This window comes from Bacillus sp. DC4300-2b2, from assembly GCF_049895685.1.
Lineage (GTDB): Bacteria > Bacillota > Bacilli > Bacillales > Bacillaceae > Bacillus > Bacillus safensis.
Genome location: NZ_JAFCSW010000003.1, coordinates 456,134 through 571,476, shown reverse-complemented (window position 1 = coordinate 571,476; position 115,343 = coordinate 456,134). Strand labels below are relative to the sequence as shown.

Here is a 115,343-nt window from a genome sequence, read left to right as displayed (position 1 = left end):
CTTCTTCTGTTGGACGGCCTTTCTCCTCCATTCAAGTAGAAGTAAGGCGGCCCGATCAATCTGTCTGTCAACCAAATGAAATAGGGAGGATTTATGTGAAGAGCCCAATGACTTTTTCAGGCTACTTGCATGAGGAGAAACCACCGCAGGAGTGGCTGACTGTTTACGATATGGGGTGGCTGGATGAAGACGGTTATCTGTATATGAGCGGTCGTGAGAATGGCATGATCGTCTATGGAGGACTGAATATTTTCCCAGAGGAAATTGAGCGCGTGCTAAATGAACAACCAGAGGTGAAGCGGTCGATTGTGGTTGGCGTTCCTGACCCATATTGGGGTGAAATCCCTGTTGCCATACTGGAGCAAGTGCAGCAAATAAAGGTGGTTCGACAAGCTGTTAAAGAAAAGCTTGCGGCCTACAAGGTACCAAAAAAATGGCTTGTGGTTGATCAAATGATTGAAACATCCGGCGGAAAAATTGCCCGTGTGAGCATGAAAAGGTGGGCGGAGGAGCAATTGTCATGCAAGCGGTGATTGTACAAGCAAAACGAACACCCTTCGGTGACAGAAATGGGATGCTGAAAAATTATCGCCCAGAGCAATTAGCCGCTCCCCTTATTCGGCATTTGTCTCAGAACATGACACCGGATGACGTCATATTAGGCAATGTCGTCGGAGGCGGTGGAAATATGGCCCGTCTGTCTTCATTAGAAGCAGGGCTCCCTTTACACGTTCCCGGTATGACGATTGACAGGCAATGTGCCTCTGGTCTTGAAGCGATCAGAACAGCATGCGTCATGGTTCAATCGGGGGAGGGATCGATGTATATCGCTGGCGGGACTGAGAGCATTTCCAGATCACCAATGAAAGAAAGAGCCCGCTTTTCACCGGAGTGGATAGGAGATCCGCATATGGGAGAAGCAGCAGAGCTGACCGCGTCGGCATTTTCTGTCACGAGAAAAGAACAAGATGACTATGCCCTTTTAAGCTGGGAAAGAAGTTTAGCCGCCTTCAAACATGGTACATATGCAGAAGAAATCGTTTCGATTGACGGGCTGAGCATAGATGAAGCGGCTGCTAAAATAAGACCGATGGCAAAGCTGATCAAGCGGGCAAAGCCTGTATTTTTACCGGGAAAAGGAACTGTGACCGCCGCCAATAGCTGTAAGGAAGCAGACGGAGCAGCTGCCGTCGCTGTGATGGAAAGATCGCTAGCGGAAGCAAGTGGATGTAAGGCGATGTTACGGTATGCCGGAAGTGCTGTGACAGCGATACATCCTCATTTTCCAGCTGCTTCACCAATTGATGCGATCAAGAAGCTTTTACATCAAGAGAACATCAAGGCAGAGGAAGTGGCGCTATTTGAAATCAATGAAGCGTTTGCGCTGAAAGCTGCACTTATTGCCCGGACGCTGGGGATACCATATGACCGGATCAATAGAAGAGGCGGTGCACTTTGCCTTGGGCATCCTTACAGCGCGTCAGGAGCTGCTATGATGGTGAGATTATTTTATGAAGCGCACGCTTTACCGAATGGAAGCTATGTCATCGCTGCTATTGGAAGCGGTGGCGGCGTTGGTTTAGCCGTTTTGTGGCAAGTTTTGTCATGACATGCATGAGCAAGGAATTGCCGAACTCCGTCGAATCATGTACTATAAAAGCTAGATGTGAGGAGGGCCATGCATGTTTTCAGAACAAAAGAAACGACCATTCTTCAAAAGAAAAATGGGGATCGTCCTGTTATCTGTCCTTGCTGTCATCATCATTGCAGCATTATCAGGCTTTTTATATGTTAAATCAGCACTCGGACCGGTCGATCAAAAAAGTAAACAAACCATTAATATTCATATTCCAAATGGGACATCTGTCCGCGAAATTGCGGGCATTTTAAAAGAAAATGGGCTCATTTCGAATGACACGATTTTCACGTATTATGCAAAATACAAAAAGGCGTCCGGCTTTAAAGCGGGATATTTTCATCTAAAACAAACAATGGACGCAGACACGCTGATCAAAAAGCTGACATCTGGCGGGACTGATTACGCCTTTCAGCTTGTGATTCCAGAGGGAAGACAGCTGTCTGATATTGCAGCCATTATTGCAAATCAGACGAATTTTTCAGCAAAGGAAGTTGAAGCAAAGCTGGATGATCCTGCTTTTATTCAAACACTAATGAAAAAATATCCGAAAACCGTGACATCACAGGTGAATGGGAAACAGGTGAAACATCCGTTAGAGGGTTACTTATTCCCTGCTACGTATCCATTTTATCGTGAGGATGAATCGCTCGAAACGATCATTGAAACGATGATTAAACAAACAGATCAATACGTGAAAACGTATGAAAAAGACATGAAAAAGAGAAACATGTCCATACATGATGTGTTAACGATGGCATCACTGATTGAAATGGAAGCAACAGAAAAGACAGATCGGGCAAAAATCTCAAGTGTATTTTATAACCGGTTGAAAAAGGACATGCCGCTTCAAACTGACCCAACCGTTCTTTATGCACTTGGTGAGCATAAATCCCGCGTTTATTACAAAGACCTAAAAGTGAAATCTCCTTATAACACGTATAACAACAAAGGGCTGCCGCCTGGACCTATTGCAAATGCTGGTGAATCCTCTTGGAAAGCAGCTCTGCATCCAGAGAAAACGGATTACGTTTACTTCCTTGCGAAGAAAAATGGAGAAGTCGTATTTACGAAAACGTTAAATGAGCATAATAAAGCAAAAGCGAAATACATCACAGGCAGCAATTAACGTACAAGTGAATCGAAAAAGACTGTAGACAACACGAGATTGCCTGCAGTTTTTTTCGTTGAAATATCCATTTTATAGGTTCGCAATTACCACTTCTTTGTGGTAAAATATATCGGGTTGTTTTTACTTAGATGAACGAAAGATTGACGAGAAAGAGAGCTGCAACAGGCAGGACTCTTCTTTTTCAGGTCATGAAGGAGCTAGACAGATAATGACTATCGAAGATGATCGAATAAATGATTATATTGAACATTTAATTCACCCAAGTCCTGATGCAATCGCTCAATTAGAGATCTATGCAAAAGAGCATCATGTGCCAATTATGGAAAAGGTGAGCATCGAGCTTTTACTGCAGCTTCTTTCGATGAAAAAGCCGAAGAAAATTCTTGAGGTTGGGACAGCGATTGGCTATTCCGCCATTCGAATGGCAACAGCTCTGCCAGATGCTGAGATTTATACGATTGAGCGAAATGCAAAGCGCTATGAAGAAGCGACACGGAACATTGAGGAATTAAAGTTAAAAGAAAGAATACACGTGTTTTTTGGTGATGCGATGGAATCGGCTAAAACGGTCCAAACGATGGCGCCCTATGATGTGATTTTTATTGATGCTGCAAAAGGGCAGTACAAGCGTTTTTTTGAATTGTTTGAACCGATGCTCGCTCATGACGGAATGATTATTACAGACAATGTATTATTCAAAGGCTTAGTGGCAACGAATTATGAAGAAGAAATTGAAGATAAACGAAAAAAACAATTAATTGGAAAAATTGATCGATACAATCAATGGCTCATGTCAAACCCTGATTTCCAAACGTGCATTATTCCAGTTGGAGACGGGATCGCCATTAGTACAAAAAGAGGTGACCAATCATGAAGAAACCAGAATTGCTTGTAACGCCAAGCAGCGTGTCAGACGTCATGCCATTAATTGAGGCAGGAGCTGATGCATTCTTAATAGGCGAACAAACATACGGTATTCGTCTTGCGGGTGAGTTTTCAAGAGAAGATGTGAAACAAACGGTTGAGGTTGCACATGCCCATCAGAAAAAAGTGTATGTGGCGATGAATGCAATTTTTCATAATGACCGCGTCCAGCTGCTTGGAGATTATTTAACTTTTCTCGATTCATTAAACGTGGATGGTGTCGTCTTTGGAGACCCAGCCGTGATCATGGCTGCAAAGGAAACAGGAGTGAACCTGAATCTTCACTGGAGTACAGAAACGACTGGGACAAACTATTACACTTGTAACTACTGGGGCAGAAAAGGTGCATCGCGTGCTGTTCTTGCAAAAGAGCTGAATATGGACAGTGTGATCGACATCAAAGAAAATGCTGAGGTGGAGATTGAAATTCAAGTCCATGGCATGACATGTATGTTTCAATCAAAACGTACGCTCATCGGCAACTACTTTGAATACCAGGGCAAACAAATGGATGTCGTAGGCAGAAATATGGAGGAAGGGCTATTCCTGCATGACCAAGAGCGTCAAAACAAATACCCTATTTTCGAGGATGCAAACGGGACACATATTATGAGTCCAAATGATGTGTGTATGATTGACGAATTAGAAGAGTTTGTTGACGCAGGCATTGACTCATTTAAAATTGACGGAATTTTAAAGTCACTTTCTTATATGACAGAGGTGACATCACTTTATAGAAAAGCAATTGATTTACTAACGACTGACAAAGACGCGTATGAAGATCAGAAAGAGGACTGGGTGAAGCGGATTGAAGAAATTCAGCCAGTGAATCGTTCAATTGATACAGGATTCTTCTTTAAAGAAACGGTTTATTAATATAAGAGGAGGCAGAGGAAATGGCATTATTGAAAGATGGTATTTCTGAAATGATTGATGGGAAACGTGTCATTACAAAAAAACCAGAACTGCTTGCACCCGCAGGAAACTTGGAAAAGCTGAAAATTGCTGTACATTATGGAGCTGACGCTGTTTTTATTGGCGGGAAAGAATTTGGGCTTCGCTCTAATGCAGATAACTTTTCAATTGAAGAAATGGCAGAGGGCGTCGCATTTGCAAACAAATATGGCGCACGCATTTATGTGACAACGAATATCTTCGCCCACAATGAAAACATGGACGGGCTGGAGGAATACCTTCAAGGGATTGAAGGCGCTGGAGTAGCAGGCATTATCGTAGCTGATCCATTGATCATTGAAACATGTAAACGTGTTGCACCGAAGCTTGAAGTCCACTTAAGCACACAGCAATCTCTTTCAAATTGGAAAGCTGTTCAATTTTGGAAGGAAGAAGGGCTTGAGCGTGTGGTGCTTGCACGTGAAACAAGTGCGCTAGAAATTAGAGAAATGAAGGAAAAGGTCGATATTGAAATCGAAACATTCATTCACGGTGCGATGTGTATCGCATACTCTGGCCGCTGCGTGCTCAGTAACCATATGACGGCAAGAGATTCCAACCGCGGAGGCTGCTGCCAGTCCTGCCGCTGGGATTATGATCTTTATAAACTAGAAGGTTCTGAGGAAGCACCATTATTTGGTGAAGAGGATGCACCATTTGCGATGAGTCCAAAAGATTTGAAGCTTGTTGAATCCATTCCTCAAATGATCGAAATGGGAATTGACAGCTTAAAAATCGAAGGACGGATGAAATCCATTCATTATGTTGCCACTGTTGTCAGTGTGTATCGTAAAGTCATTGAAGCGTATTGTGCTGATCCAGACAATTTTGTCATTCAGCAGGAATGGTTAGATGAATTAGATAAATGCGCAAACCGTGACACAGCACCAGCCTTTTTCGAAGGCGTACCAGGAACGGATGAACAAATGTTTGGCATTCATGGAAAGAAAACCACATTTGATTTCGCAGGTCTTGTTCTTCATTATGATGAAAAAGAACAAATCGTGACATTGCAGCAGCGTAACTTCTTTAAAGCAGGCGACGAAGTCGAATTCTTCGGACCAGAAATTGAGAATTTCACATGCAAAATTGAGACGATTTGGGATGAAAAAGGCAATGAACTAGATGCCGCTCGTCATCCGCTGCAAATCGTCAAATTCAAGCTTGATCAAAAAGTATACCCTAGCAACATGATGAGAAAGGGGAAATAACAGCCACATGAGGAGTAAACCAGTTGTCATTGGTATTGCTGGCGGCTCGGGTTCAGGTAAAACGAGCGTCACCAATTCAATCTATGAAAAATTTAAAGGACATTCCATCCTCATGCTTCAGCAAGATTTATATTACAAAAATCAAAGTCATATGCCATTTGAAGAGCGCCTGCTCACGAACTATGATCATCCGCTTGCATTCGACAATGACCTGATGTTTGAGCATTTGGAACAGCTCTTAAGGTACGAATCCATTGAAAAACCAATATATGATTTTAAACTAAACACACGTTCAGAAGAGACGGTTCATGTTGAGCCAAAGGATGTCATTATCGTTGAAGGTATCTTTGCGCTCGAAGACGAACGTTTGAGAGACTTAATGGATATTAAACTGTATGTCGATACAGATGCAGACCTTCGCATCATTCGCCGCATTTTACGCGATACGAAGGAAAGAGGCCGGTCGATCGATTCTGTGATTGAGCAATATGTATCTGTTGTCAGACCGATGCATAATCAATTCATTGAACCGACAAAGCGATACGCCGATATCATCATCCCAGAAGGCGGCCAAAACCATGTGGCGATCGACTTAATGGTGACAAAAATTCAAACGATTCTTCAAAACCGAGCAGAGTAAATGGTGGAGAAGAAAAAGACCTTTACAGTGTAAAGGTCTTTTCAGCATCGCGAATTGAAAAAGGGGATAAATCCCAATGTTTCATTGATAGATGTTAATTAAGTGATTTTTAGAAATCACACCTTAAATGGAAGATTTGATATGATAGGAAAACAATGATGTGGAATAGATGTAGAAAAATGCGGTTTTCAAGCGTAATATTGAAGTTGTTTCGATTTTGTAAAAGTATATTAAAAAAACGACAAACAAATCATCACAAATTTTCAAACAATTCTTGATCAAAACGCAATTTTGTAATAATATAGCATAGACATATCGTACACTGACCATATTATGTATTGAAAGCAGGAGAATGGATAAGCTATTCTTCTACATATGATCGAAATGGCCGAACGAGGTACAGGAGCTTCCTGTGCCTTTCCACAGTTTGTGCGATTTTAGACCGCTGCAAGTGGTCCTGTCTAATAAAAGGCATAATAGTTGCATCTAAAAGGGACGCCATGTAAGATGGACTTTTACGAATATGGGACAGAAGGAATGAGGGCCTGAACATGTCCTCATTCTTGTATATTTCAGTCGTCACTCACGTGCAGAAAGTTTGTATGATGAGGATTAATAGAAGGAGTGAATGATTCATGGCACAAGAGAAAGTATTTCCAATGACAGAAGAAGGAAAGCGTAAATTAGAAGAAGAGCTTGAACATTTGAAAACGGTTAAACGTAAAGAGGTTGTAGAGCGTATTAAAATCGCTAGAAGTTTTGGAGACCTCTCTGAAAACTCGGAATATGATTCTGCTAAAGAAGAGCAGGCGTTTGTAGAAGGCCGTATTACAACGCTTGATAATATGATTCGTAATGCCAAAATTATCGAAGATGAAGGAAATTCAAATGTTGTTTCACTTGGTAAAACGGTGACATTCGTTGAATTACCGGACGGCGAAGAAGAGTCTTACACCATCGTGGGAAGTGCAGAAGCTGATCCGTTTGAAGGCAAGATTTCAAACGATTCACCGATTGCAAAAAGCCTTTTAGGTAAACAAGTAGACGACAAAGTAACCGTTCAAACACCTGGCGGAGAAATGTTCGTCCAAATTGTAAAAATTTCATAATCACGTTTATCAGGTAAACACCTCGTCCACAATAGGGACGAGGTGTTTTTATGCGCAAAAGAAGAATTCAATGGACAGGTGCGATTATTTTTATGCTATTGCTCGGTCTTATGATGAGACTGGCAGAAATTCAGCTATTCTTCACAGAATCGTTTTCAAAGCTTGATATCAATTTAATACAAGAAAGTGTCAAACAAAGAACAGAAGAAGTCGTCATTTCAGACGGGCGCGGTGAGTTTTTAGATCGAAACGGCCAAGCACTTCTTACAAAAGAACAGCCCGCGGTTATCTTATTTCCTTTCCTGCAATATGATCTTCCGCGCTTACAGCAAACCGCCTCTATTCTTGAGATAGAAGAGAATGAACTCAAAAAACAGTTAACAGAAACGAAAAAACCGCTCATTTTAAAAGATGACATCACGAAAAAAAAGCTGAAAGACATCAATGATATGAAATATTCAGGTGTGTACGGCGTATATATGAAAGAGAAGGACAAAAAAAGACTTGCCCTCCACACATTAGGTTTCACAAGCGAGAATCCAGAACTATTGAGAAAGCGGTATCCTGACAAAAAAGAGCTTTCTATTCGTACTGAAATCGGCACATTTGGACTGGAAAGCACCTTTGACGAATTTCTATTACCCGAGCAAGACACAAAATTGTTATATCATGTGGACGGAAGGGGAAACCCTTTGTTCGGTATGGACGTCAAATATACAGCAGAAGCTCATTCCTTTTATCCACTTCAGGTACAGACAACAATAGATGAAGACATGCAGGCTGAAATGGAAAAGGTGCTCAAAGAACAAGGCGTTGAAAAAGGCGGTGCCGTTCTGCTCGACATTGAAAAAAGCAGTGTGCTGGCGATGGCGAGTACCCCAAATGTCACAAGCAAAAACCGGCATGAGGCAAGAAATTACATGCTGACAGCTATTGCACCAGGCTCTGTCTTTAAAACGGCTGTGCTTGCCGCAGCAATCGAAAAAAAACTTGACCAGCCACAAACCATGTATGACTGTCGAAAGAATTTATATGGAGAGCCTGAAGGAAAACAGGAAGTGCTAAATCTGACGGACAGTTTCTCAGAGAGCTGCAATTATACCTTTGCGACACTTGCTGAAAGGCTCATTCAAACAGATAATCAAATCATCGAAAAGACGGCTGCAAAGCTTGGACTCATCGATCGAGCTGGCTGGGAAGGGGATGTCTATCATAAGCAGCACTTCAAACAGTTTGATCGTGAAGAAACAGGCAGTGTGTGGGGAGATAAAAGAGACAAGCATGTCAAAAAAGCCATTGCACAAACCGCAATAGGACAAAAAAATGTCAAAACGACTCCTCTGCAAATCGCGAATATGATGGCTACGATCGCAAGAGGAGGAGAACGAAAAGAAGTGAAAATCGCAGAAAAAGTGCTGTATCAAAACGGAACAACGATGCTGTCCTTTCAAAACAAACGGCCTGAAGGTGCCAGTATAGACCGCTATACAGCTCAAAAGCTGCAAAAATTCTTAAGACAGGTGGTGACCTCTGACAAGGGAACTGGAAGAAGGTTTCAAGATTTGCCATACAAAGTAGCGGGGAAATCAGGTACTGCCCAAACCGGCGGTCAAGACAAAAAGGGGAATCCGCTTTATCATAAGTGGTTTGCTGGATACTTTCCGGTAGAAAAACCAAAATACGCCCTTGTCGTTGTTCACCTTGATGAGACAAGTGGCCGGGCTAAGACAAATGATGCGTTTTATGATATTGTAAAAAAGGTCAATGAAATTGAAAAGAAACAGACATAGAACATCCCTTCATGTCATGTTAGAATAGTAAACGACTTAGGGAACAGAGGCAAAGGAGTGCAGAGATTTTGAGTAGAAATTCTCGATTTGAACATCGTGATAAGCGCAGAAAGGCAAATATGGTGCTTAACATATTAATTGGTATCGTTGTGGTGCTTATTTTGGTTGTCGCATCGAGTTTGTTAATTTTTAATAAGCCGAAAGATCCAGATGTAGCGAAAGAGCCATCTAAAACGGCACCTGCAACAAGTGAAAATAAACAAAACTCAGAAGAAGATGTGAAAGATCCAAAGAAAGACACATCCGATGATTCAGATGCAAAAAAAGATGATTCATCTGATCAAGACGACGATACGAAGAAGACAGATGATGAAGAAAAACCTAATAAAAATGCGTTAAAAGACGCCAAAGAAACAGACGGCGGTAAAACAAGTGACGTCGACAAAACATACGAAAACGATGACTGGGAGCCTGTAGGAACAGAGCAATCCGGTTCACATACAGCAACCTATGATTCGAGCTCAAAAGACTGGAAAGAAATGATCAAAGCCATGTCCTATGCGACAGGAATTTCAGAAGATCAAATGACAGTCCTTTGGTTAGGAAATAACGGAGGTCCTCAAGATGCAAAAGGAACCATCCGTGATAAAGCAACAGGTGAACGCTACCGCGTGGAAATTACGTGGGTAGATGCAAAAGGCTGGAAACCTGTGAAGGTTGAAAAATTAAGATAAACATGAAAAAAAGATAGCAAATATGCTATCTTTTTTGTTTAAACATTCGCTTTAAAATGAACAACTGCTGTATACAAAATCCGCTCATCGATCACGGTCGTTTGATGGCTGACAGAATGAACGGTCAGCAGAATCGCCTGATTATGTTCAATTTGTTTTTGGATCTTTTGTTCAAGTTCTTTTAAAGATGTTGCTTCAAAAAATTCAATTTTATCCTTTAAAAAATCCAGCTGAAAATCCATTTGATTCACCTCTCTATACTCTTCATTCATCTTAATCTCTCTCCCTCAGAAGGGCAAATATTTTTCGGCCTCTCCCAGTATTTTTTAGTAGGAAAGAAACAGAAGTTGTGGTAGGATAGGAACTGTTCGACGGAATAAAACATACTATACGCATAGGAATAAATAGATAAAGTGGAGGGAAAGAAAATGGGACGTGAATTTCTTTCTTTATTTGATCATTGGGCTGACTCTTATGACGACACGGTAAGTGGTCATGACGAGCAGTATAAAGAAGTGTTTCGCCGGTATCCGGCTATTCTAAAAGAAATTGCCCGCCGTTCAGGCCAATATGTTCTTGAGTTTGGAAGCGGTACGGGGAATCTAACAGCGCTCCTGCTTGCAGCTGATAAAAACGTGTTTGGTGTTGAACCATCAGATGCCATGAAGAAAGCAGCTCTTCAAAAAGGAATACCAAATATATTTCATGATGGAGATTTTTTATCATTTCCAGCGCCGCCTTTTGAGCCGGATACGATCGTCAGCTCATATGCATTCCACCATTTAACGGATGAAGAAAAAAAACAAGCCATTCACACCTATAGCAACATCCTTCACTCAGATGGTAAAATAGTCTTTGCTGATACAATGTTTCAAAATCAAGCAGCACATCAAGCTGAAATCGACAAAGCGAGAGCTGCAGGGTTCGATCAGCTTGTAGAGGATTTAGAAACGGAATATTATCCATCCATTGATGTGTTAAAGCAAATCTTTGAAGAAGAGGGTTTTAACACATCCTTTCATCAAATGAATGATTTTGTTTGGATCGTAGAAGCAAAGAAAAGGGAATGAAAGGATGTTTTGTTTTGAAAATCGCAGTTATAGGTGCAATGGAAGAAGAAGTGACGATTTTAAGAGATCAACTAAAGAATGCTACACAAGAAAACATCGCTGGGTGTGAATTTACAACAGGTGTTTATGAAGATAAAGAAGTGATTTTATTAAAATCAGGGATTGGAAAAGTAAATGCAGCGGTCAGCACAACATTACTGCTTGACCGCTTTCAGCCAGATTATGTGATCAATACAGGATCTGCTGGCGGTTTCCATCACTCATTAAATGTAGGTGATATTGTCATCTCTACTGATGTGAGACATCATGATGTAGATGTGACCATCTTTGATTACGAATATGGACAAGTGCCGGGACTTCCAGCTGCTTTCATTGCAGATGAAAAGCTTGTAAAGCTGGCAGAGGAATCTGCTTTAGAGATCGATCATATTCAAGTGGCAAAAGGAACAATTGCAACAGGAGATTCATTTATGAATGATCCGGATCGTGTAGCGTTTGTAAGAGAGAAGTTTCCAGAGCTATATGCGGTGGAAATGGAAGCTGCAGCTGTTGCACAGGTCTGCCAGCTCTTTGGTACGCCATTTGTTGTCGTTCGTGCGCTATCAGATATTGCAGGGAAAGAATCCAATATCTCCTTTGATCAATTCCTTGAGCAAGCAGCGATTCACTCAACCGACCTTGTCTTGCGTATGATAAAGCAAACACAATAAAAGAAGGGGTTTCCCCCTTCTTTTCCATGCAAAGGAAGGGAATTATATGGCTGTCATAAAGGATATTACCGAATTAATTGGCCGCACACCGCTTTTAAAGCTGTCAGGGATTGGCGTCCCAGAAGGCGTTGAGGTGTATGCAAAGCTTGAGATGATGAATCCAGGTGGAAGTATTAAAGATCGTTTAGGTGATATGCTCATCAGAGAAGCATTAGCATCTGGCAAGCTGCGTCCAGGCGGAACCATTATTGAAGCAACTGCTGGAAACACAGGAATTGGGCTTGCCCTAAGTGCAAGAAAGCATCAATTGCAGACCATTTTTTGTGTACCAGAACATTTTAGTCAAGAAAAACAACAGATGATGAAGGCGCTCGGTGCAGAGATTATTCATACGCCAAGAAATGAAGGCATGAAGGGTGCGATTGATCGAGCCCTTGAACTAGAGGCAAGCCTTGACAATGCCTATTGTGTTTTACAATTTAAAAACCAAGTAAATCCATTGACTTACTACAGAACGCTTGGTCCGGAATTATGGTCCGACTTAAAAGGGAATATCGATGTATTCGTCGCAGGAGCAGGATCTGGTGGGACTTTTCAAGGTTGTGCCGCCTATTTAAAAGAGCAGCATCCGTCGTTAAAAACGGTTGTTGTGGAGCCTGAAGGGTCAATTTTAAATGGCGGGGATCCGGGCCCGCATAGAACGGAAGGAATTGGTCTTGAATTTATCCCAGATTATATGGAGCAGGCTTTATTCGATGAGATTTACACTGTCAGTGATGATGATGCGTTTCAAATGGTGAAAGAAGCAGCTGAAAAAGAAGGTGTTCTCATCGGCAGCTCTTCTGGTGCCGCCTTATTTGCCGCTTTAGAGGAAGCAAAGAAAGCAGCACCTGGGACAGTCATTGTGACCATTTTTCCTGATAGCAGTGAGCGATATTTAAGTAAAGGAATTTATGAGGGAGGAAAATAGAATGAAACCAAAAACAATGATGATTCACAGTGGAACAACGGGTGATGAAAGAACAGGCGCCGTGTCTGTACCTATTTACCAAGTGAGCACGTATAAGCAGCCAAAAGCAGGCGAACATACGGGGTATGAATACTCCAGAACAGCAAATCCAACAAGAACCGCACTGGAAACAGTCATTCGTGATCTTGAAGGAGGAGCAAACGGCTACGCATTTGGTTCAGGGATGGCAGCCATTACGGCTGTGATGATGCTGTTTAACAGCGGGGATCATATTGTGCTGACAGATGACGTATATGGCGGAACCTACCGCGTCATCACAAAGGTGCTAAACCGCATTGGCATTACTGCAACCTTTGTTGACACAAGTGATCCTGAAGCGGTGAAAAAAGCCATTTTACCTGAAACAAAAGCCGTTTACATTGAATCACCAACCAATCCTTTACTCAAAATGACGGATCTAAAAGCGATCGGCGAATTGACAAAGGAAGCCAACATCTTGATGATTGTCGATAATACATTTTTCACACCGTATTTCCAAAGGCCGATTGAATATGGTGCGGACATTGTTCTGCATAGTGCGACTAAATATTTAGGCGGTCATAGTGATGTTGTAGGCGGGCTTGTTATCACAGCGACGAAAGAGCTTGGAGAAGAACTGCACTTTGTTCAAAACTCGACAGGCGGAATTCTTGGACCGCAGGATTCATGGCTTCTCATGAGAGGGATGAAAACGCTTGGGCTAAGAATGGAAGCACATCAACAAAATGCACAGAAAATCGCGGAGTTTTTAAAGCAACATCCAGCTGTCACACGTGTTTATTATCCAGGTCTCGGTACTCATCCTGGCCATGAACTTGCGAAAACACAAGCATCTGGCTTCGGCGGAATGATCTCTTTTGATATTGGAAAAGAAGAACATGTTGATGTATTTTTGAGCCAGCTAAAGCTGTTTACGATCGCAGAAAGCCTTGGAGCAGTAGAAAGCTTAATTTCTGTCCCTGCCCGGATGACCCATGCGTCCATTCCAAAAGACCGCAGGGAGGAGCTTGGCATCACAGATGGTTTAATTCGTATTTCCGTTGGGATTGAAGATGTTGATGATTTACTACATGATATCAAGCAAGGACTTAGCGCGCTGGCGAATGGATAGATTTACATGCTCCTCGCTTTCTCTCACTATGTTAAGCTATGAATAGACATTGATAACTGGAAGGTGAAACAAGTGAAGAAAAAGTGGAGTGATTTAGTGACAGATTACAAGCAGTACGCTTTTATTTTGCTTGCTGTCAGCACCTTTTTATATATTGGTACGATCTTACCGAACCAGCACATCGAAGCATCTCCAAAAATGCTGATGATGGGAATAGATTGTGTTTTCTTATTAGCCGCTTTTGTTTGTGTGAAACGTGCGATTTTCTTTCAAAAGAAACTGCAAGAATTAGATGAAGATTAATTCGAAAGTCTCCTCATGTGCCTGAGGGGGCTTTTTTCATTGTATTGGACAATCGGACAAGAATAACTGTAGAAATTTAGTCAAAAACACAAAAATCATCTATATTACTAAAAACAGGTTTACAAAATGGTGCTTGCTGGATATACTTACAAAGTAATTAAAAAAAAACGTAAAGGAGGCTGAAGAATATGTTATTCGTATCTACTTGTGATCAATTCAACCAACAATTTCATCATGTCATCAGCCTGTGGAAGAGTTCGTGTCCTTCCTTTGCCTTATACGGTGCACGCTTCAAAACTGTTTAAGTAAACGAGGATTTCACACGTATCATCCAGTGCAGGTTGGAAGACACTGTCTTTTGAGCTGCATTTTTGTGTGCCCGCAGGTCAACTGATAAAGAAGATCTGCGGGCTATTTCGCGTGCTGCGAACTGAAGGGAGGTGAACGTATATGACAATCCATTTATTTTTTATTACTTTGACGATCAAGCGTAAATACAAGGACATTGAGACCGTTCTTTACGAACAAGAAGTCGAAACATTTTATGAAGAAATGAAACAGAAACAACTAAAGTATATGAACTAAAACAGGAAAAGAAAAATGTGAAAAGGAGGAGATTGACATGTTTATGATGCTTGCAATGCTTGATTGTTATACGAGGGAGAAGGACCAGGTTTAGACACGCTCCACATTGATCACCTGCACATATGATAACCGTAAAAGGAGATTGTGAGGTGATCAATGAAATGTCGATGTCACCATATATGAGGTTCCCGTCTGTGGGGCACGGATATGCATCCATTCCGCATTCCTTAAAGCACGGGTACGGCAATCCATACCGCAAGCAAAGAGAGCAAGAGGAAATGCTCAGACGTTATATGTATCAGTACCGGACTTATTGGTATTAAAGAAAAGGAGCAGGAAACGTCATGGTTTCCTGCTCCTTTTACGTTAGCAAATCCAGCTTGCACCAATGATGATCAACAAAATGAACAGTACAACAAGCAATGCGAATCCGCCTGCAAAACCGCCACCGTAGCCACCGCAGTAGCCTCCAGAATAACCGCCAAAGCCCATAATCTAGCACCACCTTTATCTAATCAAGATACATTTATAAATTATGCAGCTCATGCAGAAAACGAAATCAATCTAAGCACAAATAATGAAAACGCCTATTCAGGTTAAAAAATTTTCACTTTCTGCGAAACATTTTCTGAAAAGAAGCGTCTTATAAAGGACAAATAAATTAGGACTAGGTCTTAATTTTTGTTAGGTGAGAGCCGATATGAAAAGTAGAAAATTTGTAAATAGTTTTATTTACTGGTGAAAAGCAGGTGTTAACATTGATTCAAAGCTGGATTGGAAAACAAATGAGGGAACCAAAAGGCTTGTTCTCAAAATGGGTTGCCCGCTATATGGAAAAAAATCATCATAATATCAATGAATGGACGCTTCAACTCTTAAATATACAAGAAAATGACCGAATTTTAGAAATTGGGACTGGAAGAGGCATCACCTTATCAAAGGTAGCAGAAAAACTTGACCGCGGAAAAGTATATGGAGTGGATGCCTCTCGTCATATGGTCAAATATGCAAAAAGAAAACATAAGAAGCTTGCCGAACAGGACAAAGCCGTCTTCACACTTGGTGAGGCAGAGCATTTACCTTTTGAAGACAGATCATTCAATAAATTATTTACAGTGCAGACGATCTATTATTTGAAGGATATTGAGCAAGTCATGAAGGAAGTGTACCGCGTCCTTCAAGTAGATGGAGAAGTATTCTTATCTTTCCAAAAGCAGGAGCTGGTAAAGGAACAAAAACGGTCACAATCTTTTTCTTCGTACAGTGAACAGGAGATCAGCGGCCTATTTTCAGCGTATCACTTTAGAGAAGTCTCGGTTTATCACTATGATACATACATCTGTATCAAAGCTTTAAAATGATGAAAATATTTCCCAGGTAATGAACAAGCACTCAAAAAGAGGCTCTTCGTCGGAGGAGCCTCTTTGCCTGCAATCAAATGTAAAAATAAATAAAGGCTCTTCATCAGAAGAGCCTTTTGTATGTAAGGTAGGCGCCAGCCAGGTGTGTAAGGAATGATAGTATATATAAGGAATTTGTTTGTCGATTAAGGATACCTGTCTGGCTTATTTCTTATATCGACACCGTTCTGCAAAAGTTTAGCTTTTTTTTCAATATTTTCTTTTTTATTTCACTGGAAGACACATTTTTCTTTCTCACGTAGACATGTTCCTCCTTCTTTTTCACATAATGTGCGGTTTGAAGAAGGAAATTGCTTAAGAAATAGAGAAAATTGTAGAGACTTCATTTTTAAACAAAAGGGAGGAATGAAATCATGTCGGGAAACAAAGGTGTCGTTTATAAAGGAGCAGGAAAAGTAGCAGTTGAGGATATTGGATACCCTGATTTGGTCTTAAAAGATGGCCCGGGTGTACCTAAAGCCAATGTGGGGCGCAAATGTGAGCACGGCGTCATTTTAAAAGTAGTGACGACGAATATTTGCGGAAGTGATCAGCACATGGTAAGAGGGCGTACGACTGCACCTGAAGGACTTGTCCTTGGTCATGAAATTACAGGTGAAGTCGTTGAAGTTGGGCGAGATGTGGAGTTTATTCAAAAAGGAGATCTCGTGTCCGTTCCGTTTAATATTGCATGCGGACGCTGCGTCATGTGTAAGGAACAAAAAACCCATGTGTGCTTAAATGTAAACCCGGACCGTCCAGGATCTGCCTATGGATATGTAGATATGGGCGGATGGGTTGGCGGTCAATCCGAGTATGTCATGGTTCCATATGCAGATTTTCAGCTGCTCAAATTTCCAGACAAAGATCAAGCGATGGAAAAAATCCTTGATCTCACAATGCTTTCCGATATTTTCCCGACAGGTTTTCATGGTGCTTATACGGCAGGAGTAAAGCCTGGTTCGACCGTATATATTGCGGGTGCTGGCCCAGTAGGTCTTGCAGCAGCTCATTCGGCTCAGCTTCTTGGCGCATCTGCTGTGATTGTTGGAGATCTGAATGAGCAAAGACTGGAGCAGGCAAGAAGCTTCGGCTGCGAGACGATCAATTTACGAAAACATGATCGAATCGGCGAACAAATCACGAATATTTTAGGGGAGCCAGAAGTCGATTGTGCCGTCGATTGTGTTGGCTTTGAAGCTTCGGGCCATGGAGATCAGGGAGAAGCACCAGCGACCGTTTTAAATACAATTATGGATATTACCAAAGTTGGCGGCAAGCTTGGAATTCCAGGGCTTTACGTCACAGAAGATCCAGGAGCAGTGGATGCCGATGCAAAAGTTGGTTCTCTGAAAGTGCGAATTGGACTTGGCTGGGCGAAGGCTCATACCTTTGTGACAGGTCAAACCCCTGTTATGCAATATCATCGCAGTCTAATGAAATCCATTTTAAGCGGAAGAGCACAGATCGCCAAAGCCGTCAATGCGACCGTCATTGACCTTGATCAAGCTCCTAAAGGATATAGTGACTTTGATTCGGGTGTGGCGAAGAAATTTGTCATTGACCCGCACGGGATGCTTTCTCGATAATTTTTAACATGAAAGGAGCCGCTCAATAAAATGGGACGGCTCTTTATTGTGGAAAATCCAATCTATTTCAAAGGGGAGGAATCAGATGAATACAGATCAAGCCAAAAGAAGAGTTATAGAACAATTTGGGAGAAATGCAGAAAAGTATGTGACGAGTCAAACTCATGCAAAGGGAGCAGACCTAGATCTAATTGTTGAATGGGCAGCTCCAGAAGAAAGCTGGGTCGTTCTCGATATAGCAACTGGTGGCGGGCATACCGCAAAAACACTGGCTCCATATGTGAAACAAGTGTTTGCGACGGATTTAACGAAAGAAATGCTTTCTCATACATCACTTCATTTAAAAGCGTATCCACAAATTTTTTATGTAGTAGCGGATGCAGAAAGCCTTCCTTTTTTAGATGGCACATTTGATATGGTCACATGCCGAATTGCAGCACACCATTTCCCGCACCCTGAACAGTTTGCCAAAGAGGCATCTCGTGTATTAAAGTCAAATGGTCTGTTTTTCTTTATTGATAATGTTTCGCCAAATGATGAAGAGCTTGCACTATTTATCAATGAGCTAGAACGATTGAGAGACCCAAGTCATGTCTCCTGTCTATCTACAGAACAATGGAGGGAACTGTTTTTAACAGAAGGAATAAAAGAAGTAAAATCAATGGAACGAAAAAAACGTTACCCTTTTCAAGAATGGGTCAAGCGAACAACGAAAAATTTAAAGGAAGAAGAGATTGTTACAGAATACTTGTTAGATGCTAACGAGAAAATAAAGCAATTTTATAGATTGAAAATGACAGAGGATCAAATAGAATCAATAGAGGTGGATGACTGGATTGCTCTTTTCAGGAAAGGGTAAAAGTAAATCATTCATACCAGTCATAGAAAGGAATCAATCATATGCTGAATTTTAAAGGAAAAACCGTCATCATCACAGGCGCAGCCAATGGAATTGGTGAAGCGATCGCCTGCGGCTATGCAAAAGAAGGGGCGCGTGTGGTGCTTGCGGATATAGATGAAGAGAAGGGGGAGCGTTTGGAGGAGCAGCTGAGAAAAGAGTCCTATGAAGTTTATTTCATCAAAACGGATGTGAAACAGGAGAAGGATATCCAGCGCTTAATGTCGTTTGCAGCGGAGCGCTGTAAAACGATTGATATTCTCATCAATAATGCAGGCGTCATGTGCACAGTATCACCTTATGAATTAACAGTCGATGAGTGGGATCATGTCCTGCATACAAACGTAAGAGGGACTTTCTTATGTGCTAGAGAAGCAGCACGTTATATGAAAGAGAATCCAAAAGGCGGTTCCATTGTGAACATTTCATCCACCCGTGCGACCATGTCAGAGCCTCATACGGAAGCTTATGCTGCATCAAAAGGCGGGATTTCCGCGCTTACTCATGCCTTGGCGGTTTCTTTTAGTCAGGATCACATTACGGTGAATAGCATTTCCCCTGGGTGGATTGAAACGAAGGATGAGAAAAGTCTTCGAGAAATTGACCATCAGCAGCATCTTTCCAATCGAGTCGGCACGCCAAAGGATATTGTGAAAGCTTGTTTTTATTTAACAGATGAAGACAATCAATTTGTGACCGGCACAGATTTGGTTGTTGATGGCGGCATGACTAGAAAAATGATTTATGCGGATTAACATGAAAAAAACATTGACGCTTTGCTCGAGGCGCAGTACAATATGTAACAATTCAGCTGAAGATCGTGATGAAAAAAGACACAGCGCAAATAGAGAAGAGTACATCATAGCTGCCCCACACAGAGAACTCCGTGAAGCTGAGAAGGAGCTGGGAAGCATGATGGAACCAAGCCTCTTAGCTCTGCACCGGATTCTCTCGGATGGTGGTGCAGCGAATTTCTCCCGTTACAGAGAAGGGTGAATGATCACCCGCTAAGGTTCATCTGGCAACAGATGAATGAACTGAGGTGGCAACGCGGAGTAAATCCCGTCCTCAAGACAGAAATGTCTTGGGGGCGGGATTTTTTTTATGACAAATAGGGGGGACAATGATGACAAAACATTGGCGGGATATGAGTATTTTGCTTGGAGCCATCGGGATCGCAAACATAGGAGAATGGATTTATATGATTGCCCTCCATCTGCTTATTTTTCAAGAAACGGGCTCTGTACTTGCTGTAACAGCAGTTTATTTGCTAAGACCGGCAGCTTCTCTTTTGACAAATAGCTGGTCTGGCAGTTTGATTGACAGGCTGAATCAGCGGAATGTGATGATCAGTTTAGATATTACCCGTGCTTTGCTCATTGCATGCATCCCTTTTGCCTTATTTTCAGGACATTTGCTCATCCTGTATGTCATGGTGTTTTTCATACAGATGGCACAAGCGATGTTTCATCCAGCGTCGATGGTTTATATGACAGGACTCATCCCGGCCGATAACCGAAAACGGTTTAATGCCATTCGCTCTTTATTACAATCCGGTGGATTTTTACTTGGACCCGCAGCAGCAGGTCTGCTTTTTTTAATCGGGACGCCTGTTCTTTCAATTTATGTAAATGCGAGCTGCCTTTTGATATCTGCTCTGTTAACGATGTGTTTACCGAATTTGCTCAAAACAGATACTGGCCAAAAGGAGTTTTCCCTTTCAATGTTAAAAGAGGATGCAAAGCTTGTTCTGCGATTTAGTTTGACGTCACGCAAGATCATGGGGATATATTTATTATTTAGTGCGGCGATATCGGTCCTTCCTACGGCCATTGACTCACTTGAAACAGCCTTTGCAAAAGAAGTACTGATGCTGACTGATACTCAATATGGCCTTCTTGTTAGTATAGCTGGAGCAGGCATCATCGCAGGGGCAAGTCTTAATTCGGTCATTGTCGAAAGGCTGTCAGTTTCGCTGATGCTTGGAATCGGCAGTTTGTTTGTGGCGTTTGGCTATCTTATTTATGCATTTTCCAGCACACTATTTGTAGCAGCCGGTGGTTTTTTTATATTAGCCTTCTTTTTAGCTTTTGCAAATACAGGTTTTATGACGTTCTATCAAACAAATATCCCAGTAGAGGTGATGGGAAGGATAGCCAGCTTTTATGCTTTAATTGAAGCCATTTTGACAATAGCCATAACAGGAATATTCGGCGGGCTCGCTCATGCTTTTTCAATCAGAATCTCCGTCATCATTGGGTGTATATGTATGCTTCTTATCTGTCTATTGCTATGTTTTGTCATCTTTCGTCCATTGACTGCCAAAAAAATAGTGCATCCTACTTAGAAAATTAAAAAAATTATGTTATCATTATTTAAGTAAGTTAATTAAATTGATGAGAAAAGGAGTCTTACAAATGAAAGCACTACGCTGGCACGATCAAAAGGACATTCGACTAGAGGAAATTGACGAACCAACAGTTGCCCCAGGAAAAGTGAAACTGAAGGTAAAATGGTGCGGCATTTGCGGTAGTGATTTACATGAATATTTAGGCGGACCGATCTTCATTCCTGTGAATGAACCTCATCCACTTACAAAAGAAAAAGCACCAGTTACGCTGGGACACGAGTTCTCTGGAGAAGTTGTTGAAGTAGGAGAAGGCGTGAGCAATTACAAAGTAGGCGATCGAGTGGTTGTAGAACCTATTTTTGCAACTCACGGGCATCAAGGTGCTTATAACTTAGATGAAAACATGGGCTTTTTAGGACTTGCCGGAGGCGGCGGTGGATTCTCTGAATATGTATCAGTCGATGAAGAATTACTTCATTTATTACCAGACGAAATTTCATATGAGCAAGGCGCGCTTGTCGAGCCTTCTGCAGTTGCTTTATATGCGGTACGTTCTAGTAAAGTACAAGCTGGGGATACAGCGGCTGTGTTTGGCTGTGGACCAATTGGTTTACTTGTCATTGAAGCATTAAAAGCAGCCGGTGCTACTGATATTTATGCAGTTGAATTATCAAAAGAACGCCAAGAGAAAGCAAAAGAGCTTGGAGCGATCATTGTGGATCCTTCTCAGTATGAAGATGTTGTTCAAGAAATCGCACGCCGTACAAACGGTGGCGTCGATGTTTCTTTTGAAGTGACAGGTGTACCTGTTGTATTGAAGCAAGCAATCCAATCAACTAGAATTTCAGGCGAAACAGTCATTGTGAGTATTTGGGAAAAAGGCGCAGAAATTATGCCGAATGACATTGTCATTAAAGAACGTACAGTAAAAGGAATTATCGGCTATAGAGACGTATTCCCATCTGTATTAAACTTAATGAGAAAAGGCTATTTCTCTGCAGACACACTCGTCACGAAAAAAATCAAGCTGGACGATGTGATTGAGGATGGCTTCCATGCATTAATCAATGAAAAAGATCAAGTGAAAATTTTAGTCAGTGCTGAATAAGTAAGATAACAAAGAGGATGGCATAAGCCATTCTCTTTTTTTATGTGATCAGGTCATTTTCATAAAGAGAGCTGCGGTTGAATAGTGATAATTGAAAAGATGTTTAATAATAAGGGAGATGACATCATGTTTTATCACATCAAAGAATTGCAATATGAAGCAAAGCCCTCAAAGCCTGATCCGCTTTACGCGAAAAAGCTGCAAGAAGTATTAGGCGGTCAATATGGTGAAATCAGTGTGATGATGCAATATTTATTTCAAGGCTTTAATTGCCGGGCAGACCAAAAATATAGGGATTTATTATTTGATATTGGGACAGAGGAAATCGGCCATGTCGAAATGCTAGCGACGATGATCGCACGTCTGCTTGATAAAGCACCGGTAAAAGAACAGGAACAGGCGTATCAAAGCGATCCAGCACTTGCGGCTGTTATGGGCGGAATGAACCCGCAGCATGCAATTGTTGCCGGCTTAGGGGCGATGGCAGCGGATAGTCAAGGGTATCCGTGGAATGCCAAGTATATCATTGCAAGCGGAAATTTAATGGCGGATTTCAGAGCCAATTTAAATGCAGAATCACAGGGGAGACTTCAGGTCACAAGGCTTTACGAAATGACAGATGACCGCGGTGTCAAGGATATGCTTTCCTTCCTCATTGCTCGTGATACATATCATCAAAATATGTGGCTTGCCGCAATTAAGGAATTAGAAGAGCGAGAAGGGGATGTCGTCGTACCAACCACCTTCCCTCGTTCACTAGAAAAACAGCAAGTATCCTATGACTTGTTTAACTTCTCAAGAGGGGAAGAAAGCAAGGAAGGCAGATGGGCACATGGCCGCAGCATGGATGGAAAAGGAGAGTTCAGATATATTTCTGCACCTGTCGTATTCGGCTCAGCACCAAAGCTCAAACCCGCACCGAAAGAACTGTTTAACACCCCAAAAAAAGGTGAATAAAAAAGTCGATCAGGTTTTTGTGCCTGATCGACTTTTTAACGTCCGAGAGTTCTTCCGTACACGCTGACACGTTTCTCTAATAATGTAAAAGCTAATTCAAAGAAAATGCTTAGCAGCCAATAGATCAAAGCAGAGACGAGATAAGTTTCTAAAAACTGATAGCCGTCATTTGCGATGATCCGGGAAATACCCATGATTTCGAGTACTCCAATTGTAAACGAAAGAGATGTCGCTTTTAATAGCTGGACGAGCTGATTGCCTAGGTTCGGTAAGGCCACAACAAATGCCTGCGGCAAAATAATGCGCAGCATCGCCTGCCTTGTTGTCATGCCTACAATTTTTGCCGCTTCAAGCTGCCCTTTGTCTACTGCGAGAAGTGCACTTCGGACCACCTCTGTTAAATGGGCGGCTGAATGCAGGCTGAAGGTAATGAGGGCAACAGCTAGTGGGGAGACCATATCCGGGTGAAAGGTTAGCCCGAAGCCGCTCATGCTACTTAGAACAAAAGGAAGCCCATAAAAGAAAGCGAACAGTTGAACAATAAGAGGCGTTCCTCTAAAAAAGGAGACGTAGAGCGTGACCAGCTGCCTGAGAACAGGGATGCGAAAGAGACGAATGAAAGCAAAAACAGATCCGATCACAAGACTCACAGCCATAGAAACTAGTGCAATTAATAAGGTGAAAGGAACGCCTTTTAGAATATGAGGTACTTGGTCAATCGCAAATGGAATATCAATGGTTTGCATCAAATCGCCTCCTTAACGTGACAGGCTGGTGCGGCCTTTTACAAATTTCTTTTCAAGCAGCATGGTGACTAGTTCAATGCTCATACAAATGAGCCAGTACACAATCGCAATGATCACATATACTTCAAACATGCCGATTCCATAGTTATTTCCTAAGATAATCTTCACCTGTCCCATAATATCGATGAGCCCGATCGTAAAGGCAATCGCCGTGTCTTTCACAAGATCAATGGTGTAATTTCCGAGGTTTGGAAGGGCAATGAGAAAGGCCTGTGGGATAATGATCCTGATCAAGGCCTGTGTATCTGTCATCCCAACAATGTAGGCGGCTTCAAGCTGATCTTTTCCAACTGATGAATACGCACTGCGAAAAACTTCAGATAAATAAGCGCCCGTATGTAAAGAGAACGTCATCATCACAAATAACACACGATCCCAATGGTTGATTTGAATTCCTGCCACAAGTAAAAGCTGAGGCAGTCCAAAATAAATTAAGAATAACTGAACAATTAATGGCGTACTTCGTGTAAAAGATAAATAGACAACAGCCAATTGCTTCAGCACTGGGATTTGCTTAATACGAATGCATGCAAATAAAAGTCCTATTATGATAGCGAAAAACAATGACACTACAATAATGAGAAAAGTGAGTGGCAGGCGTTCAAGCACCTGTAAAAAGATCCGCAGCCAATCTCCAGCTGTAAACGTCATGACGCTTCCTTCCTTTCTTCATATTGATAGCCTTGCTCTGAGATGTAGTCAATATCTTGAAAGAAATCAACCCCAAACCACTTTTTCGCAAGCTTAGGCAATGTTCCATCATCAATCATCTCTTGTGTAACCCGGTCCAAATCTGCTGCAAGCTGTTTTTGACTTGGCTGTAAGACAAGATAGATCGGCTCCTTTGACACGATCCCGCCCACTTTGACCTTCAGGTTCAGATGCTTTTGAATGGTATCAAAGGTCGAAATATTCATAAAGGCCGCATCGGACCGTCCGCTTTCAACGCGCTTTAAGTTGAGTTCATTTGAAGGGCTTTCAATGGTTGTCAGCGGAATATCTGGATCATGTTCTTCATTATATTGATTTAATATGGAACGCAATCCGCCGCTAGGACTGACAGGAGCCAGCTTTTTAGATGTCATATCGTCAAGCGATTGAATATCCTGGTTTGATTCATCCACAATTAAACCTGTCATCGAATAGCCGTACGGAACTTTAGGGTAAAGAAACCGCTTTTCACGTTCAGGGTTACTGAAAAACCAATTAGCTGCCATTTCAAATTTCCCTGCGCCAACACCAATTAAATTGGATTCTTCCTCGCCAAAGATGTAATCAAAATGTATGTGCGGAAGTCTTTTTTCTACTTCATTTAAATAATCAATGTTATAGCCAATTGGTTCGTTTCGGTCATTTGTCGCTAAAAAGGGTGGATTGACCTCTGCGCTCAGTGCGACTTTCACAATTTGTTTCCCATCATCTGTTGTTGTTTTTACACTGCTGCAGCCAATCAGAGCGAGGAGAAATAGGAGGACACCAGCTGTCATGAATGCTGTCTTTTGCTTCATATGTCTTCCTCCGATTCTTGCCACATTCCGCGATGGATTCTGGATAAAAATTGTTTCGTTCGTTCATGCTGTGGCTTTATCAGGACGTCTTCTGGTGAGCCTTTTTCAACAATTTCCCCATCTGCCATAAAGATCACCGTATCCGCTACGTCCTTTGCAAAGGAAATTTCATGTGTCACAATGACCATCGTCATTCCTTGGCTTGCAATATCTTTGATCATTTCAAGGATTTCTCCAACCATCTCTGGGTCCAGTGCGGACGTTGGTTCATCAAACAAAAGCACCGCAGGATTCATCGCAAGAGCGCGGGCAATTCCAATCCGCTGCTGCTGACCGCCGGATAATTCACTCGGAAATGCATCCTTTTTATGTAGCAGTCCAATCCGCGTTAAAAATTGCTCTCCAACCTTTTCTGCTTCTTTCTTAGACATGTTTTGGGACACAATCAATCCCTCTGTAATATTTTCAAGTGCTCGTTTATTTTGAAACAAGTGATAATGCTGAAATACCATGGAAGATTGCTGCCTTAGTTTTAAAAGATCTTTTTTATGATATTGTTCAAATTGAATCGTGGCTTCTCCAACAGTCAGCTCTCCTTTGTCTGGAATATCGAGGCTGTTTAAACTGCGAAGAAGTGTTGTTTTTCCTGATCCGCTCGGTCCAATAATGGCAACCACTTCACCTTCTTGTACGGAAAAATCAATGCCTTTTAACACATGGGTCTGCCCATAAGATTTATGTAGATTAGTAGCTGAGATCATAAAAGCATCACGTTCCTTTGACAGATGTACTTAATATTGATAAAATTTAACACATTAAATCCTATAAGTAAAGTGTGTTTTATTCATTCCGATTGGATAAATGAGATATCATAGATTGTGAGAAACAGAGGAGTTGGATACGTTTTGTCTAAAGCATTATTTGTCGATACCGATTTTCAAAAAACATGGCTCAATCAGCTGGAATCTCTTCGTGAAAGGATCGAACAAAACGCAAAAAAACATGATGAAGGCGCTTATTTTCCTAAAAAGAATATCGAATCATTAGTAAACATGGGATATACAACCCTGTCTCTTCCCGCTGAATATGGAGGCGGAGGTCAATCTGTAACAGATATGGTTCTATTTCAAGAAACGCTTGGGAGCATGGACGGAGCAACTGCCTTATCGATCGGCTGGCACCAAGGAGTTGTAGGTGAAATTTATGAAAAGAAACTATGGAATGAGAATCAGCTGCAATTCTTTGCGGAAGAAGTGAAGAAGGGCGCCCTTGTCAACCGCGCTGTGAGTGAGGCGCAGACAGGCAGCCCAACAAGAGGCGGCAAGCCTGGAACAACAGCGATTAAATCAGGTGATCGCTGGGTGATCAATGGACGTAAAATTTTCACAACGATGTCACCAGCTCTCACATACTTTTTAGTCGGTGTATGGATTGAAGAAAAAGAAGCGATGGGATTCTTCTTAATTCACCGTGATACAGAAGGTGTTTCTATAGAAGAAACATGGGATGTTGTCGGCATGAGAGGAACAGAAAGCCATGATTTAATCCTAGACCAAGTGGAAGTCCCAGATGACATGCTTGTTGAAGTGCAAAAAGGACCTCGAGGCGGTACGTTAAACCCTTGGATCGCCCATATTCCTTCCTGCTATTTAGGGATTGCGCAAGCGGCAAGAGATTATGCTGTTCAGTATGCCATTACCCATTCACCGAACAGTATTAGCGGAACGATTAGTGACCTGCCGAATGTCCAAACACTGATTGGCGAAATTGATTTACTACTAAAGCAAGCACGCCATGTCATCTATTCAACGACAACATTGTATGAGCAGCCTGAGAAAAGAGAGCTGTTAATCAATGAATTCGGTGCAGTGAAGCATACAGTCGTCAATCATAGTCTGCAGGTGGTCGATAAAGCCATGCGTTTAGTCGGTGCAAAAAGCTTGAGCCTTGGCTGTCCGCTTCAGCGTTACTATCGAGATATTCGGGCTGGGCTCCATAACCCGCCAATGGATGATATGACGATTTCAAAAATCGCGAAGCAGGCTATCGAAGAGAAAAAAGAAAGCTAATATGATCAAAAAGCCGGATGAAACCGGCTTTTTTTATTTGGTAGAAAAGAGGACAAGCGTACCTTATGTCCCATCGCTCAGGCATGCTACAATTGATACAAATCATGGGAAAAGGAGCGATTTTTTTGAAGAAAAAGCATATGAAATGGCTGGTTTCCTCCATTATGCTGATGGCACTTTGTATCGGTCAGCCGTCATCAAGTGAGGGAACATCACCAGCCTGGTCAGTAGATGAATTCTTGAAAGACAGGGAAGGCACATTTGTGATACAAGAAGTAAAAGAAAAATCGCCATGGGTATATAACAAAAAAAGAGCGAACAAGCGCTTTGCCCCACAATCAACATTTAAAGTGGCAAATGCCCTCATCGGCCTCCAAACCGGCGCGGTGAGAGATGAATATGACATTAAATATTGGGACGGAGTAAAAAGAGAAATTGATAACTGGAATAAGGATCATACACTGGGCTCTGGCATGAGAGATTCAGTCGTCTGGTACTATCAAGCCATGGCGCGTGACATCGGGGAAGAACGCATGAGCCATTGGGTGAAAGCCATTCACTATGGCAATGAAGACATATCTGGTGGAATCGATCAATTTTGGTTAAGCAGTTCGTTGCGCATTTCTCCAATAGAACAAGTCCATTTCCTCAAACAGCTATATGAAGAAAGTCTCCCATTTGACCTATCTGTCATGAGAACGGTCAAACGAATGATGATACAAGAAGAAGAGAAACATGCCACCCTATACGGAAAAACAGGCTCCGGCTCAGGCATTGGATGGTACGTAGGCTTCATCAAACATAAAAACAAAACCTACATCTTCGCCACAAATATCGAAGGCACCGGACTAGAAGCAAAAGAAATCACCTATCGTATTTTGAAAAAATATCATTTGATTGAAGCATCCGTTTAGGATGCTTTTTTATATGAAAAAGGAGATATATTGATAAGTTGATGATATATGGGTTAGTTTGAAAGGATGATATATTTATAGAAATATATTGAAGTTTCATTTCAAATATATTATTATATATGGCGTAATGTTACAAATGTTACAAATGTTACAAATGTATGATAAGGAGATTAATATGAAACTAAAAAGAAAAGTAAAATGGAAAAGGAATATCGCAGCACTATTAGCCTTTGTGATGCTTTTATCAATGTTTCCTTCTGATATTTTTGCAGAAGAACATGACGAAAATACAAAATCAAGTCATAATCGCTTAGAAAAATTAGATGATTCAAAAGCCCTTGAAATGGCAGGGATTGACGAAGACGAAATTGGAAAAGACGGAGAAGTTCTTTCAGAAAGAACAGAAAACAGCAAGCTTTTTTATGAAGGAGAGGGTGTATTTACACAAGAGGTATATCCTGACCCTATTCATATAAAAGAAGCATCAGACGCTGAGTGGGAGGACATCTCTCCTGAATTAAAGACGATCTCGCAAAAAGAAATAGAGACAGAAAATGCGAGATTAGAATCAACTTTTCAAAAGCAAATGAAGCAAGGTCTATATGCTACATTTGAACACAAGAAGCATCAAATTGAATTTTCAATTTTAAAAGCTTCAGGGAAAAACAAATCAGAAATCAATTCCAAGGATACCTCAGCACAATTTAAAGAGAACACCAATGAGCTTACATATGAAGAGGTATTTCCAAATATAGATTTACGATCATTTACCTTTAATGAAAACATCAAAGAAGATATTGTACTCAATCAATATGATGGCTACAATTCTTTTACATTTAAAATAAAGACAGATCTAACTGGAGAAATTGAGGAAGATGGGTCTATTACATTTTATGATCAGAAAAAACGGACCATTTTTCAAGTACCAAAACCGTTTATGACGGATTCTAATTTAGATGAAAAGTCAGGTGAAGTGGCTCGCTCAGAAGATGTGAGCTTTAAACTAGAAAAAGAAGACGATGGCTATTTACTTCGTGTGACTGCTGATGAGAAATGGCTTAAGGATCCTGAACGAGTTTATCCTGTGTCTATCGATCCATCGACTTCTTTATCTGTGTCAGCAGACACATTCATCATGAGTAAATACCCAACAACAAACTATTCATCCTCTACGCAAAAATGGGATGCTAATCTGAAAAGTTATGTACTGAAAACCGGTTATTATGATAAAACAACTGGTACAAACTACGCCTTCATGAAGTTTAATTCATTCAAACCGATTCAAAATATGAATGTAACAAAAGCGACGCTCAAAACGTATGTTGCTCATTCATATTACGGGACGAAAGCAACTGGTCTTTGGCTGGATACAGTGAATGCCAACTATGATCATACAAAGCTGACATGGAACAATAAACCAAGTTCTAAAAACATCGGTAAAGCCAATGTATATAAAGGACAATGGGCGAGCTATGATGTGACATCAACCATCAAAGCTTGGAATAGTGGAACAGCTAACTATGGCTTTAAATTACATGCAAATGGAAATGGACAAGACCATTGGAAAAAAATAATCTCATCAACAAACTCAACCAATAAACCAGTCATTGAAGTAACGTATACCATTCCACAAGCAAATGCACCAACTGTAAAAGGTTTTAGTAATGGAAATGGGACAGGCTACTTCAATTTAAGTTGGAAAAAGGTAGCTGGCGCAAAAGGTTACAAAGTGTGGCTATACAATGGAAAAGAGTATGAAGCCATTTCAGTTGGAAATGTGGCATCATGGAGTACAAAAGGAAAGAATATATGGCCAACAGCGAGAGAGATAGCAGCAAAAAAATATAAACTTCATTTAGACGGAAAAGGTGGCACTGAATTAGCAGTTGATCCTTCTCCAGTTTACAAAAACTCAGGCGGTAAGTATGCGACAAGTAAAAATTACTGGTTAGCTGTAAGTGCGATTTTTGACCAAGGTGAAGGCGCAATGTCAGCAAAGGTAAAACCTGTCGTGCCGAATGTTGCTAGAGCGAAAGCACCTAGTACAAAAGGATTCAATAATAATAACGCAACAGGTTACTTTGATCTTTCTTGGACTTCAGTTTCCGGTGCAACTGGTTATAAAATACAAATGTTTAATGGGAAAAGCTATGAGACATTGGATCTTGGGAATCAAACATCATGGTCAACTAAAGGGAAAAAAGTATGGCCGACACCTGCTGAGATTAAAGCAGGTAAATATGCATTGCACCTGCAAGATGGAAAAGGTGCTGAGCTTCCAATTCATCCTGGTCCGACTTATAAAAATGCTGGAGGAGATGCGGCTCAAAAACACTATTCCTTCAGAGTGATTGCCTACAATAAAGATGGAGAAGCTATTGCTTCACCGCCAGCTGGACCAACTTTACCTGATCTATCTAGACCAAAAGCTTTAGCTGGATATGCTTATACCAATACAAAAGAAAGCCAAACAGGTTATATCAATTTACATTGGGACAAAGTGAAAAATGCAAAAGGGTATAAAATTAACATCTATAATGGTAAGGCATATCAATCATTTGATGTGGGTGATGTCGATCATTGGACAACACAAAACAAGAATATTTGGCCGACTCCTACTGAAGTTAAAAGTGGGAAATATGTGCTTCATACAGATGATAAAGGCGGGGAATTAGCGCTAGACCCATCACCTGTATATGAAAATGCAAATGGAAATTATAAAGGACGCAAGAACTACTCCTTTACCCTTTCCGCATACGATGCAAATGGAGAAACCATTCCAACACCAGCCTTTAACCCGACATTCCATGAAGGGGCCGAATTCCTTGGAACAGAGGATTACTGGTCGATTATTGATATACCAGACGGCCAGCTTAATGGTGCAACTGGTAATGTGATTGTCAGTGAAGAAGAAATGTCGATTGATGGAAGAGGACCGGGGCTTGGAATTGGTCGAACGTACAACAGTTTAGATGCAGCTGACCACCTGTTTGGTCAAGGGTGGTACGCAGATGTAGAAACGAGTATCACGCCAACAAAAGAAGGTGCTATCTATCTTGATGAGGATGCTACAACCCATGTTTTTACAAAAAAAGCAGATGGCACGTATCAACCACCAACAGGTATTTTCCTTGAATTAACGGAATCAAAAGATGAATACATGTTAAAAACGAAGGATCAAACCTTTGCGCACTTTAGTAAAAACGGTGGGAAAATCACCAAGGTTGTAGATGGACATAAAAATACAACGACATATAAATATAATGAAAACAATCAGCTCACTTCAATGGAAGATGCATCTGGCCGAAAAATAACAATGGATTATGATGAAGATGGTCATATCATTTCGGTTCAAGGACCAAAAGGGAAAAAGCTTTCATATGAGTATGATGCAGGTTTACTAACGAAAGTCATAGATTCAGATGGAACAAGTATCTCATATGAATACGATAAAGAAGGCAGATTGATTAAACAATTCTCTCAAAACAGCACACAAGATCAGCCTGTTTTTACAGAATACCAATATGAAAATCACCGTTTAGTCAAAGCGATCAATGCAAAAAAAGAAACATTTGAGTACGCATATGATATGTCTAAAAAGACACTCATGCTGACGCAGCCAAACGGCCGGAAAATACAGTATACGTATAACGAAGCAGCCAATCCAATTCAAGTTGTAGATGATGCGGAAGGTTTGAAGATTACGACCAAAACCAAATATGAAGGAAATCAAATCGTTGAAGAAGCTGATCCGAATGATGTAGAAAAAGGGAAAGCTTCAGAAAGCTATTCGTATGATAAGAACGGCAATGTTATTCAAGCAAAAGATGCTTATGGCACAGAAACCTACGAGTATAACAAAAACAATGATGTCACTAAAGTGAAAGATACAGAAGGAGATATTACAGATATCGCCTACGATGGATTAGATGCTGTATCTGAGACAGATCAAAGTGGAAATATGTCTTCAGCAAGTATTTATGATTCTTACGGGAATTTAATACAAACGAGTAAAGAACTTGCTGCAGGCGCGAGTATTTTGAAAAATGGCAGTTTTGAAGATACGCTAACTGGCTGGAAGCTTACAGCATCTAAGGATGATGGGAAATTAGCGCAAATAGCTGGGAAAAGTGGTGCGTTATCGGGGGGCCGAGTATTAGAGGTCAGTTCACAGTCGACAACTGAAGGAACAGAACTTGGCTATTCTTCGGCTACACAAGAAGTAACACTAGAGCCAAATACGACGTATACACTAAGTGGGAAAATAAAGACAGAACTAACGAAAGCAAGAGCATTTTTTAACATTGATTTAAGAGATACAAACAATAAACGAATTCAATGGATCAGCAACGGGTACAGCACATTATCAGGCAAAAACGATTGGACAAAACGCCAAGTTTCGTTTACGACGCCATCTCATGCAGGCAAAGCTGTGATATATATGGAAGTGGATCATCGAGATAAGGCTGGAAAAGGAAAAGCCTGGTTCGATGAGATTCAGCTGGAAAAAGGCGAAGTTTCATCAAGTTATAATCCAGTCAAAAATAATTCCTTTACGGATAAAACAACAAGCTGGAGCGGAACAGGTGGTTCATTAGATAATGAAGAAGGCTTTAACGATGACGTTTCGTTAAAAATGACAAGAACTTCTTCAACTCAAGCAAATGCCATCTATAAACAATCTGTACCGATTGAACAAAGTGCGAATGATCAATCTGTGTATGTCACCTTGACTGGGATGTCTAAGGCTGAAAATGTTAAAGCCTCAAATGAAAATGATTACTCACTTCAAGCGTCCGTTACGTATACAGATGGCACAACAGGAACGTTTAATGCGAAATTCCCAACCGGTACACAGGAGTGGAACCGAGCGGCGGTTGTCATACCAAAAACAAAATCATTGAAAAAAGTCGACGTTCAGATCGTTTTCCAAAAAAGCGCGATTGGAACGGTTTGGTTTGACGATATCCGTCTAGTAGAAGGAAGTCTTTTAACGAAAACCACTTACGACGAAAAAGGGAACTATGCAGTTAAAGAAGAGGATGAGCTTGGTTACTCATCTCAATCTGCCTACGATGAAACAGGCAAAAAACTTTCTGAAACAGATGCGAAAGGCGAAAAAACAACATTTGAATATGACCAGGCTGATCAGCTGAAGAAAATCACTTTATCTAACGGGACATCCATTGTGAGAACGTATGATAAAGAGGGCAATGAACAGTCGAAAACCATTCGTGCAGAGTCAGATCAGACGTATCAATTCGAATACGACCTCATGGGCAAATTAACAAAAACTATTGATCCATTAGGGAATGTGTTGAAAAGTGAATATGATGCGAATAGCAACTTAATTAAAACCATTTCTGCAAATGGACATGAAGTGTCTCTCACGTATGATGGAACAGACCGAGTGAAATCCAAGTCATACAATGGAACAGAAAAATATAACTTTAGCTATGATAAAAACGGAAACGAAACAACGGTTGTCAACAAAGAACAAAACACAACCAAAAACAGAACGTTCGACCAACAAAACCGCATTACAAAGTTAGCAGAGCGTGGTAGCAGCCAAACTTGGACGTATCCAGCCGATTCAGATAAACTGAAATCCTTTGAATGGACACACGGAAATCAAAAAGGGACGAACCAATTCAGTTACAATAAGCTTGATCAAATGACGCAAATGAAGGATTCGAGTTCTACGTATTCGTTTGATTATGATGAAAATGGAAATGTTCAGTCCTTTATTACAGGTAACGGCAGTGGTGCTAGCTTTGCTTATGATGAGCGCAATTTAATTAATGATTTGCATATTGGAACAAACCAAGGCACAACGATCTTAAACGAAGCTTACGAATATGATCAAAATGGAAACAGAATAACGATTGATCAAGGAAGCAACGGGAAGATTCGTTATGAATATGGAAAATTAGATCAATTGATCAAAGAAACTCATCCAGATGGCACGGTCATTGAGTACACATATGATGGGTTTGGAAACAGAAAAACCGTCACGACTGAAAAAAATGGCACTAAAAAAACAATCAACGCATCATTCAACATCATGAACCAACTGACAAAGGTAAATGATGAGACTTTAACTTATGACAAAAATGGCAACCGAACGTCTGACGGGCAATTCCTTTATGAATGGGATGCAGAAGATAACATTACAGCCATCACGAAAAAAGGGGAAGACAAGCCATTTGTCACTTACAAATATGATGAGCGTGGATATAGAATTCAAAAAACAGTGAATGGAAAAGTCACCAATTACTTTTATGACGGCGACAGCCTGAATGTTTTATACGAAACAGATGGAGACAACGAAGTCACAAAAACATACACATACGGTGAGAGTGGACAACTCCTTGCATTCACACAAAACGAGAAAAAATATTTCTATCACTACAATGCACACGGTGATGTCATTGCCATCACAAATAGTGCAGGAAAAATCGTTGCTGAGTACGAATACGATACATGGGGCGTCCCAACAAAGGTAAAAGAAGATGAAGAAGTAAAAGGCAACCCATATCGCTATGCAGGTTACCGCTTCGACGAAGAAACAGGACTTTACTATTTAATCGCACGCTACTATGAACCCAAAAACGGCGTATTCCTATCACTTGACCCAGACCCAGGAAGCGATGGAGATGCACTAGATCAAAACGGATATACCTATGGAAACAACAACCCAGTCATGAATGTGGACCCAGACGGCCATTGGGTATGGTTTGTTGTCAATGCAGGATTTGCGGTATATGATGGGTACAAAGCACATAAATCAGGAAAAGGTTGGAAGGGTGTGGCGGTAGCAGCCGCATCAGGATTTTTGGGTGGTGGAAAGTTAAAGGGAGCAAAAAAAGTATTTAGTGCTGGGAAGAAGTCTTATAAACTTTCAAGGAAGAAAGTTAAAGCAAAAAGAACGTATTCTAGTTATAGAAATGTTACTAAAAAAGGTTCAAGAACTAAGAATTATTCTACAAATGTAAGTAAGAGGGAATTTGAAAAAAATCTTAGAAGACAAGGATGGAAAAAATCTGTTCATAATGGAAATGTCATTACAATGACAAAAGATGGACGGAAATATTCATTGAGGAGTCATGCTAAATCAACACCCTTCCCTACCGCAGAATACACACCTAGAGGGAAAAAGAAATTCACCCATAAAATTAGATTAAAACATTAGAGGAGGATATAGTGGAAAATTTGTTTATTACTGATCCAAAGGAATTTAAGCATTATCAGTCTTTCATTAATGGAATCTATGATGATTCCAAAACATTTCCTGATCAAATTTTTAAAACATTACCAAAGCACTTTTTGTTCGAAGAATTTCATTGGTTATTATCGGATGACAGTTGGGAGATGTTAAAAAATCTAGCTATATATCATAAAGATGAATATATATTAATGGCTGTATTAGATAATCAGAAAAGTATAGATAATTTTTATCGTGATTTTGGTTATTACTATTGGGTTAAATTACCTTTAAACATCTCATCAAATAATTACCTTGATATTTTAACGGATTTCCCAAAAAATAATGTTAATGATAGTATTATGAATATTGCTTCAAGAGTGATATGGGTTTCCCCATCTGCCAAATGGATGATTTATGCGGAAAGGGGTTATGAAATAGGAGTATTAGGAACGAGTGAAATAGAGCTCAAGAATAATCAAATTTTTAAAACATGGAGAACTTTGGATGAGGTCGTATTAGATTGGATTTCAGTTGTATTCCCAAACCAAAAGCTTCCTTCTAATTTTACAAATGAACTAATTCAGAATTACTCCAATAATGATCAATTATAATGTTAATTAAGTTGTTAGTTTCATTTAGACCTTTGTTCCCTTGTTCCTAACATAAATCCTCTTCTTTATTAATGAGAAGAGGATTTCTTATTTCAAAAATAACTCACTCTGGCTACGATTTCACATTTCACTTGTTCTGAAAAGAGTTAATACTTAAGATAAAAAAGTTTCTCAGCATGAAGTACGATTTAAGAAAGTGGTGAGTCTTATAATGGGTGGTAAATGGTTATTAGATGGAAAAATCCAGAATCAAATCCCTGATTTCGATATCAACTATCTAAAGCAAATCAATGAAATTCACTACTTTAAAGAGTATAATGAATATGACGACTTGATCAATTGTTTTGCTCTTGCACATCCCATATGAATCTAGTATCGAATTGAATGGTGCTAGTTTATCTACATATCTGCTACTCATGTTTCCCCATCCCAACATAGAAAGGTGCAATGACATTGAATCGAATCTTGAAATGGCTCTTATTTGCGGCGGTCATCGCTGGATTATTGGTATGCGCATTCTTTGTGTTCCGTTTCAACCAGCCTAAGCCGACGACAAACATCCATTATGCAGACACACAAAATAAACAGCAAACACTCGATATGTATATGCCGAAGGGCAAAGATGAAGATAAAAAGAAGAAGCATCCAGTCATGATCTATCTCCATGGCGGCGGCTGGACAGGCGGAGATAAGAATAGAGTCGCTTCTAAAGCTGATTATTTTACAGGTCAAGGGTATGTGTTTGTTTCAATGAATTACAGGCTTCACCCTAATGCCAACTATGAGCAGATGGCAGATGATACGGCAAACGCCATTAAATGGGTGAAGGATCATGCGGATGAATATCAAATTGATTCATCAAAAATCAATGTCATGGGTCACTCGGCGGGCGGTCATTTGACGGCATTGGTTGCTACGGATTCGACCTACTTAAAACGTGTAGGGCTGTCGCCAAAAACGATCAATTCCATTGTGGTTCTAGACGGGCCGTTAAACATCAATCAATTTATACAAGCCATCCCATCGTACAAAAAAGTCTTTGGCAAACAAGAGAAGAACTGGACAAAGGCATCACCTGTCACTTATATGAATCAAAAGAATGTACCGCCTGTCTATTTGGTCACGGGCTGGGAAAATCCTGAGGTGTACCGATTTGCAGAAAAACTGAACCATGATAAAGGCTCTCGGTTTGTTTTTCGGGTGCATACGCTGAGCCACAGTGACCTGAATAAATGGTTTGGATCAGACAGAGCGCCAAAAGAAGCACAAAAAATGACAGAGGCTGTGATGGCTTTTGTTAAAAAACAAAATCAATAACGAAGACCATATGTTCGACAATCCATTTTGTTGCAGTTATGATAAAACCTAAGTGGTTTGTTATTAAAGGAGTGTATGTCGTTGTCATCACGAATGGAAAATAAAGTGTTTAACTGCGAAAAGGAGCTGACGCTGAATATTATCGGCGGTAAGTGGAAAATGCTGATTTTATGGCATCTTGGCAGAGAAGGGACAAAACGTTTTGGTGAGTTAAAGTCGTTAATGCCTGGGATTACGCAAAGAATGCTTGTGAATCAGCTAAGAGAATTAGAGGAAGATCACATTGTGCACCGGGAGGTTTATCCTGTCGTCCCGCCAAAGGTTGAGTATTCTCTCACAGAACTAGGAGAAAGCTTAATGCCGATTTTAGAGGCGATGTATGATTGGGGAAAACAATATCTCGACAGCAATTTCTTAAAAGATGATAAATAGAAAGACTACCGATTGTAGACAAAGGGCTAAAATTACTTTATTTTAGCCCTTTGTCTTTACCCTGAGATACTGCCCAAAAGACAGTATCTTTTTTGTAACCATATGAGGAAAAGTATAGTATGTAAAAAAAAAGTGCGTACTTACATTGCGTCATTCCTGTTGTTATACTCATTTCATCGTTCAAGATGCATCATCCGCGGAGCTCTTGAAGATGAGATGAAAAACGGGAGTGAAAGTTGATGAAATTACAATTAGCATTAGATTTAGTGAATATACCAGAGGCAATTGAGCTGATCAAAGAAGTAGAAGCATCCATTGATGTGGTCGAAATTGGGACACCTGTTGTAATTAACGAAGGGCTTCGTGCTGTAAAAGAAGTCAAGAAGGCTTTTCCGAATTTACATGTACTCGCTGATCTAAAAATTATGGATGCTGCCGGCTATGAAGTGCAGCAGGCATCTGAAGCTGGAGCAGATATCGTCACCATTCTTGCAGCGGCAGAAGATATGTCCATTCAAGGAGCGGTGAAAGAAGCGAAAGCAAGAGGAAAACAAATTTTAGTTGATATGATTGGCATCAAAGATATCGCAGGCCGTGCAAAAGAGCTGGATGCGCTTGGAGTCGATTATATTTGTGTGCATACAGGCTATGACCTGCAAGCGGTTGGTCAAAACTCATTTGCTGATCTTATGACGATTAAACAAGTTGTCAAGCAGGCGAAAACAGCGATTGCAGGTGGAATTAAGCTTGATACGTTACCTGAAGTCGTGAAATTAAACCCTGATTTAATCATTGTCGGCGGCGGTATCGCAAGCCAAGACAATAAAGCAGAAGTGGCTGCACAAATGAAGCAGCTGATCGCACAAGCATGAAGACCAGCGACTATGTGAAAGCCATTTTAAATGAGCTTTCTGATCATTCGTCTGCCATTCAAGACGAACAAGCAGAGTGCCTGGTCACAAGTATTTTATCTGCACAAAAAGTCTTTGTGACAGGTGCAGGCAGATCTGGCTTGATGGGAAAATCGTTTGCGATGAGACTTACGCATATTGGCGTCAAGGCATATGTAATTGGAGAAACGAATACGCCTTCCTTTACAGAAGAGGATCTTTTGATTGTCGGGAGCGGCTCTGGCCGTACAGAGTCTTTACTTGTCCTTGCAAAAAAGGCAAAAGCAATTGGCGGAAAAGTGGCAGCGTTCACGCTTTCTGCTGAGTCACCTTTAGCTGATCTATCGGATGAATTCATCTTATTGTCAGGTGCACCGAAGGATCAACAGGAAGGAAACCATCATACCATTCAGCCAATGGGCTCACTATTTGAGCAGTCGCTTCTTCTGACATACGATGCGGTCATTTTAAGGTTAATGGAAATAAAAGAGCTTGACACACATAAAATGTACGGACACCATGCAAATTTAGAATAGGTATTTTCAAAGCCTTTCCTTTCTTAAAAGGAGAGGCTTTTTCATTTAAAACAAGATCAGAATCTTGACATCATCTAATTGATGTAACTATAATTGTTACATCGTTGAAGAAAAAGTGCAGCACGGAAGGAAGATGAAGATGAAAGTACAAATTTGGTCAGATATCGCCTGTCCTTTTTGTTATATAGGAAAAAAACAGCTGGAAACAGCGCTAGAACAATTTCCAGAGAAGAAACAGGTAGAGATAGAGTTTAAAAGCTTTGAGCTTGATCCGCACGCACCTGTTGATGTCGATCATGACGTTCACGATATGCTTGTCAAAAAATATGGTATGAGCCGCAGCCAGGCCATGGCGATGAATGAGCAGGTGAAGCAGGCTGGTAAAGAGAAAGGAATCGATTTTCAATTCGATCCGCTCGTGTTGACAAACACTTTTGATGCTCATCGATTGGCGCAATATGCTGGTCAAAAGGGGAAAGGTGATTTCGTCATGGGAGAGCTGTTTCAAGCGTATTTTACAGATGGAAAGCATGTTGGTGACCGTCAAACTCTTTTAGACATTGCAGAAAAAGCTGGTCTTGATGAGAAGGAAGTACAGCAAGTTTTGGGCGGCGAAGCATTTGCCGATCATGTCCGAAAAGACGAACAAGAAGCGAGACAGCTTGGTATCAATGCTGTTCCGTTTTTCTTGATCAATGACAAGTATTCAGTTGCAGGTGCACAGCCAGCCGATACGTTCCTGCGTGCACTTGAAACAGCTTGGAAAGAGGAAGCAGCTCAAGCTGAGAAAACGGCTGCCACTTCATTTGAAGCGGCATGTGCAAATGGCGTATGCGCAGTACCTACCCCTAAAGAAGAAGCGTAATAGGCAAATTCCCTATCTTTCTAAAAGATGGGGATTTTTGTTGATTTAATATAAAGTTTGCTTCATAATTAAGGTATATTAATTATGAAGGTGATAAAAGTGATATCCAAAACAGCTATGATCCAAGAGCTAAACAATATCGAAGCTCGCATCCATCAAAAGCTCCGATTAGAGTTTGAAGAATTATTTGTAGATGAGTTAACCGATAAGCAGCATATTGTACTGAATTTTATTGAGCAGAAAGGGGGAAGTTCTCCTATTCAAATTGCCCAGCAATTAGGGATCACTCAAAGTGCAGTGAGTCAATTGTTAAACACGCTTGAAAAAAAAGAATGGATTTGCCGCAGCATTAACCCGCATAATCGGAGGGAATTGCATGTTGAACTTTCTGAGAAGGCCATAACGTACCTAGAGAATATGAGAAAGGTAGAGCTTGCGATTATTGAAAAATATTATTCAGCATTATCCTTCGATGAGATCTCCACATTGACATCGATTTATGAAAAGCTTGATCAATTGATCCCACATCAAAACGAAGAGAAAGGATGAGAATGAATGACGCTCAAACAAGAAGTACAGAGAATCGCTTCCTCTTATACAGAGAAAAAGAAGGACGCACTGCTTGTGATCGGATTGATTCATCAAGGGGAAACACATGTCTTTCATTTCGGGGATCACCCTATACAAAAGCGAGTGGAGCCAGAGGATGTCATTTTTGAGATTGGCTCGATTTCAAAAGTCTTTACGACAAGTATATTGTCAAGCATGTTGCAAAAAGGGCAGATAAAACTCGATGATTCGATTTCACTGTATTGTCCTCATATTCGAAAGAATCATCCCATTCAAATAGAGCAGCTGGCAACCCATACGTCTGGACTTCCTCCGCATCGTCTTCTTAGAGATTTGCAGCTATGCTTCCTTCCTAAAGTGAGAAGAGATATGTTCTGTCAATATTCACTCGATGAATTAATGAAACTGTTAAACTCGAAAAAGTGGAATCAGCCAAAAAGCTTTCCATCTCGTTATTCCAATGTGGGTGTGGGGCTGCTTGGTTTAATCATGGGCTGGTCTCGTCACAAAACATATGAACAGCTATTGATGGAATATATCGTGGATGAGCTTCATCTATCAAGTACCTTTATTGCTATCAAGGATGATATAAAATCAAAGATGATCTTAGGTCATCGAGAAAATGGTAAAGAGGTTCCGCCGCTTCATATGCTTGACTATCAAGGAGCTGGCGCTATTCGCTCGACCATCACAGATTTATTGTCATTTCTCTCGGCCCATCTACACGCAGATGCGGATTCTTTTTGGAAACTCACGCATGAACCAAGACGGGATATGGGCAGGAACATGTCAATGGGACTCGGCTGGGTCATCGATGACACAGGACTCATTTGCCATAATGGGGCGACGTCGGGATTCTCCAGCTTTATGGGCTTCCGCCCGCATTCCAAAGCAGGCGTGGTCGTTTTATCCAACTACCGTAATCGAATCACGCAAGACTCTCCCGATCGTATAGCGTATGATCTGATGGATATGCTGGAATCTAAAATAAAATGAGCCACCTGAGGCAAGGGCTCATTTTATTCGTTTGATCGTTTCACCTGGAACCAATTCAGGCTCGTAAAACGTTTGATCAGGGAGATTCTTTTTCCCTTGTACTTTTTTAATCATCCAGTCTGCTGCATCACGGCCCATTTGCTCCTGTGGATGGGTCAGTGTTGTCAGCTTCACATGGGCATTTTTCTGGGCAATATACGAATTATCCTGTCCAATAATCGAGAGATCATCTGGAATGGACAGCCCGATTTCGCTGCATACATTGGCTACTTCTAAACCCACCTCATCGTTATAGCAAACAAGAGCAGTCAGCTCATGCTGGTGCGCCATCAGGAATGTGTGAATTTGCTCTCCCAAATGCTGCTTCGATTCTGTATCGAAAAAGAGCACATGCTCAGGCAGGAAATTAAGCTTCGCTTCACCTAGCGCTTGAATATAGCCCTTCATTCGATATTTTCCCTGTAAATCATCTGTTTTTGAAATAAGTCCAATTTGCTGATGGCCTGAGGTGATCAGCTCTTTTGTGGCTAAATAGCTGGATTTTACATCATCTAAACAGAGAAAAGGAACCTCTAGCTGCTCATAATAGGCATTGATCATAATGAGCGGTACATCCTGTTCTTTAAAGGATAAGTAGTACGAAATGTTTGGATTATATAAATTGCTTTTCGTCGGCTCGACAATAAGTCCGTCCACCCCAAAAGACAGCATCATCTCCAGCGCTTTTTTCTCCTGCTCAACATCGTTATTTGTACTTGCCAGTAACAAGGAATAGTTCTCTTCGTTTAATCGGCTTTCAATGCCTCGAATGATAGAAGGGAAAATGTAATCGGATATGTATGTTGTAATGACCCCAATCGTTTTCATATGTGCATGTCCCGCAGGTTTTGTTTGATATTGATTGGTCACAAATGTGCCTGAACCTTTTTCGCTGCGCAAAAATCCTTCGCTGGACAATTCCAAAATGGCTTTTCGAACTGTATGTCTGCTTACTTGATACATGTCTTGCAGGCTTGATTCGGTTGGAATGCGCTCCCCGATCCGATAATCCCCTGTGAGTATTTTGCTTTTTATATCATCAATAATGATCTGGTACTTCTTTTTCATCGTTTCACTTCTTTCTCAGTTGATCATCTACTCGGATTGAGAAGAAATTGTATGGACATATTTTAACATGGTTGTCGAATCAAAAACAGGCGCTTTCCTTTTCAGTCATGACCCCTCCAGAAAAAATGCAGGTTTTTGTCACATTATGTATGTACAACTATATTTATTATTGACATATGTACGTACAAATATTATATTGTGATTGTACCAGAGAATCAATGAATCTAGAAAAACAAAATTGAAACCGCTATCAAAATGGGGGTGAACGTAGATTGAATCATAAAGAGACGGCCAAAGCCTTGAAAGAAGGACGGACATCTTTAGGCATTGAATTTGGTTCAACACGAATTAAAGCGATTTTAATAGATGAGGAATTTCAGCCAATTGCACAAGGTGCATATGAATGGGAAAGTTTTCTCCAGGATGGAATTTGGACGTACAACTTAATTGATATCATTACAGGTCTGCAAGTGGCCTATCGAGAGATGAAAGAACAGGCCGAGCAAAAGTATGGTGTGACCATTCAAACCATTGGCTCAATCGGGGTATCAGCGATGATGCATGGTTATGTGGCATGTGATCATACAGGAGAGGTTCTCGTTCCGTTCCGAACATGGCGGAATGCAACGACCATCGAGGCGAGTCAAAAGCTGACAGATGTATTTCAATTTCATATTCCAGAAAGATGGAGCATTGCCCATTTGTATCAAGCGGTATTAGAAGAGGAAAAACATCTATCCCGATTAGAATATATGACCACTTTGTCTGGATATATTCACTGGCTGTTAACCGGAAAGCAGGCCATTGGTATTGGCGATGCGTCAGGGATGTTTCCAATTGATGACGAAACGAAGGACTACAATGAAGAAATGCTCCAGCAATTTGAAGCATTGATTGCAGAAAAAGGCTACCCGTGGAAGCTTCGCCACCTTCTGCCGCGTGTCTATTTAGCAGGCGAAGAGGCAGGCGTGTTAACGGCAGCAGGAGCAGCCATTTTGGATCAAGGAAAACATTTGCAGCCAGGCATTCCATTTTGCCCGCCGGAAGGTGACGCTGGAACGGGAATGGTGGCAACAAACAGTGTAGAAAGACGGACTGGGAATATTTCTGTTGGGACATCGGTTTTTGCCATGATTGTCCTGGAGCAGGATCTAAAAGGTATGTATCCAGAAGTGGATCTTGTCACGACACCGGATGGACTGCCAGTTGCCATGGTTCATGCGAATAACTGTACAAGTGACCTAAACGCTTGGATGAATATATTCAGAGAGGCATTTGAAGCACTAGGCATGCAAGTGGAGTCAGAAAGGTTATACGAATCGTTATTGCAGCAAGCTTTAGAAGCAGATCGAGATGGCGGCGGTCTCTTAAGCTATGGCTATTACTCTGGTGAAAATATTACGAGACTGCCAGAAGGAAGACCTCTTTTTGTCAGGTCTCCTGAAAGCCGCTTTAACCTCGCTAATTTCATGCGCACCCATTTGTTCTCCGCTTTTGGTGCTATGAAAATAGGCATGGACCGGTTAAAGGAACAGGAACATGTAGTGATTGACCGCTTACTAGGACATGGGGGATTATTTAAAACACCGCTCGTTGGACAAAAAATGGTTGCCGCAGCGCTAAATACACCTGTATCAGTCGTTTCAACAGCGGGAGAAGGTGGTGCGTTTGGGATGGCGGTCCTTGCTTCATATATGGTCCATCATCAGCAGCAAACATTGGCTGAATTTCTTACCCAACGAGTATTTGCCCATACATCAGAAGAACTCATGGAGCCCGATCCACTCGATGTCAAAGGCTTTGATGAATTTTTAAAGCGCTATCAAAAGGGGCTTCCGATTGAAGAAGCGGCAGTAGCGCATCTGCTGCCAAAGAAAGGAGTGACGACGGTATGCTAGATCGCTTAAAAGAAGAAGTGTATCAAGCAAATTTAGATTTGCCAAAATACGGACTTGTGAAATTTACATGGGGAAATGTCAGTGCATGTGATCGTGACAGTGGTTTGTTTGTGATTAAGCCGAGCGGCATAGCGTATGACCAGCTATCAGCAAAAGATATGGTCGTGGTGAACTTTGACGGTGAAGTGGTGGAAGGAGAATTCAGTCCTTCGTCAGATACAGCTACACATGCAGTTCTTTACAAACACTTTGAGGAAATAGGGGGCATTTCACATAGCCATTCTATGTGGGCAACCGTTTGGGCGCAGGCAGGTCTTGATTTACCAGCAATGGGCACAACACATGCCGATACATTTTACGGCGCCGTTCCGTGCGCTCGTTTTCTTACAGAAGAAGAAGTCAATCGCGGTTATGAGGTAGAGACCGGCCGGCTGATCATCGAAACGTTTGAGAAAAGAAACCTAGATGTCATGGCGGTGCCGGGTGTATTGCTTCAAGGGCATGGTCCGTTTACATGGGGGAAGGATGCAAAAAGTGCGGTCACAAACAGTGTGATTTTAGATGAAGTTGCCAAAATGAACCTTTTTGCCAAGCAATTGAACGAATTTGCGGAGCCATTGCCGCAGCGAATTTTAGATAAACATTACTTAAGAAAACATGGAAAGCATGCGTATTACGGACAAAAACCTTCAAGATAAAGAAAAGAGGGATATCTATGTTAACAAGTCAGAAAAAAGAATTTTGGTTTATCGTTGGGTCACAGCATCTATATGGTGATGAAGCACTGCACAAAGTAAAAGAAAATGCACAAAAGATGACAGATACCTTAAATGAAAGCGGTTTACTTCCTTATCCAGTGATTTTGCAGGAACTGGCTGTCAGCGCCGATCAAATCACAAAGCTTATGAAAGAGGTCAATTATCGCGATGAAGTCATTGGTGTGATGACGTGGATGCATACATTTTCACCAGCGAAAATGTGGATACGCGGGACCAATCTTTTGCAAAAGCCTCTTTTGCATCTTGTCACACAATATTATGAAAAGATCCCGTGGGACACGATCGACATGGACTATATGAATCTTCATCAATCCGCACATGGAGATAGAGAATATGGCTATATCAATGCACGTTTAAATAAACAAAACCAAATTGTGACCGGTCATTGGTCAAAGCCTGAAGTGCAGCAGCAAATTGCTGATTGGATGGACGTTGCGGCTGCCTATCATGAAAGCTTTCACATCAAAGTAGCCCGGTTTGGTGACAACATGCGGCATGTGGCCGTGACAGAAGGCGATAAAATCGAAGCGCAGATTCAATTAGGATGGACCGTTGATTACTTTGGAATAGGCGATCTCGTCGAATATGTAAATGCAGTAGAGGAAGAAGAGGTAGATGCATTATTTGCTGAGTATTTAACGCAATATGATGTGAATTATGGAACGTATTCAGTTGAAGAATGGGAAAAAAGTGTCAAGGTGCAGGCGCGATATGAGATCGCCATCAAACGTTTCTTAGATGAAGGCGGCTATCATGCCTTTACAACAAACTTTGAAGATTTACATGGGATGAAGCAGCTGCCTGGACTTGCGGTACAGCGGCTGATGGCAAAGGGATACGGCTTTGCTGGGGAAGGCGATTGGAAAACGGCCGCACTGGACCGCTTATTAAAAGTGATGAGCCATCATCAATCCACTGGTTTTATGGAGGACTACACATATGAAATGACGTCTGGACAGGAAGCGGTGCTGCAATCTCATATGCTGGAAGTAGATCCAGCGCTCGCCCATACAAAACCCGTCATTGTCGTGTCTCCACTTGGGATTGGAAACCGGGAAGATCCAGCACGTCTTGTATTTGATGGAAAAGCAGGCGAAGGTGTTGTTGTTTCCATAGCGGATTTTGGAACACATTTCAAATGGCTGATACAAGAAGTCGAAGCCTTTGAGCCGGAGGAAGCTGCACCACATTTACCAGTTGCGCGTGTATTGTGGAAAATCAAACCGAATTTTCAGGATGGCGTCAAAGCATGGATTAAGCAAGGCGGAGGCCATCATACAGTCGTGTCTCTCAATTTAACGGTTGATCAAATTGTTCAATTTGCAAAGCTTGTCAATGCAGAATATGTGGTTTTATAGAAGAAGGGTGAAAGGTCTTCTACTGTTTACAGTGGAAGCACAGGGAGAAATGAAAGCGGTTAATTAAGTGAGGGGGTCATCCACTTGGAGAAAAAAGTGTCAAGCAAATTTATCTTCTTTTTCGGGTCCTTTGCAGGCATCTTATTTGGGTATGATATTGGTATTATTGCAGGGGCAGAAGGACATATTCAGGAAGAATTTCAGCTCAGCCCATTATGGCTTGGAATTGTTGTCTCTTCATTAATGGGCGGGGCCATCATTGGCTCCATCTTAAGCGGTCTCTTAGGGGATAAATTTGGCCGCAGAAAACTCATTTTGGTCTCATCCGTTATCTTTTTTGTCGGGGCTATCGGATCAGCTGTCGCACCTGAAGAGATTTCACTCACCATCGCTCGTATCTTTTTAGGGACAGCAGTAGGAACAGCCTCATCATTGGTTCCGGCTTACATGTCTGAAATCGCTCCTGCTAAAATCCGCGGGAAATTATCTGGACTCAATCAGCTCATGATTGTAACTGGACTCTTGCTCAGCTATATTGTCGCGTTTGTGTTTGAACCCATCCCAGACAGCTGGCGCTGGATGCTGGGAAGTGCCGCTTTATTTGCGATCGTGCTTTATATTGGCATGCTGAAGCTTCCTGAATCTCCGAGATATTTGATTAAACACGGAATGGCTCATAAAGCACGAGAGGTATTAGGATCACTGCGTTCTTCCCGTGAAGAAATTGAATCAGAAATGCAGGAAATTTTAGAAGTCGCCAAAGAAGAACGCTCGGGTATTCGTGAATTGTTTCAAAAGAAATTCAGAATGGCTCTTTTCATTGGGGTTGGAATGGCGACCCTTCAGCAAATTCAAGGCGCGAACTCCATTGTCTATTATGCAACGAGTATCGCTCGGAATGTAGGCCTTGCGCCGCAGGTCGCCGCAGGTTTTACAGTCATTGTCGGGGTCATTTTTGTCGTCACGACCGTGATCTTTTTACAATTTGTTGACCGCTTTGACCGCCGAACGATTCTCACTGTAGGGGGATCGGGCATGGCCCTTTCTTTCTTTGCCCCAGCCGCATTAGGTGCACTTGGCGTCAGTGAAGGAATTTTAAACTGGGTGACATTGATTTCACTTTGCTGCTTTATTTTGTGCTATGCCTTCTCGTGGGCACCGATCACTTGGATCATCATTGGCGAAATCTTCCCGCTTTCTGTCAGAGGCATCGGAGCAGGTATCTCTTCTGCCTTTAACTGGACCGGATCGTTAGCAGTTGGACTCGTTTTCCCTATTTTGGCTGATCAATTCAGCTTTGGGGTCATTTTCTCCTCATTCGGAGTCATCTGCTTAATCGGGCTGTTATTCACCCGTTTTGTGCTAGTCGAGACAAAAGGAAGAAGCTTAGAGCAAATCGAAACCGATATGGCTGCACGTGTATAAAATAAAGAAAACCATCTATCCCATGTGGATAGATGGTTTTTTTACTCAAGCGTCTGTTTGAGCTCATCTGGCAGTAAATCAATTAATTGATCATAGGATGACAAATCCAGCACTTCAAGCAGCGCGTAATATTTCGCGTAAATTTCACTCAGCTGATCAGGATGATTGGTTTGATATTGATTCAGATGTAATTGAGTTAGTTCTAGTGCAATGTCTAGCTTGTTTCGTTCGAATGGCTGTGTCGTGTTGATCATATCGTTCACCTCTTATTTGATGATGAGTAGAAAAAATGCAGTGAATAAAAAGAGCTTATGTGTTGTTTTCATGGATGTCCTATCTTCTCAATATATCATTTGTATAATATGTTAAAATTGTCCTTTTGTAAATAAAGAGAAAACTAGATAGAAAGTGGATTTCTTTAAAAATAGACATGCATCTAATCACGAAAGATAACTCTAACATACGATAGAGTGTAAGTGAAAGACAACTTGAAGGGGTGTTAAGATGAGCCGAAATCGATTAGATGATTTCTTCTTTGGACCTCGCCGAGAAGAAACGGTTGTTTTCCCTACACGTCAAATTGTCAACACAAGAACGAATGAACAAACGATCAGAAAAATTCATCCAACGCATATCACAAACGTCAATAAAAACATTAAAAGAATAGAAAACTACTATCCGGTCACTGAATCGACTCACAACGAGTATATTGTAGAAGAATACGATTGCGGCAGTGATATCAAAAACCCTTGCTGCCGCCCGGTGAAGCGCTGTAAGTGGTAATGAAGGGGCATCCTTTTATGGGATGCCTTTTGTATGTCTAACGTTCCATTTCATTTAATTGTCCTTGATCGAGCTGGAAGAAACGATTTCCTAATTCTGAATAAAGGTAGCGCTGATGACTTGTAAATAAAACACATCGATGTGAGAATTCTTTTTTTAATAAAGAAATCGATTGTATTTGAGAGGCTTCATCAAGAGAGGTAAAAGGCTCATCAAGAATAATCAGCTCTGGTGATCTTGCCACCATACTATTAAAAAAAAGTTTATATCTCATGCCCAATGAATACTGTTTGACAGGCATTTTTAGGGCATGAGTTAAATCAAATGCATCACAAAGCGATAGAAAGGTCTCTTTGTATAAAACCTTTTCCGACTTTTTCATATTCCATAAAGACTGGATAAGCTCCATATGCTCCAAACCAGTGAGCGCATCATAGACTAAAGGTTTATCTGGAATGTACGCTACCAGACTTTTATATTGAGCGGTTCCAGGGTGATGCTGCCCGTTAAGTAAAATCGTTTCGGATGCTGAAGGAAGCAGACCTGCGATGATCTTTAAAAGTGTCGATTTACCGCTGCCGTTCTTTCCAATAATACAAGCTCGATCACTTTCTTTCAGATCAAATGACACATGATCGAGAAGGGGAGAAGTCTTTTCTGTTGTTTCATAGTGAAAAGATAGCTGAGACACTTGAAGATTAGCCATTGATGAATCCTCCAATAACAAACGCAGTCGTCACCAGCATATACAAGATCACAGTTGCTAAGGCAGCTTTTTTTGATCCTTCAGCATAGTAAATAATTCCATCATAAAGGATGCGTAAAAGATATAAGTTGAATAAGAAGGAAACTATTTGAATCAAGAGAAAATAGTGATCTAATTGTAACACCATCACACAATAGATCGCTGCACTATTCACTAATAAAAGAAATGCATTATAAACCAAAATAACAAGATACATTTTGCGTAAAATAAAAGCTTTATGAAAAAAATACATATAAATAGAAGTTAGAACAGTACTGAGAAAATTTAAAATGAAATAAAGCGGAATTGTCAGCAAAAAGATAAAAACAATGCTGGCAAGTTGTTTCCCAGTGGATAAAGGTTCATCTACTAACAAATCAATAATAAAAAATGTTAAAAAGACAGTCGACACAAATAATGATAGTAAGACAAGACCTATAATGGTTTTAATCGATTGATTCTGATTGAAAAATTGCTTAGGTCGTAGAAGTAGCTCCATGGAACCACATTCCCCTTTCTTCTATGGTAGATGTACATGGCTAACGTATTGCTCTAAAAGAGATGCTATGAATAAAAGAACGGCTGCTGCAAAAATCAATTGAAGCACAGTTAGGATCAGTTTTTTTAATTCAATTGCTTCTCCTTTTATAAATCGATAAAGATAAATAAAAGGAAAAGAGCTGACGATTGAAAACAGAATTAATCCAAGAACTTCTACAAAAGCATGAGGCAGGAGTCCTGTGAATAGCTGCTGCGCTTCGTGATTGACAATCAGATACTGAACGAGTTTGCCAATAATGTAGCCGTTGTAAAAAAGAATGCCTGCAGACATGATCCCACCTGTAAAAGCTCCGATGCCTAATATCGCCATTCCAACTTGTAAATTGTTTAAGAAAATAGATAGAAAAAACATCTCTTCATCCTTTTTAAGATAAGGAATCTGATCATAAGGAAGAAGGCTTCCAATTAGCACTGCTGCAATAAAGATAGCAGCGTAGAGGTAACCGAGGCGTAGAATCAGTCTATTCTCCGATAAAAAATATTTTATTTTTTTCAACATATTCAATCCCTTTATAGATGGTCTTGCGGCATAATACCCAGCAAATCACGGAAACAATCACAAAATACAAAGCAAACAGAACGCTAACGAGACTTGTAGAATGCTGCAAAATAGGTAGAAAAGAGGTCAAAATCATATAGTACATGAAAGGCAACACGAGAAAATTCCTAGCAAAGGCCTGTCCTTTATCGATAACATCTATTTCTTCATTGGTTGTCCCTATTTCATGCTCGTGAATAAAATTGAATTTCGTTATGAATGGAAACAAATAAAGCTGAATCAATGGAAAAATGAAAAAGCCAACTCCCAATGCCACCAATTGAATAAGCATCTGAACATCAAAAAGTTGATATACACTAATGATTGTTAGATTAATGAACAATAGAAAGAGTGATGGTATGGAAAATAAACAATAAAATAACTGGATTTTTGATAAGAAAAACTGCATAAGAGATGTTTGAGAAAGTCCATAAAGCCAAATATTCTTTTTTTCAGCACTTAAAGAAAATATAGAAGGGGTCAGCATTCTCATTTCATATGTTTGATTAGCTAAAATCATCACATTTAATGTGAATAATAGCTGAACTTGCAAGGTATGATGATCAATAATCGAGATCAAAGCGGTCATAACCCCGACATAGAAGAAGGCTTCATATGACATGAACATATAATTAAAAAACTCTTTAGACAGCAGCCACCTTTTTTCTTTTAGCACCTTAAGATCTTTTTGAATCAGCATATTCTTTTGAAACAGCGAGCTCTGAATTTTATCAAGGGCTTGAAAGTACCAATAAAATAAATCTCTAAAATGTTTTGAGCTTTGATCATGCTCTTTTCCAGTCGGAATCCAGCGAACAGGGAGCTTCATAACGAGTGTTGCAGCTAATATCACGACGAAAAATGTGACAGGTGAAGTAAAAAGCGCAAGAAATTGTAGAAATACCGAATCCTGTGAAAATAAAGCATGATGGATTTGTTGAAGATTATTCTGATATAAAGACATCAAGTTGTTTGAAAGTGTCATCCAAAACGCATCTTCTGCAAGCGAAGAAATTGATTGAAAAAGTTGTCGGAAAGTGTGATAAAAAGGGAAAATAATGTTTGATATTAGAACCCTTCCGAATAAGAAGAAGAGTAAAGAGATGCTGGCGAAAAAAAGAACACGAACAATCCCAATTTTTTTTACGACAATGTTATAGATGTAAGCACCAAATATCTTATTACTGACGATAAAAAGTAAGAAGCCTGTCAATATAACATTGAGATGCTTCAACCAGAATATCCAGTCATGTGTTTGAGCAATGAAATATTGAAAAAGGAAATAGATCAAATAAGTACTCAAGCTTGTAAATAGAAGCCAAACCAACTCTGAAAATAAAAGCGTTTGAAAAAGGCGTCTCGAGGAAACAGGTGCAAGCTGTATCAACTCTTCAAAAGGAAGAATATGCGTTCTTCTATAAGATTCAATTCCTTTGACAATAGAGAAAAGGAACAAAAATATCACAAAAGCACTATCCCATTCTATTTGATAGACCGGGGAGTAAAGATAAGAAGAAATAACGAATACAATCAGGCAGCCGAATAAAGTATCTAGGATACAAGAAAATAATATGTACTGTTTAGATGAAAACGATTTAAAAAATGGAACCCTGCGTATGATAAACTGAGCTAGATTTGAATATTGTTGTTTCATTCTAATTGATAGAAGTAGTGATAATAACGGATATAACATCTTCTCACCTGCATAAAAATTTAAATAGAAGGAGAACAAAGTCTCCTTCTATTGGGTCATAAAATTGAATTACCAAGCAATAACAGCTTTACGGCCTTTTTTCTTAATTTCGTTTTTAAGGTACTGACGAATTGTCTCTTTACCAGCCGCTGCAATGAGAGAAAGACCACCTGATCCAACAGCAGTTAAAATGGAGACAATTGTTGTAACAGCCCCGCCCGCTTCAACCACGTTCAGAACAACAGCTGCAACACTGCCTGGAATACCAAATTCTTTTGCTAGATCAGCAACGGGCAGCATTTGTAGCGAGAAGGAAAAAAGAGCTAGCATAAGGAATCCTACTGCTAAAGCACCAAAAAGAACATGTAGTTTGATTTCGTTTTTTGTTTCCGTCATATCAAATTCCTCCCTTTTTTGTATTTTTATTACTATTATATCTTAAGGTATCTTTTAGTTCATCGCAATCCTTTTTTTTCATTTTTTTCATGAATTAGTTATAGATTAATATAAAAAAAGTGAGAAGATAAGTGAAAAAAGAATCGTTTTTGCTAGAATAAAACACGTAAAGATGATCGGAAATACCTTGTTTTACAGGTGGGGAAGCGATTCAGAGAGCCCAATATTCTTTGATCAAAATCTCCATTCAAGATAAAATTGGAATTATCCATCATTCTTTGGAGGCGATTTTCTGAATACTCGATTATTAACCCCAGATGATGCTGAAGAATATGCAGCACTCAGACTAGAAGCGCTGCGATTAAATCCAGAAGGTTTTGCGATGAGCTATGAGGAAGAGCAAATCAATACAAAGGACAAATATAAAGCGCGTTTTGCTTCGACTCAATCTATGTGGACTTTTGGCGCTTTTCATCAAGGGCAGCTTGTGGGAGCAGTCACGCTCATCCAAGAAACCTTGCAGAAGTTAAAGCACCGAGCGAATTTGACTGCGATGTATGTAAAAGCTGATGCCCGCGGAATGGGAGTAGGCAATGCTTTAATGACGAAAGCTCTTTCCTTTGCGCAAGAACAGCAGGACATCGAGCAAGTGTATTTATCAGTGGTGACAACTAATCACTCAGCAAAGCGCCTCTATCGCTCCGTTGGATTTGAGTCGTACGCTGTCGAAGAAAAAGCGTTAAAATGGGCTGATACATATGCAGATGAGGAAAAAATGGTTTTATTTTTATCATAAGACTGGAGGAGATAGAAGTGAATCAACAGGCCATGCGCATTACGTTAGCAGCAGGACCCAATAGTGAGCTGGAATCTTTTGCACTGCGTGCAGCACTTGAAAACTTCGGCGCGAAAGTCGATATGCATTGGATCGGAAGACCAAATGACCTGATTCATGTGTTATCTGGTAGAAATAGAGGAGAAATAGATTACCTTCTTTTATCGTTTCATGGTGAAGAAGGAGCATTTATCATGCCTGAATTAGGGGAAGATGTATACGAAGATGAAGAGCCTAGGGATACTGCTTTTGGAGCGGATGAAATCAAGCGGTATGCTTCCTTAGAAGGAGTTCATGTCATATCTACAGGCTGCACACTAGGAGAGAAAAATCTAGCAGATGCTTTTTTAGAGGCAGGAGCTACATCTTATTCGGCGCCGGACGATTACATTGATGGGAATGCAGCTTTTATCTTTGTGCTGACCATGATGTACGAGCTCATGAACAATACAAAGACAGTGAGAGCGGCATTTGATCGAGCGCGTTCCATTGATGAAGAAACGAAATTATTTCAACTATATATGCAAAAATAATCAAAGGACTGAGAAATCAGTCCTTTTTTATTCCTCTCTAAAAATGTGTCGAAAATGTGACGGTTTTGTGATTTGCAAACTAAAAAGGGGGCATGCAAAGTCTATCCTACAAACACACGTCATTCAGGCATGACGGCATCACGAGAGGAGAATTTTTGTGTCAATTAAATGGAAAGTCAGTCTCGTCCTATGCGGACTTGCGATGATCATCGGAATCGCCGCGTTTTATCATAATCAGCAGGCAAGCGGGACAGAGAAGAAGAAGGTAGCACCAGATGCGAGCTATAAAGAAGTTGAAATTGTGACCCTCGTGAATGACGGGAGATACTTGAGATATGCTGTGAACTATCCTGTGTTTCATCAAAAAAAGCTAGATCAAGAGATGAAAAGATTTGCAGAAACAGCGCTCGATAAATTCAAAACATCATTTAGTGAAGCAAATGATGTCGATGAAGATCATCGATACGAATTAAACATAGATTACGAGATTACTCACTATGCCAAACAAACTGCTGCGATCAAATTCAATACATATGAATTAAAAGGCGGAGTAAAAGGCAGTCATGAAACGAAGATATTCAATTTTGATTTCAAGAAACAGCATTTTTTATCAATAGATGATCTATTTTTATCAAAGAAACAAAATCTGCAAAAATTGTCTCAAATGACATTTGAGGAGTTGAAAAAAGATCGCTCTCTTGCTGAAAACAAGCATTTGCTTAAACAAGGAACATCTCCTGAGGCAGAGCATTATCAGTATTTTGCCATCAAAGATCGTTTTATTGAATTCTACTTCCCAGCGGGGCAAATTGCACCAGACAAGAAGGGCCCTCAAGTGCTGGCGATTAAGAAAACACTGCTTAAAGGAATGTTAAAGCCAGAATACATCAATAAAGAAAAGAACAAAAACGAGAAAAAAGAACCGATCGCAAAAAGAAAGATCGTAAAACTGCCAAAACAGCGAGTATTTAACCCACATCAAAAAGCCATTGCCCTTACATTTGATGATGGACCAAATCCATCAACGACTTCAAAAATCTTAACAGCTTTAAAAGAAAACAAAGGGCATGCGACATTTTTTGTATTAGGAAGCAGGGTTCAATATTATCCCGATATGCTAGGTGAAATCAGAAAAGGTGGAAATGAAATCGGAAATCATTCCTATAACCACCCTTTACTCACAAGATTGCCATTAAAACAAGCCATCAAACAAGTAGAAGATACGCAGCAAATTATTGAAAAAGCTAGCGGATTCACACCGACTCACTTTAGACCGCCATATGGTGGAACAAACGGACAGATCAACGAAGCTGTCAACATGAAAGTCACGCTTTGGGACGTTGATCCTGAAGACTGGAAATATCGCAACAGCCAATACGTCGCAAACTACATTCTTACACATGCGTCTAGCGGAGAAATCGTCTTAATGCACGACATCTATGACACCTCTGCAAACGCGGCTGTCACGATCATCAATGAATTGACGAAGCAAGGATATCAGTTACTAACAGTATCGGAGCTTGAGCAGTGGAAGGAAGCACGGGCGAAAAAGGTGAATTGAATACGTAAAAAGATGTGAGTCTTAATGGATTCGCATCTTTTTTAAAGCCAATTATGAAGATGAAGGGAAAATATGTTAAAGTGATTGTAGAAAGGGAGGGCTTCGAATGGTGTTGATGAGGTTGATCAGCATATATATGCTGACAGTGTTTAGTTTGGGATTTGTTATAAACTATGTACCTGGTTTGATGCTGCCCATCTACATTCTTGCGATGATTGGGCTCATTTTATGTCTCGGTCATATTGCGCTCCATTATATTCGGCGAATTAGATATATGTTGTTTGATGAAAAACGGTAAGATTTCTCCTATGGAAAAAACCTCCTGCTAGTTGCGTGAGGTTTTATTTTTTTTATGTTCTAACAGTTTGATGATTTTCTCGTTTGGTGCTTTGATTTGTCTCAAAAGAGAAACGAAATTCCCCGTAAATCGTATGAGGACAATAAGTAACATGATGATCATCCACAAGCAATGACCTCCAATCGGTATGAAGGATACAGTACAATAAGAGTGTATAAAATGAACAGTTCATGCCATCTATTCGACTATTGGTGTGAATGGAGAATGTTAAGGGGGATTTATTTGAAACGAGTAGACGTGGTTTCAGCTATTATTTATGATGAGGAAGAAAATCTATTAACGGTCAAGAATGTAAAGGGATATTGGGAACTTCCGGGCGGTGCTGTGGAAAAAGGTGAACACCTGCAGCAGGCTGTCATCCGTGAAGTGAAAGAAGAGACAGGGTATGTTGTCAAAGTAAATGAACTTCATTCGGTTCGAGAAGCATTCTTTCAAGATAAAAAGCATCATGCGCTGATCATTACGTTCTTTGCGGAAATGATCGGGGGAGAGATGAACATTCTAGATCCGGATCAGGATATTGAAGAAGTAAAATGGGTCAGCACTCAAACCTTTCAAAAGCTAAACCCAAAGCTATATCACATGCTAAAATTAAACCAACAAACACAAGCTTTTTATGATTTTGAGGGAAATAGAACAATTGGTTAAATAGGCATGAAGGAGCGATATCGATGTTTTTATACTACGGACCTACAGGAGCTCCAGTAGAAAATCCGGGAGAAGAATTCATGAAAAGGATCTTCTTTCAGGAGGGTGAAGGGTATTGGAAACAAGGTAACGGGGAATCTTCCATTGAGATAGAGGAAGATTGGGAATGCGAAAGTCTAGTTTTCTTTTATACTGAACCGTATGGATTCTTTATCATCAGATATCCAGATTTTTTAGTCCCTTTCAAAAGGTAAAAAAGATCGAAACGATCGAGCATTTCATAGCAGGATCACCATTATATGTGCCATCATGCAGCTATGTTGATCGTAATCAGGCGTTTGAAATCGTTCAACATTTTGTGACGGCAAAAAAGGTATCTGATCTTGTTGAATGGGTCGAGTTGAGGAATATTGATTTTCAGCATAATGTGAAAAGTTAGGGGAGTAAGGTGAAAGTGTGTACAAATGAAAGAATACATAGTTTAGATGAGAGTATGCATTTACATGTAGGATATTATGAAAAAGGTTATGATTATGAAGGCGTCTTTTTTAAGAGTTTAGAAACAGGAGGATGGTTATTGTTTTTTGATCAGAAAAGTTACGGGTTGAATCTCTTAAAGAGTTATGAGGAATACGACCATTTAGGCTTATTCATTGGGGAATATCCAATTGAAGATGATCAAATTGAAGAGGAAGGTCAGCGATTATTTGAGCATTTTTTAAAAGGAAACAACATAGTGGGATAAATGAATGGATCTTTAGCTGACCTTACTTTTCATAAGCATGTACTGATTTTAACTTTCTACCGATAAAATTAGCAGATACAGGTGTTAATTCTTTTTCTCTTGCCCAAACAGAAAGTTGACCGATATGGTGAATTTCGTGGGCAATTATATGATGTAATATTTCATTTTTAGTATATTCATCTTCATCCCAAGGAACTGTTACTATTCGATCTTGTTTTTCATCTAAATGAGATTTTAAAAATTCAACTATTTCATGTCGTAAAGTAGTTGAGAGCGTTTTTACTTTCGCCAGAGTCTTGTAATCATCAAAATTTAATACCACGTCTTCTTTACCCTGAATACCACGAATCCAACTATATTCAACATCCATAATGTGAAAAAGAGTGTATAAAATACTCCCTACTCCACCTATGCGGTCTTGTAGCAACTCTTCTGTTGTTAGTTGATGACACCAGCTAATCCATTCGTCTCTAACCTGCCAGTTGTACTCAAAAAACTTATTCATTATGATCACTCCAAAGTTAAATTGTTTGTTTAATTACTGCTATCTCTTAAAGATATTCTTGTTGAATTAAACGACACAATGTACATGAACTGGTGTCAGTTTAGAACCAATCATACTATCAACCTTGCTTGGAAACTGTTACGTTTATAGCGTCTCTTGCAGCAAGTTGTTCTTTTGGGTAAGCGGTAGTTTATCTACAATTACTAACCCCGAATGTTTGTTCCTATATTGATTATACTAAGCTTTCTGACAGGTATCAAATAACAACATTTAAAATTGATTTGCAAGAATACATGAATCATTATATTTTATTTTTTCGTATTTAAATTTTTTAAGCATAAATGCTGAATACAATACTTATATGCAAATCGCTTTGTCATCATTTCCTGTAGCTCTCTAAATAGTGGGGCATGATGAATTGATTTCCTTCATGTCTTAGTTCATGACCATGACCAAAATCTTGCTATTTTGTTCTTGAGGGCTAAGACGGCAGCTATTATGAAATGAAATGCAGCGAGACAGTAGCTTATTGCCGAAATAAAAAACAGACCTAGTGAGGTCTGTTTTTTGTTAGAAGTTAAGGAAATTTATTTTCACTTCCCCTTCTCCCGCTTCCGTTTCTCCTTCTCCGCCCGGTAAAACTCATGAAACATCTTCATCAGTGCCCGTTTCTCAATACGGGATACATAGCTCCGCGATATGCCAAGCTCTTTGGCTATTTCCCGCTGCGTTTTTTCTTTCTTTAAATCAAGGCCGAACCGGCCGACGATGACTTCTTTTTCTCGGCCGTCCAGAATGTCGATATACTCCTTTACTTTTTCAAGCTCCATGTTGAGCTGAATGGTATCGATCACATCTTCATTTTCGGATTTTAAGACATCAATTAATGAAATTTCGTTGCCTTCTTTATCCTGACCGATGGGGTCATGCAAGGAGACGTCCTTTTTCGTTTTTTTGAGCGCGCGTAAGTGCATGAGAATTTCATTTTCAATACACCGCGCCGCATACGTTGCCAGCTTTGTTCCTTTTCCAGAGGAATAGCTTTCGATGGCTTTAATGAGTCCGATCGTCCCGATGGAGATGAGGTCTTCAGCGTCTTCCCCGGTATTTTCAAATTTCTTTACAATATGGGCGACGAGCCGAAGGTTATGTTCAATTAGCATGTTTCTTGCGTGTTCATCGCCCTGTGCCATGAGGGCTAAGTATTTTTTTTCATCATCTCCCGAAAGGGGCTGTGGAAAGGCATTGTTTTTGACATAGGACACTAAAAACACCAATTCTTTGACCATCAATCCCATCGCTGTAAATACTCCTGCCACGATTTTCACCTCCACCATGTTTAGGCCGCTGCCTATATCCTCAAATGTATGTGAAGGAGGGATTGTCTGTGTCTGTACGATGAAAAAATCATCTTTTTCAAAAAAATCGTGCTTCTGTTCGTCTCTTTTTTATGTTTGCGGTTTCTTTGCGGTGCTTGGCGGTCAAGAAGCGTGCTAAAATATGTAATATTAGACCGAAAAGGAAGGGGTAATTTCGGAACATGGGGAAGGTTCTATCTTCACATGTAGGTATGAAAATTAATGAATGGTATCGAATGATACGGCAGTTCAGTGTTCCAGATGCGGAAATCTTGAAAGCGGAAGTTGAAGCGGAAATTGAACAGATGGAAGAGGACCAGCATTTACTGATTTATTATCAGCTCATGTGTTTTCGGCACCAAATCATGCTTGACTATATACACCCTTCAAAATATCAACCTTTCTCAGTATCTAATCTAGTCGATAAAATCGAAAACTCCAATCATGAGTTATCTGATATGCTGCATTATTACCATGCATTTTTTCGTGGCATGCATGAATTTAGTCAAAAAGAATATTTAGAAGCCGTCAAATATTATCGAGTCGCAGAAAAGCAGCTGTCCATGGTATTTGATGATATTGAGCAGGCAGAGTTTCATTTTAAAGTGGCAGAAGCCTACTATATAATGAAACAAACTCATGTCTCCATGCACCATATTTTAAAGGCGCTGGAAATATACGATCAGCATGATGCGTATACCATTCGCATCATTCAATGTCTCTTTGTCATCTCAGGAAATTATCAAGATTTAAAACGAAAAGACCGGGCACTGCCTCATTTAAAAAAGGCAAAACAGCTCGCATCTCAAATTGATCACCCGCGCATATACAGTTCAGCGCTCTATAATTTAGGAAAATGTTATGGCGAGCTTGGCTATAGAGAGGAAGCGGAACGATATTTAACGGAATCCGCTGATCTTGCCCGCAAAGAGCTGCTCCCAACGCTTCCGCATACGCTCTATACGCTGGCGAAGCTGCTTTTTAGACAGAATGAACAGGCGGATGCCCTGCGCATATTAGAAGCTGGGAAATTGGCCGCAAAGAAGCATGAAGACCAGCTGTTCTGTCATATGTTTGAGTATCTGGATGCTTTATATGTTCAGGAAATCAATGAAGATCAACTGCAAAAAACCATTGATTATTTGGAAAAACTTAGCCTATACTCTTATATAGAGGATATCTCACTAGAAATTGCGACAGCCTTAGAAGCCTCTCAACAATACAAAAAGTCCAACCAGTATTATCAGAAATTATTATGGGCTCAAAATCAAATCCAAGAAGGAGAGTGTCTGTATGAATTCTAAGCAACGTTCGACAGTTGAAGAGAGAAACCAAACGTGAAACAAAGAGCGGGCCAATATGGCCGGCTTTTTTTATTTGAAAAAGAAGAGGATATCACCATGAAGCTTGCATGAATTGATGAGAAAGCGGGCAATTTATCGGTAATGATGCTCGGTGGAGGAGGCGGTCGAATGAGAGGGCTGCATATCTTGATGTGTATATGGCTGCTATGTGCTTTTATTCCTAATAAAGTAGAGGCACGGACATTAAAACGAGTCGATCTTGAAAAAACGGGACGTGCCTTTTGGGATGTGAGAGCGGAACGGAAAAAGATTGCGATCACCTTTGATGATGGACCTCATCCAGTGTATACAAATCAAATATTGGATGTGCTGAAAAAGCATCAAGTGAATGCGAGCTTTTTTGTGATAGGGAGCCGAATCCATGCAAATCCGATGATCGCAGAACGGATTGTTGACGAAGGGAATGAACTCGGCAATCATACGATGAATCATACGTATTTTGACCTGTTGTCGTCAAAGGAGATCAAGCAGGAATTAAAAGAATCAGCGGCTCATATCGCTTCACTCCAGCCTGGCGGTCCCTTATTATTTCGCCCTCCTGGTGGACGTTTAACAATGAAATCATTCCGCATTCTGTCAAAGCAAGGGTACGATGTGGTCATGTGGTCATTTACGCAAGATCCGAAGGACTGGTCAAGACCGGGCGCACGTATAATTGCAAGCCGAATTATTGATCATATTCAAGGCGGCGATATCATCCTTCTACATGATGGCGGGGGAAATCGCAAGCAAACGGTAGAAGCATTGAAACAAGTGATTCCTGAGTTGAAGAAGAGGGGCTATGAATTTGTAAAAATAAGTGAACTACTGCACCATGACAAAGCATATATGCCTGTTCAGCTGCAATAGGCAGCATTCGTCAAAAACAGTCATTCATTGAAACCAAAAGTCTTGTCGTTTACTATATGAAGAGGGCTTTTGGAGGTGAATGTTGTGAAGAAATATGTTTTCCTTTTTATCCTATTATGTGTTGCTGCTGGGTGCTCAAAGCCAGTACAAGAAAGCGTCATTGCATTTGGTGACAGCAATACAAGAGGATCAAACTGGGACTTTCGAGATTATCCAACATCTGAAAAATGGGTGAATCTCATGAAAAACGTCGAGCGCGGCCAAATTCAAGTGAAGAATGCAGGCATTGGCGGGCAGACGACTGAAGACGCGAAACTTCGCTTTGAGCAGGATATTTTAAAACAGAAACCAACTTACGTCCTCATCATGTTCGGTACGAATGATGCGGCGATTTTAGACGGGAAACACCCCAGAGTGACGAAAAAACGGTTTAAAGAAAATTTAACCTACTTCATTTCTGAAAGTAGAAAAGAAGGCATTACCCCGATTCTCATGACCTGTGTCCCTGTTGTAGAAGGCGGGAAAAAGGGCTTGTATTATTATTCTAGATATAAGTCATCTTATTTTGCCGGGAGAGGCGGGGCAAGAGCTTGGCAAAACTCTTATAATGACATCACGAGAGAAGTAGCGAAGGATGAGCAGGTGCCGCTTGTCGACAACTGGAAAGCTTTCATCCGAGAAGCTGGTGAAGATAGTGATCATGCCCTGATTCAGTCAGGCTTGATCGACCCTTCTGGCAATCATATGACACCAAAAGGGGCCAGAATTATTTATAACGAAATCAAAGAGCGTGATGTCATCAAACATTTTTAAATGATGGCCATCTGCCTAAACAAGACCATCCATCCAGCATAGTCTAACAGTATATCTTCCTAGAAGGAGGTAACTGATATGTGGGGATGTCCTTATCCTTACCCTGCGTGTTCGCCTTATCCAGCACAAGGAGCAGGAATCGGTTACGCTTTTCTTGTTGTGTTCCTTGTGGTCATTTTAGTCGTAGGCGGAGGGCTATGGTTTTGGAATGAACAGCCTTGTCATTAAGACACCTCTTCTTTTATCAGAAGGGGTGTTTTTTACGGAAAATAGTAGTAAGCCTATAGCGCAAGTGATATAATATCAGTCACCTGAGTTTAAAAAAGGAGAGTGCTCGGGAGGCATGGTTCCTGTGATATGGAATTAAGAGGAAACAGAGAGCATATGCCCGAGCGAACGTCTTTTCATTTCTGTCTCAATTAATTCAATGAAGTCGCGATTTAAGTTCATTTCATTTGCTTTATAATACGATTCTATAAGTAAATCATCTGACAGCTTTTTCATACTAGAAACCCATATGATGGGAAAAACACCTCCCCTGAAAAAGTTGGCATAAAATTTGAGGAAAAGACATATCATCATAGGTTGATCGACTGTCTTTGAAGTACCTTTAATCTACCATGAATGGGAAACAAGAACAATCGTTCTGTTATCCACATGGGTAAGTGGATAACTTGTGGGTAGAGTGTTTATAATTGAATGAAAGCGTGATGAAATATAGGTGGATAATGTGTGTAAAATTATCCACACCTGTTGAAGGTCCTCATCATATGTCGAAAACTTTTTCATTGTATTCGATAGACAGACAAATTGTGATTTGATTCGACACAATCGCTGAAAACCAATGGAAGAAAGGGTGCAAATTGTGCTAAAGAAGTATTTCTTACCGGATGAATTTGTGAAAAGTATTTTCCACATTTCACCGCAAAAATTAAAAGAACGAAATGTAAAAGGAATTATTACCGATCTAGATAACACACTAGTAGAATGGGACCGTCCAAGTGCGACACCGCGGTTAATTGAATGGTTTCAAGAAATGAAAGATCACGGGATACAAGTGACGATTGTATCGAACAATAATGAAAAAAGGGTCAAGCTTTTTTCTGAACCGGTTCATATCCCGTTTATTTATAAAGCGAGAAAGCCTATGGGAAGAGCCTTTAACAAGGCAGTTGCTGATATGCAATTGAAAAAAGAAGATGTGGTTGTCATTGGAGATCAGCTCATGACAGATGTTCTTGGCGGGAATCGTCATGGCTTCCATACGATTTTGGTCGTTCCTGTTGCTGCCTCGGACGGATTTTTCACAAAGTTTAACAGGCAGATTGAACGCAGAATTTTAGGTGCCTTAAAGCGTAAGGGCCACATTCAGTGGGAGGAAGAGTAATAATGGAAAAGGTTGTTTGTATTGGCTGCGGTGTAGCCATTCAGACGGAAGATAAAGATCAATTAGGATATGCGCCGGCAGCATCTCTATTGAAAGAAGATGTGATCTGTCAGCGCTGTTTTAGGTTAAAGAACTACAATGAAATTCAAGACGTTTCTTTAACAGAAGACGACTTTTTAAATATATTGCACAGCATTGGAGAGACAGATTCTCTCATTGTGAAGGTCGTTGATATTTTTGACTTTAACGGAAGCTGGATCAATGGACTGAGCCGTATTGTCGGTGGTAATCCGATTTTACTTGTCGGCAACAAAGTGGATATTTTACCGAAATCCGTGAAAAAAGATCGTCTGATTCATTGGATGAAACGGGAAGCAAAGGAAAACGGATTAAACCCTATCGATGTTTTCTTAATTAGTGCAAGCAGAGGCCAGGGCGTACCTGAGGTGATGGAAGCGATTGATCATTACCGCGAGGGAAGAAATGTCTATGTTGTCGGCTGTACGAATGTTGGGAAATCAACATTTATCAATCGAATCATCAAAGAAGTATCTGGAGAAGAGAATGTCATTACTACCTCCCAATATCCAGGTACTACACTTGATGCGATCGAAATTCCGCTTGATGACGGGTCTGCATTATTTGACACGCCGGGCATCATCAACCGCCATCAAATGGCGCACTATGTCAGTAAAAATGACTTGAAGATTTTAACGCCGAAAAAAGAATTGAAACCAAGAACGTTCCAATTAAATGAATCACAAACGCTTTATTTTGGCGGACTGGCTCGATTTGATTACGTAAAAGGCGGCAGAACATCATTTGTCTGCTATATGCCAAATGAGCTGAACATTCACCGTACAAAGCTGGAGAACGCAGATGATTTATATGAAAAACATGCAGGAGAACTGCTGTCACCGCCATCAAAAGAGGGAATGGAAGATTTCCCGCCGCTCGTTACGCATACCTTTACCATTGATCAGCCAAAAATGGACATCGTCTTTTCAGGTTTAGGCTGGGTCACTGCAAATGATGCGGACAAGCAAATCAAAGTCTATGCGCCAAAAGGCGTACATGTGTTTATGAGACGTTCGTTAATTTAAATGTTCAAAGGGGGAGAGACCTTGAAACCTTTATACGGAGTAATCGGAAACCCTGTTGGCCACTCAATGTCTCCGGATATTCATAATGCAGCATTAAAGGATGCTGGAATTGATGGACATTATCATGGCTTTCAAGTAGAAAATGATGACCTGAAAGATGCGATTAGCGGCATAAAAGCGTTAGGAATCAACGGCATTAACGTCACTGTTCCGCACAAGGTAGAAATCATGAAGTATCTTGACAAAATTGATGTCACAGCTGAACGCCTTGGTGCCGTCAATACGGTGCGGCTCGAAGGGGATCAGCTCGTTGGGTACAATACAGATGGAGAAGGCTTTCTTCATTCGTTGCTTGAAGCCCTGGATCAGCCGTTATCAGAGCTGTCATTTCTCTTGATTGGTGCTGGCGGAGCGGCAAGAGCGATTTATACGACAATTGCTCAGTATGCACCGAAGTGCTTTGATATTACGAACCGCACCATTGAAAAAGCTGAAGCTTTAATTGAAAGTGCAGAGGGGAAAATCACATCTCAAGCAATCACATTAAATACAGCAGAAGAGCGGCTTGGGGAATATGATGTCATCATCCATACGACCTCGATCGGCATGTATCCAAATGTTGAAGAAACCCCGATTTCTTTAGCGAACGCAAAAAAAACAGCGGTCGTTTGTGATATTGTGTATAATCCAATAGAAACAAAACTGCTAAGTGAAGCAGCAGGTTTAGGCTTGAAAACAGTGGATGGGGTTGGCATGTTTGTTGGACAAGCAGTAAGAGCCTTTGAACTGTGGACAGGAATGACGCCTGACGCCGGAAAAATGAAGTCAATTGTCATAGAGAAATTAGGAGGAACACCATGTTAAAAGGTAAGCAAAAACGTTTTTTACGTGCACAAGCACATCATTTATCACCTATTTTTCAAGTTGGAAAAGGCGGGGTAAATAACAATATGGTCAAGCAAATTTCCGAGGCGCTTGAAGCAAGAGAACTGTTAAAGGTCAGCATATTGCAAAATTGTGACGAGGACAAAACAGAAGTTGCGAAAGCACTTGTAAAAGGTGCAAAGGCAGAACTCGTTCAAACGATCGGAAATGTGATTGTCCTTTACAAAGAATCTAAGGAAAATAAACAAATTAAGCTGCCGTAAAGGTGGATGCGATATGAAAAAAATAGGGTTGTTCGGCGGTACGTTTGATCCTCCCCATAATGGACATTTACTGATGGCAAGTGAGGTGCGGATTCAAGTAGGGCTTGATGAAATTTGGTTTATCCCAAACCATATGCCTCCTCATAAAACAGGACGGAAACGAGCAGATAGTCATCACCGGATAAACATGGTGGAGGCGGCGATTCAGTCAAATCCGTATTTTCGGCTCGAGCTCATTGAAATGGAGCGAGAGGGTCCGTCTTATACCGTAGATACAGTGAATCTGCTAAAGAAGCGTCATCCAGAAGATCAGTTCTTTTTTATGATAGGAGCGGACATGGTCGAGTATTTGCCAAAGTGGCATCGGATCGATGACTTGCTTCAAATGATCACCTTTATTGGGATGAAAAGACCGGGTTACGTTGGAAGTACGGCATATCCTCTTTTATTTGCAGATGTTCCAGCTTTTGATGTATCGTCGACATTGATTAGGCAGCGAATAGAGCAGGGAAAACCTGTCGATTATTTGATTCCGAAAGCTGTTGAGCGTTATATAAAGGAGCATCATTTATATGAATCGTGAAGAAGCATTGAATTGTGTCAAAGAGCAGTTAACAGAGCATAGATATACACATACACTCGGAGTCATGGAAACAGCCATTTCATTAGCGGAACGGTTCGGTGCAGATGTGAAAAAAGCAGAGATCGCCGCTATTTTTCATGATTATGCGAAATTTAGACCAAAGGAAGAAATGAAGGGGATTATCCAAAAAGAACAGATGAACCCTTTATTGCTTGAATATTCGCCAGAGCTTTGGCACGCTCCGGTCGGTGCCTATTTGGTCAAAAAAGAAGCTGGAATTGACGATCAAGATGTGTTAACAGCCATTGAATTTCATACTTCCGGCAGACCAGACATGACTTTACTTGAAAAAGTCATTTATGTCGCAGATTATATAGAACCAGGACGACATTTCCCTGGGGTCGAAGAAGTAAGGGAGTTAGCAGAACATGATCTAGATCGTGCACTGATCCAATCATTAAAAAACACCATCAGTTTTCTAATGAAAAAGAATCAGCCAGTCTTTCCAGATACGCTTGCTACTTACAACTCGCTTGTGCATAAGAACAACTAAGGAGGAATTTTGGATGGATTCATCATCAATTTTAAACGTCGCAGCAGGAGCATGCGATGATAAACGGGCTGAGGATATTATTGCCCTTAATATGCAAGGAATCTCACTTGTTGCAGATTATTTTCTCATTTGTCACGGGAATTCTGATAAACAAGTGCAAGCCATTGCAAGAGAAGTAAAACATCTTGCAGAGGAAAGCGGAATTGAAGTAAAGAAGATGGAAGGCTTTGATGAAGCAAGATGGGTATTGATTGACCTAGGTGATGTCATTGCCCATGTGTTCCACAAAGAAGAAAGAGGATATTACAATCTAGAAAAGCTTTGGGGAGATGCGCCGAGAGAAACGCTTTCACTTGGCATTAACTCATGATTTATCAAGGGTTTGCAAGTGTGTATGACGAGCTCATGACACATGCACCTTATGATGAATGGGTTCAGTGGATCCAGCAGTATATTAATCCGAATGCTGCCATCATCGATGTAGGCTGTGGAACTGGAGAGATTTCTCTTCGGTTAGCTGAAAAGGGCCACAAGGTCACAGGAATTGACCTCAGTGAAGAAATGCTGGCCTTCGCGCAGCAAAAAGCCCAGGCGAAAAAGCAGTCGATTCAATTTCTACATCAAGATATGAGAGAGGTTACGGGCTTTGAGCAAGCCTTCCAGGCAGCCGTTATTTGCTGTGATTCCTTGAATTACTTAAAAAACGAAAATGACGTCAAAAAAACCTTTAAAAACATGTTTCAGCTTTTAGAGGAAGATGGGGTTTTACTTTTTGATGTTCATACGCCTTATAAAATGGAAGAGGTATTCCCGGGATCGACTTTTGCAGATCAAGATGAAGAGATTAGCTATATTTGGCAGAGCGATAAAGGGGATGACATGTATTCGGTCATTCATGATTTAAGCTTTTTTGTAAAAGACGGAGACATGTATCAGCGTTATGATGAGACGCATGAACAGCGCACATTTCCATTTGAAACATATGCAGCGTTCCTTGAGTCCGCTGGTTTTGAACAAATAGAAGTGACCGCTGATTTTACAAATGAAGCTCCCGGTGAATTCACCGAAAGATATTTTATCTCAGCTAAGAAACCAAAAACCATCGTTTAATAGAACGATGGTTTTTTAAAACCCTTTTTTCGCTTGTTGCAAAGGTGATTAATTTCTGCGATCATCAGTGAACACACTTGGTGGATATTGATGCGCAACTGCTTCAAGGTCTTCATCGAATTTTTCATGAGTGTTTTGAAAGAGACGGTGAAACATATCTTGCACACCTGCTTCAAGTGCTTTAATGCCTTCACCAGTTACGCCGCCTTTCACACATACTTTGTCTTGGAGTGTCGGAAGGGTATAGACTCTTTTTTCAATCAAACGGCCAAGTCCAACAAGCATATCTTCTGATAAGGTGGTGGCTTCTTCTTTAGAAATATCCGTTTCTTCTACAGCCGCTTCAATCATTTTCTGAACGAGAAAACTGATAAAAGCAGGTCCGCAGCTGACAATATCGGAAGCCGCTCTTGTAATCGAATGGTGGATCTCGATTGGTGTTGAAATGCACGAAGCTAACTGCCTTAACGCTGTTTTCGTCACGGCATTGCATGATGAACCAAAAGTTAAAAGTGATGCGCCTGATAATGCGCGGTTTGTAATGCTTGGAATCAGCCTGGCTGTTTGACAAGGAACGATATCCTGAAGCTGTTCAGGATGAACCGGACTTGTAATGATGACAATGGTTTGCTGCTCCGTTAAAAGAGGGCTCAGCTCCTTTAAAAGTGGATAAATATCAAGTGGTTTGACACAAACAAAAATGAAATCTTTATTCGTGACAGCCCCTGAAAGCTGTTTCGTTACTTCAAGCTCTGGATGGTTCTTTTTTATATTGAACGCTTTTTCAATGGTTCGGTTTGTAATGGTGATCGATGAGGGATTGACAGCCTTTGATTCAATAAATGCCTCAGTAAGTATGGTACCCATGTTTCCTGTACCGATTAACCCTATATTCAAACGTTCTCCCTCCTTAGACGCATAGGATCTGTTATCTTCTAAACAGTATGTTGAGCAGTAGAAAAATATGATTGAAAGAAGCGTGAGTAAGTGAAACGACTCATTCCATTAAAAAAATACAGTCTTTATATTGCAGCTGGGCTCATGGTTGTGATGATCATCAGTTTCTTCTTTTTCAATGGAAAAGGGGAGGGCAGCAGAGAAGCAAATGTATTGAAGGGGAATAAAGACATACAAGTCACATTAGAAGACAAACAAGAAAAGACAGAAAAAGAGCCATCGACGATTTTTGTAGAAGTCAAAGGAGCTGTAAGAAAGCCAGGTGTTTATACGTTTCAATCTGCTGCTCGGGTAGAAGAAGCGATTCGAAGGGCAGGAGGCTTTACTAGCAAAGCAGATTCGATTGAAATCAACCAAGCAGCAAAATTAGAGGATAGTATGATGATTTATGTTCGAAAGCAGGGGGAAGCAGAAAGAGAGACGCAAACAGCATCAGCTGACGCATCAACGGACGTTGAAAAGAGTGAGAGTGTAAATGTCAATCAGGCCGATGCAGCCGAATTGCAAACAATTAACGGCATAGGACCAGCTAAAGCCGAAGCTATTATTACGTATAGAGAGGAACACGGAGATTTTCAACAAATTGAAGACTTGCGGAACATTTCAGGTTTTGGGGAAAAGACGATTGAACGGCTGAAAAGTCAATTGACCGTGAAGTAGAATTGACGGTATAGAAGAAAGGCATGTACACTTAATATCAACCATCATTCTGGAGGGATCAGCTCGTGGAAAGAATTTCATGGAATCAATATTTTATGGCACAAAGCCATTTGCTTGCTTTACGAAGCACCTGTGAGCGGTTAGCTGTTGGGGCGACCATCGTAAGGGACAAGCGCATCATTGCAGGGGGGTATAATGGCTCCATTGCCGGTGATGTTCATTGTGCGGATGTAGGATGCTATGTCATTGATCATCACTGTGTTCGCACGATCCATGCGGAAATGAATGCTATTTTACAATGTGCCAAATTTGGTGCACCTACAGCTGATGCTGAAATATATGTCACACATTTTCCATGTTTACAGTGCTGTAAAGCCATCATTCAAGCGGGCATACGGACAGTGTACTATGCAAAGGATTATAAAAATCATCCATATGCCGTTGATTTATTCGAGCAGGCGGGTGTTCAAACAGAGCAAGTTGAATTAGATGAAATGATCATCGACTTAAAAAATCAAGAAAAATTGGCCTTTGTTGCAGATTTAATTGGGAAGCTGAGTGAATCAGGACTTAGCGAAACAGAGATTCGCGATATGCATGAGAAGGCGAATCAATTATTTACTTCCTATGTTTAAATATTTGCCGTTTGGAGCAATTTCAGCAGCTGTTGGAATTGCTCTGGCTGCATATCATCTTCATATGTATTTCCTTCTTTTACTTCTCATCTTATTACTTCTCAGCCTGCTGAAAAAAATGCCTCAGCTCTTTTTAATGGTCAGCCTATGCGGTGCTGTCTATATACTCATTTTTATGGTTCATGAGTCTCTTGAAACGGATCAACTCATACAAGAAAAATTCCTATCTGGTTCCGTTGTGATTGAAAGCATTCCGAAAACAGATGGCAATCGTTTTTCAGCGACTGTATCGACAGACCATGAACGACTAGCCACTTTTTATACAATTCAAACAGAGCGTGAAAAGGAGGCATTAAAAGAGGTAGAACCTGGTATGAGCTGTCACATGACTGGTGATGTTCGCCCAGCAAAACACGCAACCATTCCTAACGGATTTCAATACGATCAATTTTTAAAAACAAAAGGCATTGCAGCTATTTTCCTGCCACAGTCGATCAAAAACTGTACAAAAAAAGGCGGTTCTTCCTACTATCTTCAAGCGATGAGGCAAAAGGGTTTGAAATTTTTAGAGGACCATGTGCCAAAACACTCTGTTGGCATTGTACAGGCACTTATTTTTGGCGATCGTGAGTTGATAGAACCTGACACATTAAGAGATTATCAAATGCTCGGTATTATTCATTTACTAGCGATCTCAGGATTGCATGTGCAAACGCTTCTTGTGTGTTTATTTTGGTGCCTCCTTCGTGTGGGTGTGACAAGAGAGACAGCGCGTATTCTTCTATTATGCTTTCTTCCTGTTTATGCTTGTTTGACAGGTGCTGCACCATCTGTTTTAAGAGCTTGTCTCATGGCAGGAATCTATTTAGTGATGACTAGTCTGCCAAAAGAATTGAAACAGCCTTCTGCTGTGGTATTAAGTGCAACGTTTTTACTCTTATTAGCAATTCATCCTCTTTATTTATTTGATATTGGATTTCAGCTTTCCTTCGTGGTGACGTTTTTTATTTTGTTATCGACTAGGATTTTATCAAAAGCAAAAAGTTCGGTCATGCAATTATTCCTGATTTCCTTTATTGCACAGCTAGCTTCGCTCCCTGTTCTTTTATATCATTTTCATCAATTCTCTTTACTGAGCGTTCCTTTGAACATGATATTTGTTCCTTTTTATACAACGATCGTCATGCCGCTATCCTTACTCTTTTTTCTTTTGATGATCATTTATCTTCCGCTTGGACAAACATTGTTTCAACTTCTTGATTCGGTGATCCAGCTTAGTCATCAATTGTCAGCCTATATGGCTGATTTTGATGGATTCAATTTGATTTTTATGAAGTCAACTTGGTGGCATATTGTTCTTGAGGTGAGTGCCTTAATTGTTCTGTTAGTTGTGATGGAGTGCAAAACTTCTGTGAAGTCCTATGCTGTGCCGCTCCTTTTTCTCATTGGTGTCTTAAGTACACACTATTTCACCCCAAATTTTTTCGAAAAAGGGGAAGTGACGATGCTGGATGTAGGACAGGGGGATAGTTTGTTTATTCAGCTGCCCTATCGAAAGGGGCACCTGCTTGTGGACACGGGAGGCAGGCTTTCTTTTGAAGAAGAACCGTGGAAAAAAAGACGAAAAGTGTCTACGATCGGTGATCAAACGCTGATCCCGTTTTTACATTCTAAAGGTATAGCGAAACTTGATGTCCTTATTCTGACGCATGCGGATCAAGACCATATGGGAGAAGCGGTTCGTTTAATCAAGCGAAATAAAGTAAAGCGGCTGGCTATACCAAAAGGCTTTGCACGGAGTCCAGAGGAAGCGGAGCTGTTAAAAGAAGCAGCTGATCAAGGGATTATGATTGATGAATTAGAGAGAGGAGATCAGCTTCAGATTGGAGAGCAAATATTTGACGTTCTTCATCCGTCTCGTGATCGTGTGACAACTAAGAATAATGATTCACTTGTTTTGACATTTACTCTAGGCGGGAAGTGGTTTATGCTCACTGGAGACCTTGAACAAGAAGGAGAGCGAGACATTATAGAAGCCTTTCCTCATCTGCGGGCAGATATCTTAAAGGTTGGACATCACGGGAGTAAAGGGTCAACAAGCGAAGCATGGCTTCAGCATCTCAAGGCCTCACATGCACTCATTTCAGCAGGTGAACGCAATCGTTATCAGCATCCACATCAGGAAGTCTTGAAAAAATTAAAGGACCAGCAAATGAAGGTGTATCGTACAGATACCGACGGGAGCGTGACGTATGAATTTCTCGATGAGGAAGGAACGTTTTACACTCACCCTCCATATGATATCTTACAAACTCAATAAAAAAAACTGCCAAAACGGCAGTCATGTAACCTTCATGAAGTTAAGATCCAACGAGGTGTATAATAGTTGCCAAAATAAACATTGAGGCGAAAAATCCGAATGTGACGATAAAACCAACGGCTGAGTCGGTCACATCATTCCGCTTGCTTTGAACATTTTTTTCAAATTCATTCATTTTCATCCCTCCTGGCTAATTTTAGTATACTTGAACTCATTTGGAATTGCTAGAAGGTAAAGTAACCGTTTTCCATTTTCATGATCATTTTATGAATATCGTCTGACAGCAGGCTGACCCGGGAGCCTGCGCCGGACGTTTACTATAAATGAGGAGGCGGCACTTTCAGCTTCCTCTTTACTAATGTCTTCACACACTTTAGGATAGAGGAGGAAGTGAAAGAGAGGGATTCAATTGATGGTCTTTGATGTATGGAACAATTTAAAACGAGGGGATATCCATCCCGTTTATTGCTTATATGGGAAAGAAACATATTTACTGCAAGAAACCGCCGCTAAATTGAGACAAGCTGTAGTAGACGAGGAAACGAAAGATTTTAATTACTCCATCTTCGATATGGAAGAGGTGCCGCTTGAACAGGCTGTGACGGATGCAGAAACATTTCCGTTTATGGGAGAACGACGTCTCGTCGTGATCAAGAATCCTTATTTTCTTACAGCTGAGAAGAAAAAGGAAAAGATCGAGCATGAGCTTTCTGTATTAGAAGCTTATTTAGAAAAGCCAGCGCCCTATACCATTCTCGTGTTATTAGCACCATATGAAAAGCTGGATGAGCGTAAAAAAATCACCAAATTGCTAAAAAAGAAAGCTGCTGTTGTTGAGGCGAAAGAATTAAACCCAAAAGAAACAACTGATTTCACCATCACACTGGTGAAGACAGAAGGAAAGATGATTACATCTGAAGCGGCTGAGCAGCTTGTGATGCTATGCGGCGGAAGTCTATCTTCTCTATTCCAAGAAGTTCGGAAGCTAAGTACATATATTGGAGAGCGGGAGGAAATTGAGTTAGCGGATGTCAATCAGCTCGTTGCAAGAAGCTTAGAGCAAAATATTTTCGAGCTGATTAATCAAATTGTAAACAGACGCCGCTCTGAGGCCATGCAGATGTTTTATGACCTGCTGAAGCAAAATGAGGAACCCATTAAAATATTAGCACTCATTTCAACTCAATTTCGATTGATTTTGCAGACGAAGTACTTCGCTCAGCAAGGATATGGACAAAAACAAATCGCTTCAAATCTAAAAGTCCATCCATTCCGGGTCAAACTTGCTATGGATCAGGCAAGACTGTTTTCAGAAGAAGAGCTCAAGCAGATCGTCAAAGAGCTTTCAACGATTGATTATGAAATGAAAACGGGTAAAAAGGACAAGCAGCTGCTGTTAGAATTGTTCCTGCTTCGATTGTTAGGCGCTTGAACATAAAAAAACGACCTTCTAAAAAGAGGGTCGTTTTTGTTTAGATGTATAATTGCCAGTCTGTCCTTAGGCTCGGCCGGTCAGGACGGACGTACAGTTAAACAGGTGCCTCATCACTGAGGCGTTGCAAGCATTATGCAGAAAGTCCGTTTACTTGTTTAGCAAGTCTTGATTTGTAACGCGCAGCTGCGTTTTTGTGTACAAGACCAGTTTTAACGGCTTTGTCAATGCGTTTTGCAGCAGAAGCAAGAGCAGCTTTTGCTTGCTCAGCATCGTTGTTAGCTACAGAAACTTCAACTTGTTTAATCGCAGTACGCATCGCAGACTTGATTGTTACGTTATGTGCACGGCGTTCGTTATTCGTTTTTGTACGTTTGATCGCTGATTTAATATTTGGCATGTGTTTCACCTCCTAAGATACAACCTAAACACAATTGTCTTAAGGTTAAATCTTCACAATAGAACAAATTGTATTCTATCAAACACACCTTTAGAATGCAATATAAATGTAAAGTATTTTTCATTGATGACGTGCTCGAATGTTTCTTTAAAGAGATGGAAAGACTACTGTTAATTACTTGGTGGAAGGAGTCTTTTTATGGAGAAACAGAAACTTGATTTAAGCGTTTATCAAATCCGGACAGACCTGGCTGTTGAAACAAAAGAGATACTAGAACAAGAGAACGATCCGAATGTCGTCAAAAAGGACGGGATCCAAGGGATCGTCGAAAAAGAAAAGGATGAGCAAGGCATCCGCATCCGTACTGTAGAAATCACGAAAGAAGGGGAGGAGCTGACCGGCAAAAAGGCAGGGACATACTTGACGTTTGAAGCGCAAGGCATTCGGGAGAAAGACTCTGAGATGCAAGAAAAAGTCGTCCAAGTCTTTGCCCGTCATTTTGCTCATTTTTTAAAAGACAGAGGCATTCAGGCAGATGCGAGCTGCCTTGTAGTAGGACTGGGAAACTGGAATGTCACGCCAGATGCACTAGGTCCTCTCACAGTCGAAAACCTGCTTGTGACCCGTCATCTCTTTGAATTACAGCCGGAAAATGTTCAGGAAGGCTATCGCCCAGTTTCCTCTTTGTCGCCAGGTGTGATGGGACTGACCGGTATTGAAACAAGTGACATTATCCAAGGTGTGATTGAGCGGTCTAAGCCTGATTTTGTCATTGCGGTTGACGCCCTTGCTGCTCGTGCGGTGGAACGAGTGAATACAACCATTCAAATTTCTGATACAGGTATCCATCCCGGTTCTGGTGTAGGGAATAAGCGAAAAGAATTAAGCAAAGAAACATTGGGCATTCCAGTAATTGCGATTGGCGTTCCGACAGTTGTGGATGCAGTAACGATTGCTAGTGACACAATTGATTATGTCTTAAAGCATTTTGGTAGAGAACTAAAAGATGATAGACCATCCCGCTCTCTTGTGCCGGCTGGTTTGACATTCGGGAAGAAAAAAGTGCTCAACGAAGAAGACTTGCCAGATGAGGAAACACGTCAATCATTCTTAGGCATCGTAGGAACCCTTCCTGAAGAAGAGAAAAGGCAGCTGATCCATGAAGTGCTTGCGCCGCTCGGGCAAAATTTAATGGTCACGCCTAAAGAAGTCGATACATTCATTGATGATATGGCAAACGTACTTGCCAACGGATTAAACACAGCGCTTCATCAAAAAATCACTCAAGATAACATGGGTTCATATAATCATTAATCGGTTCTACTTTCTCTAGCTCGCTCATAGTGTAATTACTAGAAAGCGTGCTGGAGGGAGTAAATGATGAAAAAAAGACCCCGCCGTCCTCGACAGTTGGTCGTTGCGATTAATGGAACGAAAGTAGTCAAAAGCATTTTCTTATTTATTGCCTCTCTTGTTGTGGTGTTTGTAATGTCAGGGGCTTTAACATCTTTAAAACCTGAGCTGAGACCGCAAGCCTCGTTATATGGTGTAGCAGATGAGCTCTCTGGCGCATTTTTTGCCACATTAATGGGCATGGAAAACCAATATTTCGCCTCAGCAGTTCCAGAAGCTCAAAGAGGATTTCATTTCTCTGGGCTGTCACTGAAGCTTGCAACCAGTATTAATTTAGAAGACCCGCGCAGTTTCCTAGGAAGAGAACTCCCAGGTTTTGAACATTTTGATACAAAAATCATCTTAGCGGGTGAAGGAACAGACTATACCAACATGCCAATGGAATCGCCGCCTCCGAGTGAAGTGATCCAAGATGAAAAAGAAGCAAATTTGGCTGAGCTGGACAAGCTCGATGATGATACACCGAAAAAGCCTGCCAAAGAACCTGACCGGTCAACAGGAAAACGAAAAGCTGTGTACATTTATCACACACATAACACGGAATCATATTTACCATTCTTAAAAGGAGAAACGAATCCAAATAATGCACGGCACTCAAAAGTGAATGTCACGCTTGTCGGCGACATGTTTGGAAAGGCACTTGATCAGCAAGGTATCGGCAATACAGTCGACAAAACGGAAATAGAAAAAAGACTGTTGAAAAAAGGATTAAAGTATCCGCAGTCTTATAATGAATCAAGATTGGTCGTGAAAGAAGCCTTGGCCAAAAATGATGACCTCGATTATTTAATTGATATTCACCGGGACTCAAGAAGAAAGAAAGATACGACTGTCGAAATCAAAGGGAAGAAATATGCGAGAATTGCGTTTGTTGTAGGGAAGAAGAATCAAAGCTATGAGAAAAACTTAAAGCTTGCGACAGAGTTCCACCATTTGATGGAGAAAAAATATAAAGGTCTTAGTGTCGGTGTGTTTGCCAAAGGAGAAATTGGCGATAATGGAATCTATAATCAAGATTTATCCGACAAAGCCCTTCTTTTAGAATTTGGCGGAGTGGATAATAATATGGAAGAATTAAGAAATGCATCCAATGCGGCAGCTGATGTATTCAGCGACATTTTCTGGGACGCGGAAAAGGTGGACGGCAAAGCAACGGATGAGAAAAAACGCTCTTAAGGTGGTGACGGGTATGGGCTCATTTATTGGAAAAACCATTATTTTAGGATTGGTCTTGCTGTTTGGTGTCTTTTTAGGAATGCAGCAAGCGAATAATGGCATGCTGCAAATGAAGGGCTACCATGATCCGCAATTAAAAGGAGCTTTCTCCATTCAAATGAACGACGATGAAGAAAAGGAAGCTTCTATCTTAGGAACGGCTGTTACAGAAAAGGATCTTGCCGAAAAACAAAAGCAGCTGGAGGAAATAGAAGGATTTAATGCCTTCTCCAAGGCAGGAAAAGCCCTGTCTGATGGTATGACACATGCAGCCCGTTCTCTTTATGATTGGGTGAATGGGAAATAAATGAATTTCATGAGATATCACCCTTTTAATCAAAGCCGCTGACCGATAAGCGGCTTTTCTTGATTTCGATTGAATCTTTACAGCCCTATTGATATAATCTAACCTAGCGCAACCCGCGTTTTATAGTAGGAGTGATAGATTGTGACAGATAAAGAAAAACGATTAGAGCGGCAATCAAGAATTCGAAATTTCTCCATTATCGCCCATATTGACCATGGGAAATCCACATTGGCGGACCGTATTTTAGAAAAAACAGCGGCGATTACTCAACGGGAAATGAAAGAACAATTACTTGATTCCATGGATTTAGAGCGTGAACGCGGCATAACGATTAAATTAAACTCTGTCCAGCTGAAGTATAAGGCGAAGGATGGAGAAGAATATATTATGCACCTGATTGATACACCAGGGCATGTCGACTTCACCTATGAGGTATCTCGAAGCCTAGCTGCCTGTGAGGGTGCGATTCTCGTAGTAGATGCAGCACAAGGAATTGAAGCACAGACACTTGCGAACGTTTATTTAGCTCTTGATAACAACTTAGAAATTCTTCCGATTATCAATAAAATCGATCTGCCGAGTGCAGAGCCTGAGCGTGTAAGAGAAGAAATTGAAGATGTCATCGGGTTGGATGCATCTGAAGCTGTTCTCACCTCTGCTAAGGCGGGTATTGGAATCGAGGATATTTTAGAACAAATCGTTGAAAAGGTGCCGGCACCTGCTGGAGATCCAGAAGCACCACTTCAAGCCCTTATTTTTGATTCTCTTTACGATGCGTATCGCGGCGTTATTGCGTACATACGAATTGTTGAAGGAACCGTCAGACCTGGTCAGAAAATTAAAATGATGGCGACGGGGAAAGAATTTGAAGTCCTTGAAGTCGGCGTATTCACACCAAAAGCCATGCCAACAGATGAACTCACCGTTGGAGATGTTGGCTACTTAACAGCTGCAATTAAAAATGTCGGTGATACACGTGTAGGGGATACGATCACAAGTGCGGAAAACCCTGCGAAAGAAGCACTGCCAGGATACAGAAAGCTAAACCCAATGGTATACTGCGGACTTTATCCGATTGATACAGCGAAATACAATGACTTACGTGAAGCGTTAGAAAAGCTTGAATTAAATGATTCTTCACTTCAATATGAGGCAGAGACATCCCAAGCACTTGGCTTCGGTTTCCGCTGCGGCTTCCTTGGAATGCTTCATATGGAAATCATCCAAGAACGGATTGAACGTGAATTTAAAATTGATCTGATTACGACAGCGCCAAGTGTTATTTATGATGTATATATGACAGACGGAGAAAAAATCGTCGTAGATAACCCGTCCAATCTGCCTGATCCGCAAAAGATTGAGCGAATTGAAGAACCATATGTAAAAGCAACAATGATGGTGCCAAACGATTATGTAGGCTCTGTGATGGAGCTTTGCCAAGGAAAGCGCGGGAATTTCATCGATATGCAGTATCTTGATGCGAACCGCGTGAGCATTGTGTACGAAATTCCTTTGGCAGAGATCGTATACGAATTCTTTGATCAGCTAAAGTCCAACACAAAAGGCTACGCGTCCTTTGATTATGAGCTGATTGGCTATCGTCCATCGACACTCGTGAAGATGGATATCATGCTGAATGGCGAAAAAATCGATGCCCTTTCCTTTATCGTACACCGCGATTATGCATATGAACGAGGCAAGATCATCGTAGAAAAGCTAAAAGAACTAATTCCACGCCAGCATTTTGAAGTGCCAGTTCAAGCAGCAATCGGTCAAAAAATTGTTGCTCGTTCCACCATTAAAGCAATGCGTAAAAACGTACTTGCCAAATGTTATGGTGGAGACATTTCCCGGAAAAGAAAGCTTCTTGAGAAGCAAAAAGAAGGGAAAAAGCGCATGAAGCAAGTGGGCTCTGTTGAAGTCCCGCAAGAAGCATTTATGGCCGTGCTGAAGATGGACGACAGCACACCGAAAAAATAACATCCTCAAGGCTGCTTGCTTTACAATGTCTGCCTTGACGTTTATAGTCGATAACAAACAAAGGCGCCGCAGCGATAAACTGCGGCTCTTTACCTGTAAAGAAGGTGTCATCAAATGAAAGCAGCATACATTCACATTCCATTTTGTGAGCACATTTGCCACTATTGTGATTTCAATAAATTTTTCATTAAAACGCAGCCAGTCGATGAATACTTAGCGGCTCTTGAAAAAGAGATGCAGCATACGATCGAAAAAAAGGGCGAGCAGGAACTCAAGACGATTTTTATTGGCGGGGGAACCCCGACATCACTGACTGTCAGCCAGCTAGACAAGCTCATGAACAGCATTCACCGTGTATTAAAGCCGACAAAAAACCTGATTGAATTTGCAGTGGAAGCGAACCCAGATGAATTATCACTCGAGAAGCTGCATGTGCTAAAAGCAGCTGGCGTGAATCGGCTGAGTTTTGGCGTTCAAACCTTTGAAGACGATTTGCTCAAAAAAATCGGACGAGTTCATCAAAAAAAGGATGTCCTTACGTCCTTTGAGCGAGCTAGAGCGGTTGGATTTGACAATATTAGCCTCGATCTCATGTTTGGCTTGCCACATCAAGAAAAGCATCATGTGAAGAATTCACTTGAGACAGCTTTCTCGCTGGGGGCAGAGCATTATTCGGTTTACTCACTCATCGTCGAGCCGAAAACCGTTTTTTACAACTTAATGCAAAAAGGAAAACTTCATTTACCGCCGCAAGAACGTGAGGCTGAAATGTATGAGCTTGTGATGGATGAAATGGAGCGCCATGGATTAAAGCAGTACGAAATTAGCAATTACGCCAAACCTGGCTTTGAAAGCCAGCATAACCTGACCTATTGGAGCAATGAAGATTACTTCGGTTTTGGTGCAGGCGCACACGGGTATGTAGATGGCGTCCGAAATGTGAACGCAGGGCCGGTGAAACATTATTTGGAGCTGATCGACCAAACAGGGTTCCCGTATAAGGAAACACATCAGGTCACAAAAGCAGAGCAAATAGAAGAAGAAATGTTTTTAGGTCTTCGAAAGATCGAAGGAGTGAAAAGCGCTGATTTCCAAACAAAATATGGTACTGCACCAGAAGCACTTTTTCCCACTGTTCTTGAAGAATTAGAAGAAAAAGGCCTCATTGTAAAAGATGACATAGGGATCCGTTTAACAAGAAAAGGAAAATTGTTAGGGAATGAAGTATTTCAAGCGTTTCTCGGTGAGTTATAATTGACATTTTAATTTGAGTTTGGTAATTTTGTTTATACAATTAGCACTCGTTGAAAGAGAGTGCTAACAGGGGTGATGATGATGTTAACAAATCGTCAGCTTTTGATTCTGCAAGTCATCATTAATGACTTTATTCGTTCGGCGCAGCCAGTTGGATCAAGGACTCTTTCTAAAAAAGAAGACATTACGTTCAGCTCTGCGACGATTAGAAACGAAATGGCTGATTTGGAGGAACTTGGTTTTATTGAAAAGACCCATTCTTCATCAGGAAGAATTCCTTCCGAAAAAGGATATCGTTATTATGTAGATCATTTGCTCTCTCCGCGAAAACTGTCGTCTAAAGAGCTTGTGCTCATCCAGTCGGCCTTTCAGGAGAAAATTTTTGAGCTGGAAAAGACAGTTCAAAAATCGGCGGAAATTTTATCAGATCTCACAAACTATACATCGATTGTGCTTGGACCAAAGCTAAGTGAAAATCGATTAAAGCAAATTCAGCTTGTCCCTGTTCAGCCAAACAAAGCAGTGGCAATCATGATTACAGACAGCGGACATGTTGAAAACAAAACCATTACCTTCTCTGAGCATCTCGATGTCTCCGATATTGAGAAGCTGATGAATATTTTAAACAGCCGCCTAGCCGGAGTCCCGATGGATCAGCTGAAGGACAGAATGTATAAAGAAGTTGTGATGCTTCTTCGCACGCATTTAAAAGATTATGATCATATTTTAGATGCACTCGGCAATACATTTACATCGACTCAAAATGAATCAAAACTTTTCTTTGGCGGGAAGATTAATATGTTGAATCAGCCAGAGTTTCATGACATTGACCGCATTCGTTCACTCATGATGCTTATTGAGCAAAAGAATGATGTCATGCAGCTGTTTCATCCAAATCAGCAAGGAATCACCATTAAAATCGGTTCAGAAAACAATTTGGAAGCGATGGAGAATTGCAGCTTAATCACAGCCACTTATTCGATTGATCAAAAATCACTCGGCTCCATTGCTGTCATCGGTCCAACCCGTATGGATTATGGCAGGGTTGTTAGTCTCTTGCATCATGTATCAAAAGACTTGTCAAACGCACTTTCCAATTTGTATGATGAGTAGGGTGATAAAAGATAGGGGCACAGCCCCTTCGTATTTTTGAATCTTTTGAGGGAGGTGAACACAATGTCAGAAGAAAAACAGACACCTGAGCAAGAAGCAGAGGTTGAAGCACAAGAAGAAGCAGTTCAAGCAGATACTGAGGAAGTAACACATGATGAACAGTCTGCCTTCCAAGAAAAAATCGATGAATTGCAGCAGCTTCTAGATGAAAAAGAAAACAAAATTCTGCGTGTTCAAGCAGATTTTGAAAACTATAAACGCCGTGCTCAAACTGAAGTGGAGACCGTGCAAAAATATCGTTCTCAACATGTTGTTAGTGATCTTCTCCCAGCTCTTGATAACTTTGAAAGAGCGCTTGGAATTGATCCAGACAATGAGCAGACGAAAAGTTTGTTAGAAGGAATGCAAATGGTTTACCGCCAGCTGGTAGAAGCGTTGAAAAATGAAGGCGTTGAACCAATTGAAGCTGTCGGCAAAGAGTTCGATCCAAACCTTCATCAAGCTGTCATGCAAGTTGAAGATGAAAACTACGATTCAAATATCGTTGTAGAAGAATTGCAAAAGGGCTATAAACTCAAAGACCGAGTTATTCGTCCATCAATGGTAAAAGTAAATCAATAACTACATAATGGGAGGTCATCGAATATGAGTAAAATCATTGGGATTGACTTAGGAACAACAAACTCATGTGTTGCAGTACTTGAAGGCGGCGAGCCAAAAGTCATTGCTAACGCTGAAGGAGCACGTACAACACCATCTGTTGTCGCTTTTAAAAATGGAGAGCGCCAAGTGGGTGAAGTAGCAAAACGTCAATCAATTACAAACCCGAACACGATCATGTCTGTTAAAAGACATATGGGTACAGATTATAAAGTAGAAGTTGAAGGCAAGAACTATACACCGCAGGAAATCTCTGCAATCATTCTTCAACACCTTAAATCTTACGCTGAAGGCTATCTTGGCGAAGAAGTAACAAAAGCTGTTATCACAGTTCCTGCTTACTTCAACGATGCAGAACGTCAAGCAACGAAAGATGCTGGTAAAATTGCTGGTCTTGAAGTAGAACGTATCATCAACGAACCAACAGCAGCTGCACTTGCATATGGTTTAGATAAAACAGAAGAAGATCAAACGATTCTTGTATACGACCTTGGCGGCGGTACATTTGACGTATCGATCCTTGAGCTTGGAGACGGCGTCTTTGAAGTGCGCTCAACTGCTGGGGACAACCGTCTAGGTGGAGACGATTTTGACCAAGTCATCATTGATCACCTAGTGGCTGAATTCAAAAAAGAAAATGGCATTGATCTTTCTAAAGATAAAATGGCGCTTCAGCGTTTAAAAGATGCTGCTGAAAAAGCGAAAAAAGATCTTTCAGGTGTATCTTCTACACAAATTTCACTGCCATTTATCACAGCTGGAGAAGCAGGACCTCTTCACCTTGAATTAACGTTAACGCGTGCTAAATTCGAAGAGCTTTCTGCAGATCTTGTAGAGCGTACAATGACACCTGTACGTCAGTCATTGAAAGATGCTGGTTTATCTGCTAGCGAGATTGATAAAGTCATCCTTGTAGGTGGATCAACTCGTATTCCTGCAGTCCAAGAAGCAATCAAAAAAGAAACAGGCAAAGAGCCTCATAAAGGTGTAAACCCTGATGAAGTAGTTGCACTTGGTGCAGCGATCCAAGGTGGAGTCATCACAGGAGACGTCAAAGACGTTGTTCTTCTTGACGTAACACCACTTTCTTTAGGAATTGAAACAATGGGCGGCGTGTTCACGAAGCTGATTGAACGTAATACAACAATTCCAACAAGTAAATCTCAAGTATTCTCAACGGCTGCTGACAACCAAACAGCTGTAGATATCCATGTCTTGCAAGGTGAGCGCCCAATGGCTGCAGATAACAAAACATTAGGCCGCTTCCAATTGACTGATATCCCGCCAGCACCACGCGGCGTACCGCAAATTGAAGTATCTTTTGATATCGATAAAAACGGTATTGTCAACGTACGTGCGAAAGATATGGGTACAGGCAAAGAGCAAAACATCACAATCAAATCTTCTTCAGGTCTTTCTGATGATGAGATCGAAAAAATGGTCAAAGAAGCAGAAGAAAATGCTGAAGCAGATGCGAAGAAAAAAGAAGAAATCGAAGTGCGCAACGAAGCAGATCAATTAGTGTTTACAACTGAAAAAACATTAAAAGATCTAGAAGGCAAAATCGATGAAGAGCAAGTGAAAAAAGCAAACGACGCGAAAGATGCACTAAAAGCTGCGATCGAAAAAGGCGAGTTTGAAGACATCAAAGCGAAAAAAGATGAGCTGCAAACAATCGTTCAAGAATTAACGACAAAGCTCTATGAAGAAGCTGCAAAACAAGCACAAGCTCAGCAAGAAGGCGCTGAAGGTGCTCAAAAAGCAGATGACAATGTAGTGGATGCAGAATACGAAGAAGTAAACGACGATCAAGAGAAAAAATAATCACCTTTACTTTTGAAAAAGGCTGCTGAAACGTACTCGTCAGAAAGTCAAAGTCAGGATCTCTTGGCTTTGACTTTTTTTCTTTTCAACGATGAAAGGAATTGAAAAAAGTTAAATCAAAATGATACAATCGTATTTATGTGAGAAAATCGGGAGTGTGAAGAGATGAGTAAGCGTGATTACTATGAAGTGCTTGGCGTAAGTAAGAGCGCCTCAAAGGACGAAATCAAAAAGGCATACCGCAAGCTTTCAAAAAAGTATCACCCTGATATTAATAAAGAAGCTGGCTCAGATGAGAAATTCAAAGAAGTAAAAGAAGCCTATGAAACCCTTTCTGATGATCAAAAACGTTCGCATTATGACCAGTTCGGTCATACCGATCCAAACCAAGGCTTTGGCGGCGGCGGTTTTGGTGGAGGAGGAGATTTTGGCGGCTTCGGCGGCTTTGATGACATCTTCTCTAGTATTTTTGGCGGCGGAGCGAGAAGAAGAGATCCAAATGCACCACGCCAAGGAGCGGACCTGCAATATACAATGACGCTTTCATTCGAAGAAGCGGCATTTGGAAAAGAAGCAACGATTGAAATCCCTCGTGAAGAATCTTGTGAAACATGTCATGGATCAGGAGCAAAGCCTGGTACGCAGGCGAAAACTTGTTCACATTGCGGAGGATCTGGTCAATTAAATGTTGAGCAATCCACTCCGTTTGGTAAAGTGGTCAACCGCAGAGTATGTAACTACTGTAGCGGAACAGGGAAACAAATTGACCATAAATGTTCAACATGCGGCGGATCTGGCAAAGTGCGCAAGCGTAAGAAAATTAACGTGACGATCCCTGCAGGTGTTGATGATGGTCAGCAGCTCAGAGTATCTGGTCAAGGTGAACCAGGTGTAAATGGAGGACCTCCAGGCGATCTATTCGTTGTATTCCATGTGCGTGCGCATGAATTCTTCGAGCGTGATGGAGATGACATATACTGCGAGATGCCGCTCACCTTTGCCCAAGCTGCATTAGGTGACGAAATTGAAGTGCCGACATTACACGGAAAAGTAAAATTAAAAGTTCCTGCTGGCACTCAAACTGGCACGAAGTTTAGACTTAAAGGAAAAGGTGTGAAAAATGTACGCGGCTACGGCCAAGGCGATCAGCATATCGTTGTACGTGTCGTCACACCGACAAATTTAACAGACAATCAAAAAGATATCATTAGAAAATTTGCTGAAGTGAGCGGAAATAAACCGGACGAACAAGAAATGAGCTTTTTCGATAAGGTAAAACGCGCATTTAAAGGCGAGTAAGACGGATAAGGAGTTGGTAGTATTGAAGTGGTCAGAAATTAGCGTCCATACAACAAATGAAGCGGTGGAACCGATCACCAATATTTTGCATGAAGCAGGTGCAAGTGGTGTCGTGATTGAGGACCCGCTTGATTTAGTCAAGGAACGTGAAAATGTATACGGTGAGATCTACCAGCTCGATCCGAATGACTATCCGGATGAAGGTGTCATTGTCAAAGCTTATCTTCCAATGAACAGCTTTTTGATGGAAACGGTAGATGAGATCAAAGAAGCCATCAACAATCTTCTTCTATACGATATTGACCTTGGACGCAATACACTGTCAATTTGTGAAGTGAATGAAGAAGAATGGGCCACCGCATGGAAGAAATACTATCATCCTGTGAAAATTTCTGAAAAATTCACCATCGTTCCAACGTGGGAAGAATATACGCCGGTTCATTCTGATGAACTGATTATTGAAATGGACCCTGGAATGGCATTTGGAACAGGTACGCATCCCACAACCGTCCTTTGTATTCAGGCGCTTGAGCGCTATGTAAAGGAAAACGATACGGTGATTGATGTTGGAACAGGCTCTGGGATTTTAAGTGTGGCAGCAGCGATGCTTGGTGCAAAGGACATTCAAGCCTTTGATCTCGACACCGTTGCGGTAGAAAGTGCGAAGCAAAACATCGAACTAAATGGTGTAAGTGAAAAAGTGGCGATCAAACAAAACAACTTGCTTGATGGGATTTCAGGTGAGCGTGATGTGATTGTCGCCAACATTCTGGCAGAAGTAATTTTGCGCTTTACAGATAAAGCCTATGACCTATTGAAGAAAGATGGCTATTTCATTACATCAGGCATCATTGGACAAAAGAAATTACAAGTCAAAACAGCATTAGAAGAAGCAGGTTTTGATATTGTTGAAGTGCTGTCAATGGAAGATTGGGTCAGCATTATAGCGAAAAAATAAAGCGAGTAGGTGTCAGGACACGTATGCAACGATATTTTATCGACCTCACGAAAGAAGAAGTGACTGCAAAGGGAGCCATAGTTATAAAAGGTGAAGATGTACATCATCTTTCCAATGTCATGCGGATGAAAGCAGGGCAGGAAATCCTTTGTTTAACGACAGACGGCTTTGAAGCGCTTAGTAAAATTGATACAATAACAAAGGAAGAAGTGATTTGTCACCTTGAAAGCTGGACAAATCAGGACAGAGAACTTCCGATTAGGGTGACGATCGCAAGCGGTCTTCCAAAAGGAGATAAGCTTGAGCTCATTATCCAAAAAGGCACAGAGCTTGGCGCAAGTGCTTTTATCCCATTTCAAGCGGCTCGTTCTATTACAAAACTTGACCAAAAAAAGTCACATAAAAAACGAGAGCGCTGGGAGAAAATCGCGAAAGAAGCAGCAGAGCAGTCCTACCGGAATATCATTCCGCGTGTTTATTCAGTATCAACGTTTAAAGAGCTGACGCAATTAGCTGGTGAATTCGATAAATGTGTCGTTGCATACGAAGAATCATCGAAAGAAGGAGAGCAAAGCCGCTTTCAAACTGTTCTTCAACAGATGAAAGGCGGACAAACCTTGCTAGTGGTTTTTGGCCCTGAAGGTGGTTTGGCAGAAAATGAGATTGAAGAGCTTGAAACGCTTGGTGCAGTCATTTGTGGGCTCGGACCACGCATTTTAAGAACGGAAACCGCTCCTTTATACGCGCTTTCCGCTATATCTTATCAAACAGAGTTATTAAGAGGTGAATCATGATGGGAACAGTAGCGTTCCATACACTTGGCTGTAAGGTCAACCACTATGAAACAGAGGCGATCTGGCAGCTGTTTAAAGAAGCTGGCTATGAAAGAAAAGAGTATGAATCAAAAGCAGACGTATATGTCATTAATACATGTACGGTCACGAATACAGGCGATAAGAAAAGCCGCCAAGTCATTAGAAGAGCCATTCGTCATAACCCGGATGGTGTCATTTGTGTAACCGGCTGCTATGCGCAAACATCTCCAGCAGAAATCATGGCGATTCCTGGTGTTGATATTGTGGTTGGAACACAGGACAGACATAAACTACTAGGTTATATAGAAGAATACCGCAGAGAAAGACAGCCGATCAACGGTGTTGGCAATATCATGAAAGCACGTGTGTTTGAAGAACTTGATGTTCCTGCCTTTACAGACAGAACGCGCGCTTCATTAAAAATCCAAGAAGGCTGTAACAACTTCTGTACATTCTGCATTATTCCTTGGGCGCGCGGCCTTCTTCGTTCTCGCGATCCAGAAGAAGTCATCAATCAAGCGCAGCAGCTTGTTGATGCAGGCTATAAAGAAATTGTGCTTACAGGTATTCACACAGGCGGATACGGAGAAGACTTAAAGGATTATAACTTTGCGAAGCTTCTGAGAGAATTAGATGAACGTGTTATTGGCTTAAAACGAATCCGTATTTCATCTATTGAAGCTAGTCAAATTACAGATGAAGTGATTGAAGTGCTTGATCAGTCAGATAAAATTGTCAGACACTTACACATCCCGCTTCAATCTGGCTCAAATACTGTGCTAAAAAGAATGCGCCGTAAATATACGATGGAATTCTTTGCAGAGCGTTTAACAAAGCTGAAAAAAGCATTACCAGGACTTGCTGTCACCTCTGATGTAATCGTAGGATTCCCTGGGGAAACAGAAGAAGAGTTCTTGGAAACATACAATTTTGTCAAAGACCATCAATTCTCTGAGCTGCACGTCTTCCCTTACAGCAAACGTACAGGTACACCGGCTGCAAGAATGGAAGATCAAGTGGATGAAAATGTGAAAAACGAACGTGTTCACCGTTTGATCGCTCTTTCTGACCAGCTTGCGAAAGAGTATGCATCAGCATATGAAGGTGATGTGCTAGAAATTATTCCGGAAGAATCCTTCAAAGAACAAGAAGGAAACCACAATCTTTATGTTGGTTATACCGATAACTATATGAAGGTTGTATTCGAAGGGACAGAGGACATGATCGGCCGATTGGTCAAAGTGAAAATTACGAAAGCGGGTTATCCTTATAACGAAGGACAATTCGTTCGTATCAGCGATGATGTGCAACCAGAAAAAGTGAGAATGACCTCATAATAGATAAAAAAACCGGCAGCCAAAAGGGCAAGCCGGTTTCTTTTATTTTGTCTGACTCGGCATGAGACACAAGATCAATGCGTGAAAAGGGCGTATGAACGGGAAGAAGAGGAGAGAGCTTGCCACATTAAACAGCAGGCTGAAATGCGCAATCTGCTGGGCGGGTGAGCTTGCGAGAAGGGCGACAACCTCTGTAATCAGAGCGAGAAACGGAAGGCATAAAAGAACCCCCAGTACATTAAACACGACGTGTGCATAAGCCGTCTGACGTGCCGCGTAGCCGCCAGATATGGCAGCCATCACAGCTGTAATACATGTCCCAATATTGGACCCTAACACAAAGCTGATGCCTTCCTGAAGTGCCACAGTTCCTTCGTTCATAAATCCCATTAAAATGCCGATACAGACAGAGCTCGAATGAACAATCGCTGTGAAAATGGTACCTGAAAGCAGCGCTGTCCAGTCTGAATGCTGCATCATTTCAAGAAAACGCAATGTCTCAGGCTGACTTGTCATCATCCCCGCAATTTTTGAGAAGCCTTGAATGCAAAAAAAGATCATCCCGAGCCCAAATAAACTTTTTCCTGCATGTCTAAAAGATGTCCTACCAAAAAGGATGCATACAAGACCGGCTATGATCAAAACCCACATGAAGACATCCATTTTAATAGCAATAAATTCTGTCGTAAACGTGGAGCCAATATTGGTTCCAAGAATCATTGGGATCGATTTTTTAAAAGAGAGAATGCCTGTACTGACAAAGCCGATGACGATGACCATAAACGCCGAACTGCTTTGTAGAACCCCTGTAAACACAATGCTGACCAAGAATGCTTTGACTGGGTGATCTGTAAAGAGAAGAAGTGATTTCTCAATACGAGACGACGCAAGCGCCATTAATCCTTTTCTCAGCAAACCCATTGACCATAAAAAAATGAAAATAAGTGCACAAAAATAAATGATCGCCATCATAAGAAAGTCCTCCTCTTACCAATGAATATATGGACTTGTCTACCTGCTCATGACGAAAATATATTTCCAAATCACTTAGTTGACCTCACACAAGGCTTATATTATAATGTCTAGGTACATGTTTTGCATGTATATCTTTTTTTAATGCAGTCGATTGGTGTATTCGGAGGGAGGGAAAGAGAATGTCAAAAACGGTCGTTAGAAAAAACGAATCGCTTGAAGATGCTCTTCGTCGCTTTAAACGCAGTGTATCCAAAACTGGAACATTGCAAGAAGCAAGAAAGCGTGAATTTTATGAAAAGCCTAGCGTAAAGCGTAAGAAAAAGTCTGAAGCTGCTAGAAAACGTAAATTCTAAAGAGGGTGGATTTTATGAGTCTTCTTGAGCAATTAAATTCTGATATGAAGCTTATGATGAAAAACCGTGAGAAAGACAAGCTTGTTGTCATTCGTATGGTAAAGGCTTCGCTGCAAAATGAAGCAATTAAGCTTAAGAAAGACAGTTTGACCGGCGATGAGGAACTAACCGTCCTTTCCCGCGAGATTAAGCAACGTAAAGACTCCCTCCATGAATTTTCGAAAGCTAATCGCTTAGATTTAGTAGATAAAGTTCAAAAAGAGATTGACATCTTAGACGTTTATTTACCGGAACAGCTTTCTGAAGAAGAACTGCAAACGATCGTGAAAGAAACGATTGCTGAAACAGGTGCTTCCTCAAAGGCTGACATGGGTAAAGTTATGAGCGCTATTATGCCAAAAGTAAAAGGTAAAGCTGATGGAGCTGTCATTAACAGACTTGTCAGCGAGCAGCTGTCTCAATAAAAAAGTATCCTTCTATTGTTAGAAGGGTACTTTTTTTATGCCCTCATGATTCTGTCATATAAAAATGAAACCTATGATACATTTGTAACGTATGTAAAGGAACAGTAAAATGGAAGAAAGAGAGGAGGGATCATCAAATAGATGAAAAAAATAAAAATTTCTATTGCTCTCTTCAGTTGTTTTATAATATGCTTGTTATTAGGGGTTCAATTGACCGCGAAATCAGTAGATCAGAAAGTTCATGTTATCCCAATTGAAGATACAGTAGAAAAAGGACTTTCTAAATTCATTGAACGATCGTTTGAGCAGGCAAAGGCGGAACGAGCGAAGCATATTATTCTCGACATCAATACACCAGGTGGTGCAGTCGATGCAGCGCTTGAGATCGCAGATACCATTCGCGCTTCCGATATCCCAGTGACAGCGTTTGTCAATCATAGAGCGCTTTCAGCCGGGGCCTTCATCGCGCTAAATGCCGATCAGATTTATATGACCCCGAATGGAAAGATGGGGGCTGCTGCGATCATTGATGGAGAAGGCAATGCTGCCGATCAAAAATCTGAATCTCTATGGCTTGCTGAAATGAGTGATGCTGCCGAAAAGCAGGGGCGTGATCCAAAGTATGCTCTTGCCATGGCGGATGTAGATATAGACGCAAAAGAAGCTGGTGCACCAAAAGGGGAATTGCTCACCTTTAACACAGATCGGGCGCTTCAATTCGGGTATGCAGAAGGTGAAGCAAAAAATATGGATGACTTGCTTCAGAAGCTGAAATTAACAGATGCTTCTGTTCAATACGATGAAGTGAGCTTTGCTGAAAAGGTTGCGCGTTTTCTTACGCACCCAATTGTCATTCCGATCCTTTTATCCATTGCAAGTTTAGGGTTAATTGTTGAGCTCTATTCTCCTGGCTTTGGGGTCCCTGGCACCATGGGAGTGACAGCGCTTCTTTTATTCTTTTATGGTCATCTCGTGGCAGGTTTTGCAGGATATGAGACGTTGTTCCTGTTTTTGGCAGGGATTGCACTCATCATTCTGGAATTGTTTTTGCCAGGGGGAATCGTAGGTGTCATTGGACTGATCTGTGTCGTTGTCAGCTTATTTTTAGCAGCTGGAAGCTTTACAGAAATGGCGATTTCCATCTTGATTGCCACTGCTGTTTCAATCATAGCAGTTATTTTATTGACAAAGGTGTTGGGGAAACGTATGAAATTCTTTAAAAAGTTCATTTTAACCGATTCAACCAATAAGGAAAGCGGTTATGTCTCAAATGAAACAAGAGAAGATCTTGTTGGACAAATCGCAGTGACAGCAACTGCACTTCGTCCATCTGGTACGATCGTATTCGGAGATGAGCGCATTGATGTTGTGTCAGAAGGTGCCTTTATCGATAAGGATGAGCAAGTAAAAATTGTGAAAGCGGAAGGCTCACGCATTGTCGTGAGGAAAGTATAGATATACTGATTTTAGAGGAGGAATAAAATGGATCCATCTACTTTACTATTATTTGTGATTATCGCAGCAGGTTTGATTGTTCTATCGATCTTTTTCACCTTTGTACCGGTGATGCTGTGGATTTCTGCCCTAGCGGCTGGCGTAAAAGTGAGCATTTTTACACTTGTAGGAATGAGACTGCGCCGAGTCATTCCAAACCGAGTGGTCAACCCACTCATCAAAGCACATAAAGCAGGTCTTGATGTGACGATTAACCAGCTGGAGAGCCACTATCTTGCAGGTGGTAACGTGGACCGTGTTGTGAACGCATTAATTGCAGCTCAACGCGCGAATATCGAATTGAACTTTGCTCGCTGTGCAGCCATCGACCTAGCAGGACGTGATGTACTAGAAGCAGTTCAAATGAGTGTAAACCCTAAAGTCATTGAAACACCATTTATCTCTGGTGTTGCGATGGACGGGATTGAAGTCAAAGCAAAAGCACGTATTACAGTTCGTGCAAACATCGACCGACTTGTCGGTGGTGCAGGGGAAGAAACAATTATTGCCCGTGTAGGTGAAGGGATTGTCTCTACAATCGGTTCATCAGATAATCATAAAAAGGTTCTTGAGAATCCTGATATGATTTCTCAAACGGTTCTTGGTAAAGGATTAGATTCAGGTACTGCATTTGAAATTCTCTCGATTGATATCGCAGATGTTGATATCGGTAAGAACATCGGGGCGATTCTGCAAACAGACCAAGCAGAAGCAGACAAAAATATTGCACAGGCGAAAGCAGAAGAACGCCGCGCAATGGCTGTTGCACAAGAGCAAGAGATGCGCGCGAAAGTTGAAGAAATGCGCGCGAAAGTTGTAGAAGCAGAGGCTGAAGTACCACTTGCAATGGCTGAAGCATTACGTGAAGGCAATATTGGTGTCATGGACTACATGAACATTAAAAATATCGATGCTGATACGGATATGAGAGATTCATTTGGTAAAATGACAAAAGGTCCATCTGATAATGAAAACAAATAAGCATCCTCTCACGCTTTAAGGAGGGAGCCCATTGGACATTCTATTTGAAAATCCGCTACTAATTGCGATTATCATCGGTATCATCTCTGCCGTCTTTGGGAAAATCGGCAAACAAGAGGAGAACGAAGAGCAGAATCAGCAAAAGAAGCCCGCTCCTCAGCGTAAGCAGGTGCCCCAGAAGCAAACAAAGCAAACACGTCCAGATCCAGTCGTGACGGATCAGCTGGACGATTTCGGCGATGTACATGATCATGGCGGGATGAAGAAAAAAACATCTCAGTCCTTACAAGATCGCTATACGGCTACACTTGCCGAAATGGAAGAAAGAAAAAACGAGCTGAACAAAGAGTTCCAATCGCTTGAAAGAGAGCTGACAAGGCCAAAGGCTGCATCTGCTGAAATGAGGCCAAAAATGATTGAGAAGCTGAACCAAGATACAATGGTTCAAGGAATGATCCTTGGAGAAGTATTTGGAGAGCCGCGCGCGAAAAAGCCGCACAGAACGATGAAACGGCCATATAAAAGATAAAGAAGAAAGCCCCCTTTATGAAAAAAGGGGGCTTTTTTTGCCTGATAACGATTTTTCTTAAAGAAAATGTTGAAAAGGCTGTTTTACGGGATTCATTAGCATGATATGAACCGCTGAGGAATAGGATGATATAGAGGCTTTCTCATCAGTCTCACCATCTTTCAGTTTGATCTCATACACATGAGGTGGGAAGGGGTTCTTATTGAATGGGAAAAAGAAAAAATCGACTTAAAGCATGGCTGACAAGAACGCTTGAAATCCCTCCAGACGTGATGATGGATCTTCCCCGTATTACGATGGTTGGCAGACTCCACATTTACATAGAGAACCATAAAGGGCTTTTACTTTTCAGTGATCAAGAGGTAAGGCTGATGCTCAAACAGGGACAATGCATTATTTCAGGGAAAGATTTTGTGATAAAAACGATTTTGCCAGAAGAGATTTTATTGGAAGGGAAAATCGATGAGGTCCGTTATATTGATTCTTAACTGACGGAGGGGAGAAGCGTGAAGAATAAATGGTTCGGCTATTTTATTGGCAGAGTGGAAGTGGAGATCAAAGGAAACGGCATTGAGCGGCTCATCAATGAGTGCACGAGGCAGGGGATCACAATGTTTCAAGTGAACCGCCGTCAAGACAGCGTGCGCTTATTTATTCGCTTATCAGATGTACATGCCTTCAGAAAGGTACGCAGACATCATGACGTGACATGTTCATTTCATCAAAAGAAGGGCTTTCCGTTTCTACTCCTTTGGTCAAGGAAGAATATCGGATTTACCCTTGGGATTGTATGCTTTCTATTGACGATATTGGCACTTTCAAACATGGTATGGAAAATTGATATTAAAGGAGCCAACCCAGAAACTGAACATCAAATGAGAAAGCATTTAGACGACATTGGGGTGCAAAAAGGACGTTTTCAGTTTCTAATGGGAACACCTGAAAAAATTCAAAAATCCCTGACAACCAATATTCAAAGCATCACATGGGTCGGTGTTGAACTAAACGGCACAACCTTTCAAATGAAAGTTGTGGAAAAAAATGAACCCGAAAAAGAAAAATACACGAGTCCTCAGCATATCGTCGCCAAGAAAAAGGCTGTCATCACAAGAATGTATGTAGAAAAAGGCGAGCCACTCGCCGCGGTTGATGAACATGTAAAGAAAGGACAGATGCTTGTCTCTGGAGTCATTGGCAGCGAAGATCAGCAGAAAACGGTAGGAGCCAAAGCAAAAATCTATGGTGAAACGTGGTATCGTTCTGAAGTTTCTGTCCCTCTTCGAACATCTTTTGACGTCTTTACGGGTAAAATGAAGACAAAGCACAAGCTCTCCGCATTTGGAGGCTCACTGCCATTTTGGGGCTTTTCTTTTAAAAAGGATGATTTCAAGCAGCCAAAAACAGAAACAGAAGTTCATCCGCTTCATTTCTTAAACATGCAGCTCCCATTCTCTTATGAAAAGGAAATCACACGCGAAAGTGAGAAAATAAATCGAGAATACACAAATAAAGAAGCGGTTCAAGCAGGGATTAAAATGGGTAAAAAAGAATTAGAAGAGAAGCTAGGTCAAACAGGAGAGGTGAAAAGTGAAAAAGTTTTGCACGAGACAACAGGGAATGGTAAAGTTAAGTTAATCATCCTTTACCAAGTAATAGAAGATATTGTTCAACCAACACCTATTGTTCAGGGAGACTAGAGAATGACAGAACATTTACTTGAGATTCAACAAAAATTGGATAGTCCAAACGAAGCGATCGCTTTATTTGGCAATCAAGATTCTTATCTGAAACTGATGGAAAACGAGCTGAACGTCTCCATTATTACGCGTGGAGAAAAAGTGTATGTTTCTGGAGAGGAAACATCAAGAGAGACAGTAAGCCGTTTGATCACATCTCTTTTACATCTTATTCGTAAAGGAATTGAGATTTCTGAACGAGATGTCGTCTATGCCATAAAAATGGCGCAAAAAGACAAGCTGAATTATTTTGAAAATATGTATGAAGATGAAATTACGAAAAATGCCAAAGGAAAGTCGATCAGGGTGAAAACAATCGGCCAGCGGGAATATGCTGCGGCGATGAAAAAAGATGACCTGGTCTTTGGAATTGGACCTGCTGGTACAGGGAAGACATATTTGGCAGTCGTCAATGCGGTACATTCACTGAAAAATGGACATGTGAAACGAATTATCCTGACAAGACCAGCTGTTGAAGCAGGGGAGAGCCTTGGCTTTTTACCAGGTGATCTAAAGGAAAAGGTAGATCCTTATTTAAGACCACTATATGATGCCTTGCATGATGTGCTTGGCAGTGATCATACGGAACGTTTAATCGAGCGCGGCGTGATTGAAATAGCGCCTCTTGCGTATATGAGAGGCCGGACGCTTGATGATGCATTTGTTATTTTAGATGAAGCGCAGAATACAACACCTGCCCAAATGAAAATGTTTTTGACGAGACTTGGGTTTGGCTCTAAAATGGTCATTACAGGAGATATTACACAGATTGATCTGCCAAAGGGCATGCAGTCAGGTCTTGCGGCTGCAAAGGACATGCTTGCAGAGATCAAGGGCATCTCATTTATTGAATTAGACCAGACAGATGTGGTCAGACACCCGCTTGTGGCGAAGATCATTGGCGCATACGAAAAGCAAAAATGAACTGAGTGACCCGATCGTCTTCATCGGGTCATTTTGTTTCGATCGTGGTTTAAAGTAAAAAAGGAGGTACTTTCCTTGAGAAAGAATCAAAAAGGCAGTAAGCGCAAAAGACTGCTGTCTAAAAAAGAACCTCAGAAAATGGAGCGCTCACGTTATTTAAATGTTTTGCTGTACGCTGGTTTAGCAGCCATTTTATTCGTAGTGCTCTTCTTCCATGTAAAGCCTGAATCGCTCGACTTAGATTTGTTTTCTGTGAGCGAACAGACCATCTATTCTCCGTCAACCGTTGATGATCAAGAAGCGACAGAAGAAAAGAAACAAGAAGCAACAGATCAAGTAGAGGATCAATATACGCTCAAAAAAGCGTATTCTGATAATCGCGTAGACCTCATCTCATCCCTCTTTGAAGCCATTAAAGAAGAGAAGAAAGCAGCTGATGATAAAGAGAACGCGCCATCAGATCAAGAAATGGTCAAGCGTGTCAAAGAAAAGCTCACAACAGATATGCAGGAGGCTGTTTCGGATCAATCCATCAAAGCACTGCTCCAGGCAAGTGATGAAAATCTCTCATTTACTAAGGATTCCATCATCACAGTGGTGAATTCACTGATGAGTAAAGAAATCACAGCCGCGAAATTACAAGATGAGAAAAAACAAGTCAAAACAGAGCTTAAAAATAATTCTATTCCGTCAAAATACTTAAATGCAGCGAAAGAGATCGGCGAATTTGCGATCATTCCAAACTATGTATTTGACCCAGTGGCAACAGAGAAGAAAAGACAGGAAGCCGCTGATAATATTCAGCCAGTGCAAATCAAACAAGGACAAATTCTAGTCGAAGAAGGAGAACTCATCGACCGAGAAGTTTATCGTAAATTAGAACTGACGGGCTTATTAAACAGCTCAAATTTATTTAAGCCTGTAACTGGTCTTTTCATATTAATTGGCCTTTTCTTAGCAGCGATTATTCATTCCCTTGAATCCAGGAAAAAATCGCTTGTCCATAAGAATAAGTCATTACTGCTTTACTCGCTTATTTTCACGATTATTTTAATTATCATGGAAGTGTTCAGCCTCTTCCAGGAAACGAAGTATACGACGATAGGATATGTTGTGCCAGTGGCACTTGGCACGATGCTGATTAAGCTGCTCATTAATGAGCGGTTAGCGATCTTCTCCGGTCTAGTATTTGCTCTTTGCGGCAGTATGATGTTTAATCAAGGAGTAACCGGCGTCTTTAACTATGTGATCTGCGCTTATTACCTTATGAGCGGGATGGCGGGTATTTTATTTTTAAGAAAACATAATGCAAGATCAAAAATATTGCAGGCCGGGCTTTTGGTGGCCTTGGTGAATGTGCTTGTGGTTTTATCCATTACACTGATCCAAAACTCTTCACCATCAGGGCTTGAAATCGGTGTAAACCTCATGATGGCGATTGTGTCAGGGTTTGCATCATCTATCTTGGTCATTGGGTTAATGCCTGTTTTTGAGAGCATGTTTGGCATTCTTTCAACAATGAAACTGATTGAATTATCCAACCCTAATCATCCGCTGCTCAAAAAGATTTTAACCGAGACACCAGGTACATATCATCACAGTGTCATGGTGGCAAATTTAGCGGATGCTGCATGTGAAGCAGTCGGCGCAAACGGTCTTTTAGCAAGGGTCGGCGCTTATTATCATGACATTGGGAAAACGAAAAGACCGCAATACTTTATCGAAAACCAAATGAACATTGATAATCCGCATGACAAGCTTTCTCCTCAGCTGAGTAAAAATATTATTATTGCCCATACGACAGATGGCGCTGATATGCTGAGAGAAAAGAAGTTTCCTGAAGAGCTTGTCGACATTGCAGAACAGCATCACGGAAAGTCTCTTTTAAAGTTCTTTTACTATAAGGCAAAAGAGCGTGATGATCAGGTGACAGAAGAAGAATTCCGTTATCCTGGTCCAAAGCCGCAATCAAAAGAAGCAGCGATTATTTCTGTGGCTGACAGCGTTGAAGCGGCGGTTCGTTCCATGCATAATCCTAATCCAGAGCGGATTGAAAAGCTTGTCAAAGGCATTATTTCAGATAAAATGCAGGACGGGCAATTTAGTGAATGTGACCTCACATTTAAAGAATTAAATATTATTAGCCAAACGATTTGTACAACATTAAAGGGGATTTTCCATTCTCGGATTGAATATCCAGATGCCCCGAAGCAGAAGGTGAAGTAAATGACATTGTTAATCGATTTAATAGATGAAACAGGACAAGTATCAAAAGAGCAGCTTGAAGAAGTGGAAAAGCTTCTTCAGTTTGCTGCAGACGAACTTGAGGTTAAGGATCAAGCAGAAGTATCAGTGACGATCGTTTCGAATGAAGAAATTCATCAAATCAATAAAGAATACCGAGGAAAAGACGCGCCAACGGATGTAATCTCCTTTGCACTTGAGGAAGAAGGAGAAGGGGAGATTGAAATCATTGGAGCGGATGATATCCCCCCTGTACTTGGTGACATTATCATTAGTGTGGATCGAACGAAAGAGCAGGCGGAGGAATATGGACATTCCTTTATGAGAGAGCTTGGATTCTTAACGATTCACGGCTTCCTCCATTTGCTCGGATATGATCATATGACAGAGGAAGATGAAAAAGAAATGTTCGCCAAACAGACAAAAATCTTGGATGATTATGGCCTTTCGAGATCATCGTAAGAAAAGAAGGCCGCTCGCCCGTTTTTTTCGGAGTTTTTATTATGCATTTAGAGGAATATGGCGAACTTTCTTGAATGAACGGAATTTTCGATTTCACACAGTCGCAGCCATCATCGTGGTGATCTGCGGCTTTTGGTTCCGCATTGACCCATTTGAATGGCTGATCGTTCTTCTTCTTTGTGGGGGGATGTTTGCGCTTGAACTTGTCAATACAGCCATTGAACATACAGTGGATCTGATGACAGAAGAAAGGCACCCGCTTGCAGAGAGAGCGAAGGACGCTGCGGCAGGCGCTGTTTGCGTTTACGCCGCGATTTCGGTTATGATTGGGTTGATCATCTTCTTACCGAAGATCATGCAATAGAACAATATTACTATTTATTAACATTTTTAGAAATGGGCGTGAAAATGTCACGTGAATTATGTAAAATATAAATGTGACAGTGGTACCATTTCTTCTGAAAGTGGGAACTAGGAATGAACAAACAAGAGTTGATTTCAGAAGCAATCAAAGCAAGAGATTTTGCATATGTACCCTATTCTAAATTCAAAGTCGGTGCAGCGTTACTGTCGAATGATGGAAAAGTGTATGGCGGCTGCAACATTGAAAATGCAGCATATGGTATGTGTAATTGTGCGGAAAGAACAGCACTTTTTAAAGCCTATTCAGAAGGCATTACATCTTTTCAAATGTTAGCAGTGGTGGCTGATACAGACCGTCCTGTTTCGCCGTGCGGCGCATGCAGACAGGTCATTTCAGAGCTATGTGCACCTGACATGCCAGTGATTCTAACGAACTTAAAAGGACATATATACGAAACAACAGTAAACGAACTATTGCCAGGCGCATTTTCACCGGAGGATTTAAATGACTAACGAAAGCTTCAAATCAGGATTTGTATCAATTATTGGAAGACCAAATGTAGGGAAATCAACCTTTCTTAATCGTGTCATTGGACAAAAGATCGCCATCATGAGCGATAAGCCCCAAACGACGCGAAACAAAGTGCAAGGTGTCCTGACAACGAACACATCACAAACGATCTTTATCGATACACCAGGGATTCATAAACCTAAGCATAAGCTTGGTGATTTTATGATGAGGGTTGCTCAAAATACACTGAAGGAAGTCGACCTGATCTTATTTATGATCAACGCACAGGAAGGCTATGGCAAAGGTGATGAATTCATCATTGAACGACTAAAGCAAACATCTACACCGGTGTTCCTTGTCGTGAATAAAATTGACCAAATTCATCCAGATGAACTGTTCCTTTTAATTGATGAATACCGCACACGTTATCCATTCAAGGAAATTGTGCCAATTTCAGCTCTTGAAGGAAACAATATCGACACGCTTCTTCAGCAGATTGAAGGTTATCTTCCAGAGGGCCCTCAATTTTATCCGGCAGATCAAGTAACAGATCATCCAGAACGGTTTATTATTTCTGAATTAATTCGTGAAAAAGTGCTGCATTTAACGAGAGAAGAGATTCCGCACAGTATTGCGGTTGCGATTGAATCGATTAAGCCAGATGAAAATGGCAAGATCCATGTCGCGGCAACCATTGTCGTAGAACGTGATTCGCAAAAAGGGATCGTCATTGGTAAACGAGGTAGCTTGTTAAAAGAAGTGGGACAAAAAGCGCGCAGAGATATTGAAGCACTTCTAGGCTCAAAAGTGTATTTAGAGCTTTGGGTCAAAGTTCAGAAGGACTGGCGTAATAAATCCACTCACTTGCGTGACTTCGGATTTAGAGAAGACGAATATTAAAAAATCGCGCATTTGTCAGCAAATTTGACAATGGTGCGGTTCGATTAGTAAAAATTGTTTATCATGAAATGGAGGTAGCCTGGTCAAGATAAAATTAATATGTTGGATGTAGCGTTGCTGCTTCTAATAAAGAAAGGTGGGGTTTTTATGTTGAATTTTACATGGAACGTATTTTCACAAACAGGAAGCGTTGACACGTATCTGCTTTTCAAAGAGTTAGAAAAGGAGAACCTGGAAAGACCCGATGTACTTGAAGAAGAAATAGCACGATTTGATTTTCCAATCTTATAATTCTTGACCCCCTCCAGCGCTCGGAGTGTAGACAAATGCTCATTAAAAGTGAAGGAATCGTCCTTAGAACAACAGATTATGGCGAAACAAACAAAATTGTCACGCTGCTCACAAGAGAACATGGAAAAATTGGCGTGATGGCAAGAGGCGCAAAAAAATCAAACAGCCGCCTGTCAGCCATAAGCCAGCCGTTTTTATACGGCACCTTTCTTATCCAATCATCAACAGGACTTGGAACGCTCCAGCAAGGCGAAATGATTGAAAGTATGCGGGCCATTCGGGAAGACTTATTTCTGACCGCATATGCCGCATATATGACGGAATTGATTGATAAAGGGACAGAAGAAAAAAAGCCAAACCCTTATTTGTTTGAGCTTCTGCTTCAATCTCTGCGTCATCTCAACGAAGGCACAGATGCTGATATTATTTTATTTATCGTAGAGGTTAAAATGTTATCAGTGATGGGGATGAAGCCTGAACTTGATCAATGTGTTCACTGTGGTCAAAAAGAAGGGCAGTTCCATTTCTCGATAAGAGATAACGGCTTCATTTGCCAAAATTGTTTTTCGAAAGATCCATATAAACTGCCCTTGTCCCCCGCAGCTGCAAGGCTGCTCCGTTTGTTTCACTATTTTGATTTATCAAGGCTTGGTCAGGTTGATGTGAAGCCGCAGACGAAACAAGAAATTCGTCAAGTGCTTGATCACTACTATGACGAATATTCTGGCCTCTATTTAAAATCAAAAAAATTCATGAATCAGATGGAATCCATGAAAAAGCTAATGGGTGACGAAAACAAAAGTTGACATCTCCCATGACTTTTTGTAAGATCATCTAAGATAAAATATGTTGCATTGACAGAAAGAAGTACTTACGTAAAATCCATAAAAGCGACCTTAGGGCGGTGTGAGCTAAGGATGGAGGCGTAACGAAAGGCATTCTTGAGCAGCGTAAAACAAAGCGGCTGGATGCTACGACACCAGCAAATAGGGTGGAACCGCGGGAAAAACTCTCGTCCCTATGTTTGCAAAGAACCTTGCGAGCATAGAGACGGGAGTTTTTGTGTTCTCTTACAAGGTTCTAATCCCACCCGCCATACATAGCGGTTGGTGTAGAAAAGATGGAGGTGCGATCATTGAATATTCAAGACATGATTTTGACGCTGCAAAAGCATTGGTCAAATGAAGGCTGCGTATTAATGCAGGCGTATGACACAGAAAAAGGTGCCGGAACGATGAGTCCATACACGTTCCTCAGAAGCATCGGCCCAGAGCCATGGAAGGTAGCATATGTAGAGCCTTCAAGACGCCCGGCTGATGGCAGATATGGAGAAAACCCAAATAGATTGTATCAGCATCATCAATTTCAAGTGATCATTAAGCCATCACCTGACAATATTCAAGAACTATATCTTGAATCATTGAAGGCACTTGGCATTGACCCGCTGAAACATGATATTCGTTTTGTGGAAGACAACTGGGAAAATCCATCTCTTGGCTGTGCAGGACTTGGATGGGAAGTATGGCTTGATGGGATGGAAATTACACAATTCACGTATTTCCAACAAGTCGGCGGCTTAGAATGTAAGCCGGTTTCTGTTGAAATCACATACGGTATTGAACGTCTTGCTTCTTACATCCAGGACAAAGAAAATGTCTTCGATCTTGAATGGACAGACGGATTTACGGTCAGAGATTTATTCTTAATGGCTGAATATGAGCACTCTGTTTATACATTTGAAACATCTAATACTGACATGCTGTTCGAGCTATTTACAACCTATGAGAAAGAAGCACATAGTCAAATGGACAAAGGGCTTGTTCACCCGGCATACGATTATGTCCTCAAATGCTCTCATACGTTTAACCTGCTTGATGCAAAGGGCGCTATTTCTGTGACTGAGCGAACTGGTTATATCGGAAGAGTGCGTCAGTTAGCAAGAAAAGTAGCCAAAACCTATTATGAAGAACGCGAAAAATTGGGATTCCCTATGCTAAAAGAGGAGGCGGCTTCTCATGAATAAACAAGATGTATTACTTGAAATCGGCTTAGAAGAGATGCCGGCTCGTTTCATGCCAGAGAGCACAAAACAGCTAGGTGAGAAAGTAAAAGCATGGTTTGAAACGCAAAATATTTCATTCGAAGAGACTGCTTTATTCAACTCACCAAGACGTCTTGCTGTACTTGTGAAAGGTGTTGCAGAAAAACAAGAAGACATCAAAGAAGAAGCAAAAGGTCCAGCTAAAAAGATTGCTCAAGATGCTGAAGGCAATTGGACAAAAGCTGCTGAAGGCTTCGCCCGGGGCCAAGGTGCTTCAACAGATGATCTCTATTTCAAAGAGATCAAAGGAGTGGATTATGTCCATGTCCAAAAGTTTCAAGAAGGGAAGCAAGTCAAAGACCTTCTCCCAGCGTTAGGTGAGATCGCTGCTTCATTAAGCTTTCCAAAGAACATGAGATGGGGAAGCGAAGATTTACGCTATATCCGTCCGATTAAATGGATTGTTTGTTTATTTGGACAAGAGATTGTACCTGTTGAAATTGCTGGTGTGAAAAGCGGCCGTGAAACAAGAGGACACCGTTTCCTTGGAACAACAGCCAGCATTGACACACCGGCTTCCTATGAACAAACATTGCGCGATCAATTTGTGATTGCAGACTCAGATAAAAGAAAACAATTAATTACTGAACAGCTAAATGCGCTATCTTCAGAAAAAGGCTGGGTCATTCCTGTTGATCCTGAACTTCTAGAAGAAGTGAATGATCTTGTAGAATACCCAACTGTGCTGTTTGGTTCCTTTGAAGAAGAGTTTCTTGCATTGCCGGAAGAAGTATTGGTGACAACAATGAAAGAGCATCAGCGCTACTTCCCTGTGAAAAATGAGCAAGGAGAATTATTACCGCACTTTATTACAGTCAGAAACGGAAACAGTGATGCGCTGGAAAATGTCGCAAGAGGGAATGAAAAAGTACTTCGTGCACGTTTATCAGATGCTGCATTCTTCTATAAAGAAGACGAAAAACTAGTGATTGAAGACAATATTAAAAAGCTTGATAAAGTGGTATTCCATGAGAAACTTGGAACAATCGGCGACAAGCTGAAGAGAGTGACAGACATTGCAACCCGTCTAGCGGCTCATGTCGGAGCAGATGACGAAACAACTAAACGTGTGGCGAGAGCAGCAAGTATTTCGAAGTTTGACCTTGTGACTCAAATGGTCTATGAATTCCCTGAATTACAAGGAATCATGGGTGAGAAATATGCAAGAGCTCTTGGTGAACATGAAGAAGTGGCAAGAAGCATCAACGAGCACTATATGCCGCGCTTTGCTGGTGACGAGGCACCATCCACTTTGATTGGTGCGATTGTGGCCGTAGCAGATAAGCTCGATTCTATTTGTTCATTCTTCTCAATCGATGTGATCCCAACGGGTTCTCAAGACCCTTATGGACTTAGAAGACAAGCGAGCGGTATCGTTCAAATCCTGCTCGACCGTCATTGGAATATTTCATTTAAAGAGCTGTTAGCACTTGCTCAAGTAAAGGCAGAACATGAAGCTGCTCTATTTGAATTTTTAACGCATCGTTTAAAATATGTTCTTCAAGCAGAGCATATTCGCCATGATGTTGTTGATGCAGTGCTGGATGTTGAAAATATTGAGCCATATGCAGTCGTCAAAAAAGCAGCTGTTCTTGAAGAGAGTGTAAAACAAGAAAGCTTCAAAGAAACGGCTGAAGCATTGGGACGCGTCATTTCAATTAGTAAAAAAGGGGAAGACGCAGAGATTCAGCCTGAATTGTTTGAAAATGAACATGAGCAAAAGCTGTTTGAGGCGTATCAGCAAGTAGAGAAAGCTGTCAAGGAACATGTAGCAGCAGGACAATACAACCTGGCACTTGAGGCACTAGATACATTAAAAACACCGATCGTTCATTATTTCGATCACACAATGGTTCATGCGGATGATGAAAAACTGAAGCGAAATCGTTTGGCACAAATGGTCAAACTAGCCAAAGTGATTCAATCATTTGCGAATATGAACAATTTAATTGTAAAATAAATACTTAAGAACGGTTGCCTTTTCCGAAGGGCAATCGTTTTTTACTCATTTAATTCACGGTTTTTGAGTGGATTTTTGTTTCATTCGGACAAAGATGCGCTATAATATGATGAGTTATGAAAATGATATACATAAAATAAAGATTTCGCTCTCTCTATTTAAAGGTGGTGAGTACAATCGAGTTAAATAAACGGCAAGAGCAGATTTTACAGATTGTCAAAGAGAATGGTCCGATCACTGGAGAGCATATCGCCGATCGGCTGAACTTAACAAGGGCGACCCTCAGACCGGATTTAGCCATTTTAACAATGTCAGGCTTTTTAGAAGCAAGACCAAGGGTCGGCTACTTTTTCACAGGAAAAACAGGCACGCAGCTTCTCGCAGATAAGCTGAAAAAACTTCAAGTGAAAGATTTTCAATCCATTCCAGTGGTGATACATGAGAATGTTTCGGTTTATGATGCGATTTGTACGATGTTTTTAGAGGATGTGGGCACATTATTCGTTGTGGACGATCACTCTATTTTAACAGGCGTGTTATCAAGAAAAGACCTCCTTCGCGCAAGTATAGGGAAACAGGAGCTTCCATCTATCCCTGTCCATATTATTATGACAAGAATGCCGAACATCACCGTTTGCCGCAAGGAAGATTTCATTATGGATGTGGCGAAGCACTTGATTGAAAAGCAAATAGATGCACTTCCTGTGATAAAAGATACGGATAAAGGCTTTGAAGTGGTCGGTAGAATTACGAAAACAAACATGACGAAAATACTTGTTAGCTTATCGGAGAACGAAATAATTTAATGACAGAAGACTGCGAGGGGATGTTATGAGTAATCGCGTAATTTTTGTGGTATCAGATTCAGTAGGAGAAACGGCAGAGCTCGTGGTCAAAGCGGCACTTAGCCAATTTGATGGCGGCTCATCAGACCATTCAAATATTAGAAGAATCCCGTATGTAGAGGATGTTGGTACGATTAAAGAAGTCATTTCACTGGCGAAAGCAGATAATGGGATCGTCTGCTTTACTCTTGTTGTGCCAGAAATGCGCCAATTCTTAATTGAGGAAGCAGAAGCAAACGGTGTTGTTTATTATGACATCATCGGTCCACTCATTGATAAAATGGAGACGGCATATGGAAATGAAGCGAAACATGAGCCGGGGCGTGTACGTCAATTAGATGAGGACTATTTTAAAAAGGTAGAAGCTATCGAGTTCGCTGTGAAATACGATGACGGCAGAGACCCAAGAGGCATTCTAAAGGCTGATATTGTGCTCATTGGTGTATCACGCACGTCCAAAACACCATTATCTCAATATTTAGCGCATAAACGGCTGAAGGTAGCGAACGTTCCAATTGTACCTGAAGTTGATCCGCCAGAAGAGTTATTTTCAGTTGATCCGAAGAAATGTATCGGTTTGAAAATTAGTCCAGACAAATTAAATCATATTCGCAAAGAGCGGTTAAAATCTCTTGGTTTAAATGATCGCGCTATTTATGCGAACATTGAGCGGATTAAAGAGGAACTAGAGTATTTTGAAAAAGTGGTTGACCGCATTAACTGTCAAGTCGTTGATGTATCGAATAAAGCAGTTGAGGAAACGGCAAATGTCATTCATCAAATGCTGACCAAAAGAGGTTCCGAATAAACTCAGGATGCTCCTCCTGGGTTTTTCCTATGGTGGGAAACGGGTAAACAAAAACAATAGCATATTTGCTGCATTTGTATTATAATAAAAAATTGTGATAAAATGATTGATTTTAGGTTTAAGTTAAGTCAAGAACGAATAAACTAATATTGGCAGAAGTCAAGTGATTCTGAACATAACTTTTCGACAAAATGAGTTGTACTGTTGATTGCTTTATGGGGGAAAAGTATGGTCTTTTTGCTTCTCTAAAGCAGGAATAAGGTGGAGGGATGGAGAATTAGTCACCTGAATGAACGTAAAAAAGAGAGGACGATTTATGTCGATGCAGATGCTTGTCCTGTAAAAGACGAAATCCTTTCTGTCGCATCTCAATTTCAAGTACCAGTGACATTTATTGCTTCATATGAGCATTTTCAAACCAAAAGATCTCCACTTGAAGATTGGCGGTTTGTAGATACACATAAGGAAGCAGCGGACTTAGTCATTGCCAACTCAGCTGCCGCACATGATATTGTCGTCACCCAAGATATTGGTCTTGCCTCCTTATTGCTTCCGAGACAGGTCATTGTTCTGTCTGAAAGAGGACGAATGTACACAAACGAAACAATTGATTTTGAATTGGAACGCAGGCATGTTTCCAGCAAACAGCGAAGAAAAGGTGTATACGGAAAAGGTCCCAAAAAGCTTTTAGAAGAGGATAAGAAGCGATTTATGGCGCAACTACAAAAAATCCTGTCGAATCATGAAGGATTTTTAAATTAAAAGGCGAATAATGTACGACGGAGTGTTATTAGGATGAGCAAACGTATACCAGATGAACTTTTGGAGCAGATCCAAAAAAACGCAGACATTGTCGAAGTGATTGGAGAATACGTACAGCTTAGAAAGCAAGGTCGAAATTACTTCGGTCTTTGTCCATTCCATGGTGAAAATACTCCTTCATTCTCTGTTTCAGCAGATAAGCAAATCTTCCATTGTTTTGGCTGTGGTGCAGGAGGCAATGTGTTTTCGTTCCTCAGACAAATGGAAGGCTACTCATTTATTGAAGCCGTTTCACATGTGGCTGATAAGTACCATATTGATCTGCCTGATCAGGTGGCGAATGCTCAGATGAGTTCCTCTCAGCAGGAGGACACAGCAGATCATAAAATGATTGAGGCCCATGAGCTTCTTAAGAAATTTTACCACCATTTGCTGGTAAATACAAAGGAAGGTCAAAACGCACTCGATTATTTACGGTCCAGAGGCTTTACGGATGAAACAATTGCCAAGTTTGAGATCGGGTATGCTCTTGATTCTTGGGATTTCGTGACCAAGTTTTTAGAAAAACGAGGATTTGATCCTGTGATGATGGAGAAGGCTGGTCTTTTGATTCAACGTGAAAACGGCACAGGCTTTTTTGACCGCTTTAGAGATCGTGTCATGTTTCCCATTCATGATCATCATGGAACGGTCATCGCTTTTTCCGGAAGATCGCTTGGTGATCAGCAGCCTAAATATATGAATAGTCCTGAAACGCCGCTTTTTCATAAAAGTAAGCTGCTTTATCACTTTCATGACGCACGTATGCATATTCGCAAACGCGAACGGGCAGTTCTTTTTGAAGGATTTGCAGACGTCATCTCAGCTGTTACATCAGGTGTCGGTGAAAGTGTTGCAACAATGGGTACGTCTCTTACAGAAGAGCACGTAAAGCTTCTCAGGCGGAATGTAGAAGAGATCATCCTTTGCTATGACTCTGATACGGCCGGATACGAAGCGACCATGAAAGCATCAGATTTGCTTGGAAAAAGAGGATGTAAAGTTCGCGTTGCCATGATACCAGATGGACTTGATCCAGATGATTACATTCGTAAATATGGCGGCGAGAAATTTAGGAATGACATCATAGATGCAAGTGTGACATTAATGACGTTTAAGATGAATTTTTTCCGAAGAGGAAAAAACTTATCAGACGAAGGAGACCGTCTTACTTATATGAAGCAGGTTCTCCGAGAAATCAGCCGGTTAAACGGCTCTTTGGAGCAAGAGATTTACATGAAACAGCTTGCTGGGGAGTTTTCGATCTCACTTGATTCATTAAAAGAACAACTGGAGCTGTTTGAAAAGCAGCAGCGGCAAGAAACCAAAAGCACGCAGGAAGAAAACGGGCTTGAAAAACGGCGTGCACATCTGTCAACACAAGTGAGAAGAAAGCGTCTGCGGCCGGCATATGAAAATGCAGAGCGAATGCTGCTTGCTCATATGTTAAAAAGCGATGACGTGATCCGCAAAGTACTTGACAGAATCGGGATTGAATTTAATATAGATTCGCACAGGGCGCTGGCAACATACATTTATGCCTTGTATGAAGAAGGCAAAGAACCAACGCCGCAGCACCTGATGAACCGTATAGAAGATGATGTCATGAATCAACTGTTGACGGATATATTGATGATTCAAGTCGGAGACGAACTAAGTGAAGCTGAATTAAGTGATTATGTAAAAAAAGTGTTGAATCATCGGAATTTGTCAATGATAAAGGAAAAAGAGCTAGAACGTGCAGAAGCGGAGAGGCAAAAAGATTTCTTCAAAGCGGCAACACTTGCAAAAGAAATTATTCAGTTGAACCGTTCGCTGAAGTAATACGTCTAATATTAATGACAGGACTTACGGCTGGCAATGAATCCTTTACGGGAGGAGCATAAGACCGCAAGCATCTTGCCTTCATCATTATTTATTTTATTTCCTATTTGCTTCGTCATCTGTTTGATAGAGAGAGAAAAGCAGGGCGGAAGCAAATCGCAAGTTACTTTAGAATTCGTTGCAAGCTTTGGAAGGAGGGATCCATAATGGCTGATAAACAAGCCCACGAAACCGAAACTGAATTAACCTTTGAACAGGTGAGAGATAAGCTCACTGAAACGGGTAAAAAACGGGGCGTTTTAACATACGAAGAAATTGCAGAGCGTATGTCTAGCTTTGAAATTGAATCAGACCAAATGGATGAATACTATGAATACTTAGGCGAACAGGGTGTAGAGCTCATTAGTGAAAACGAAGAGACAGAAGACCCAAATGTTCAGCAGCTGGCTAAGGCGGAAGAAGAATTTGACCTGAATGATTTAAGCGTACCACCAGGTGTCAAAATTAATGATCCTGTTCGTATGTACTTAAAAGAAATCGGACGCGTCAATTTGTTATCTGCTAAAGAAGAAATAACGTATGCTCAAAAGATCGAAGAGGGCGATGAGGAATCAAAAAGAAGATTAGCGGAAGCGAACCTTCGTCTCGTTGTCAGCATTGCGAAACGGTATGTCGGTCGTGGCATGCTGTTCCTTGACTTGATTCAAGAAGGAAACATGGGTCTGATGAAGGCGGTTGAGAAGTTTGATTACCGCAAAGGATATAAATTTTCAACATATGCGACTTGGTGGATTAGACAGGCGATCACACGTGCGATTGCCGATCAGGCGAGAACAATCCGGATCCCGGTTCATATGGTGGAAACCATTAATAAATTGATCCGTGTTCAAAGACAGCTTCTGCAAGACCTAGGCAGAGAACCAACGCCTGAAGAAATTGCTGAAGACATGGATTTAACTCCAGAAAAGGTAAGAGAGATTCTTAAAATTGCGCAAGAGCCTGTATCTTTAGAAACACCTATTGGTGAAGAAGATGACTCGCATCTTGGTGATTTTATCGAAGACCAAGAGGCGACATCTCCATCTGACCACGCTGCGTACGAACTCTTAAAAGAGCAGCTTGAAGATGTATTAGACACGCTGACGGACCGTGAAGAAAATGTGCTGAGACTACGTTTCGGACTAGACGACGGAAGAACACGCACGTTAGAAGAGGTTGGTAAGGTGTTCGGCGTAACAAGAGAGCGTATCCGACAAATTGAAGCGAAAGCTCTTCGTAAATTAAGACACCCAAGCAGAAGTAAACGATTAAAAGACTTCTTAGAGTAGAAACCGGACGGATCTTGAAAGAGATCCGTTCTTTCTTATCAAAAATGAAAACGCTTTTTTCAATCTGATTATATTTTACTGAATAACAAATGAATTTGCAACGTTCTTAGAGAAAAGATGTATAAAAAATACATCTAAATGTGCTGAAGGCTTCATTTCTCATCTTGAATCATTTTTGTCTAATCTGTGAACTTGACCAAAGTTTTGTATCATAATTCGTTTACTTTTTGTAAAATTAAAGTAGAATTAGAATTGTTTGCATAGTCTCAAAGGGGTTTTCACAAAGGGGAGGATGAAAGAAATGAAACGGAATCCACTTATACCATTTTTATTGATTGCCATTTTAGGTATTGGACTCACTTTTTTCTTATCAATGAAGGGGCTGAAAGATGAAGAAAAGATTGCCTCAGGGGGCAAAGAGCAAAAGCAAGAAGAGACAGCAAATGCGACGCCGGAAGAATTGTATAAACAGAACTGTCTAAGCTGTCACGGGGAAAACTATGAAGGCGGCGCAGGTCCTGCTTTAAAAGGTGTTGGAGACAAGCTTGAAGTCGCTGACATCAAGAAGAAAATTCAAGAAGGCGGCAACGGGATGCCAGGCGGGCTGATTCCGAATGAAAAGCTCGATGAAATGGCGGAATGGGTATCTAAAATTAAATAACCTTATACAAAAAGCTCTTTTTCAAAAGAAGAGCTTTTTTCATTTGAAAACGACTTTTAAAAAGTCCATAATTTATATAAGATAGACAAGTATGAACATTAAAGAAAAGTAGTGATACGTATGAATGAAATGAATTTATCCAAACGATTAAAAAAAGTCGCAGACTTTTTACCAGATGAGGCAGTCTTCGCTGATATCGGCTCAGACCATGCCTATTTGCCATGCTATGCGATCCTGCATCAAAAAGCAGTGAAAGCCATTGCTGGTGAAATTACCGATGGACCGCTCCAATCGGCGCAGCAGCAAGTACATAGACTTGAATTAGATGAACAAATATCGGTCAGAAAAGGAAATGGCCTTGAAGTCATTGAAAAAGGTGAAGTGAATGCTGTGACGATTGCAGGTATGGGCGGTGCACTCATTGCAAGTATTTTAAATGAGGGCAAGCATAAGCTCGCAGGCCATGAGCGGCTCATTCTTCAGCCGAATATCCATGCCCACCATATTCGTTTATGGCTTTATCAAGAGGGGTATGAATTGATGGATGAAGTCATTTTAGAAGAGGACGGCAAAATATACGAAATCATCATCGCAGAAAAAGGTGATAAAGATAAAGCTTATGAAGGAATGTCACTTGAAGCAGGCATGCTGGTTGGTCCGTTTCTTGCGAAAGAGCAAAATGACGTCTTCCAGCGCAAGTGGATGCAAGAGCTTCAGCATATGGAGAAGATAGAAAGTCAAATTCAGCAGGCAGCACGGACAGAAGAAAACAAAGAGCGCCTTGAAGAGCTGAATGTGAAAATAAAGATGCTAAAGGAGGTCTTGACTGTTGGCTAAAACAGTAAACGGGCATGAAATCATCCAATTGTTTGAACAATTTTCACCAAAGGCATATGCCATGGAAGGTGATAAAATTGGTCTCCAGATTGGAACATTAAATAAAAAAGTAAGTAATGTGATGATCACCCTAGATGTATTAGAGAATGTAGTAGATGAGGCGATCGAGCGAAAAGTGGATCTCATTATTGCGCACCATCCGCCGATTTTTCGTCCATTAAAACATGTAGCGACAGATCAGCCAGCTGGACGGATCATTGAAAAATGCATCAAACATGATATTGCGGTATATGTGGCACATACGAATTTAGACGTAGCTGATGGCGGAGTCAATGACCTGCTTGCTGAGGCTCTAGAGCTTGAAGAAACAAGTGTGCTAGTGCCGACATACGAGGATCCAATCAAACAGCTTGCTTTGTATGTCCCTGAAGAGTTTGAAGAGGCCATCAGGACAGCTTTAGGAAATGCGGGCGCAGGTCATATCGGCAACTACAGCCATTGTGCGTTTTCAAATGAAGGGACAGGAAGCTTTCTGCCATCAGAAGAAGCTAAGCCGTTTATTGGGGAGTCGGGTCAATTAGAATTTGTGAAAGAAGTGCGGATTGAAACCATTTTCCCAGCAAGCATAGAAAAACAAGTGATTCGCGACATGATCAAAGCACATCCTTACGAAGAAGTCGCCTATAGTGTACACACGACAGATCTTCCTCCTATTCAAAAAGGCCTTGGCCGTATTGGAGAGCTAAATGAGCCTATGACACTTAGAGATTTCACACAATTTGTGAAAACGAAGCTAGATGTGAATGGTGCTCGTTTTGTAGGAGATCAAGACGCTGTAGTGAAAAAAGTGGCGGTGCTTGGCGGAGACGGAAATAAATACATCCATCAAGCGAAAAGAATGGGTGCAGATGTGTATGTGACAGGAGACCTTTATTTCCATGTTGCGCATGATGCCATGATGCTTGGGCTGAACGTAGTGGACCCAGGACATTATGCTGAAAAGATTATGAAAGAGGGCGTAAAGGCGAAGCTTCAATCGCTATGTGCAGATAAAAAATATGACGTGCAGCTCTTTGTTTCTGAATCAAACACAAACCCATTTCAATTTATGTAAACAAAAAACGTCAGAGCGGATATGCTCTGACGTTTTCTTATTTCTTTGTTTTGACGCGAGGTAAAATTTTAGAAAGAGGAACGGTCCGTTCAATCTTCCAAGTCGTTTCATCATCCGGTTCATAGTTTTCTAAGAAACGAATGACTTCCTTTGTAATAGGTGTTGGTGTTGAAGCACCAGCAGTAACAGCAACGGTTTTGACGCCCTGCAGCCACTCCAGCTTGAGTTCACTTAAGTCGCCAATACGGTAAGCCTGCGTTCCGGCTATCTCCATTGACACTTGTGCGAGACGGTTGGAGTTATTACTTTTTGGATCGCCGACAACAATGGTTAAATCGGCTTGACCAGCTTGCTGCGAGACAGCTTCCTGACGCACCTGTGTCGCAAGGCAAATTTCTTGATGATACTCGACGTGAGGGTATTTCTCCTTAATCAGCTCCATCAGATCGTGGACATCCCATTGAGACATCGTCGTTTGGTTCGTGATGAGCAGTTTTTCTGATGTTAGATCGAGCGCCTCAATATCGGCTTCTGTTTCGACAAGATGTACCTTGTCAGGGGCTACTCCGACAGCTCCTTCTGGCTCAGGATGCCCTTTTTTCCCAATATAAATAATGTCATAGCCATCGGCTGTTTTCTCTGAAATAAGTTCGTGGGTTTTCGTGACATCAGGACAGGTCGCATCAATGGCGACAAGGCCTTTTTCTTCTGCGATTTGACGAACCTCAGGAGAAACGCCGTGAGCCGTGAAAATGACTGTTCCGCTTTCCACCTGCTTTAAAATGTCTAAGCGGTTTGGTCCGTCCAGTGTGTAGATTCCATCTTCCTCGAAGGCATCAGTGACATGTTTGTTGTGCACAATCATACCTAATATATAAATTGGGCGTGGCAAGTTCTTATCAAGTGCGGCATTTTTAGCAATGACCATTGCATCCACAACGCCATAGCAATAGCCACGCGGCGATATTTTAATTACATTCATTTATTCGTCCTCCTGTAGGGAAGTGCTGCTAGAGAAGAACAATATAAAAAGCCGTAAAAAACGGCTTTTTATCATTCTCTTGCTTCCATTATAGCCAAAGTAAGCGTATATATCAAAGATTGTTATACGCAGTGAACACTTCGCCGTTAAAAGATCACTAGACATATAGTTTTGGAACAGAGCTGCCAGATCTTTTTTTCGGTTTTGCTTCAGGAGCAGGTGATGTGTGTGGTGCTGCTTTTTTGACAAGGATGTCTTCGGGTTCAACATTTTCTTCTATTTCATCAGTTTGTGCTTCTTCCTCGGGCACTTCTGTTTCTGCGCTGGTCTCCGTTGATTCTGCATCATCATCATTTGTACTTGCTTCATCATCGTCCGCACTGCCAAGCTGGCTGTACAGTTTAATCATTGCAGGCAAATTTCTCACTAAAGGACCGTATTGCTGAATCATTGGCGTAAATTGCTGCGCCATCCCGAGCACTTTTTGAACATTTCCTAACATGCTTGAGAGAGTCGCAGGATTCGTGAAGCTCTGGATTCCTTGTAATCCCGCACCACCTCCAGAGACTCCAGCTCCTCCTGCGCCAGGAAGAAATTTA

Annotated in this window: 121 protein-coding genes, 1 pseudogene and 1 other annotated feature (2 of these 123 running past the window's edge); of the genes and pseudogenes, 100 read left to right on the top strand and 22 right to left on the bottom strand. The window is 41.0% G+C overall.

Features of this window, described 5'->3' with window-relative positions; all coding sequences use genetic code 11:
* The 10 genes from ACP69X_RS12945 to ACP69X_RS12900 all read left to right on the top strand — a co-directional run.
* On the top strand, window positions 1–533 hold the 3' portion of the coding sequence (locus ACP69X_RS12945; protein WP_426052762.1) for an acyl-CoA synthetase. It extends 931 nt beyond the left edge of the window; only the last 533 of its 1,464 coding nucleotides appear in the window; its start codon lies off the left edge, out of view; the stop codon is at window positions 531–533.
* Entirely contained in the window at window positions 521–1,609 is a 1,089-nt protein-coding gene (locus ACP69X_RS12940; RefSeq protein ID WP_426052726.1) for an acetyl-CoA C-acyltransferase, read from the top strand. Before ACP69X_RS12945 ends, ACP69X_RS12940 begins: the two co-directional genes overlap by 13 nt.
* 73 nt (window positions 1,610–1,682) lie before the next feature.
* Window positions 1,683–2,765: an endolytic transglycosylase MltG gene (gene mltG, locus ACP69X_RS12935; RefSeq protein WP_025092416.1), complete on the top strand. Its 1,083-nt coding sequence runs from the start codon at window positions 1,683–1,685 to the stop codon at window positions 2,763–2,765.
* A gap of 211 nt (window positions 2,766–2,976) precedes the next feature.
* Window positions 2,977–3,642 (top strand): O-methyltransferase, encoded by a 666-nt coding sequence (locus ACP69X_RS12930; RefSeq protein WP_039180249.1) that lies wholly within the window; start codon window positions 2,977–2,979, stop codon window positions 3,640–3,642.
* Window positions 3,639–4,568 carry a peptidase U32 family protein gene (locus tag ACP69X_RS12925; RefSeq protein ID WP_073979782.1) on the top strand — a complete coding sequence of 310 codons (930 nt, stop codon included), beginning with the start codon at window positions 3,639–3,641 and terminating at the stop codon, window positions 4,566–4,568. The genes ACP69X_RS12930 and ACP69X_RS12925 overlap by 4 nt, the downstream gene beginning before the upstream one ends.
* A 20-nt stretch (window positions 4,569–4,588) precedes the next feature.
* Window positions 4,589–5,857: a peptidase U32 family protein gene (locus ACP69X_RS12920; protein WP_426052725.1), complete on the top strand. Its 1,269-nt coding sequence runs from the start codon at window positions 4,589–4,591 to the stop codon at window positions 5,855–5,857.
* A 7-nt stretch (window positions 5,858–5,864) separates the two neighbouring features.
* A complete protein-coding gene (gene udk, locus ACP69X_RS12915; protein WP_024423106.1) occupies window positions 5,865–6,497 on the top strand; it encodes a uridine kinase in 633 nt (210 codons plus the stop codon).
* A 635-nt stretch (window positions 6,498–7,132) separates the two neighbouring features.
* A complete protein-coding gene (gene greA, locus ACP69X_RS12910; RefSeq protein ID WP_047202506.1) occupies window positions 7,133–7,606 on the top strand; it encodes a transcription elongation factor GreA in 474 nt (157 codons plus the stop codon).
* Between the two features lie 50 nt (window positions 7,607–7,656).
* Complete coding sequence (locus ACP69X_RS12905; protein ID WP_426052724.1) at window positions 7,657–9,396, top strand: peptidoglycan D,D-transpeptidase FtsI family protein; 1,740 nt, start codon at window positions 7,657–7,659, stop codon at window positions 9,394–9,396.
* Between the two features lie 68 nt (window positions 9,397–9,464).
* On the top strand, window positions 9,465–10,130 hold the full coding sequence (locus ACP69X_RS12900; protein WP_073979780.1) for a YrrS family protein: 666 nt from the start codon (window positions 9,465–9,467) through the stop codon (window positions 10,128–10,130).
* A 38-nt stretch (window positions 10,131–10,168) separates the two neighbouring features.
* Here ACP69X_RS12900 and ACP69X_RS12895 read toward each other — a convergent pair whose 3' ends face one another.
* The gene (locus tag ACP69X_RS12895; protein ID WP_024423103.1) at window positions 10,169–10,372 is read right to left on the bottom strand and encodes a YrzA family protein; all 204 of its coding nucleotides are present in this window, start codon (window positions 10,370–10,372) and stop codon (window positions 10,169–10,171) included.
* Window positions 10,373–10,558: 186 nt separating this feature from the next.
* On the opposite strand from ACP69X_RS12895, the gene ACP69X_RS12890 reads away from it, so the two are divergent.
* From ACP69X_RS12890 to ACP69X_RS12860, 7 genes are all read left to right on the top strand, one after another.
* Window positions 10,559–11,200, top strand: a complete 642-nt coding sequence (locus tag ACP69X_RS12890; RefSeq protein WP_426052723.1) for a class I SAM-dependent DNA methyltransferase — start codon at window positions 10,559–10,561, stop codon at window positions 11,198–11,200.
* 14 nt (window positions 11,201–11,214) lie between these two features.
* On the top strand, window positions 11,215–11,910 hold the full coding sequence (mtnN, locus tag ACP69X_RS12885) for a 5'-methylthioadenosine/S-adenosylhomocysteine nucleosidase (RefSeq protein ID WP_024423101.1): 696 nt from the start codon (window positions 11,215–11,217) through the stop codon (window positions 11,908–11,910).
* A 46-nt stretch (window positions 11,911–11,956) separates the two neighbouring features.
* A complete protein-coding gene (locus tag ACP69X_RS12880) occupies window positions 11,957–12,880 on the top strand; it encodes a PLP-dependent cysteine synthase family protein (protein ID WP_269103237.1) in 924 nt (307 codons plus the stop codon).
* Window position 12,881: 1 nt separating this feature from the next.
* Window positions 12,882–14,030 (top strand): bifunctional cystathionine gamma-lyase/homocysteine desulfhydrase, encoded by a 1,149-nt coding sequence (locus tag ACP69X_RS12875; protein WP_426052722.1) that lies wholly within the window; start codon window positions 12,882–12,884, stop codon window positions 14,028–14,030.
* Window positions 14,031–14,102: 72 nt separating this feature from the next.
* A complete protein-coding gene (locus ACP69X_RS12870; protein ID WP_034279976.1) occupies window positions 14,103–14,333 on the top strand; it encodes a YrhC family protein in 231 nt (76 codons plus the stop codon).
* Between the two features lie 450 nt (window positions 14,334–14,783).
* Complete coding sequence (locus ACP69X_RS12865) at window positions 14,784–14,918, top strand: YrzI family small protein (RefSeq protein ID WP_064497892.1); 135 nt, start codon at window positions 14,784–14,786, stop codon at window positions 14,916–14,918.
* A 161-nt stretch (window positions 14,919–15,079) separates the two neighbouring features.
* Window positions 15,080–15,241, top strand: coding sequence for a hypothetical protein (locus ACP69X_RS12860; RefSeq protein WP_411264352.1), 162 nt, complete (start codon window positions 15,080–15,082; stop codon window positions 15,239–15,241).
* A 43-nt stretch (window positions 15,242–15,284) separates the two neighbouring features.
* Here the strand turns inward: ACP69X_RS12860 and ACP69X_RS12855 are convergent, their stop codons facing one another.
* Window positions 15,285–15,410 carry a YjcZ family sporulation protein gene (locus ACP69X_RS12855; RefSeq protein ID WP_008342643.1) on the bottom strand — a complete coding sequence of 42 codons (126 nt, stop codon included), beginning with the start codon at window positions 15,408–15,410 and terminating at the stop codon, window positions 15,285–15,287.
* A gap of 266 nt (window positions 15,411–15,676) precedes the next feature.
* Between ACP69X_RS12855 and ACP69X_RS12850 the strand changes: the two genes are divergently transcribed.
* The 7 genes from ACP69X_RS12850 (at window position 15,677) to ACP69X_RS12820 (ending at window position 23,220) form a co-directional block, all read left to right on the top strand.
* On the top strand, window positions 15,677–16,279 hold the full coding sequence (locus ACP69X_RS12850; protein WP_426052761.1) for a class I SAM-dependent methyltransferase: 603 nt from the start codon (window positions 15,677–15,679) through the stop codon (window positions 16,277–16,279).
* A gap of 413 nt (window positions 16,280–16,692) precedes the next feature.
* Complete coding sequence (fdhA, locus tag ACP69X_RS12845; RefSeq protein ID WP_024423097.1) at window positions 16,693–17,907, top strand: formaldehyde dehydrogenase, glutathione-independent; 1,215 nt, start codon at window positions 16,693–16,695, stop codon at window positions 17,905–17,907.
* Window positions 17,908–17,992: 85 nt separating this feature from the next.
* On the top strand, window positions 17,993–18,766 hold the full coding sequence (locus tag ACP69X_RS12840; RefSeq protein WP_426052721.1) for a class I SAM-dependent methyltransferase: 774 nt from the start codon (window positions 17,993–17,995) through the stop codon (window positions 18,764–18,766).
* A gap of 44 nt (window positions 18,767–18,810) precedes the next feature.
* A complete protein-coding gene (locus tag ACP69X_RS12835; protein ID WP_426052760.1) occupies window positions 18,811–19,560 on the top strand; it encodes a glucose 1-dehydrogenase in 750 nt (249 codons plus the stop codon).
* A gap of 371 nt (window positions 19,561–19,931) precedes the next feature.
* On the top strand, window positions 19,932–21,152 hold the full coding sequence (locus tag ACP69X_RS12830) for an MFS transporter (RefSeq protein ID WP_411264287.1): 1,221 nt from the start codon (window positions 19,932–19,934) through the stop codon (window positions 21,150–21,152).
* Between the two features lie 70 nt (window positions 21,153–21,222).
* Window positions 21,223–22,263 carry a 2,3-butanediol dehydrogenase gene (locus ACP69X_RS12825; protein WP_041086353.1) on the top strand — a complete coding sequence of 347 codons (1,041 nt, stop codon included), beginning with the start codon at window positions 21,223–21,225 and terminating at the stop codon, window positions 22,261–22,263.
* Between the two features lie 126 nt (window positions 22,264–22,389).
* Window positions 22,390–23,220, top strand: a complete 831-nt coding sequence (locus tag ACP69X_RS12820) for a manganese catalase family protein (RefSeq protein ID WP_041086351.1) — start codon at window positions 22,390–22,392, stop codon at window positions 23,218–23,220.
* Window positions 23,221–23,255: 35 nt separating this feature from the next.
* On the opposite strand, the gene ACP69X_RS12815 is transcribed toward ACP69X_RS12820, so the two are convergent.
* Genes ACP69X_RS12815 through ACP69X_RS12800 form a run of 4 tightly spaced genes read right to left on the bottom strand, consistent with a single transcriptional unit; the run spans window position 23,256 to window position 26,295 of the window.
* Window positions 23,256–23,966 carry an amino acid ABC transporter permease gene (locus ACP69X_RS12815; protein ID WP_305960333.1) on the bottom strand — a complete coding sequence of 237 codons (711 nt, stop codon included), beginning with the start codon at window positions 23,964–23,966 and terminating at the stop codon, window positions 23,256–23,258.
* Window positions 23,967–23,978: 12 nt separating this feature from the next.
* A complete protein-coding gene (locus ACP69X_RS12810; protein WP_041086347.1) occupies window positions 23,979–24,677 on the bottom strand; it encodes an amino acid ABC transporter permease in 699 nt (232 codons plus the stop codon).
* Entirely contained in the window at window positions 24,674–25,534 is an 861-nt protein-coding gene (locus ACP69X_RS12805) for an amino acid ABC transporter substrate-binding protein (RefSeq protein WP_041086344.1), read from the bottom strand. Before ACP69X_RS12805 ends, ACP69X_RS12810 begins: the two co-directional genes overlap by 4 nt.
* Complete coding sequence (locus tag ACP69X_RS12800) at window positions 25,531–26,295, bottom strand: amino acid ABC transporter ATP-binding protein (RefSeq protein ID WP_041086341.1); 765 nt, start codon at window positions 26,293–26,295, stop codon at window positions 25,531–25,533. Before ACP69X_RS12800 ends, ACP69X_RS12805 begins: the two co-directional genes overlap by 4 nt.
* Before the next feature lie 144 nt (window positions 26,296–26,439).
* On the opposite strand from ACP69X_RS12800, the gene ACP69X_RS12795 reads away from it, so the two are divergent.
* The 11 genes from ACP69X_RS12795 (at window position 26,440) to ACP69X_RS12745 (ending at window position 41,941) form a co-directional block, all read left to right on the top strand.
* Window positions 26,440–27,603: an acyl-CoA dehydrogenase family protein gene (locus ACP69X_RS12795; protein ID WP_041086339.1), complete on the top strand. Its 1,164-nt coding sequence runs from the start codon at window positions 26,440–26,442 to the stop codon at window positions 27,601–27,603.
* 125 nt (window positions 27,604–27,728) lie between these two features.
* Window positions 27,729–28,517, top strand: coding sequence for a BPU family class D beta-lactamase (blaBPU, locus tag ACP69X_RS12790; RefSeq protein WP_330545332.1), 789 nt, complete (start codon window positions 27,729–27,731; stop codon window positions 28,515–28,517).
* Between the two features lie 175 nt (window positions 28,518–28,692).
* Window positions 28,693–35,709: a DNRLRE domain-containing protein gene (locus ACP69X_RS12785; protein WP_426052720.1), complete on the top strand. Its 7,017-nt coding sequence runs from the start codon at window positions 28,693–28,695 to the stop codon at window positions 35,707–35,709.
* Window positions 35,710–35,720: 11 nt separating this feature from the next.
* Window positions 35,721–36,335: a hypothetical protein gene (locus ACP69X_RS12780; RefSeq protein ID WP_426052719.1), complete on the top strand. Its 615-nt coding sequence runs from the start codon at window positions 35,721–35,723 to the stop codon at window positions 36,333–36,335.
* Between the two features lie 447 nt (window positions 36,336–36,782).
* Window positions 36,783–37,652, top strand: coding sequence for an alpha/beta hydrolase (locus ACP69X_RS12775; RefSeq protein WP_423358340.1), 870 nt, complete (start codon window positions 36,783–36,785; stop codon window positions 37,650–37,652).
* A 75-nt stretch (window positions 37,653–37,727) separates the two neighbouring features.
* Complete coding sequence (locus ACP69X_RS12770) at window positions 37,728–38,084, top strand: winged helix-turn-helix transcriptional regulator (RefSeq protein ID WP_012010675.1); 357 nt, start codon at window positions 37,728–37,730, stop codon at window positions 38,082–38,084.
* Window positions 38,085–38,323: 239 nt separating this feature from the next.
* Window positions 38,324–38,956, top strand: coding sequence for a 3-hexulose-6-phosphate synthase (gene hxlA, locus ACP69X_RS12765; protein ID WP_075611677.1), 633 nt, complete (start codon window positions 38,324–38,326; stop codon window positions 38,954–38,956).
* Window positions 38,953–39,510, top strand: coding sequence for a 6-phospho-3-hexuloisomerase (gene hxlB, locus ACP69X_RS12760; protein WP_338527439.1), 558 nt, complete (start codon window positions 38,953–38,955; stop codon window positions 39,508–39,510). The genes hxlA and hxlB overlap by 4 nt, the downstream gene beginning before the upstream one ends.
* Window positions 39,511–39,649: 139 nt before the next feature.
* Window positions 39,650–40,375 (top strand): DsbA family oxidoreductase, encoded by a 726-nt coding sequence (locus tag ACP69X_RS12755; RefSeq protein WP_075611675.1) that lies wholly within the window; start codon window positions 39,650–39,652, stop codon window positions 40,373–40,375.
* A gap of 84 nt (window positions 40,376–40,459) precedes the next feature.
* Window positions 40,460–40,924 carry a MarR family winged helix-turn-helix transcriptional regulator gene (locus ACP69X_RS12750; protein ID WP_241768910.1) on the top strand — a complete coding sequence of 155 codons (465 nt, stop codon included), beginning with the start codon at window positions 40,460–40,462 and terminating at the stop codon, window positions 40,922–40,924.
* Window positions 40,925–40,930: 6 nt separating this feature from the next.
* Window positions 40,931–41,941, top strand: coding sequence for a serine hydrolase domain-containing protein (locus ACP69X_RS12745; protein ID WP_073979767.1), 1,011 nt, complete (start codon window positions 40,931–40,933; stop codon window positions 41,939–41,941).
* Window positions 41,942–41,959: 18 nt separating this feature from the next.
* On the opposite strand, the gene ACP69X_RS12740 is transcribed toward ACP69X_RS12745, so the two are convergent.
* Complete coding sequence (locus tag ACP69X_RS12740; protein WP_024423077.1) at window positions 41,960–43,048, bottom strand: GntR family transcriptional regulator; 1,089 nt, start codon at window positions 43,046–43,048, stop codon at window positions 41,960–41,962.
* 272 nt (window positions 43,049–43,320) lie between these two features.
* Between ACP69X_RS12740 and ACP69X_RS12735 the strand changes: the two genes are divergently transcribed.
* From ACP69X_RS12735 to ACP69X_RS12720, 4 genes are all read left to right on the top strand, one after another.
* The gene (locus ACP69X_RS12735; RefSeq protein WP_426052718.1) at window positions 43,321–44,946 is read left to right on the top strand and encodes a xylulokinase; all 1,626 of its coding nucleotides are present in this window, start codon (window positions 43,321–43,323) and stop codon (window positions 44,944–44,946) included.
* Window positions 44,940–45,644 (top strand): L-ribulose-5-phosphate 4-epimerase, encoded by a 705-nt coding sequence (locus ACP69X_RS12730; protein WP_039180113.1) that lies wholly within the window; start codon window positions 44,940–44,942, stop codon window positions 45,642–45,644. Before ACP69X_RS12735 ends, ACP69X_RS12730 begins: the two co-directional genes overlap by 7 nt.
* 17 nt (window positions 45,645–45,661) lie before the next feature.
* Window positions 45,662–47,083, top strand: a complete 1,422-nt coding sequence (araA, locus tag ACP69X_RS12725) for an L-arabinose isomerase (protein ID WP_041086317.1) — start codon at window positions 45,662–45,664, stop codon at window positions 47,081–47,083.
* A gap of 84 nt (window positions 47,084–47,167) precedes the next feature.
* Window positions 47,168–48,508, top strand: coding sequence for a sugar porter family MFS transporter (locus ACP69X_RS12720; protein ID WP_034280034.1), 1,341 nt, complete (start codon window positions 47,168–47,170; stop codon window positions 48,506–48,508).
* Window positions 48,509–48,549: 41 nt separating this feature from the next.
* Here the strand turns inward: ACP69X_RS12720 and ACP69X_RS12715 are convergent, their stop codons facing one another.
* Window positions 48,550–48,762, bottom strand: a complete 213-nt coding sequence (locus ACP69X_RS12715) for a hypothetical protein (protein ID WP_024423072.1) — start codon at window positions 48,760–48,762, stop codon at window positions 48,550–48,552.
* 250 nt (window positions 48,763–49,012) lie between these two features.
* Here ACP69X_RS12715 and ACP69X_RS12710 point away from each other — a divergent pair, with 250 nt between their 5' ends.
* Complete coding sequence (locus ACP69X_RS12710) at window positions 49,013–49,291, top strand: spore coat protein (RefSeq protein ID WP_039180101.1); 279 nt, start codon at window positions 49,013–49,015, stop codon at window positions 49,289–49,291.
* A 37-nt stretch (window positions 49,292–49,328) separates the two neighbouring features.
* On the opposite strand, the gene ACP69X_RS12705 is transcribed toward ACP69X_RS12710, so the two are convergent.
* From ACP69X_RS12705 to ACP69X_RS12685, 5 genes are all read right to left on the bottom strand, one after another.
* On the bottom strand, window positions 49,329–49,997 hold the full coding sequence (locus tag ACP69X_RS12705; protein WP_073979765.1) for an ATP-binding cassette domain-containing protein: 669 nt from the start codon (window positions 49,995–49,997) through the stop codon (window positions 49,329–49,331).
* Window positions 49,990–50,535 (bottom strand): hypothetical protein, encoded by a 546-nt coding sequence (locus tag ACP69X_RS12700; RefSeq protein WP_041086311.1) that lies wholly within the window; start codon window positions 50,533–50,535, stop codon window positions 49,990–49,992. The genes ACP69X_RS12705 and ACP69X_RS12700 overlap by 8 nt, the downstream gene beginning before the upstream one ends.
* 21 nt (window positions 50,536–50,556) lie before the next feature.
* Complete coding sequence (locus tag ACP69X_RS12695; protein WP_241768909.1) at window positions 50,557–51,096, bottom strand: stage II sporulation protein M; 540 nt, start codon at window positions 51,094–51,096, stop codon at window positions 50,557–50,559.
* Window positions 51,059–52,120 (bottom strand): hypothetical protein, encoded by a 1,062-nt coding sequence (locus tag ACP69X_RS12690; RefSeq protein WP_241768908.1) that lies wholly within the window; start codon window positions 52,118–52,120, stop codon window positions 51,059–51,061. Before ACP69X_RS12690 ends, ACP69X_RS12695 begins: the two co-directional genes overlap by 38 nt.
* Window positions 52,121–52,897: 777 nt before the next feature.
* Window positions 52,898–53,224: an uberolysin/carnocyclin family circular bacteriocin gene (locus ACP69X_RS12685; protein WP_024423066.1), complete on the bottom strand. Its 327-nt coding sequence runs from the start codon at window positions 53,222–53,224 to the stop codon at window positions 52,898–52,900.
* A 292-nt stretch (window positions 53,225–53,516) separates the two neighbouring features.
* Here ACP69X_RS12685 and ACP69X_RS12680 point away from each other — a divergent pair, with 292 nt between their 5' ends.
* From ACP69X_RS12680 to ACP69X_RS12650, 7 genes and pseudogenes are all read left to right on the top strand, one after another.
* Window positions 53,517–54,020 (top strand): GNAT family N-acetyltransferase, encoded by a 504-nt coding sequence (locus ACP69X_RS12680; protein ID WP_041086308.1) that lies wholly within the window; start codon window positions 53,517–53,519, stop codon window positions 54,018–54,020.
* Window positions 54,021–54,037: 17 nt separating this feature from the next.
* A complete protein-coding gene (locus ACP69X_RS12675) occupies window positions 54,038–54,592 on the top strand; it encodes a hypothetical protein (protein WP_041086306.1) in 555 nt (184 codons plus the stop codon).
* 157 nt (window positions 54,593–54,749) lie between these two features.
* Entirely contained in the window at window positions 54,750–56,153 is a 1,404-nt protein-coding gene (locus tag ACP69X_RS12670; RefSeq protein ID WP_411264281.1) for a polysaccharide deacetylase family protein, read from the top strand.
* A 106-nt stretch (window positions 56,154–56,259) separates the two neighbouring features.
* A complete protein-coding gene (locus tag ACP69X_RS12665) occupies window positions 56,260–56,451 on the top strand; it encodes a hypothetical protein (protein WP_305960326.1) in 192 nt (63 codons plus the stop codon).
* A gap of 282 nt (window positions 56,452–56,733) precedes the next feature.
* Complete coding sequence (locus ACP69X_RS12660) at window positions 56,734–57,159, top strand: NUDIX hydrolase (RefSeq protein WP_024423061.1); 426 nt, start codon at window positions 56,734–56,736, stop codon at window positions 57,157–57,159.
* 23 nt (window positions 57,160–57,182) lie between these two features.
* Window positions 57,183–57,598 (top strand): annotated as a pseudogene (locus ACP69X_RS12655) (hypothetical protein).
* 9 nt (window positions 57,599–57,607) lie between these two features.
* On the top strand, window positions 57,608–57,904 hold the full coding sequence (locus ACP69X_RS12650; RefSeq protein WP_258954588.1) for a DUF3986 family protein: 297 nt from the start codon (window positions 57,608–57,610) through the stop codon (window positions 57,902–57,904).
* A gap of 22 nt (window positions 57,905–57,926) precedes the next feature.
* On the opposite strand, the gene ACP69X_RS12645 is transcribed toward ACP69X_RS12650, so the two are convergent.
* Together ACP69X_RS12645 and sigK are read right to left on the bottom strand one after the other, a co-directional pair.
* Entirely contained in the window at window positions 57,927–58,409 is a 483-nt protein-coding gene (locus tag ACP69X_RS12645) for a DinB family protein (RefSeq protein WP_075611668.1), read from the bottom strand.
* 593 nt (window positions 58,410–59,002) lie between these two features.
* Window positions 59,003–59,731, bottom strand: coding sequence for an RNA polymerase sporulation sigma factor SigK (gene sigK, locus ACP69X_RS12640; protein WP_034738387.1), 729 nt, complete (start codon window positions 59,729–59,731; stop codon window positions 59,003–59,005).
* Window positions 59,732–59,949: 218 nt separating this feature from the next.
* On the opposite strand from sigK, the gene ACP69X_RS12635 reads away from it, so the two are divergent.
* The 4 genes from ACP69X_RS12635 (at window position 59,950) to ACP69X_RS12620 (ending at window position 63,021) form a co-directional block, all read left to right on the top strand.
* A complete protein-coding gene (locus ACP69X_RS12635; RefSeq protein ID WP_041086294.1) occupies window positions 59,950–61,071 on the top strand; it encodes a tetratricopeptide repeat protein in 1,122 nt (373 codons plus the stop codon).
* A 168-nt stretch (window positions 61,072–61,239) separates the two neighbouring features.
* A complete protein-coding gene (locus ACP69X_RS12630; protein ID WP_073979129.1) occupies window positions 61,240–61,980 on the top strand; it encodes a polysaccharide deacetylase family protein in 741 nt (246 codons plus the stop codon).
* Between the two features lie 84 nt (window positions 61,981–62,064).
* Window positions 62,065–62,793, top strand: coding sequence for an SGNH/GDSL hydrolase family protein (locus ACP69X_RS12625; protein WP_024423053.1), 729 nt, complete (start codon window positions 62,065–62,067; stop codon window positions 62,791–62,793).
* Between the two features lie 78 nt (window positions 62,794–62,871).
* The gene (locus tag ACP69X_RS12620; RefSeq protein WP_175297127.1) at window positions 62,872–63,021 is read left to right on the top strand and encodes a hypothetical protein; all 150 of its coding nucleotides are present in this window, start codon (window positions 62,872–62,874) and stop codon (window positions 63,019–63,021) included.
* 135 nt (window positions 63,022–63,156) lie between these two features.
* Here ACP69X_RS12620 and ACP69X_RS12615 read toward each other — a convergent pair whose 3' ends face one another.
* Window positions 63,157–63,297, bottom strand: coding sequence for a sporulation histidine kinase inhibitor Sda (locus ACP69X_RS12615; protein ID WP_003217327.1), 141 nt, complete (start codon window positions 63,295–63,297; stop codon window positions 63,157–63,159).
* Between the two features lie 361 nt (window positions 63,298–63,658).
* On the opposite strand from ACP69X_RS12615, the gene ACP69X_RS12610 reads away from it, so the two are divergent.
* From ACP69X_RS12610 to ACP69X_RS12575, 8 genes are read left to right on the top strand one after another with little or no spacing between them, the layout of a single operon-like run.
* Window positions 63,659–64,180 carry a YqeG family HAD IIIA-type phosphatase gene (locus ACP69X_RS12610; protein WP_008356191.1) on the top strand — a complete coding sequence of 174 codons (522 nt, stop codon included), beginning with the start codon at window positions 63,659–63,661 and terminating at the stop codon, window positions 64,178–64,180.
* A gap of 2 nt (window positions 64,181–64,182) precedes the next feature.
* On the top strand, window positions 64,183–65,283 hold the full coding sequence (gene yqeH, locus ACP69X_RS12605) for a ribosome biogenesis GTPase YqeH (protein ID WP_426052717.1): 1,101 nt from the start codon (window positions 64,183–64,185) through the stop codon (window positions 65,281–65,283).
* A gap of 21 nt (window positions 65,284–65,304) precedes the next feature.
* Entirely contained in the window at window positions 65,305–66,147 is an 843-nt protein-coding gene (gene aroE / locus ACP69X_RS12600) for a shikimate dehydrogenase (protein ID WP_041086287.1), read from the top strand.
* Window positions 66,141–66,431: a ribosome assembly RNA-binding protein YhbY gene (gene yhbY, locus ACP69X_RS12595; protein ID WP_034319423.1), complete on the top strand. Its 291-nt coding sequence runs from the start codon at window positions 66,141–66,143 to the stop codon at window positions 66,429–66,431. Before aroE ends, yhbY begins: the two co-directional genes overlap by 7 nt.
* A gap of 13 nt (window positions 66,432–66,444) precedes the next feature.
* Window positions 66,445–67,014, top strand: a complete 570-nt coding sequence (locus ACP69X_RS12590) for a nicotinate-nucleotide adenylyltransferase (RefSeq protein ID WP_041086283.1) — start codon at window positions 66,445–66,447, stop codon at window positions 67,012–67,014.
* Complete coding sequence (gene yqeK, locus ACP69X_RS12585) at window positions 67,004–67,567, top strand: bis(5'-nucleosyl)-tetraphosphatase (symmetrical) YqeK (protein ID WP_034280084.1); 564 nt, start codon at window positions 67,004–67,006, stop codon at window positions 67,565–67,567. The genes ACP69X_RS12590 and yqeK overlap by 11 nt, the downstream gene beginning before the upstream one ends.
* 13 nt (window positions 67,568–67,580) lie before the next feature.
* The gene (rsfS, locus tag ACP69X_RS12580; RefSeq protein ID WP_003217467.1) at window positions 67,581–67,937 is read left to right on the top strand and encodes a ribosome silencing factor; all 357 of its coding nucleotides are present in this window, start codon (window positions 67,581–67,583) and stop codon (window positions 67,935–67,937) included.
* Entirely contained in the window at window positions 67,934–68,677 is a 744-nt protein-coding gene (locus ACP69X_RS12575) for a class I SAM-dependent DNA methyltransferase (protein WP_426052716.1), read from the top strand. The genes rsfS and ACP69X_RS12575 overlap by 4 nt, the downstream gene beginning before the upstream one ends.
* Before the next feature lie 48 nt (window positions 68,678–68,725).
* Here the strand turns inward: ACP69X_RS12575 and comER are convergent, their stop codons facing one another.
* Window positions 68,726–69,574, bottom strand: coding sequence for a late competence protein ComER (gene comER / locus ACP69X_RS12570; protein ID WP_058839051.1), 849 nt, complete (start codon window positions 69,572–69,574; stop codon window positions 68,726–68,728).
* 90 nt (window positions 69,575–69,664) lie between these two features.
* Here comER and ACP69X_RS12565 point away from each other — a divergent pair, with 90 nt between their 5' ends.
* The 3 genes from ACP69X_RS12565 to ACP69X_RS12555 all read left to right on the top strand — a co-directional run bounded on the left by ACP69X_RS12565 (window position 69,665) and on the right by ACP69X_RS12555 (window position 73,249).
* Window positions 69,665–70,294: a helix-hairpin-helix domain-containing protein gene (locus ACP69X_RS12565; RefSeq protein ID WP_426052715.1), complete on the top strand. Its 630-nt coding sequence runs from the start codon at window positions 69,665–69,667 to the stop codon at window positions 70,292–70,294.
* Window positions 70,295–70,359: 65 nt separating this feature from the next.
* A complete protein-coding gene (locus tag ACP69X_RS12560; protein ID WP_039180075.1) occupies window positions 70,360–70,929 on the top strand; it encodes a ComE operon protein 2 in 570 nt (189 codons plus the stop codon).
* On the top strand, window positions 70,922–73,249 hold the full coding sequence (locus ACP69X_RS12555) for a DNA internalization-related competence protein ComEC/Rec2 (RefSeq protein ID WP_426052759.1): 2,328 nt from the start codon (window positions 70,922–70,924) through the stop codon (window positions 73,247–73,249). The genes ACP69X_RS12560 and ACP69X_RS12555 overlap by 8 nt, the downstream gene beginning before the upstream one ends.
* 40 nt (window positions 73,250–73,289) lie before the next feature.
* Here the strand turns inward: ACP69X_RS12555 and ACP69X_RS12550 are convergent, their stop codons facing one another.
* Window positions 73,290–73,424, bottom strand: coding sequence for a YqzM family protein (locus tag ACP69X_RS12550; protein WP_012010638.1), 135 nt, complete (start codon window positions 73,422–73,424; stop codon window positions 73,290–73,292).
* Between the two features lie 237 nt (window positions 73,425–73,661).
* Here ACP69X_RS12550 and holA point away from each other — a divergent pair, with 237 nt between their 5' ends.
* A complete protein-coding gene (gene holA, locus ACP69X_RS12545) occupies window positions 73,662–74,681 on the top strand; it encodes a DNA polymerase III subunit delta (protein WP_047201921.1) in 1,020 nt (339 codons plus the stop codon).
* Between the two features lie 133 nt (window positions 74,682–74,814).
* On the opposite strand, the gene rpsT is transcribed toward holA, so the two are convergent.
* The gene (rpsT, locus tag ACP69X_RS12540) at window positions 74,815–75,081 is read right to left on the bottom strand and encodes a 30S ribosomal protein S20 (protein WP_024423042.1); all 267 of its coding nucleotides are present in this window, start codon (window positions 75,079–75,081) and stop codon (window positions 74,815–74,817) included.
* Window positions 75,082–75,279: 198 nt separating this feature from the next.
* On the opposite strand from rpsT, the gene gpr reads away from it, so the two are divergent.
* The 12 genes from gpr to mtaB all read left to right on the top strand — a co-directional run bounded on the left by gpr (window position 75,280) and on the right by mtaB (window position 89,256).
* Complete coding sequence (gpr, locus tag ACP69X_RS12535) at window positions 75,280–76,395, top strand: GPR endopeptidase (RefSeq protein ID WP_041086268.1); 1,116 nt, start codon at window positions 75,280–75,282, stop codon at window positions 76,393–76,395.
* A 66-nt stretch (window positions 76,396–76,461) separates the two neighbouring features.
* Window positions 76,462–77,670, top strand: coding sequence for a stage II sporulation protein P (locus tag ACP69X_RS12530; RefSeq protein ID WP_041086852.1), 1,209 nt, complete (start codon window positions 76,462–76,464; stop codon window positions 77,668–77,670).
* Window positions 77,671–77,683: 13 nt separating this feature from the next.
* Window positions 77,684–78,016: a YqxA family protein gene (locus ACP69X_RS12525; protein WP_024427951.1), complete on the top strand. Its 333-nt coding sequence runs from the start codon at window positions 77,684–77,686 to the stop codon at window positions 78,014–78,016.
* Window positions 78,017–78,157: 141 nt separating this feature from the next.
* Window positions 78,158–79,996, top strand: coding sequence for a translation elongation factor 4 (gene lepA / locus ACP69X_RS12520; RefSeq protein WP_024423038.1), 1,839 nt, complete (start codon window positions 78,158–78,160; stop codon window positions 79,994–79,996).
* Window positions 79,997–80,110: 114 nt separating this feature from the next.
* Window positions 80,111–81,250, top strand: a complete 1,140-nt coding sequence (gene hemW, locus ACP69X_RS12515) for a radical SAM family heme chaperone HemW (protein WP_041086265.1) — start codon at window positions 80,111–80,113, stop codon at window positions 81,248–81,250.
* A gap of 81 nt (window positions 81,251–81,331) precedes the next feature.
* The gene (gene hrcA / locus ACP69X_RS12510; RefSeq protein WP_003217350.1) at window positions 81,332–82,363 is read left to right on the top strand and encodes a heat-inducible transcriptional repressor HrcA; all 1,032 of its coding nucleotides are present in this window, start codon (window positions 81,332–81,334) and stop codon (window positions 82,361–82,363) included.
* Between the two features lie 63 nt (window positions 82,364–82,426).
* On the top strand, window positions 82,427–82,984 hold the full coding sequence (grpE, locus tag ACP69X_RS12505; protein WP_426052714.1) for a nucleotide exchange factor GrpE: 558 nt from the start codon (window positions 82,427–82,429) through the stop codon (window positions 82,982–82,984).
* A gap of 24 nt (window positions 82,985–83,008) precedes the next feature.
* Window positions 83,009–84,847, top strand: a complete 1,839-nt coding sequence (gene dnaK, locus ACP69X_RS12500) for a molecular chaperone DnaK (RefSeq protein ID WP_041086261.1) — start codon at window positions 83,009–83,011, stop codon at window positions 84,845–84,847.
* Window positions 84,848–85,012: 165 nt separating this feature from the next.
* The gene (gene dnaJ, locus ACP69X_RS12495) at window positions 85,013–86,146 is read left to right on the top strand and encodes a molecular chaperone DnaJ (RefSeq protein WP_024427952.1); all 1,134 of its coding nucleotides are present in this window, start codon (window positions 85,013–85,015) and stop codon (window positions 86,144–86,146) included.
* A 22-nt stretch (window positions 86,147–86,168) separates the two neighbouring features.
* A complete protein-coding gene (prmA, locus tag ACP69X_RS12490; protein ID WP_073979124.1) occupies window positions 86,169–87,104 on the top strand; it encodes a 50S ribosomal protein L11 methyltransferase in 936 nt (311 codons plus the stop codon).
* Between the two features lie 23 nt (window positions 87,105–87,127).
* Window positions 87,128–87,898 (top strand): 16S rRNA (uracil(1498)-N(3))-methyltransferase, encoded by a 771-nt coding sequence (locus ACP69X_RS12485; protein WP_426052713.1) that lies wholly within the window; start codon window positions 87,128–87,130, stop codon window positions 87,896–87,898.
* On the top strand, window positions 87,898–89,256 hold the full coding sequence (mtaB, locus tag ACP69X_RS12480) for a tRNA (N(6)-L-threonylcarbamoyladenosine(37)-C(2))-methylthiotransferase MtaB (RefSeq protein ID WP_041086256.1): 1,359 nt from the start codon (window positions 87,898–87,900) through the stop codon (window positions 89,254–89,256). The genes ACP69X_RS12485 and mtaB overlap by 1 nt, the downstream gene beginning before the upstream one ends.
* 42 nt (window positions 89,257–89,298) lie before the next feature.
* On the opposite strand, the gene ACP69X_RS12475 is transcribed toward mtaB, so the two are convergent.
* On the bottom strand, window positions 89,299–90,228 hold the full coding sequence (locus tag ACP69X_RS12475; RefSeq protein WP_075611658.1) for a Na/Pi symporter: 930 nt from the start codon (window positions 90,226–90,228) through the stop codon (window positions 89,299–89,301).
* A 182-nt stretch (window positions 90,229–90,410) separates the two neighbouring features.
* Here ACP69X_RS12475 and rpsU point away from each other — a divergent pair, with 182 nt between their 5' ends.
* From rpsU to ACP69X_RS12350, 25 genes are all read left to right on the top strand, one after another.
* Window positions 90,411–90,584: a 30S ribosomal protein S21 gene (rpsU, locus tag ACP69X_RS12470; protein WP_003152957.1), complete on the top strand. Its 174-nt coding sequence runs from the start codon at window positions 90,411–90,413 to the stop codon at window positions 90,582–90,584.
* 14 nt (window positions 90,585–90,598) lie between these two features.
* A complete protein-coding gene (locus ACP69X_RS12465) occupies window positions 90,599–91,048 on the top strand; it encodes a GatB/YqeY domain-containing protein (protein WP_041086254.1) in 450 nt (149 codons plus the stop codon).
* A 141-nt stretch (window positions 91,049–91,189) separates the two neighbouring features.
* A complete protein-coding gene (locus ACP69X_RS12460) occupies window positions 91,190–92,503 on the top strand; it encodes an NfeD family protein (protein WP_041086253.1) in 1,314 nt (437 codons plus the stop codon).
* Between the two features lie 27 nt (window positions 92,504–92,530).
* Window positions 92,531–93,523, top strand: a complete 993-nt coding sequence (floA, locus tag ACP69X_RS12455) for a flotillin-like protein FloA (protein ID WP_024423026.1) — start codon at window positions 92,531–92,533, stop codon at window positions 93,521–93,523.
* Between the two features lie 31 nt (window positions 93,524–93,554).
* A complete protein-coding gene (locus ACP69X_RS12450; RefSeq protein ID WP_041086251.1) occupies window positions 93,555–94,052 on the top strand; it encodes a hypothetical protein in 498 nt (165 codons plus the stop codon).
* A gap of 206 nt (window positions 94,053–94,258) precedes the next feature.
* A complete protein-coding gene (gene yqfC, locus ACP69X_RS12445) occupies window positions 94,259–94,540 on the top strand; it encodes a sporulation protein YqfC (protein WP_012010618.1) in 282 nt (93 codons plus the stop codon).
* A gap of 18 nt (window positions 94,541–94,558) precedes the next feature.
* Window positions 94,559–95,749, top strand: coding sequence for a sporulation protein YqfD (gene yqfD / locus ACP69X_RS12440; protein ID WP_075611657.1), 1,191 nt, complete (start codon window positions 94,559–94,561; stop codon window positions 95,747–95,749).
* 3 nt (window positions 95,750–95,752) lie between these two features.
* Window positions 95,753–96,712, top strand: coding sequence for a PhoH family protein (locus tag ACP69X_RS12435; protein ID WP_041086247.1), 960 nt, complete (start codon window positions 95,753–95,755; stop codon window positions 96,710–96,712).
* 114 nt (window positions 96,713–96,826) lie between these two features.
* Window positions 96,827–98,938 carry an HD family phosphohydrolase gene (locus ACP69X_RS12430; RefSeq protein ID WP_370332964.1) on the top strand — a complete coding sequence of 704 codons (2,112 nt, stop codon included), beginning with the start codon at window positions 96,827–96,829 and terminating at the stop codon, window positions 98,936–98,938.
* The gene (gene ybeY / locus ACP69X_RS12425) at window positions 98,939–99,418 is read left to right on the top strand and encodes an rRNA maturation RNase YbeY (RefSeq protein ID WP_024423021.1); all 480 of its coding nucleotides are present in this window, start codon (window positions 98,939–98,941) and stop codon (window positions 99,416–99,418) included.
* Complete coding sequence (locus ACP69X_RS12420; RefSeq protein ID WP_024423020.1) at window positions 99,396–99,782, top strand: diacylglycerol kinase family protein; 387 nt, start codon at window positions 99,396–99,398, stop codon at window positions 99,780–99,782. The genes ybeY and ACP69X_RS12420 overlap by 23 nt, the downstream gene beginning before the upstream one ends.
* 113 nt (window positions 99,783–99,895) lie before the next feature.
* Window positions 99,896–100,294, top strand: coding sequence for a cytidine deaminase (locus tag ACP69X_RS12415; protein WP_008356263.1), 399 nt, complete (start codon window positions 99,896–99,898; stop codon window positions 100,292–100,294).
* Window positions 100,287–101,192 (top strand): GTPase Era, encoded by a 906-nt coding sequence (era, locus tag ACP69X_RS12410; protein WP_007501305.1) that lies wholly within the window; start codon window positions 100,287–100,289, stop codon window positions 101,190–101,192. Before ACP69X_RS12415 ends, era begins: the two co-directional genes overlap by 8 nt.
* A gap of 147 nt (window positions 101,193–101,339) precedes the next feature.
* Window positions 101,340–101,483, top strand: a complete 144-nt coding sequence (locus tag ACP69X_RS12405) for a YqzL family protein (RefSeq protein ID WP_003217288.1) — start codon at window positions 101,340–101,342, stop codon at window positions 101,481–101,483.
* 35 nt (window positions 101,484–101,518) lie between these two features.
* The gene (gene recO, locus ACP69X_RS12400) at window positions 101,519–102,289 is read left to right on the top strand and encodes a DNA repair protein RecO (protein ID WP_047202320.1); all 771 of its coding nucleotides are present in this window, start codon (window positions 101,519–101,521) and stop codon (window positions 102,287–102,289) included.
* A 39-nt stretch (window positions 102,290–102,328) separates the two neighbouring features.
* Window positions 102,329–102,506 (top strand) — a binding site (T-box leader).
* Between the two features lie 112 nt (window positions 102,507–102,618).
* On the top strand, window positions 102,619–103,506 hold the full coding sequence (glyQ, locus tag ACP69X_RS12395; protein WP_012010611.1) for a glycine--tRNA ligase subunit alpha: 888 nt from the start codon (window positions 102,619–102,621) through the stop codon (window positions 103,504–103,506).
* Window positions 103,499–105,544: a glycine--tRNA ligase subunit beta gene (glyS, locus tag ACP69X_RS12390; RefSeq protein ID WP_073979121.1), complete on the top strand. Its 2,046-nt coding sequence runs from the start codon at window positions 103,499–103,501 to the stop codon at window positions 105,542–105,544. The genes glyQ and glyS overlap by 8 nt, the downstream gene beginning before the upstream one ends.
* A 167-nt stretch (window positions 105,545–105,711) precedes the next feature.
* Entirely contained in the window at window positions 105,712–106,350 is a 639-nt protein-coding gene (locus tag ACP69X_RS12385) for a helix-turn-helix transcriptional regulator (RefSeq protein WP_024423017.1), read from the top strand.
* Between the two features lie 25 nt (window positions 106,351–106,375).
* On the top strand, window positions 106,376–107,197 hold the full coding sequence (locus ACP69X_RS12380) for a pyruvate, water dikinase regulatory protein (protein WP_008342399.1): 822 nt from the start codon (window positions 106,376–106,378) through the stop codon (window positions 107,195–107,197).
* A 261-nt stretch (window positions 107,198–107,458) separates the two neighbouring features.
* Window positions 107,459–107,959, top strand: coding sequence for a YaiI/YqxD family protein (locus ACP69X_RS12375; RefSeq protein WP_426052712.1), 501 nt, complete (start codon window positions 107,459–107,461; stop codon window positions 107,957–107,959).
* Window positions 107,960–107,992: 33 nt separating this feature from the next.
* Entirely contained in the window at window positions 107,993–109,822 is a 1,830-nt protein-coding gene (dnaG, locus tag ACP69X_RS12370; protein ID WP_024423015.1) for a DNA primase, read from the top strand.
* Between the two features lie 206 nt (window positions 109,823–110,028).
* On the top strand, window positions 110,029–111,150 hold the full coding sequence (rpoD, locus tag ACP69X_RS12365; protein ID WP_008342392.1) for an RNA polymerase sigma factor RpoD: 1,122 nt from the start codon (window positions 110,029–110,031) through the stop codon (window positions 111,148–111,150).
* A 301-nt stretch (window positions 111,151–111,451) separates the two neighbouring features.
* Window positions 111,452–111,811: a cytochrome c550 gene (cccA, locus tag ACP69X_RS12360; protein WP_034280134.1), complete on the top strand. Its 360-nt coding sequence runs from the start codon at window positions 111,452–111,454 to the stop codon at window positions 111,809–111,811.
* 120 nt (window positions 111,812–111,931) lie between these two features.
* A complete protein-coding gene (locus ACP69X_RS12355; RefSeq protein ID WP_411264276.1) occupies window positions 111,932–112,648 on the top strand; it encodes a tRNA (adenine(22)-N(1))-methyltransferase in 717 nt (238 codons plus the stop codon).
* Window positions 112,641–113,762 (top strand): Nif3-like dinuclear metal center hexameric protein, encoded by a 1,122-nt coding sequence (locus ACP69X_RS12350; protein ID WP_039180024.1) that lies wholly within the window; start codon window positions 112,641–112,643, stop codon window positions 113,760–113,762. Before ACP69X_RS12355 ends, ACP69X_RS12350 begins: the two co-directional genes overlap by 8 nt.
* A 37-nt stretch (window positions 113,763–113,799) precedes the next feature.
* On the opposite strand, the gene ACP69X_RS12345 is transcribed toward ACP69X_RS12350, so the two are convergent.
* Both ACP69X_RS12345 and vrrA read right to left on the bottom strand, forming a co-directional pair.
* Window positions 113,800–114,744, bottom strand: coding sequence for a 4-hydroxy-3-methylbut-2-enyl diphosphate reductase (locus ACP69X_RS12345; RefSeq protein ID WP_024423011.1), 945 nt, complete (start codon window positions 114,742–114,744; stop codon window positions 113,800–113,802).
* Between the two features lie 157 nt (window positions 114,745–114,901).
* On the bottom strand, window positions 114,902–115,343 hold the 3' portion of the coding sequence (gene vrrA, locus ACP69X_RS12340) for a VrrA/YqfQ family protein (RefSeq protein ID WP_411264275.1). 263 nt of this gene lie beyond the right edge of the window; the window shows 442 of its 705 coding nt (coding positions 264–705); its start codon lies beyond the right edge, outside the window; its stop codon occupies window positions 114,902–114,904.

Coding starts and splice junctions, on each gene's coding strand:
- ACP69X_RS12485 (WP_426052713.1), top strand. CDS start 87,128: ATGCAACGATATTTTATCGACCTCACGAAAGAAGAAGTGACTGCAAAG.
- mtaB (WP_041086256.1), top strand. CDS start 87,898: ATGGGAACAGTAGCGTTCCATACACTTGGCTGTAAGGTCAACCACTAT.
- ACP69X_RS12715 (WP_024423072.1), bottom strand. CDS start 48,762: ATGATCAACACGACACAGCCATTCGAACGAAACAAGCTAGACATTGCA.
- ACP69X_RS12770 (WP_012010675.1), top strand. CDS start 37,728: ATGTCGTTGTCATCACGAATGGAAAATAAAGTGTTTAACTGCGAAAAG.
- ACP69X_RS12700 (WP_041086311.1), bottom strand. CDS start 50,535: ATGGAGCTACTTCTACGACCTAAGCAATTTTTCAATCAGAATCAATCG.
- rpsU (WP_003152957.1), top strand. CDS start 90,411: ATGTCAAAAACGGTCGTTAGAAAAAACGAATCGCTTGAAGATGCTCTT.
- ACP69X_RS12630 (WP_073979129.1), top strand. CDS start 61,240: ATGAGAGGGCTGCATATCTTGATGTGTATATGGCTGCTATGTGCTTTT.
- ACP69X_RS12525 (WP_024427951.1), top strand. CDS start 77,684: ATGGGCTCATTTATTGGAAAAACCATTATTTTAGGATTGGTCTTGCTG.
- ACP69X_RS12745 (WP_073979767.1), top strand. CDS start 40,931: ATGACGCTCAAACAAGAAGTACAGAGAATCGCTTCCTCTTATACAGAG.
- ACP69X_RS12635 (WP_041086294.1), top strand. CDS start 59,950: ATGGGGAAGGTTCTATCTTCACATGTAGGTATGAAAATTAATGAATGG.
- ACP69X_RS12785 (WP_426052720.1), top strand. CDS start 28,693: ATGAAACTAAAAAGAAAAGTAAAATGGAAAAGGAATATCGCAGCACTA.
- yqfC (WP_012010618.1), top strand. CDS start 94,259: ATGGGAAAAAGAAAAAATCGACTTAAAGCATGGCTGACAAGAACGCTT.
- ACP69X_RS12840 (WP_426052721.1), top strand. CDS start 17,993: ATGAATACAGATCAAGCCAAAAGAAGAGTTATAGAACAATTTGGGAGA.
- ACP69X_RS12740 (WP_024423077.1), bottom strand. CDS start 43,048: ATGAAAAAGAAGTACCAGATCATTATTGATGATATAAAAAGCAAAATA.
- ACP69X_RS12475 (WP_075611658.1), bottom strand. CDS start 90,228: ATGATGGCGATCATTTATTTTTGTGCACTTATTTTCATTTTTTTATGG.
- ACP69X_RS12705 (WP_073979765.1), bottom strand. CDS start 49,997: ATGGCTAATCTTCAAGTGTCTCAGCTATCTTTTCACTATGAAACAACA.
- yqeH (WP_426052717.1), top strand. CDS start 64,183: ATGGAAAAGGTTGTTTGTATTGGCTGCGGTGTAGCCATTCAGACGGAA.
- dnaJ (WP_024427952.1), top strand. CDS start 85,013: ATGAGTAAGCGTGATTACTATGAAGTGCTTGGCGTAAGTAAGAGCGCC.
- yqeK (WP_034280084.1), top strand. CDS start 67,004: ATGAATCGTGAAGAAGCATTGAATTGTGTCAAAGAGCAGTTAACAGAG.
- ACP69X_RS12380 (WP_008342399.1), top strand. CDS start 106,376: ATGAGTAATCGCGTAATTTTTGTGGTATCAGATTCAGTAGGAGAAACG.
- glyS (WP_073979121.1), top strand. CDS start 103,499: ATGAATAAACAAGATGTATTACTTGAAATCGGCTTAGAAGAGATGCCG.
- ACP69X_RS12665 (WP_305960326.1), top strand. CDS start 56,260: ATGGTGTTGATGAGGTTGATCAGCATATATATGCTGACAGTGTTTAGT.
- araA (WP_041086317.1), top strand. CDS start 45,662: ATGTTAACAAGTCAGAAAAAAGAATTTTGGTTTATCGTTGGGTCACAG.
- rpsT (WP_024423042.1), bottom strand. CDS start 75,081: ATGCCAAATATTAAATCAGCGATCAAACGTACAAAAACGAATAACGAA.
- grpE (WP_426052714.1), top strand. CDS start 82,427: ATGTCAGAAGAAAAACAGACACCTGAGCAAGAAGCAGAGGTTGAAGCA.
- hemW (WP_041086265.1), top strand. CDS start 80,111: ATGAAAGCAGCATACATTCACATTCCATTTTGTGAGCACATTTGCCAC.
- ACP69X_RS12925 (WP_073979782.1), top strand. CDS start 3,639: ATGAAGAAACCAGAATTGCTTGTAACGCCAAGCAGCGTGTCAGACGTC.
- ACP69X_RS12415 (WP_008356263.1), top strand. CDS start 99,896: ATGAACAAACAAGAGTTGATTTCAGAAGCAATCAAAGCAAGAGATTTT.
- udk (WP_024423106.1), top strand. CDS start 5,865: ATGAGGAGTAAACCAGTTGTCATTGGTATTGCTGGCGGCTCGGGTTCA.
- ACP69X_RS12830 (WP_411264287.1), top strand. CDS start 19,932: ATGACAAAACATTGGCGGGATATGAGTATTTTGCTTGGAGCCATCGGG.
- ACP69X_RS12940 (WP_426052726.1), top strand. CDS start 521: ATGCAAGCGGTGATTGTACAAGCAAAACGAACACCCTTCGGTGACAGA.
- ACP69X_RS12550 (WP_012010638.1), bottom strand. CDS start 73,424: ATGAATGAATTTGAAAAAAATGTTCAAAGCAAGCGGAATGATGTGACC.
- ACP69X_RS12875 (WP_426052722.1), top strand. CDS start 12,882: ATGAAACCAAAAACAATGATGATTCACAGTGGAACAACGGGTGATGAA.
- ACP69X_RS12435 (WP_041086247.1), top strand. CDS start 95,753: ATGACAGAACATTTACTTGAGATTCAACAAAAATTGGATAGTCCAAAC.
- ACP69X_RS12590 (WP_041086283.1), top strand. CDS start 66,445: ATGAAAAAAATAGGGTTGTTCGGCGGTACGTTTGATCCTCCCCATAAT.
- ACP69X_RS12755 (WP_075611675.1), top strand. CDS start 39,650: ATGAAAGTACAAATTTGGTCAGATATCGCCTGTCCTTTTTGTTATATA.
- hrcA (WP_003217350.1), top strand. CDS start 81,332: ATGTTAACAAATCGTCAGCTTTTGATTCTGCAAGTCATCATTAATGAC.
- ACP69X_RS12645 (WP_075611668.1), bottom strand. CDS start 58,409: ATGAATAAGTTTTTTGAGTACAACTGGCAGGTTAGAGACGAATGGATT.
- ACP69X_RS12730 (WP_039180113.1), top strand. CDS start 44,940: ATGCTAGATCGCTTAAAAGAAGAAGTGTATCAAGCAAATTTAGATTTG.
- recO (WP_047202320.1), top strand. CDS start 101,519: ATGCTCATTAAAAGTGAAGGAATCGTCCTTAGAACAACAGATTATGGC.
- rpoD (WP_008342392.1), top strand. CDS start 110,029: ATGGCTGATAAACAAGCCCACGAAACCGAAACTGAATTAACCTTTGAA.
- ACP69X_RS12555 (WP_426052759.1), top strand. CDS start 70,922: ATGTTTAAATATTTGCCGTTTGGAGCAATTTCAGCAGCTGTTGGAATT.
- ACP69X_RS12825 (WP_041086353.1), top strand. CDS start 21,223: ATGAAAGCACTACGCTGGCACGATCAAAAGGACATTCGACTAGAGGAA.
- gpr (WP_041086268.1), top strand. CDS start 75,280: ATGGAGAAACAGAAACTTGATTTAAGCGTTTATCAAATCCGGACAGAC.
- ACP69X_RS12465 (WP_041086254.1), top strand. CDS start 90,599: ATGAGTCTTCTTGAGCAATTAAATTCTGATATGAAGCTTATGATGAAA.
- ACP69X_RS12895 (WP_024423103.1), bottom strand. CDS start 10,372: ATGGATTTTCAGCTGGATTTTTTAAAGGATAAAATTGAATTTTTTGAA.
- ACP69X_RS12800 (WP_041086341.1), bottom strand. CDS start 26,295: ATGATCTCAGCTACTAATCTACATAAATCTTATGGGCAGACCCATGTG.
- ACP69X_RS12820 (WP_041086351.1), top strand. CDS start 22,390: ATGTTTTATCACATCAAAGAATTGCAATATGAAGCAAAGCCCTCAAAG.
- ACP69X_RS12905 (WP_426052724.1), top strand. CDS start 7,657: ATGCGCAAAAGAAGAATTCAATGGACAGGTGCGATTATTTTTATGCTA.
- dnaG (WP_024423015.1), top strand. CDS start 107,993: ATGAGCAAACGTATACCAGATGAACTTTTGGAGCAGATCCAAAAAAAC.
- ACP69X_RS12855 (WP_008342643.1), bottom strand. CDS start 15,410: ATGGGCTTTGGCGGTTATTCTGGAGGCTACTGCGGTGGCTACGGTGGC.
- ACP69X_RS12750 (WP_241768910.1), top strand. CDS start 40,460: ATGAAGGTGATAAAAGTGATATCCAAAACAGCTATGATCCAAGAGCTA.
- ACP69X_RS12775 (WP_423358340.1), top strand. CDS start 36,783: ATGACATTGAATCGAATCTTGAAATGGCTCTTATTTGCGGCGGTCATC.
- hxlB (WP_338527439.1), top strand. CDS start 38,953: ATGAAGACCAGCGACTATGTGAAAGCCATTTTAAATGAGCTTTCTGAT.
- ACP69X_RS12620 (WP_175297127.1), top strand. CDS start 62,872: ATGTGGGGATGTCCTTATCCTTACCCTGCGTGTTCGCCTTATCCAGCA.
- dnaK (WP_041086261.1), top strand. CDS start 83,009: ATGAGTAAAATCATTGGGATTGACTTAGGAACAACAAACTCATGTGTT.
- ACP69X_RS12710 (WP_039180101.1), top strand. CDS start 49,013: ATGAGCCGAAATCGATTAGATGATTTCTTCTTTGGACCTCGCCGAGAA.
- era (WP_007501305.1), top strand. CDS start 100,287: ATGACTAACGAAAGCTTCAAATCAGGATTTGTATCAATTATTGGAAGA.
- yhbY (WP_034319423.1), top strand. CDS start 66,141: ATGTTAAAAGGTAAGCAAAAACGTTTTTTACGTGCACAAGCACATCAT.
- ACP69X_RS12530 (WP_041086852.1), top strand. CDS start 76,462: ATGAAAAAAAGACCCCGCCGTCCTCGACAGTTGGTCGTTGCGATTAAT.
- ACP69X_RS12865 (WP_064497892.1), top strand. CDS start 14,784: ATGACAATCCATTTATTTTTTATTACTTTGACGATCAAGCGTAAATAC.
- ACP69X_RS12420 (WP_024423020.1), top strand. CDS start 99,396: ATGGCCTTTCGAGATCATCGTAAGAAAAGAAGGCCGCTCGCCCGTTTT.
- fdhA (WP_024423097.1), top strand. CDS start 16,693: ATGTCGGGAAACAAAGGTGTCGTTTATAAAGGAGCAGGAAAAGTAGCA.
- ACP69X_RS12405 (WP_003217288.1), top strand. CDS start 101,340: ATGTTGAATTTTACATGGAACGTATTTTCACAAACAGGAAGCGTTGAC.
- ybeY (WP_024423021.1), top strand. CDS start 98,939: ATGACATTGTTAATCGATTTAATAGATGAAACAGGACAAGTATCAAAA.
- ACP69X_RS12930 (WP_039180249.1), top strand. CDS start 2,977: ATGACTATCGAAGATGATCGAATAAATGATTATATTGAACATTTAATT.
- rsfS (WP_003217467.1), top strand. CDS start 67,581: ATGGATTCATCATCAATTTTAAACGTCGCAGCAGGAGCATGCGATGAT.
- ACP69X_RS12355 (WP_411264276.1), top strand. CDS start 111,932: ATGAATGAAATGAATTTATCCAAACGATTAAAAAAAGTCGCAGACTTT.
- ACP69X_RS12575 (WP_426052716.1), top strand. CDS start 67,934: ATGATTTATCAAGGGTTTGCAAGTGTGTATGACGAGCTCATGACACAT.
- ACP69X_RS12460 (WP_041086253.1), top strand. CDS start 91,190: ATGAAAAAAATAAAAATTTCTATTGCTCTCTTCAGTTGTTTTATAATA.
- cccA (WP_034280134.1), top strand. CDS start 111,452: ATGAAACGGAATCCACTTATACCATTTTTATTGATTGCCATTTTAGGT.
- ACP69X_RS12685 (WP_024423066.1), bottom strand. CDS start 53,224: ATGACGGAAACAAAAAACGAAATCAAACTACATGTTCTTTTTGGTGCT.
- ACP69X_RS12690 (WP_241768908.1), bottom strand. CDS start 52,120: ATGACACTTTCAAACAACTTGATGTCTTTATATCAGAATAATCTTCAA.
- hxlA (WP_075611677.1), top strand. CDS start 38,324: ATGAAATTACAATTAGCATTAGATTTAGTGAATATACCAGAGGCAATT.
- ACP69X_RS12615 (WP_003217327.1), bottom strand. CDS start 63,297: ATGAAAAAGCTGTCAGATGATTTACTTATAGAATCGTATTATAAAGCA.
- greA (WP_047202506.1), top strand. CDS start 7,133: ATGGCACAAGAGAAAGTATTTCCAATGACAGAAGAAGGAAAGCGTAAA.
- mltG (WP_025092416.1), top strand. CDS start 1,683: ATGTTTTCAGAACAAAAGAAACGACCATTCTTCAAAAGAAAAATGGGG.
- ACP69X_RS12695 (WP_241768909.1), bottom strand. CDS start 51,096: ATGTTGAAAAAAATAAAATATTTTTTATCGGAGAATAGACTGATTCTA.
- floA (WP_024423026.1), top strand. CDS start 92,531: ATGGATCCATCTACTTTACTATTATTTGTGATTATCGCAGCAGGTTTG.
- ACP69X_RS12805 (WP_041086344.1), bottom strand. CDS start 25,534: ATGAAGCAAAAGACAGCATTCATGACAGCTGGTGTCCTCCTATTTCTC.
- ACP69X_RS12920 (WP_426052725.1), top strand. CDS start 4,589: ATGGCATTATTGAAAGATGGTATTTCTGAAATGATTGATGGGAAACGT.
- ACP69X_RS12815 (WP_305960333.1), bottom strand. CDS start 23,966: ATGCAAACCATTGATATTCCATTTGCGATTGACCAAGTACCTCATATT.
- ACP69X_RS12345 (WP_024423011.1), bottom strand. CDS start 114,744: ATGAATGTAATTAAAATATCGCCGCGTGGCTATTGCTATGGCGTTGTG.
- ACP69X_RS12810 (WP_041086347.1), bottom strand. CDS start 24,677: ATGACGTTTACAGCTGGAGATTGGCTGCGGATCTTTTTACAGGTGCTT.
- ACP69X_RS12890 (WP_426052723.1), top strand. CDS start 10,559: ATGGGACGTGAATTTCTTTCTTTATTTGATCATTGGGCTGACTCTTAT.
- ACP69X_RS12860 (WP_411264352.1), top strand. CDS start 15,080: ATGTCGATGTCACCATATATGAGGTTCCCGTCTGTGGGGCACGGATAT.
- ACP69X_RS12880 (WP_269103237.1), top strand. CDS start 11,957: ATGGCTGTCATAAAGGATATTACCGAATTAATTGGCCGCACACCGCTT.
- holA (WP_047201921.1), top strand. CDS start 73,662: ATGGTCTTTGATGTATGGAACAATTTAAAACGAGGGGATATCCATCCC.